Annotated in this window: 99 protein-coding genes and 3 pseudogenes (2 of these 102 only partly in view); 45 read left to right on the forward strand and 57 right to left on the reverse strand. The window is 71.0% G+C overall.

Translation table 11 applies throughout. The annotated features are described in order from the left end of the window. The 4 genes from ACFYMM_RS14890 to ACFYMM_RS14905 all read right to left on the reverse strand — a co-directional run. Window positions 1-619, reverse strand: partial view of a thymidylate synthase gene (locus tag ACFYMM_RS14890; RefSeq protein WP_319647607.1) — the 5' portion only. The gene continues 338 nt to the left of window position 1, outside the view; the window shows 619 of its 957 coding nt (coding positions 1-619); the start codon lies at window positions 617-619; its stop codon lies off the left edge, out of view. Then, window positions 616-2475, reverse strand: coding sequence for a hypothetical protein (locus ACFYMM_RS14895; protein WP_388386283.1), 1860 nt, complete (start codon window positions 2473-2475; stop codon window positions 616-618). Before ACFYMM_RS14895 ends, ACFYMM_RS14890 begins: the two co-directional genes overlap by 4 nt. Next, a complete protein-coding gene (locus ACFYMM_RS14900) occupies window positions 2472-3158 on the reverse strand; it encodes an HAD-IA family hydrolase (RefSeq protein ID WP_319647609.1) in 687 nt (228 codons plus the stop codon). The genes ACFYMM_RS14895 and ACFYMM_RS14900 overlap by 4 nt, the downstream gene beginning before the upstream one ends. Window positions 3159-3234: 76 nt before the next feature. Further along, window positions 3235-3723 (reverse strand): ATP-binding protein, encoded by a 489-nt coding sequence (locus ACFYMM_RS14905; protein WP_266703774.1) that lies wholly within the window; start codon window positions 3721-3723, stop codon window positions 3235-3237. Window positions 3724-3998: 275 nt separating this feature from the next. Here ACFYMM_RS14905 and ACFYMM_RS14910 point away from each other — a divergent pair, with 275 nt between their 5' ends. The 9 genes from ACFYMM_RS14910 to ACFYMM_RS14950 all read left to right on the forward strand — a co-directional run bounded on the left by ACFYMM_RS14910 (window position 3999) and on the right by ACFYMM_RS14950 (window position 16995). After that, the gene (locus ACFYMM_RS14910) at window positions 3999-5384 is read left to right on the forward strand and encodes a Tat pathway signal protein (RefSeq protein WP_388386284.1); all 1386 of its coding nucleotides are present in this window, start codon (window positions 3999-4001) and stop codon (window positions 5382-5384) included. 75 nt (window positions 5385-5459) lie between these two features. Next, entirely contained in the window at window positions 5460-5945 is a 486-nt protein-coding gene (locus ACFYMM_RS14915; protein WP_319647612.1) for a TrmO family methyltransferase, read from the forward strand. Window positions 5946-6408: 463 nt separating this feature from the next. Next, window positions 6409-7311, forward strand: coding sequence for a helix-turn-helix transcriptional regulator (locus tag ACFYMM_RS14920; RefSeq protein WP_319647613.1), 903 nt, complete (start codon window positions 6409-6411; stop codon window positions 7309-7311). A gap of 12 nt (window positions 7312-7323) precedes the next feature. After that, window positions 7324-7521 carry a DUF397 domain-containing protein gene (locus ACFYMM_RS14925; protein ID WP_261722860.1) on the forward strand — a complete coding sequence of 66 codons (198 nt, stop codon included), beginning with the start codon at window positions 7324-7326 and terminating at the stop codon, window positions 7519-7521. A gap of 347 nt (window positions 7522-7868) precedes the next feature. After that, window positions 7869-9206, forward strand: a complete 1338-nt coding sequence (locus tag ACFYMM_RS14930; RefSeq protein WP_319647614.1) for a helix-turn-helix transcriptional regulator — start codon at window positions 7869-7871, stop codon at window positions 9204-9206. Continuing rightward, window positions 9203-10087, forward strand: a complete 885-nt coding sequence (locus ACFYMM_RS14935) for a phosphotransferase (protein WP_334580550.1) — start codon at window positions 9203-9205, stop codon at window positions 10085-10087. Before ACFYMM_RS14930 ends, ACFYMM_RS14935 begins: the two co-directional genes overlap by 4 nt. A gap of 1324 nt (window positions 10088-11411) precedes the next feature. Further along, window positions 11412-12476, forward strand: coding sequence for a site-specific integrase (locus ACFYMM_RS14940; protein ID WP_319647616.1), 1065 nt, complete (start codon window positions 11412-11414; stop codon window positions 12474-12476). A gap of 951 nt (window positions 12477-13427) precedes the next feature. Next, window positions 13428-14675: a tyrosine-type recombinase/integrase gene (locus ACFYMM_RS14945; RefSeq protein WP_388386285.1), complete on the forward strand. Its 1248-nt coding sequence runs from the start codon at window positions 13428-13430 to the stop codon at window positions 14673-14675. Window positions 14676-15066: 391 nt separating this feature from the next. Then, entirely contained in the window at window positions 15067-16995 is a 1929-nt protein-coding gene (locus ACFYMM_RS14950; protein WP_388386286.1) for a cellulose binding domain-containing protein, read from the forward strand. A gap of 6 nt (window positions 16996-17001) precedes the next feature. On the opposite strand, the gene ACFYMM_RS14955 is transcribed toward ACFYMM_RS14950, so the two are convergent. The 10 genes from ACFYMM_RS14955 to ACFYMM_RS15000 form a co-directional block, all read right to left on the reverse strand. After that, window positions 17002-18570, reverse strand: a complete 1569-nt coding sequence (locus ACFYMM_RS14955; protein ID WP_388386287.1) for an MmgE/PrpD family protein — start codon at window positions 18568-18570, stop codon at window positions 17002-17004. Between the two features lie 113 nt (window positions 18571-18683). Further along, window positions 18684-19052 carry a nuclear transport factor 2 family protein gene (locus tag ACFYMM_RS14960; RefSeq protein WP_388386288.1) on the reverse strand — a complete coding sequence of 123 codons (369 nt, stop codon included), beginning with the start codon at window positions 19050-19052 and terminating at the stop codon, window positions 18684-18686. 73 nt (window positions 19053-19125) lie between these two features. Then, window positions 19126-20076: a diacylglycerol/lipid kinase family protein gene (locus ACFYMM_RS14965; protein WP_388386289.1), complete on the reverse strand. Its 951-nt coding sequence runs from the start codon at window positions 20074-20076 to the stop codon at window positions 19126-19128. 289 nt (window positions 20077-20365) lie between these two features. Continuing rightward, entirely contained in the window at window positions 20366-21817 is a 1452-nt protein-coding gene (locus ACFYMM_RS14970) for an MFS transporter (RefSeq protein ID WP_388386290.1), read from the reverse strand. 27 nt (window positions 21818-21844) lie between these two features. Continuing rightward, window positions 21845-22864 carry a ketoacyl-ACP synthase III family protein gene (locus ACFYMM_RS14975; protein ID WP_388386291.1) on the reverse strand — a complete coding sequence of 340 codons (1020 nt, stop codon included), beginning with the start codon at window positions 22862-22864 and terminating at the stop codon, window positions 21845-21847. A 247-nt stretch (window positions 22865-23111) separates the two neighbouring features. Continuing rightward, the gene (locus ACFYMM_RS14980) at window positions 23112-23879 is read right to left on the reverse strand and encodes a thioesterase II family protein (RefSeq protein WP_388386702.1); all 768 of its coding nucleotides are present in this window, start codon (window positions 23877-23879) and stop codon (window positions 23112-23114) included. Between the two features lie 29 nt (window positions 23880-23908). After that, on the reverse strand, window positions 23909-24916 hold the full coding sequence (locus ACFYMM_RS14985; RefSeq protein ID WP_388386292.1) for an LLM class flavin-dependent oxidoreductase: 1008 nt from the start codon (window positions 24914-24916) through the stop codon (window positions 23909-23911). A 41-nt stretch (window positions 24917-24957) separates the two neighbouring features. Next, entirely contained in the window at window positions 24958-26571 is a 1614-nt protein-coding gene (locus ACFYMM_RS14990) for a fatty acid--CoA ligase (RefSeq protein ID WP_388386293.1), read from the reverse strand. A 21-nt stretch (window positions 26572-26592) separates the two neighbouring features. Further along, complete coding sequence (locus tag ACFYMM_RS14995) at window positions 26593-32295, reverse strand: SDR family NAD(P)-dependent oxidoreductase (protein ID WP_388386294.1); 5703 nt, start codon at window positions 32293-32295, stop codon at window positions 26593-26595. A gap of 11 nt (window positions 32296-32306) precedes the next feature. Further along, entirely contained in the window at window positions 32307-32606 is a 300-nt protein-coding gene (locus ACFYMM_RS15000; RefSeq protein WP_388386295.1) for an acyl carrier protein, read from the reverse strand. 151 nt (window positions 32607-32757) lie between these two features. On the opposite strand from ACFYMM_RS15000, the gene ACFYMM_RS15005 reads away from it, so the two are divergent. The 12 genes from ACFYMM_RS15005 (at window position 32758) to serS (ending at window position 44966) form a co-directional block, all read left to right on the forward strand. Beyond that, window positions 32758-34389: an aldehyde dehydrogenase family protein gene (locus ACFYMM_RS15005; protein ID WP_388386296.1), complete on the forward strand. Its 1632-nt coding sequence runs from the start codon at window positions 32758-32760 to the stop codon at window positions 34387-34389. A gap of 34 nt (window positions 34390-34423) precedes the next feature. After that, the gene (locus ACFYMM_RS15010) at window positions 34424-35566 is read left to right on the forward strand and encodes an acyl-CoA dehydrogenase (RefSeq protein ID WP_388386297.1); all 1143 of its coding nucleotides are present in this window, start codon (window positions 34424-34426) and stop codon (window positions 35564-35566) included. A gap of 65 nt (window positions 35567-35631) precedes the next feature. Beyond that, the gene (locus tag ACFYMM_RS15015) at window positions 35632-36927 is read left to right on the forward strand and encodes an aspartate aminotransferase family protein (RefSeq protein ID WP_388386298.1); all 1296 of its coding nucleotides are present in this window, start codon (window positions 35632-35634) and stop codon (window positions 36925-36927) included. Between the two features lie 2 nt (window positions 36928-36929). Then, entirely contained in the window at window positions 36930-37412 is a 483-nt protein-coding gene (locus tag ACFYMM_RS15020; protein ID WP_388386299.1) for a type II toxin-antitoxin system RatA family toxin, read from the forward strand. 21 nt (window positions 37413-37433) lie between these two features. Continuing rightward, entirely contained in the window at window positions 37434-37964 is a 531-nt protein-coding gene (locus tag ACFYMM_RS15025; RefSeq protein WP_388386300.1) for a hypothetical protein, read from the forward strand. Further along, window positions 37961-38512 (forward strand): flavin reductase family protein, encoded by a 552-nt coding sequence (locus tag ACFYMM_RS15030; RefSeq protein ID WP_388386301.1) that lies wholly within the window; start codon window positions 37961-37963, stop codon window positions 38510-38512. Before ACFYMM_RS15025 ends, ACFYMM_RS15030 begins: the two co-directional genes overlap by 4 nt. After that, window positions 38509-39501 carry a VlmB-like protein gene (locus ACFYMM_RS15035; RefSeq protein WP_388386302.1) on the forward strand — a complete coding sequence of 331 codons (993 nt, stop codon included), beginning with the start codon at window positions 38509-38511 and terminating at the stop codon, window positions 39499-39501. The genes ACFYMM_RS15030 and ACFYMM_RS15035 overlap by 4 nt, the downstream gene beginning before the upstream one ends. Further along, window positions 39498-40505 carry a beta-ketoacyl-ACP synthase III gene (locus ACFYMM_RS15040; protein WP_388386303.1) on the forward strand — a complete coding sequence of 336 codons (1008 nt, stop codon included), beginning with the start codon at window positions 39498-39500 and terminating at the stop codon, window positions 40503-40505. The genes ACFYMM_RS15035 and ACFYMM_RS15040 overlap by 4 nt, the downstream gene beginning before the upstream one ends. 92 nt (window positions 40506-40597) lie before the next feature. After that, window positions 40598-40828, forward strand: a complete 231-nt coding sequence (locus ACFYMM_RS15045; protein WP_076095786.1) for a phosphopantetheine-binding protein — start codon at window positions 40598-40600, stop codon at window positions 40826-40828. Next, a complete protein-coding gene (locus ACFYMM_RS15050) occupies window positions 40828-42048 on the forward strand; it encodes a beta-ketoacyl-[acyl-carrier-protein] synthase family protein (RefSeq protein WP_388386305.1) in 1221 nt (406 codons plus the stop codon). The genes ACFYMM_RS15045 and ACFYMM_RS15050 overlap by 1 nt, the downstream gene beginning before the upstream one ends. Before the next feature lie 154 nt (window positions 42049-42202). Beyond that, entirely contained in the window at window positions 42203-43699 is a 1497-nt protein-coding gene (locus tag ACFYMM_RS15055) for an APC family permease (protein WP_388386306.1), read from the forward strand. After that, window positions 43683-44966 carry a serine--tRNA ligase gene (gene serS, locus ACFYMM_RS15060; protein WP_388386308.1) on the forward strand — a complete coding sequence of 428 codons (1284 nt, stop codon included), beginning with the start codon at window positions 43683-43685 and terminating at the stop codon, window positions 44964-44966. The genes ACFYMM_RS15055 and serS overlap by 17 nt, the downstream gene beginning before the upstream one ends. Window positions 44967-45037: 71 nt before the next feature. Here the strand turns inward: serS and fabI are convergent, their stop codons facing one another. The 6 genes from fabI to ACFYMM_RS15090 all read right to left on the reverse strand — a co-directional run bounded on the left by fabI (window position 45038) and on the right by ACFYMM_RS15090 (window position 50299). Further along, on the reverse strand, window positions 45038-45805 hold the full coding sequence (gene fabI / locus ACFYMM_RS15065) for an enoyl-ACP reductase FabI (RefSeq protein WP_388386310.1): 768 nt from the start codon (window positions 45803-45805) through the stop codon (window positions 45038-45040). Continuing rightward, window positions 45802-46128 carry a ferredoxin gene (gene fdxA / locus ACFYMM_RS15070; protein WP_388386311.1) on the reverse strand — a complete coding sequence of 109 codons (327 nt, stop codon included), beginning with the start codon at window positions 46126-46128 and terminating at the stop codon, window positions 45802-45804. The genes fabI and fdxA overlap by 4 nt, the downstream gene beginning before the upstream one ends. Before the next feature lie 52 nt (window positions 46129-46180). Next, a complete protein-coding gene (locus ACFYMM_RS15075; protein ID WP_388386312.1) occupies window positions 46181-47551 on the reverse strand; it encodes an MFS transporter in 1371 nt (456 codons plus the stop codon). A 176-nt stretch (window positions 47552-47727) separates the two neighbouring features. Beyond that, window positions 47728-48846 carry a fatty acid desaturase family protein gene (locus tag ACFYMM_RS15080; protein ID WP_388386313.1) on the reverse strand — a complete coding sequence of 373 codons (1119 nt, stop codon included), beginning with the start codon at window positions 48844-48846 and terminating at the stop codon, window positions 47728-47730. Window positions 48847-49100: 254 nt separating this feature from the next. Continuing rightward, entirely contained in the window at window positions 49101-49259 is a 159-nt protein-coding gene (locus tag ACFYMM_RS15085; RefSeq protein ID WP_388386315.1) for a hypothetical protein, read from the reverse strand. A 32-nt stretch (window positions 49260-49291) separates the two neighbouring features. Further along, window positions 49292-50299 (reverse strand): DUF2156 domain-containing protein, encoded by a 1008-nt coding sequence (locus tag ACFYMM_RS15090; protein ID WP_388386317.1) that lies wholly within the window; start codon window positions 50297-50299, stop codon window positions 49292-49294. A 395-nt stretch (window positions 50300-50694) separates the two neighbouring features. Between ACFYMM_RS15090 and ACFYMM_RS15095 the strand changes: the two genes are divergently transcribed. The 4 genes from ACFYMM_RS15095 to ACFYMM_RS15110 all read left to right on the forward strand — a co-directional run bounded on the left by ACFYMM_RS15095 (window position 50695) and on the right by ACFYMM_RS15110 (window position 53800). After that, window positions 50695-51492, forward strand: a complete 798-nt coding sequence (locus ACFYMM_RS15095) for a BTAD domain-containing putative transcriptional regulator (protein WP_388386318.1) — start codon at window positions 50695-50697, stop codon at window positions 51490-51492. A gap of 106 nt (window positions 51493-51598) precedes the next feature. Beyond that, window positions 51599-52033, forward strand: a complete 435-nt coding sequence (locus tag ACFYMM_RS15100) for a hypothetical protein (protein ID WP_388386319.1) — start codon at window positions 51599-51601, stop codon at window positions 52031-52033. A gap of 19 nt (window positions 52034-52052) precedes the next feature. After that, on the forward strand, window positions 52053-53597 hold the full coding sequence (locus ACFYMM_RS15105) for an acyl-CoA carboxylase subunit beta (protein WP_388386320.1): 1545 nt from the start codon (window positions 52053-52055) through the stop codon (window positions 53595-53597). A gap of 11 nt (window positions 53598-53608) precedes the next feature. Next, entirely contained in the window at window positions 53609-53800 is a 192-nt protein-coding gene (locus ACFYMM_RS15110; RefSeq protein WP_388386322.1) for an acyl-CoA carboxylase epsilon subunit, read from the forward strand. A gap of 64 nt (window positions 53801-53864) precedes the next feature. Here ACFYMM_RS15110 and ACFYMM_RS15115 read toward each other — a convergent pair whose 3' ends face one another. Beyond that, window positions 53865-54305: a DUF6299 family protein gene (locus ACFYMM_RS15115; RefSeq protein ID WP_388386323.1), complete on the reverse strand. Its 441-nt coding sequence runs from the start codon at window positions 54303-54305 to the stop codon at window positions 53865-53867. 236 nt (window positions 54306-54541) lie between these two features. On the opposite strand from ACFYMM_RS15115, the gene ACFYMM_RS15120 reads away from it, so the two are divergent. After that, entirely contained in the window at window positions 54542-54745 is a 204-nt protein-coding gene (locus ACFYMM_RS15120) for a DUF5999 family protein (protein WP_388386324.1), read from the forward strand. A 25-nt stretch (window positions 54746-54770) separates the two neighbouring features. Here ACFYMM_RS15120 and ACFYMM_RS15125 read toward each other — a convergent pair whose 3' ends face one another. Together ACFYMM_RS15125 and ACFYMM_RS15130 are read right to left on the reverse strand one after the other, a co-directional pair. Further along, complete coding sequence (locus tag ACFYMM_RS15125; protein WP_388386325.1) at window positions 54771-55169, reverse strand: RidA family protein; 399 nt, start codon at window positions 55167-55169, stop codon at window positions 54771-54773. Continuing rightward, entirely contained in the window at window positions 55166-56305 is a 1140-nt protein-coding gene (locus tag ACFYMM_RS15130; protein WP_388386326.1) for an acyl-CoA dehydrogenase family protein, read from the reverse strand. Before ACFYMM_RS15130 ends, ACFYMM_RS15125 begins: the two co-directional genes overlap by 4 nt. 137 nt (window positions 56306-56442) lie before the next feature. Here ACFYMM_RS15130 and ACFYMM_RS15135 point away from each other — a divergent pair, with 137 nt between their 5' ends. Further along, window positions 56443-58035, forward strand: coding sequence for an AMP-binding protein (locus ACFYMM_RS15135; protein WP_388386327.1), 1593 nt, complete (start codon window positions 56443-56445; stop codon window positions 58033-58035). 15 nt (window positions 58036-58050) lie between these two features. Further along, window positions 58051-58863 (forward strand): PaaX family transcriptional regulator C-terminal domain-containing protein, encoded by an 813-nt coding sequence (locus ACFYMM_RS15140; protein ID WP_388386328.1) that lies wholly within the window; start codon window positions 58051-58053, stop codon window positions 58861-58863. Here ACFYMM_RS15140 and ACFYMM_RS15145 read toward each other — a convergent pair. Together ACFYMM_RS15145 and ACFYMM_RS15150 are read right to left on the reverse strand one after the other, a co-directional pair. After that, window positions 58848-61154, reverse strand: coding sequence for a bifunctional salicylyl-CoA 5-hydroxylase/oxidoreductase (locus ACFYMM_RS15145; RefSeq protein WP_388386330.1), 2307 nt, complete (start codon window positions 61152-61154; stop codon window positions 58848-58850). The two genes, ACFYMM_RS15140 and ACFYMM_RS15145, sit on opposite strands and share 16 nt — an antisense overlap. A gap of 2 nt (window positions 61155-61156) precedes the next feature. Then, entirely contained in the window at window positions 61157-61984 is an 828-nt protein-coding gene (locus ACFYMM_RS15150) for an enoyl-CoA hydratase family protein (RefSeq protein ID WP_388386332.1), read from the reverse strand. A 327-nt stretch (window positions 61985-62311) separates the two neighbouring features. Here ACFYMM_RS15150 and ACFYMM_RS15155 point away from each other — a divergent pair, with 327 nt between their 5' ends. Next, window positions 62312-62764, forward strand: a complete 453-nt coding sequence (locus ACFYMM_RS15155; protein ID WP_388386333.1) for an ATP-binding protein — start codon at window positions 62312-62314, stop codon at window positions 62762-62764. Here ACFYMM_RS15155 and ACFYMM_RS15160 read toward each other — a convergent pair. From ACFYMM_RS15160 to ACFYMM_RS15195, 8 genes are all read right to left on the reverse strand, one after another. After that, the gene (locus tag ACFYMM_RS15160; RefSeq protein ID WP_388386334.1) at window positions 62724-64169 is read right to left on the reverse strand and encodes an amino acid permease; all 1446 of its coding nucleotides are present in this window, start codon (window positions 64167-64169) and stop codon (window positions 62724-62726) included. The two genes, ACFYMM_RS15155 and ACFYMM_RS15160, sit on opposite strands and share 41 nt — an antisense overlap. A 115-nt stretch (window positions 64170-64284) precedes the next feature. Next, window positions 64285-65292: an ornithine carbamoyltransferase gene (gene argF, locus ACFYMM_RS15165; RefSeq protein ID WP_388386335.1), complete on the reverse strand. Its 1008-nt coding sequence runs from the start codon at window positions 65290-65292 to the stop codon at window positions 64285-64287. Between the two features lie 100 nt (window positions 65293-65392). Continuing rightward, window positions 65393-66616 carry an arginine deiminase gene (locus ACFYMM_RS15170; protein WP_388386336.1) on the reverse strand — a complete coding sequence of 408 codons (1224 nt, stop codon included), beginning with the start codon at window positions 66614-66616 and terminating at the stop codon, window positions 65393-65395. A gap of 124 nt (window positions 66617-66740) precedes the next feature. Beyond that, window positions 66741-67286: a DUF5825 family protein gene (locus ACFYMM_RS15175; protein ID WP_388386337.1), complete on the reverse strand. Its 546-nt coding sequence runs from the start codon at window positions 67284-67286 to the stop codon at window positions 66741-66743. Continuing rightward, window positions 67283-69082 (reverse strand): RiPP maturation radical SAM C-methyltransferase, encoded by a 1800-nt coding sequence (locus tag ACFYMM_RS15180; protein WP_388386338.1) that lies wholly within the window; start codon window positions 69080-69082, stop codon window positions 67283-67285. The genes ACFYMM_RS15175 and ACFYMM_RS15180 overlap by 4 nt, the downstream gene beginning before the upstream one ends. A gap of 258 nt (window positions 69083-69340) precedes the next feature. Continuing rightward, window positions 69341-71914: a polynucleotide kinase-phosphatase gene (locus ACFYMM_RS15185; protein ID WP_388386339.1), complete on the reverse strand. Its 2574-nt coding sequence runs from the start codon at window positions 71912-71914 to the stop codon at window positions 69341-69343. Next, window positions 71911-73401 carry a 3' terminal RNA ribose 2'-O-methyltransferase Hen1 gene (locus tag ACFYMM_RS15190; protein ID WP_388386340.1) on the reverse strand — a complete coding sequence of 497 codons (1491 nt, stop codon included), beginning with the start codon at window positions 73399-73401 and terminating at the stop codon, window positions 71911-71913. Before ACFYMM_RS15190 ends, ACFYMM_RS15185 begins: the two co-directional genes overlap by 4 nt. Window positions 73402-73599: 198 nt before the next feature. Continuing rightward, the gene (locus ACFYMM_RS15195) at window positions 73600-74523 is read right to left on the reverse strand and encodes an LLM class F420-dependent oxidoreductase (RefSeq protein WP_388386342.1); all 924 of its coding nucleotides are present in this window, start codon (window positions 74521-74523) and stop codon (window positions 73600-73602) included. A gap of 239 nt (window positions 74524-74762) precedes the next feature. Between ACFYMM_RS15195 and ACFYMM_RS15200 the strand changes: the two genes are divergently transcribed. Continuing rightward, window positions 74763-74975 carry a hypothetical protein gene (locus tag ACFYMM_RS15200; RefSeq protein ID WP_388386343.1) on the forward strand — a complete coding sequence of 71 codons (213 nt, stop codon included), beginning with the start codon at window positions 74763-74765 and terminating at the stop codon, window positions 74973-74975. Between the two features lie 51 nt (window positions 74976-75026). Here the strand turns inward: ACFYMM_RS15200 and ACFYMM_RS15205 are convergent, their stop codons facing one another. The 4 genes from ACFYMM_RS15205 to ACFYMM_RS15220 form a co-directional block, all read right to left on the reverse strand. After that, window positions 75027-75500, reverse strand: a complete 474-nt coding sequence (locus ACFYMM_RS15205; protein ID WP_388386345.1) for a DUF6099 family protein — start codon at window positions 75498-75500, stop codon at window positions 75027-75029. Window positions 75501-75705: 205 nt separating this feature from the next. Next, entirely contained in the window at window positions 75706-76038 is a 333-nt protein-coding gene (locus ACFYMM_RS15210; protein WP_388386346.1) for a nucleotide pyrophosphohydrolase, read from the reverse strand. Next, the gene (locus tag ACFYMM_RS15215) at window positions 76035-77297 is read right to left on the reverse strand and encodes an AAA family ATPase (RefSeq protein ID WP_388386347.1); all 1263 of its coding nucleotides are present in this window, start codon (window positions 77295-77297) and stop codon (window positions 76035-76037) included. Before ACFYMM_RS15215 ends, ACFYMM_RS15210 begins: the two co-directional genes overlap by 4 nt. 90 nt (window positions 77298-77387) lie before the next feature. Continuing rightward, the gene (locus ACFYMM_RS15220) at window positions 77388-77774 is read right to left on the reverse strand and encodes a cell division protein SepF (protein ID WP_388386348.1); all 387 of its coding nucleotides are present in this window, start codon (window positions 77772-77774) and stop codon (window positions 77388-77390) included. A gap of 213 nt (window positions 77775-77987) precedes the next feature. On the opposite strand from ACFYMM_RS15220, the gene ACFYMM_RS15225 reads away from it, so the two are divergent. The 8 genes from ACFYMM_RS15225 to ACFYMM_RS15260 all read left to right on the forward strand — a co-directional run bounded on the left by ACFYMM_RS15225 (window position 77988) and on the right by ACFYMM_RS15260 (window position 88985). Further along, window positions 77988-79712 carry a hypothetical protein gene (locus ACFYMM_RS15225; RefSeq protein ID WP_388386704.1) on the forward strand — a complete coding sequence of 575 codons (1725 nt, stop codon included), beginning with the start codon at window positions 77988-77990 and terminating at the stop codon, window positions 79710-79712. 94 nt (window positions 79713-79806) lie between these two features. After that, complete coding sequence (locus tag ACFYMM_RS15230) at window positions 79807-80304, forward strand: MarR family winged helix-turn-helix transcriptional regulator (protein ID WP_388386350.1); 498 nt, start codon at window positions 79807-79809, stop codon at window positions 80302-80304. A gap of 114 nt (window positions 80305-80418) precedes the next feature. Next, window positions 80419-82227, forward strand: coding sequence for a methylmalonyl-CoA mutase family protein (locus ACFYMM_RS15235; RefSeq protein WP_388386352.1), 1809 nt, complete (start codon window positions 80419-80421; stop codon window positions 82225-82227). Continuing rightward, window positions 82227-84401: a methylmalonyl-CoA mutase gene (gene scpA, locus ACFYMM_RS15240; RefSeq protein WP_388386354.1), complete on the forward strand. Its 2175-nt coding sequence runs from the start codon at window positions 82227-82229 to the stop codon at window positions 84399-84401. The genes ACFYMM_RS15235 and scpA overlap by 1 nt, the downstream gene beginning before the upstream one ends. A 5-nt stretch (window positions 84402-84406) precedes the next feature. Beyond that, on the forward strand, window positions 84407-85423 hold the full coding sequence (gene meaB, locus ACFYMM_RS15245; RefSeq protein ID WP_388386356.1) for a methylmalonyl Co-A mutase-associated GTPase MeaB: 1017 nt from the start codon (window positions 84407-84409) through the stop codon (window positions 85421-85423). A 78-nt stretch (window positions 85424-85501) separates the two neighbouring features. Beyond that, the gene (locus tag ACFYMM_RS15250) at window positions 85502-86836 is read left to right on the forward strand and encodes a PP2C family protein-serine/threonine phosphatase (RefSeq protein ID WP_388386358.1); all 1335 of its coding nucleotides are present in this window, start codon (window positions 85502-85504) and stop codon (window positions 86834-86836) included. Between the two features lie 80 nt (window positions 86837-86916). Beyond that, a complete protein-coding gene (locus ACFYMM_RS15255; RefSeq protein ID WP_388386360.1) occupies window positions 86917-87957 on the forward strand; it encodes an MASE1 domain-containing protein in 1041 nt (346 codons plus the stop codon). Between the two features lie 68 nt (window positions 87958-88025). After that, on the forward strand, window positions 88026-88985 hold the full coding sequence (locus ACFYMM_RS15260; RefSeq protein WP_388386362.1) for a hypothetical protein: 960 nt from the start codon (window positions 88026-88028) through the stop codon (window positions 88983-88985). 92 nt (window positions 88986-89077) lie between these two features. Here ACFYMM_RS15260 and ACFYMM_RS15265 read toward each other — a convergent pair whose 3' ends face one another. The 4 genes from ACFYMM_RS15265 to ACFYMM_RS15280 all read right to left on the reverse strand — a co-directional run bounded on the left by ACFYMM_RS15265 (window position 89078) and on the right by ACFYMM_RS15280 (window position 93567). Then, entirely contained in the window at window positions 89078-90181 is a 1104-nt protein-coding gene (locus ACFYMM_RS15265) for a rhamnogalacturonan acetylesterase (RefSeq protein ID WP_388386364.1), read from the reverse strand. A 63-nt stretch (window positions 90182-90244) separates the two neighbouring features. Next, entirely contained in the window at window positions 90245-91300 is a 1056-nt protein-coding gene (locus ACFYMM_RS15270) for a glycosyl hydrolase 53 family protein (protein WP_388386366.1), read from the reverse strand. 107 nt (window positions 91301-91407) lie between these two features. Next, window positions 91408-92751, reverse strand: coding sequence for a right-handed parallel beta-helix repeat-containing protein (locus tag ACFYMM_RS15275; protein ID WP_388386368.1), 1344 nt, complete (start codon window positions 92749-92751; stop codon window positions 91408-91410). Between the two features lie 387 nt (window positions 92752-93138). Then, entirely contained in the window at window positions 93139-93567 is a 429-nt protein-coding gene (locus ACFYMM_RS15280; protein WP_388386706.1) for a winged helix-turn-helix transcriptional regulator, read from the reverse strand. Window positions 93568-93678: 111 nt separating this feature from the next. Here ACFYMM_RS15280 and ACFYMM_RS15285 point away from each other — a divergent pair, with 111 nt between their 5' ends. From ACFYMM_RS15285 to ACFYMM_RS15305, 5 genes are all read left to right on the forward strand, one after another. Continuing rightward, complete coding sequence (locus ACFYMM_RS15285) at window positions 93679-94386, forward strand: DsbA family protein (RefSeq protein ID WP_388386371.1); 708 nt, start codon at window positions 93679-93681, stop codon at window positions 94384-94386. 42 nt (window positions 94387-94428) lie between these two features. Next, window positions 94429-94584 (forward strand): hypothetical protein, encoded by a 156-nt coding sequence (locus ACFYMM_RS15290; RefSeq protein ID WP_388386719.1) that lies wholly within the window; start codon window positions 94429-94431, stop codon window positions 94582-94584. A gap of 35 nt (window positions 94585-94619) precedes the next feature. After that, window positions 94620-94811 (forward strand): DoxX family protein, encoded by a 192-nt coding sequence (locus tag ACFYMM_RS15295; RefSeq protein WP_388386707.1) that lies wholly within the window; start codon window positions 94620-94622, stop codon window positions 94809-94811. Window positions 94812-94869: 58 nt separating this feature from the next. Further along, entirely contained in the window at window positions 94870-95532 is a 663-nt protein-coding gene (locus ACFYMM_RS15300; protein WP_388386374.1) for an NAD(P)-dependent oxidoreductase, read from the forward strand. Window positions 95533-95598: 66 nt separating this feature from the next. Further along, on the forward strand, window positions 95599-96324 hold the full coding sequence (locus ACFYMM_RS15305) for an SDR family NAD(P)-dependent oxidoreductase (protein WP_388386377.1): 726 nt from the start codon (window positions 95599-95601) through the stop codon (window positions 96322-96324). Window positions 96325-96610: 286 nt separating this feature from the next. Here the strand turns inward: ACFYMM_RS15305 and ACFYMM_RS15310 are convergent, their stop codons facing one another. From ACFYMM_RS15310 to ACFYMM_RS15330, 5 genes and pseudogenes are all read right to left on the reverse strand, one after another. Continuing rightward, a complete protein-coding gene (locus tag ACFYMM_RS15310) occupies window positions 96611-98806 on the reverse strand; it encodes a xanthine dehydrogenase family protein molybdopterin-binding subunit (protein WP_388386380.1) in 2196 nt (731 codons plus the stop codon). Continuing rightward, window positions 98803-99783, reverse strand: coding sequence for an FAD binding domain-containing protein (locus ACFYMM_RS15315; RefSeq protein WP_388386382.1), 981 nt, complete (start codon window positions 99781-99783; stop codon window positions 98803-98805). Before ACFYMM_RS15315 ends, ACFYMM_RS15310 begins: the two co-directional genes overlap by 4 nt. Window positions 99784-99790: 7 nt before the next feature. Then, window positions 99791-100441 carry a (2Fe-2S)-binding protein gene (locus ACFYMM_RS15320; RefSeq protein ID WP_388386385.1) on the reverse strand — a complete coding sequence of 217 codons (651 nt, stop codon included), beginning with the start codon at window positions 100439-100441 and terminating at the stop codon, window positions 99791-99793. Between the two features lie 301 nt (window positions 100442-100742). Then, complete coding sequence (locus ACFYMM_RS15325; protein WP_388386388.1) at window positions 100743-101156, reverse strand: cupin domain-containing protein; 414 nt, start codon at window positions 101154-101156, stop codon at window positions 100743-100745. Between the two features lie 38 nt (window positions 101157-101194). Further along, a pseudogene (locus ACFYMM_RS15330) lies at window positions 101195-101464 on the reverse strand (SDR family NAD(P)-dependent oxidoreductase); the annotation flags it as partial. A gap of 31 nt (window positions 101465-101495) precedes the next feature. On the opposite strand from ACFYMM_RS15330, the pseudogene ACFYMM_RS15335 reads away from it, so the two are divergent. Next, window positions 101496-101672: pseudogene (locus ACFYMM_RS15335) on the forward strand (SDR family NAD(P)-dependent oxidoreductase); the annotation flags it as partial. A gap of 75 nt (window positions 101673-101747) precedes the next feature. On the opposite strand, the gene ACFYMM_RS15340 reads toward ACFYMM_RS15335, so the two are convergent. From ACFYMM_RS15340 to ACFYMM_RS15365, 6 genes and pseudogenes are all read right to left on the reverse strand, one after another. After that, a complete protein-coding gene (locus tag ACFYMM_RS15340; protein WP_388386392.1) occupies window positions 101748-102515 on the reverse strand; it encodes an SDR family oxidoreductase in 768 nt (255 codons plus the stop codon). A gap of 70 nt (window positions 102516-102585) precedes the next feature. Further along, window positions 102586-103842 carry an MFS transporter gene (locus tag ACFYMM_RS15345; protein ID WP_388386395.1) on the reverse strand — a complete coding sequence of 419 codons (1257 nt, stop codon included), beginning with the start codon at window positions 103840-103842 and terminating at the stop codon, window positions 102586-102588. 166 nt (window positions 103843-104008) lie between these two features. Continuing rightward, window positions 104009-104524, reverse strand: a complete 516-nt coding sequence (locus ACFYMM_RS15350; RefSeq protein WP_388386398.1) for a cyclophilin-like fold protein — start codon at window positions 104522-104524, stop codon at window positions 104009-104011. 15 nt (window positions 104525-104539) lie between these two features. Beyond that, window positions 104540-105207: pseudogene (locus ACFYMM_RS15355) on the reverse strand (SDR family NAD(P)-dependent oxidoreductase). Between the two features lie 165 nt (window positions 105208-105372). After that, window positions 105373-106326, reverse strand: coding sequence for an alpha/beta hydrolase (locus ACFYMM_RS15360; RefSeq protein WP_388386401.1), 954 nt, complete (start codon window positions 106324-106326; stop codon window positions 105373-105375). A 55-nt stretch (window positions 106327-106381) separates the two neighbouring features. Continuing rightward, window positions 106382-107398, reverse strand: coding sequence for a zinc-dependent alcohol dehydrogenase family protein (locus tag ACFYMM_RS15365; RefSeq protein WP_388386404.1), 1017 nt, complete (start codon window positions 107396-107398; stop codon window positions 106382-106384). Between the two features lie 184 nt (window positions 107399-107582). Between ACFYMM_RS15365 and ACFYMM_RS15370 the strand changes: the two genes are divergently transcribed. Next, on the forward strand, window positions 107583-108452 hold the full coding sequence (locus tag ACFYMM_RS15370; protein ID WP_388386407.1) for a helix-turn-helix domain-containing protein: 870 nt from the start codon (window positions 107583-107585) through the stop codon (window positions 108450-108452). Between the two features lie 1137 nt (window positions 108453-109589). Here the strand turns inward: ACFYMM_RS15370 and ACFYMM_RS15375 are convergent. From ACFYMM_RS15375 to ACFYMM_RS15395, 5 genes are all read right to left on the reverse strand, one after another. Further along, window positions 109590-110972, reverse strand: coding sequence for an FAD-binding oxidoreductase (locus ACFYMM_RS15375; RefSeq protein ID WP_388386410.1), 1383 nt, complete (start codon window positions 110970-110972; stop codon window positions 109590-109592). 65 nt (window positions 110973-111037) lie between these two features. Continuing rightward, complete coding sequence (locus ACFYMM_RS15380) at window positions 111038-112420, reverse strand: DoxX family protein (protein ID WP_388386412.1); 1383 nt, start codon at window positions 112418-112420, stop codon at window positions 111038-111040. Window positions 112421-112459: 39 nt separating this feature from the next. Then, the gene (locus ACFYMM_RS15385) at window positions 112460-113173 is read right to left on the reverse strand and encodes a class I SAM-dependent methyltransferase (RefSeq protein ID WP_388386414.1); all 714 of its coding nucleotides are present in this window, start codon (window positions 113171-113173) and stop codon (window positions 112460-112462) included. Between the two features lie 75 nt (window positions 113174-113248). Then, window positions 113249-114067 (reverse strand): ABC transporter permease, encoded by an 819-nt coding sequence (locus tag ACFYMM_RS15390; RefSeq protein WP_190174511.1) that lies wholly within the window; start codon window positions 114065-114067, stop codon window positions 113249-113251. Beyond that, window positions 114064-114236: the 3' end of an ATP-binding cassette domain-containing protein gene (locus ACFYMM_RS15395; RefSeq protein ID WP_388386416.1), read on the reverse strand. Its footprint extends 811 nt past the window's final position; only the last 173 of its 984 coding nucleotides appear in the window; the start codon falls outside the window, past its right edge; it ends in the stop codon at window positions 114064-114066. The genes ACFYMM_RS15390 and ACFYMM_RS15395 overlap by 4 nt, the downstream gene beginning before the upstream one ends.

Below are 114236 nucleotides of genomic sequence, written 5' to 3' on the forward strand. Positions count from 1 at the left end.
CCACCTGGTGGTGGAAGTCGCCGAGCTCGGCGCCGAGCCACCCGGCCACCAGCTCGTGCAGGACCGTGTAGAAGAACAGGTCGTAGGGCAGACCGATCCATACGTCCTGGCCGCGCATCGTGGTCGTCATGTGCAGGCGGCCGGCTCGCAGGTGGAAGGCGAATCCGAGCGTGCACGGCACGTCCTTGTGCCCAGCGGCGTCGAGGGCCGGGTCGTACAGCTGGATCAGGGCCCGGCGGGAGTCGGCATCCTCCCTAAGGGTGTCGACGACTTGGTGCAGCTGGTCGACCTTCCCCGCCCAGTTCCGCATTCGCGGGCCGTACGCGCCCCGTAGTACGCCGTCATCCGTGTACTGCCGCAGCCGGGCGTTGTACTCGAATATCCACGAGTCGTCCGAGCCTGCGAGGTGCCAGACGGTCTCGGCCACCGCGAACGCCGGGTTGAGGATCCGGGCTGGGGGCGCGTGCAGCAGCCGAGCCCGGGGCTGGGTCAACCGCATGTGGACGTCGAGGACTTCGCGGGTGGCCATACCGCGGGGGGCGACCTTCTCGCCGGCCTTGGCCAGGGTGACGGCCCCGGCGAAGAGTTCGGCGACGGTGTCGGCGGTCAGGTGTGTCATTGGGTAGGAACTCCTTCACCCTGCGGCTGAGCGGGATCAGCGGCGGAGGAATCAGCTGGAACGGGATCGAGAGGCGTGGCGCTCTCGGGGCCGAGGATGAGGCCGGCGATGGCGGCGGCGCTGTCACCGCGCCACCTACACACGGCATCCGGCACCGGCTGGGCCATGAGCTCGTCGGGGCAGGCCAGTGCGGTGAGTGCGGCAGTGACGTCGTCGGCGCTGTGACAGCGATGAGCCAGGCCGTGACCGGCCAGGCCGAGTGTGCGCTCTCCGGGCGGTCCGATCTCCAAGACCGGCACCTGCAGGAGGAGAGCTTCGATACCGCAGGTCGAATACGCACTCGCCAGGGCGTCAGCGCCGGCCAGACAGCCGCGTGCCCCGACCTGCGGATCGGCCACGGCAACGGGCAGCTCGTCATCGAGAGGGCCGCGGTCGCACTCGAACAGGGAGGAGAATGCTCCGACTCCCTGAGCGGGGTGCGGGGCGATGACGAGGCCCCAGTCACCGTCGGCCCCGCGCAGCCCTTGCGCGATCTGGTTGGCCTGAGTCCTGAGCCGGTCGTGGCTGAAGGGCTGGCAGGCCCAAACCATGATCCGAGAGGGAGCATGGTCGTGGGCCGAGGCCATCAGACGTGTCAGGTAGCGCCGTTGAGCCGCACGGTCGAGGCTGGTAAGGCAGTCGAAGCGAGGCTGTCCAAGGACATGGACCTCGGCCCCCGGATGACGCGCCCAGGTCTTCGCCAGCGGGACGTCGCGTTCGCCCATGACCACGATGTGACGACTGTGCAGCACAGGCCAGGCAACAGCCTCGGCCGTCCACGCACCGTGCTGGACGTGCACCGTGTTCAGCGAGTGGCGCTCGGCCGCGTGGACGGCGAGTGCGCCCAGGGGGCTCGTGTCGTTGCTGACCAGCACGGTGTGAGGCCGGGCCGCAGTGAGGACCTCGTCCAACCGCCTCTCGACCTCCACGACCGATCGCCAGGACGGCTGGGTGCATCCTCCCGCCGTCTCCAGGACAACGGAGATCAGCCGGACCAGCCGGGCCAGGCGCACGATGTGCTGCTTCACCCGCACGACGCGGTCGTCGTCGGGCAGGTGGAGTTCATCCACCGTGCCGGAGATGCTGAAGAGATCAGCGGGCAGTGCACCGAAGCTCACGCCCTGCTCATCCGGTGCGATGCAGCGCTGGGCGTCGTCGGTGGCCAGGTCGAGGAGCAGACTCCTCGCTCCTTCACGGGAGAGCGCTTCGAGTACCGGAAGCAGCGTCGCCGCGTGCCGCGACGACCACGACAACGCCACCACCTCGCTCCGTGGCCAAGTCGAAGGCGCACGGCCCGAGCCGACATCCGAGCGGGCACGGGGAAGGTTGCGTAACTGCGCCGACCTCAGCGGATTGTGCGGGGCTGAAGCTCCGAGCACGAACGCCACCCCGGACCAGGTCACTGTGTATGACCGGTACTCCCGCGAACTGCTCGGCCGCACCCCGACGAACCCTTCGTACGAAGCTGGAGTGATGCAACCGGGGGCCTCCCCGAAGGGCTCCCACGTGCTGAGGGCCATCAACTTGCGGACGAGTTGCCCCACCAGACGGCGCGCTGGTACCTGCTGGGCGTGCAGCCATCCCGCTCCGCCCGGTGTCGCCGTGAGATGCGCGCCGTAATTTTCAAGCGCCTCCATGACCTGGTTGACCTGCTCGTCTACCTCACCCGAGTCGAGCGACAGGGCCTCCAGGTCCCGGGTGGTGATCCGGGCGGCCCGCACCGTGGCGAGAGCACCCTCTCCCACCAAGGCCCACGAAGGCTGTCCGCCGAAGTCGGTCCGGACGAGGCCAAGTGCGCTGCGTCCAACAGCCTTCACAACAGCCCTCCTTCGACGAACGGGCCGTTGGGGGTACTCACGCCGAGGAGGTGTAACAGCTGCCTGGGCGTATCGGCGACGGCGGGGCACGGCCCCGTTGGACGGCCGTATCCCCATCCCGCGTGGATGTAGGAAACGCCGGCGCGACGTGCTGCCTCTTGGTCGACCGCCATGTCGCCGACGTAGGCCGCATCGGCCGGATCAGCGCCGAGGTCGATCAGGGCCAGCAGTATGGGGTCCGGAGCCGGCTTACCCCGCCCGTGTCCTTCAGGCCCCCGGACCGTGACGAACGGGCAGCCGAGCCGAGCAAGAAGGGGCGTTGCCCGGGCTAACGGCTTTGACGTCACGACGCCGAGGGACCAGCCGTCAGCGGCGACCGCGAGAAGGACGTCTGTGATGCCCTCGAACTCTTGGGCCAGATGAGATGCAGCCGCAGACGCCTCGGTGTACGTCCGGTGGATCTCCTCTGCGTTGGCCAGGCCGAGGCGCGCCATGATGTCGTCGAAGGGGCGGCCGAGCTGTTCCTGGTACGTCTCGAAGGGGATGTTCACGCCGTGGGCTTCCTGGACGGCACGCCACGCGATCTCCATCACAGGACGTGTGTCCACGAGAACGCCGTCGAGATCGAGGAGGAGGCAACGCGGATCTTCGAGGCCGCCGCGGTCGTGTTTGCTCGCTGTCACGCAGGGCGAGGCAGCGGGAGGTGCTTCGGGAGCCATAGCGAGGGTCTCCAAAGAGGGGCGAGAGGGATGGAGATGTTCAGGAAGCAACGCCAGGTTCAGGGCGGCTGATGAAGGCGAGCACCCGCTTGCCGGTTCCGTCCTCGGTAGGACGTGTGGTCCAGCTGTCGGCCATCGCAGAGACGAGCCACAGGCCACGCCCGCTGGTCGCGTCTTGGTCGGGAACCCGTTGGACCGGGGCATAGGGAGAGTTGTCCTCAACCTCGATCGTCACTACCTCGGCTTGGACCGCGAGGGTCAGCGTGATCTCCTCGTCCCTCTTGCCCTGTGGGCCCGATGAAGCGCCCTCGGCCCTTTCATCGCGCCGGCCATGGCGCTCGGCGTTGGTGGTGAGTTCGCTGACGATCAACACGGCTTGATCCATAAGGTCTTCGAACTCCCAAGCCGTGAGTACGTCGCGGGTGAAGGAACGGGCCTCGCTGGGTGCGAGATCGTTGGCGGCCAGCGTCAGACTCTTCTGCTGTTCCGGGGCGTCGTTGCAGCCGTCCGCAGTCGTGGGCTCGTTCATGACTGCCTCCTGCGTACGCACGCCCCCGAGGGCGACGCCACCCGGCCCTCAGCCGCCCCGAAGGCGTCGATGCCAGCGCTAGCGGAGCCGGGAAGGGTCCTGGCGTTGGCACCAGACGCGTGGCTGGTCTTCACCGGATGTCCTCCCAGGCATAGGCAGATGGTGGTTTCGTTGACCTTGAGCGAACCGTGAATGACGACGGGTTGGTATCCCCGGCCAGTCCGCGATGCCGTCAAACCCGTCAAAGATCGTTCTCTTGTGAACGGGGACGTCGGATGGCACACAGGAACGAACAACTGGCCGCTGTGATCGCGGAGACGGGCTGGTCGCAGCCCAAGGTCGCCGCGGCGGTGGTCAGGGTCGCCGCCGAGGTCGGTGCGCATGAACTGTTGAGCACGAGTCGTTCGCACATCGCGATGTGGATCTCTGGCACCCGTCCAAGCGGCAGGGCACCCCGTATCTTGTGTGAGACGTTGTCTCGACGGCTGCAACGCCCGGTCACTCTGGCGGAAATCGGGCTTTCGGTATCGCCCACTGATGGCGACCCGGCATCGGAGTGGCGCGTCGATACGCTGACCGCGCTGGTGGATCTCGGGAGAAGCGACGTGGATTTGGAACGCCGCCAACTGCTGGCCGGCGCTGCCTACTCGGTAGGCAGCCTGGTCCTGCCCGGACAGCAGTGGTGGGACGACGCACCGGAACGCGCCAGGTCGCGCCCTGCCGCAACCTTCCGCCACATCGGCGTCAGCGAGGTTGCCGCTGTCCGCGAGATGACTGAGTTCTTCTCCAGACGGGACCAGCGACACGGCGGGATGGACGGTCGCACAGCCCTGCGCCAGTACATTCTCGATGACGTCGCAAAATACGTAGGCGGTGTCTTCACCAACGATGAAACACGCAGAGACCTGCTTGCCGCAGCTTCCGAAGCCGTGTACGTGGCTGGCTGGATGAGCTTCGACGCCTCCGAACACGAGGCAGCGCGACGCTATTTCACCTTGGCACTGAAGCTCGCCGCAGAAGCCGACGAAGCACCGCTGGCCGGCCACATCCTCCGGGCCATGGCCCATCAGGCAATCGATTTGGGACACCCCGGGACGGGAGTGCGGCTCGCGACCGCTTCCGTCGACCGCAAGCGGTACACCCTGGCGACACCACGTGAGCGCGCTCTGCTCGGCGTTGTCCGCGCCCGCAGCCTTGCCATGGACGGCCAGAGGCGCGAGGCGATAGCAGCGCTCCTCCGAGCTGAGGACGACCTCGCCGCCGCTGGGGCCAGCGACAGTGATCCGCATCGGGTGTGGTTCTTCCAGCAAGCGTCCCTGGCCCACGAGACGGCACGCACCCTGTGGATTCTTGGTGACCTCGAAGGAGCTCTTCGCGAGTTCCGAAACAGCGTGCTGACCAGGAAGGCCGAGACCTTCAGCCGGACGCACGCTGTCACCCTGGGCTACATGGGCGCGGTGCAGGCGCACCAAGGCAACGTTGAAGCCGCCTGCCATACGTGGGCCCAAGCCTTGGACGCCATGGAAGGGGTTCAGTCGGGCAGGGCGCGTGAGGCCGTCGTGAACATGCGCAGGGTGCTCTCCCCTTTCCGGAACCGAGGGATCACAGCAGCTGGAGAGATCGACGAGCGAGCTAAGGCGGTACTCGAACGAGTAGCCTGACGGCGCCGTCGTGGCGAGGACGACCATGAACAAGCCGTGCGTCCCGCCCTGCTCACAGCGGAGAAGGGGAAAGTCGTGTCCACAAAGTCCATCGAAGTGCCTGTCATCGCAACCGTGGTGGGAGGGCACACGGGGCGGCTCGACGACTTCAAGGGCGGCACGGAATCGATCATCCGGCTGCATCCGGAGTTTCCGCTGGAGACGCTGCAGGGGATCGAGGAGTTCTCGCACATCCAAGTCACTTGGTTTTTTAACTTCGGGTCTCCCGACGACGTCGCACTGCACGCTCGCAGCCCTCGCGACAATCCGGCCTGGCCAGCCACAGGGACCTTCGTGCACCACAACCACCGACGGCCAGCTCGACTCGCCACGTCGTTCCCACGCCTGCTTCGCGTTGAAGGGCACGATCTGCATGTCACCGATCTCGATGCGGATGACGGCACGCTCGTGGTTGACGTAGTAGCGGTGTTCGAGGAGATGCTCCCGCGCGGCCCCGTACGACAGCCCTCTTGGCCAAGCGAAATGCTGCGGGACTACTGGCGAGACGCTTCCGAACGCTAACGCGGCACGGTAGGCGGCAACGAAGTCAGCCAAGCCACTGTCGAATCCACCGCGCCTCAAGGGCCCGACGGTCGCGCGCCGGCCCCGTCTGGACCTGAGGCGATACATAGGCTGCTTTCGCGCTGTCACACGATCACCAAGCCCGTCGACCATCCCCGCGTGACGCGTAGGGGACTCCGTACGTTGGAGTTGAGTCGAAGGGATCATGGCGGCTGTCCTCGCGGTGGGGGTGACGCACTCGGATCGAGATCGCTCACCGTCCCCGAGCAACTACTCGTGGAACGGCTGAGGTGGAGTATGTAGCGCGTATCGCTCCTCATGTAACGCTCATGGCGGAAGTGTCCGCATGAGCGATCCACGATTTGCCAGGCCCGTAACGCCGCGGCTGGTCCGCCGTGTAACTTCCTTGTGGCTACTACGAGCTGAACCTGACACTGGAAGCACGATGTCCTGAGGGGGCCGCATGACCGACGAGCCGCTCGGCTCCAGGCGAGCCGTCGAGCCGACTCCAGGTCCCGGCCCGACAACCCGCCGCCGCCAGTTGGCGTTCCGATTGCTGGAGCTCCGCAGATCCAAGGGCCTCAGCGCCGAGGAGGCCGGCGACCGCGCCGGCGTCTCCAAGGCCACAGTGAGCCGATACGAGACCAGCAAAGGGAACGTTCGCTGGAACCAAGTCGACCAGCTCTGCAGGGTCTACGGCGCTTCGGACGAAGAGCGTGATGCCCTGGTCGAACTGGCCAAGACATCCAAAGCCACCAACGGGTGGTGGGTACCGGGCGCAGGTTCCGTGCCGAGCACATTGGGCATGCTGATCGCTCTGGAGAACGAGGCCACCAGCCTCCGTCAGTTCGCTTCAAGCGTTGTCCCCGGACTCTTGCAAACCAGCAGCTACGCTCGGTCAATCAAGGGCACACCGGGTTACGAACTGCCGCCGGAGCAAGTCACATCCTTCCTGGACACCCGCATGCGACGGCAGCAGCTGCTCGATCAGCCGACCCGCCCTCGGTATCACGTCCTCCTCGACGAATCCGTCCTCCGTCGCTGCGTCGGAGGACCTGACGTCATGACCGAGCAACTCGATCACCTGCTCGAACGCGGCTCGGCACCGGGCACCACTGTGCAGATCCTGCCGTTCGACCGAGGCGCATACTCCGCGGCGCTGACCGGCTTCATCATTCTCGGAGCCTCAGACCCTGACTTCGACGTCATCTACGCAGAGAACACGTCGGGTTCGCTGTACCTGGAACAGGACGAGGAGCGCCGGCTGTACTCAGCAGCGTTCGACTACCTGCAAGCCGAAGCCCTCTCAATCGAGTCCTCGGCGGAGCTGATCGCCGAGGCCAGCAAGAAGCACCTGCGCGCCTAACGAGGAAGACACGTGATCGAACAGCCCAACTGGTTCAAAAGCAGCTACAGCGGCCAACCGTCAACGGACTGTGTAGAGGCCGCCTTCCTTGCTGCCACGCGGGTGAAGGTGCGCGATTCGAAGGATCCGAATGGCCCTCACCACACCTTCGAAGGCGACGCCTGGATGACGTTCATCAGCGCGGTGAAGCACGGGGAGATCTCCTCCTAGCGCAGCCGTCGTGAACGTGCTTCGGCCCGGCACATTCGGCTGCCAGGCCGAAGCACGTTCACGACGAAAGTTTCGCTACCAGCCCCTACAGCCAGGCCCCCGCACCTCAGGCGCATCCCACAGAGTGGGACTGACAGAACGTCACAATGGCGTCACGCACGTTGAGATGAGTCCGGCGGTGTACAAAATGGCCGTGATCACGCCTGTTCGCTGCTCACCCGAGGATTCAAACCACTCTCGGGAGATGCTGATGCGGACAGTGGACGTGCACGGCAAACTGTCCGCATCAGACTGTCGAGAGGGACGTCATGCCACAGAAGCCCAGGCCTCTCGATGACTCGCAGTCCATGGCGCATTGGTTCGGGGTGGAGCTGCGAACTTGGCGTGAACTGCGAGGCCTCTCAACCACCGCCCTCGGGGCAAAGGCGCACCTCAGCGGGTCCTCAATCCAGAGGATCGAGAAGGCAGAGCGACCATGCAACGCCGACCTGGCGGCTTCGCTGGATGATGCACTTGATGCAAGGGGTGCGCTGCGACGGCTCTGGCGCCGCGTCGAGGCGGATGCGGACAGCCAGGGCCGTGATGCGGACAAGCTCCGGTCCGAAGCTTTGGTAGAGGCCTCGAACCTGGCCGCGCCGGGCACGCTAGAGGCAAGGACACTTGCTGAAGTCGATGGGAGTGACGTGGAACGTCGGTCGTTCCTCGCTGGTGGCGCCGCCGTACTGGGCCCGATAGGAGTGGGAGCGCTTGGCCATGCCTCACTGCCCAAGGTCATCCGTAACGACGACGTTGAGCAGGTATGGATGGCGTCGACCCTTCTTGCCCAGTGGGATAACCAGTATGGAGGTGCAGGTCTCGTCCGCAGCGCGTCGATCGGCCTGTACCGCTGGGCCACGTCTCTCCTCGACGTGCGATGTCCCGGTCGCCTGGAACCCGAGCTGTTTACTGCGGTCGGCCGCCTCGCCATCGTCATGGGCGCGAGCGCCTTTGATGCGTACGAGCACGATGACGCGCGGTTCTACCTGGGCGCAGGTGTCAAGTTCGCTGAACATGCTGGCAATTGGCATCTCCGGGCGTCGGCGATGAACTGGCTGGCCCGTCAGGCGATCTGGGTCGGAGAACCAGACGACGGGCTGACTCACGCGGAGAACGGCCTTGTGCGCTCTGATCGTCTGACGCCGAAGGAGCAGGCGATGTTGCATAACGCGCGCGCCCGCGCCCACGCCAAAATGAGAGACATTGACGCAGCAGTTCGAGCGATTGGCCATTCGGACGAAATCTTCTCTCACGCCGCCGAAGGCGAAGACGCCCCGTGGATGAGTTACTACGACCGCGCACAACATCACGGCGACACAGGCCACGCGCTCTTCGACCTGACGATTCTCGCCGGCCATTCTCCAGCTGCGGCAGCCGACCGTCTGAAGATCGCGATCGAGGAGCACGGAGACGGATACGTGCGATCCCGTGCTCTCTCCGGGACGAAGCTCGCTTCGCTCCGTATGGCCACCGGCGACCCGCAGGAAGCTGTGGCGGTTGGCCACCGCGCCCTCGACGAGGTGGGACGCCTTCGCTCTCAACGCGCCGTTGACGACGTCCAGGAGCTGCGACGCATCGCGGCCTCACGCAGCCGCAACGCCGGAGTCGCTGATCTGCGCGAACGCATCCGCACTACTGTTCAGGCATGACGTCTCCCCGCATCCAAGAGTCATTCGATGTTCTGGAGAAGATCGTGCAGGCGGTCGGCCTAAGTCCGAACGGTGCGGAGCCCATCCGCTTGGCCGAGAACGACCTATGGCGTCTTCCCGGGCAAGTCGTTGTGCGGATCGCGCGTAGGGGACAATCTGCCGCTGCAGCCCGCGAAGTACAAGTCACGCGATGGCTTGCACAGAACAGCATTCCAGCAGTACGGCCATTGGATATAGACCAGCCCGTAACCGTCGATGGGCGCACAGCGACATTCTGGGAAGAGCTACCACCACACCGCGCCGGAGACGAGTCGGACCTTGCTCCACTCCTGCGCCGTCTACATGAGTTGCCACCCCCACCCTTCGCCCTGGGAGAGATAGCCCCCTTCGTGCGTATCGCGGACCGCATCAAGGCCTCCCAGTCTGCCAGTCGAGAAGATCAAGCGTGGCTCCTGCGACGACTAGAGGATCTCCAGGCAGCATGGACCGACCTGCCGCAGGGCCTACGGCCATGCGTCGTTCATGGCGACGCTTGGGGCGGCAACACTGCGGTTACCCACAACGGCGTCTTTCTGATGGACTTTGAGCGCACTGCGGTAGGGCCCCCGGAGTGGGATCTCACTTCGACAGCCGTGGCTGCGGATACGTTTGGCAAAATCTCTCGATCCGCGTACGTGAAATTCTGCGAATCCTACGGCCATGACGTCATGGACTGGGCTGGCTATCCCACGCTGCGCGATATTCGAGAACTTCGACTTACGTCATTCGCATTGCAAACAGCCGACGACAATCCCGTGATGCTGGAGCAAGCGAGATATCGAGTCGAATGCATGCGCGGGCTTGCGGGTCCGCGGCCATGGCACTGGAAAGCTGTGGCCTAGAAACAACCCTCTACTCGCCATCTCCATCTGCGTGTAGTCACACAGTCCGCATTAAAGCAACACCTCTCCGCAGTGGATCTATGCCGCCAGCAGCTGATACCTCCTAGGACAGCTCTGCTTTTCACGCCACTACACCGGGAGACCTCTCGTTCCTTGGCCTCGACAACGCGGCAGCGCGCGATTACGAAGGAGCTCCGCGCAAACTGCGTGTCACGCACGACACATGCCAGGCCGCCGGCCAACTCGCGGGCCAAGCCGTCCTAGAACTCTTGGGCAGCGCCGCGGAGGAGCACGGGGATGCCGAGCTTGCCGCGCGACGCTACAAGGAACCTCTCTTCATCTACTTGGCAGTTGGATCCGCAAGAGGTCTCGCTGTCATGGACCGACTCGCACCTCTGGCCTCGCATCCGTAGGTCAGCAGTCCGCCCTCACGCCCTCTGGAAGCGGCATACGAGGGCGACGCCCCTCACTTTTCTCTACAGGTGTTAACGACAAAGCACCTCATAAGCAGCAATAACGCGCACGTTGGACCTGTCACATCCGGAGCGGGTGGGCTAGCGTCAACTCCATACATAAACACCTGTAGATGGGTGGCTCTGGCGCGCTCGCACCGCGCGCTTGGCGTACAGGCCAACCCACCACGGGTGAGGAGACGCGACCGCAGGAGGCTGGATCTTGCCGGATGCCAGGTTCAGAAGCAGGAGGGTTTCGGCTTCGAGTTCACCCGAAATTGCAGACTCGGGCGTCCCGATAAGCCAATCAAAAAGGCCCTCTGAAACCACTCCATCGGATTCCGTCGATCGCTATATGATGCCCCGTGAGGTGGAACACCGACTTGGCATTTCACCTTCAACGCGGCGCCGGTGGACCAATCGCGGTCTTCTGCGCGCCTATCCTCTTGGCCCGTACTACCGACCCGGCCCAGGAGAAAACCGGGAAGGAAACAGGAATGGCAGCCGGGTGCGCTACAGCGAGAAGCAGGTCAACGACCTGTTCGAGCGCATCAAGAGGGGCGAGCTCGCTCGCTCACCGAAGCCGCTGGACTCCTAAGTGCTACAGGCTGAGAAAGGTTGAGATTCTTCCACGGAAGGGGCACATGGCCGAGTCCGATGCACCGTTTGATCGGTGGCACAAGAGATATCCGAAAGAAGGCGAAGCTCCCTGCAAGTGCGGCACTAAGAGGAAGCCGCTTTACCCGTCTGCCGACCATGGCCGCGGCCAGCAGTGGCAGGCTCGCTACACGGACCCCAACGGGAAGCCCAGGCGCCCAGCATTCGACAGCTGGCAAGATGCTCGCGACCACTTGGACGAGGTTCGGGTGGACATGCGTAACGGCACCTGGGTCGATCCCGACATCGGGAACGAGAAAGTCGCGGTGTTCGCGGAACAGCTAATCGAAGGACGAAAGAAGAGGAACAAGAACGAGAACACGACGGGCACCTACGAGAGCCACCTGCGCACTCACATCGTCCCGTTCATGGGCAACCGGATAGCCAAGACTCTCAAGCGGCGGGATACGACAACCCTTGTGGATCATCTGATCGACAAGCCGGGAATCGAGTCGGCCTACTACGTCGTCCAGATCTTCAAGACGTGGCGCATCTTGGTCAACTACATGGTTGACGCGGATGTCCCGCTCCCGGCAAATATCGTGTCCCGGATCGATCTCCCCGAGGTCGAGGATCGCGTCGAGGTCGCTCTCTCACCCGAGCAAGTGGCGGACCTGGCGCGCGCCATGCGGGAAGTCCAGCCGCGATACGAGGTCTTGGTGTGGATCGCAGCGTGCGCGGGCCTGCGCGAAGGCGAGGCCTTCGGTCTCCTTGAAAGCCGTGTGGTCTGGGACCAAGATCTCCTCTACGTCGAGGAGCAGCGGCAAAAGGGCAAGAAAGCCAAGCTGAAGACCAAGGCGAGCTATGCCACGCTGCCGGTTGATCACTTCCTCATGCAGCGCCTCGCCTACCATCTGACCCACTTCAAGGGGCCGGCGCCGGTGTCCAAGGCGGCACAGCAGAAGCGCCGTCAGCGGGGCTACATGCCGCCGCCGGACGAGGGGCTGATCGTCACCACCGTGCAGGGCCGGCCACTGACACGGAGTCACTTCAACGACGTGTGGCGGAAGGCGGTGGAACGGGCCGGGCTCCCGAAGGGCACCCGGTTCCACGACCTCAAGCACTTCTACACGTCCCGGCTGGGCGCGGACAAGATCGACAGGCACGATCCGAAGACCGTGCAGGCGCTCTCCCGGCACGCCGAGTTCTCCGAGACGTGGGACACCTACGCGCACCCGCCGGTGGCCGTGCAGGGCGTGAAGGTAAGGACATTCAGCCGTCTCTTCGGTCCCGATCAGCGCGGCCCAATGGAGTCTGCTGACACCGAGCAGGCGGCGTAGCAGTGCTGGCAGGCCTGGCCCGCGCGGCCGGGTGAACCTGGGCTTGGGGACTTGACCCCAGCGGCCCCTGATGTGCAAGACTCATTGACGCAACGAGGCTAACCATCGCGGCGCGAAGGGTGAGTTGGACCCGTGGAACGGCCAACCCGCCTGATTCGACCCCGATTCGACCCCGGAGGCGCAGGGAGGAGCGGACACCCGCTCTGACCAGGGCCGGAGGGGTGCGACAGGACGAGCCGGGCTGTACGCCGGGTTCTGTCGCCCGACCAAGGACAAGGGCACCAGCCAATCTTGGCCGATCAGGTCGCGCGATTCACCGCTTGAGCTTCCAGCCATGCCTCTACCTCCGGTCAGCGGTAGCGCAAATAGCGGCCGACCTTGTGGGCTCGCGCCCCCTGGTGTCGGTGATTCCATATGTAGACCGTATTCAAAGGTACGCCCAGGAAGTCGGCCAGCTCCTCCGCGCTCATCAAGGGGCAACGGTCCCCCGCGCCACTGGCGGCTTCTTCCGCACGGGCAGTGGTTCGACGCATGGGCACTCCAAAACGGTTCGAAGCGGGCAGGAAAGAACCACGTGAGCGGTACTCCGCCGTGGTGGTGGGCGGAACGTTTGCATTAAATTCCGGCCGGACCAAATAGAGGGCCTTTCGACGAAATGCCTACGACTCTTGCGAACTCTCGAAGGGCACAGGCGAATCTTCGCTGAGGATTCGTCGAGCCCTCGTCGAACCCTCGGCGAGCATTCGTCTGGGTGAAATCTTCTCTACCACTCTGCACCCTTTGTCGCGAAGACCCCAAGAATGCATTTGACATCTTCAGCTCTCCTGGATCAACATCCAATTCACACAGGGCGCGATGAGCGGTCAGACAATCTCGCCGTCGACGATGGCCCTGATTTAAAAGACTCCACAAATAGACTCAAAGGGCCGTTGGAAACTAGGAGTTGAGTCGATGCCGTACGACCGCTGGCGCAAGTCGCGCCCGAAAGACGGGGAGTCGACCTGCAAGGAACACGGCAAATTTCCGACGCGGGATCACGGGACGGGGAAGCGGTGGCAGGCCCGATGGCGCAACCGGGAAGATGTCCAGCAGACGGAGCTGTTCCGCACCGAGGTCGAAGCCCGCAGGCATGAGACCAAGATGCGGTCCGGAGTGGACGACGGTTCATATATCAACTCTCGCGCCGGAGAGGTCAGGGTCGGTGAACTCGCCCTTACGTGGCTCAAGGGGCACGAACACAAGAATCCACGAACTTACCGACGCCACAAGGAGCGAATTCTCCTCCACGTCGTTCCTACCGTGAACGCCTCGTCTTTGCTGGACTGGCTGCACGACCGTCGCAGGCTGCTCGAAAGTTCCACGCTGCGCCTGGTCTTCGACAATCTTCGAGCTGTCTTTGACCTGGCCGTGGACGACAGCCTCATACCCAAGAATCCATGCCTCGCCAAATCGGTGCAGGACGCCAAGCCGAAGCGAGGAGATGGCGGCCGGGCAGAGCTGACCCTGACGTGGGAGGACACCGAGAAGATCCGCGCCGAACTTCCCGACCGGTACAAGGCACTCGTCGACTGCGGTCGCGGCCTGGGCCTTCGTCAAGGAGAAATATTCGGCCTGTCACCAGAAGACATCGACTGGGCACACCCTGACGGCCCGATGGTGCACGTGCAACGGCAAGTGGCCCACGACGGCTCGTTCCTGGCATACGCCCTCCCCAAGGGCGGAGACGCCGAGGACCCGAAGGACCGGTGGGTCGAACTGACCGACGACGTGGCCATCCCCCTGCGCGAGCACATGGAGAAGTACCCGCCCGTCGGGGTGACCCGACCGTGGGGCAGCAAAGACGGCGCCCCTGTCACGGTGCGGCTGATCTTCTACACCCGGGAGAAGACCGCCATTCAGTCGAATTGGTTCAACTCCTACCGCTGGAAGCCTGCCCTGGCAGCGGCCGGCCTCATCAAGCCCCTTGACCCCAACGCGAAGGGACGGCGCTGGGAGAAGTCCCGCGACATGATGATGCACGCCCTCCGACACCTTTACGCGTCGATGATGATCAACGGCGGGGTGGACGTGTACACACTCGCGGCTCGGCTCGGACACGCCGATCCTGCGTTTACTCTACGTAAGCACGTGCACCGGATCGTCGGAGCCGGTTCCAAGATCCGCATCGCGGTCCGAAGCGCCTACACGAGGGCCGCGTGACTCCTGCGGTGTTCGGCTCGTGCAGCGACCGTGCAAGATGATCTTTGAACGCTTCATTTACGCAGGTCAGATACTTCGCATAGGAGTTCCGGGACATCTGACGCCCCTTCGGACGAACGCCGCCGCATCCGCCGCACCCTCCGCGACCAGCGGGACCGCAGGTCGCGGAGAATGCGGCGGCGCCCCGCGCCCGCCCGTTCCACGGCGGACGGCGCTCCCGGTCACGCGGGCGACGCGCTGGCGCCCGCACGCCTCACGCCTGCACGCACCTTGACGTGCGCCCGCCAAGCCGACGATGGTGGGGACCGCGAATGGGAGCGCTCCCATTTCGTATTCCTCCCTCCCCCACTTCCGATCGGCGGGCGACCGCGACGGTGCACTGGAGGTCGACATGCGCAGACTCGGCAGCGCGGCATCCCCCGGCGGGCGTGCCGCGACCACGGCGGCCGCCCTGGTGGCGTTACTGGCGCTGGGCGGATCCCCCGCCCTGGCGGCACGCTCGTCGCCCTCGGCACACGCCGAGCGTGCCGCGGCGACGGCCGCGACGGTGACCGTGGACACCGGCAGACAGGGCGCGACGATACCGGCGACGGCCATCGGGCTGAACGCCTCGGTGTACGACGGCCATCTGACCGACGCCGGCGTGCCGCAGCTGGTGAAGGACGCCGGTGTGGGTGTGATGCGGTTCCCCGGTGGCACCACGTCGGACGAGTACGACTGGAAGACGAACCAGGACGTCGTCTCCAAGACCACGCAGGCCACCGACTTCGACCAGTTCATGACGACGGCCGGACAGGCCGGCGTCCAGCCGATGATCACCGTGAACTACGGCACCGGCGACACGGTCGGCAGGAGCGAGTCGCCCCAGGAGACGGGCGCGCAGCTCGCCGCCGACTGGGTCCGCTACGCCAACGTCGAGCACCACCACCACATCAAGTACTGGGAGATCGGCAACGAGGTGTACGGCAACGGCACCTACGGCGGCTCCTGGGAACCGGACGAGCACTGCGGAGCCGTGCCCTCCCCGGCCAACCCGACCACCTGCGGGCCGTCCGTCTACGCCCAGCACGCCGCGCAGTACATCGCGGCGATGAAGGCCGTGGACCCCACGATCTCCATCGGCGTGGTGCTGACCGCGCCGGGCAGCTGGCCGGACGGGCAGACCTCGGCCGGCAGCCCGCAGCCGTGGAACCAGACCGTGCTGACGGCCCTCAAGGGCAAGATCGACTTCGCGGACGTGCACTGGTACCCGCAGAATCCCAGTTCGGTGACCCCGCCCGGGCCCACCGACGCCGGCCTGCTCGCCGACACCGCCCAGATCCCCGGCATGGTGAACACCCTGCGCACCGAGCTCGGCAGCTACGCGGGCGACTCCGGCATCCCGATGATGCTCACCGAGACCAACTCGGTCTCCTCCAACCCCGGCAAGCAGACCATCGGCCAGGTCAACGCCCTGTATCTGCTGCAGGACTACACCGGCTGGCTGAGCAGCGGCGTCGCGAACGTCGACTGGTGGCAGCTGCACAACGGCATCGTCACCTCCGGTGACAACGGCTCCTCGCTGTACGGCACCGGCCGGTACGGCGAGTACGGCGTCCTGTCGGACGGCAGCTGCGGCACCTCGGACGGCACCCGTGTCTGCGAGCCGACGCCCAACACGCCCTACCCGGCGTACTACGGCCTGAAGCTGCTCGGCCAGTTCATCCATCCGGGTGACACCCTGGTCTCCGCCACCTCCAGCCAGTCCCTCGTCAACTCCTACGCGGTCAAGGCGGCCGACGGGTCCGTGCGGGTGCTGCTGGTCAACGACGACCCCGCCACCACCTACAGCGTCGCGCTGAACTACGCCGGCTTCACGCCCGGGACCGGTTCTCCCGGGACCGCCACCCTGGCCGCCCCGGGCACCTCGATCGACACCGCGCCGCACGGCACCGCCGTCTCCCAGACCCTGGCCCCGTACTCCGCGACCGTGCTCACCCTGCGGTCCGGCTCGGGGACCGGCACGGGCACCTGCTCGGTCCACTACGCGGTCAGTGACTGGGGCGGCGGGATGACCGGCACCGTCACCGTCACCAACACGGGCAACAGCCCGGTCAACGGCTGGACCCTCGGCTTCACCTGGCCGGGCAACCAGCGGATCACCCAGGGCTGGAACGCCACCTGGAAGCAGAACGGCACCCAGGTCACCGCGACCAGCCTCGACTGGAACCAGAACCTCGCCGCCGGCGCGAGCACCACCGTCGGCTTCACCGCCGGCTACAGCGGCAGCAACCCGGCACCGACGTCCTTCACCCTCAACGGCGGGGCGTGCGACAGCTGAACCCGGTCAGTCCAGGAACGCCGTCTCTATCCAGCGTCGTACCGCCCGGGGGCGCATGCGGTGGAGACGGCCGACCGTGTCGGCCACCTCGGGGGAGCCGCCGACGGACAGGAACTTCTCGCGGACCAGGTCGGCGTGGTGCAGCCGGGTCTCGGGGCCCGCGGCGCCGACCGGGATCAGCCGGGTGCGGGAGACCGTACGGCCGTCCGTGAGGCGGACGGTGACCCGGGCCCCGGTGGCCTTGGTGGCCCGGGAGAAGTCGCGGTCGTCGGCCTGCAGGGCGCCGAGCAGGTCCACCAGTTCGTCGCCGCCGAAGCCGCGCAGCCACGGCACGGCCAGGTCCCCCGCCTCGCGCACCGCCTCGCCGAACGGGGCGTCGGACAGGAACAGCTGTCGGGTCATCTCGGTGTCGTGCTCCAGCCGTATCCGCCGGGCCAGTGCCCAGCGGTCCGGGTCGTCCAGGTGGGGCGAGGAGAAGTCGTCCACGGTGAACTCACCGGTGAGCAGCGTGGTGGCGACCGGGTAGGGCACGTCCAGGACCAGCGCGCCCAGCGGGGAGCCGGGACCGGTGACGTACTGGGCGGCCCGCTCCCCCGCGAACAGCGTGTACAGGGAGGCCTCGACGACGATGTCGGCCACGTCCTCGGGGCGCACCGGGCCCAGTTCCTTGTGGATCTCGGCGGCGCAGTCCACCGCCGCGTCGATGCCGGGGCCGCCCGGGTGCATCTTGAACGACAGCGTGTCCGTGTGCCAGCGGCTGCCGAGCCCCTTGGCCACGGCCTGCGGCAGCGGCACGGTGGCGAACCGGGCCAGGAAGCCGTCGCTGTGCTCGATGATGTCGGGCGCGCCGCGCAGTCCGGCGTATGCCGCGTCGCACGCGTCCATCGCGGTGCGCACCGGCGTGAAGGTGTTGAACAGGCGGGCGTCGCTGGCCAGGAAGGCGCGCATCAGCGGCCAGTTGGGCATGGCGAAGGCCAGCCCGAAGGCGTCCTCCCACAGGGCGGCCGGGGCCCGGTCGCTGTGCAGCCGGCCCGCGACCGCGCCGGCCAGGTGGGTGTGCACGGCGCTCTGTCCGCGCAGCGGGCCGAGGGTGGCGGAGGCGGTGATCCGGGCCGCGAACTCGTTGGCGGCGACGACCGCGGTCAGCAGCGAGAGCCCGTCCAGCCGGCGGGCGTAGGCGAAGGCGAGCGGGACGGCGACCGTGGAGTTCGAGAGGTGGCCGGCGTAGGCGGTGTCGTCCAGGTTGAGCCAGGAGCCGAGCGCGGCGAACACGCCCGCCGCCTGCCTGGGGTCGCGCTGCATGGGGTGCCCGAAGGCGGCCACGAGTTTTCTGCCCAGCGGGTGCTGGAGACCGGCCCGGATGGAGGCGATCTGCGACAGCACCTGGCTGGCGGCCAGCTTCAGGACCCGGCAGGGGACGTCCTGGGGGCGCAGACGGGCGGCCCATTGCGAGAGTTCACGCAGCGGGGTGTCGGCTGACGTACGGCCGCGGAGGGTGCGGGGCGCGCTCTGCGCCTGGTCGGCCCATTCGGCGCACAGCGCCCGGGCCACGCTCTCGCCGAGGACAGCGGTCATGGGGCGGTGCCTTTCCGGTACGCGGGGAACAGACGGCGGCGGGAGCACCGTCGCCCCGGTGCTCCCGCCTCAGGGGTCCTCGCGCGCGCGAGGACCCCTCTCGGTGCCATGGATCAGGCGGCCGGGACCTTGTCCAGGAAGCCGTAGACGGCCTTGATCTTGCCGGCCTCGTCGGTGACCAGGACGTCGAAGCCGATGGCGATCGGCTCGGCGCCGGCCTCGGTCACCAGGCCCCACTGGAAGCGGGCCTGGTTGTGGTGGGCGTCGACCGTGCCGTGCAGCTCGAAGGACAGGCCCTTGAACTGGTCACGGGCGCCGGCCACCACGGCCGCGAACCCCTCGCGTCCCTCGACCGCGGCGAGCGGGTCGATGTACGGGGCGTCGGCGGTGAACAGCTCGGCGATGGCCGCGGCGCGCTTGTCGGCGTCCGCCTCGTTCCAGATGTCGAGGTAGCGGGTGACGGTGGCGGTCAGGTCGCTCATGCGGGCGATCTCCTCTGTAGGTGTTGCTCGGTCGGTTCTTCTGACAGGTGGCTCAGTGCGGTGCGGTTCCGCTTCAGGGCTGGGCGGGGGCCCACACCGGGAGGGCTCCGGGGAGCACCTCGAAGGTGGCCTTGGCGCCGATGCCGTGCTGGTACTCGCCGTCGTGCTCCAGCGGGAGCCGCCGGCCGTCGGTGCGCTCGACGGTGATGCTGCGGCCGCGCGCGTACACCGTCGCCGGGTGGCCGATGTGGCGGGCGTCCAGGGTGAGTTCGGGCACCTGGTCGGCGGGGACCGCGCCGCCGATGACGCAGACGTCGAGGAGCCCGTCGTCCAGCAGCGAGTCGGGCAGGACCAGGAACAGGCCGCCGCGGTAGCGGCCGCCGCCGACGTTGGCGAGGACCGTCGGGCCCTCGTGGACGACCCGGCCGTCGACGGTCACCCGGCCCGGGTAGGGCCGGTAGCCGGCAGCGGTGTCGGCGAAGGCGCGGGCGTAGCGCTCCCGGCCGGTGAGCGGCAGCTCGCGGGCGGTGAGCAGTGCGTCGGCGATGACGCCGGAGCAGGCGCCCAGGTAGACGTAGTTGCGGGTTTCGGCGAGACGCGCCAGGTCCAGGCGGCGCAGGCGGGCGGTGCCGCCGATGCCGTAGTCGGTGAGGACGGCCTTGAGCGCCTCGCTCCAGGGGCGGTCGCCCCAGAGCATCTTGTAGCCGGAGTTGCCGGTGCCGCCGGGTACGACGGCCAGGGCGGCGCGGCCGTCGCCGGGGACCAGTCCCTGGACGACCTCGCGTACGGTGCCGTCGCCGCCGATGGCCACGACCAGGTCGGGGGCGGCGTCGGTCCGCTCCAGCGCCCGGCGTACGGCGACCGTCGCGTCACCGGGCGCGGTGGTGAGGTGCACCTCGGTGCGCTCCAGGCAGGACTCGCACAGCTCCCGTACCTGGCGCACGAGTTCGGCACTGTGGCTGCCCGAGGCCGGGTTGGCCAGGATCAGGGCCCGGGTGGGGCCGGGGGCGGCGGTGTCTGCCATGACGAACCTTCTCCTCAGGTCGGACGCACCGGCGACGAACCGGGGCGGCGGCTTCGGCGTGCGTCGACAACGACTGTTTCAAGAGGGGCTGACGGGGAGCTGATACGTCACTGACGCGGACGGAACGGACCGGCGGTGGGCTCCGCGGGGGCGCCGGCCCGGAGGCGGCGGCGCCCCGGGTACGCCACACCCGCCGGCGTCGGTCGGGGCGTCGGCGGGCGTGGGGCGGTGCCATGTGCTGCGCTGTGCTGCGATGTGGTGCGGTGTGGTGGTGCCGTGTGGTGCCTGGTCAGGCGGCGGCCTTCGGCCTGGGGATGAACTGGACCAGGATCGCGACCGCGAGCGCGAGCGGGCCGAGCAGGGCCAGGCTCGCCGTGAAGCCGTCGGCGTAGGACTGGCCGGTGGGGGCGTTGCCCAGGACGTGGTAGAAGATGGCGCCGACCGCTGCCACGCCCACCGCGCCGCCGACCTGACTGGCCGTCGACAGCACGCCCGAGGCGGCTCCCGCGAAGCGTGGATCGGTGCCGGCCAGGGCGATCGACGCCAGCGGTGCCATCACCATGGCCATGCCCGCGCCGCCCACCATCAGGCCGGGCACCAGCCAGGCCACCGCACCGTGCGTGCCGATGTGGTCGACCGCGCCCCACAGCCCGCCCAGTCCGGCCAGCAGGACCAGCGCGCCGACCGCGAGGGTCTGCCGGCCCAGCAGCGCGGCGATCTTGCGGGCCAGTGTCGAGACGGCCAGGAAGCCCACGCCCAGCGGCAGGAACACCAGCCCCGACTCCAGCGCGGTCAGTCCCACCCCGGCCTGCAGATACAGGGCGAGGACCAGGAAGAAGGAGGCCATGCCGGAGTAGTAGACGACCGCGGTGATGACGCCGATCGTGAACGGGCGCTGCTGGAACAGAACCGGGTTGACCAGCGGGCTGCCCCCGGTGGACGCGAGCCTGCGCTGGTGCGCGGCGAACAGGAGCAGCAGCACGGGCGACGCGGCCAGGCACAGCCACGTCCACAGCGGCCAGCCCTTCTGCTGTCCCTCCGCCAGCGGCAGCACGACGGCGACCAGCCCCGCCGAGACCAGCACCATGCCCAGCGGGTCCAGCCGGGCCCGGCCCTCGGACCGGGACTCGGGGATCAGCCGCGGTCCGAGGACCAGCGCGGCGATGCCGACGGGTACGTTCACCAGGAAGCAGGTCCGCCAGCCGAGGCCGGCGATGTCCGCGTGGATCAGCAGACCCCCGATGAGCTGTCCGAAGACGCCCGCCAGGCCCATGGTGAGGCCGAACGCGTTGAAGGCCCGCACCCGGGCCGGGCCCTGGTAGGTGACGCCGATGATCGCCAGCACCTGGGGGCCCATCAGCGCGGACGCCAGCCCCTGCGCGATCCGTGCCTCGACCAGCTGCCCCGCCGTGGGCGCCATGCCCGCCCAGGCGGAGGACAGCGTGAACAGCGCCACGCCGAGCAGGAACATCCGGCGCCGCCCGTAGAGGTCGCCGAGCCGGCCGCCGGTGATCAGTCCGGCGGCGTAGGCGAGGGCGTATCCGGCGACCACGAACTCGACCGCGGAGGCACTGGCGTGCAGGTCCCGCTGGGTCTCGGGGATCGCCACGTTGACGATGAACACGTCGAGCGTGATCACGAACGTGCCGACGAGGATGAGCGGAAGCGTGGCCCAGTGCGGGGCGGCCGGCGCCCGCTCCCGGGTCCCGCTGGCAGGGGTCCGCGCTGACTGCAGGGCCATGACTGGCGATTCCTTCCTGTGTCGCTGCTAACGCCACTCGGGGACGTCGAGGATCTCCACGACGGCGGCCGAGAAACTGAATCCGGACCCCGCCGCCACCATCAGGACGAGGTCGCCGCGGTTCACGGACCGCTCCTTGACGAGGTGCTCCAGGCCGAGGAACTGGTCGCCGGCGCCGATGTGGCCGACGTGCCGGCCGATGTCCCAGGTGCTCTGTTTCTCGGTGAAGCCGAGCAGTTCGTAGTTCTCCGGGCTGACACCGCGGTGGATGAGCGGTATCACCACCCGGGCGATGTCCTCGGTGGTGACGCCGGCGTCGGCGAGCGCCTGCCCGGTGGTGTCGAAGAGCGCGCTCTGGTAGCGGTCCCAGGAGCCCTCGGCCTCCGGAGTGGCGGCGTGCTGCAGGCCGCGCTCGCGCAGCGGCACCGGCATCTGCTGCCCCGGCGCGGACGCGAACGGCTCCAGGCCCCGGTTCCAGCGCTCCAGCGAGTTGTCGGCGCCCAGGCACGCGGAGACGACCCGGGCGAAGCCCTGGCGCGCGGAGAGCAGCAGCGCGGTGCCGCCGTCACCGAAGATCAGGTTGAGCTGGGCGTTGAAGCGGTCGATCCACGGCGGGGCGAAGTTGTCGCCGGTGGTCAGCAGGACCGCCGAGGTGAAGCCGGCGGTGATGTGGCCCGCGGCCAGGGCGAGCGAGCCGAGGCCGGCGTTGCAGCGCTGCTGGACGTCGAAGCCGGGCGCGTGGGGGCCCGCGGTCTCGTTGGCGACGTAGGCGGCCGTGGGCCACATGTCGTGGCCCTGGTAGCCGCAGTAGCCGTGCAGGACCAGGCCGACCTCGTCGCGGTCCAGGCCGGAGCGCTCCAGCGCCAGCCGGCCGGCCCGTACCGCCATCTCGGGGCCGGAGACCGCCTCGGCCACCGCGATGGACTCGTAGCCGATGTTCCGGTGCTCCTCGTCGACGAGTCCCTCGGCGATGGCGTCGGCCAGGGGGCGCACGGGCGGCAGCCAGGAGGCCGCCGAGGCGATGAAGAGGTCGTTGTCGAACTTCATGGCGTCTCACATCCTTCGCTCGGGATGCCGGCGCGGATCTCCCCCGTACGCGGACGGCAGCGGTTCCCGGGTGCGACGGACGGTCACTGTCCCCTAACCCGCTGACACGGCGCTGACGCGCCGACCCCGACGGTGCCGGCCCTTCCTCTCTTCTGGTTTCTTCGCTGTTGCTTCGCTGGTTTCTTCGCTGGTTTCGTTGCCGGCCTGTGCTGGTGGGTCACTGAGTGCATGGCGGCGCCCGCGGGCCTCAGCCGACCCGGCTGGCCGCGATGCGCTGCAGGCGGTGCGCGAAGTGGGCGGTGACGGACTGCGCGTGCGTGTCGATGTAGAAGTGGCCGCCGGGGTACTCGTTGTGGCCCAGGTAGGTGGGGCTGCGCCCGGCCCAGTGGGACATCGCGTCCGGGTGCTCCTGGAGCGGATCGGACCGGCCGCCGTAGGAGGCGAGCGCGCACTCGACGGTGGCGCCGTCGTCGTCGTGGTCGGCGGCGACCCGCAGGTCGGAACGGAGGGCGGGCACGACGAGGGCGAGCATCTCCGGGTTGTCGTAGATCTCCGCCGGGAACGAGCCCAACTTCTTGATCCACTCGATGAGTTCGGGCTCGGGCATCCGGGCCTGCTCCTCGGTGGGCTTGAAGAAGCCCTGCGGCGACCAGCCGGAGGTGCCGAGCATGATCGGCGAGGGGCCGCCCTCCTCCTCCATGCGGATGGTCAGCCGGAACGCCAGCTGGGCGCCGAGGCAGTGCCCGAACAGCGCGAAGGGGCGGTCGTCGAGGTCGTTGAGGACGGCCTCGTGCAGGGCTTCGAGCAGTGGCTCGAACTCCTCGTAGGTCTGCTCGTCGCGGCGGTTGTGCCGGCCGGGCAGCGTCACCGCCTGCGGGGCGATGTCGGGCGGCAGCAGGCGCTCCCAGTCGCGGTAGATGATCGCGCCGCTGCCCGCGTGCGGCAGCATGAACAGCCGGATCGAGGCGTCGGGCGAGGGTTCGGCGGGGTGGAACCACTGCCCCGCGCGGGACATGTCCTGGCCGACGGCGGCGATGGCACTGGTCACGGCTGTGTACTCCCTACGGTGGTGGCGTTGCCGAGGGCGCGTACCGCGGGCAGCAGCACCTCGGCGATCTCCTTCAGCTGCGGCTCGGGGTCGAGGGATCCGATCCGTACGACCAGGTGCCGGGCGCCGGCCCGGACGTACTCGCCGAGCCACTCGGCGCACTTCTCGGCGCTGCCCCAGGCGTAGGCCTGGATGGACCGCATCTGGTCCAGGGAGCGGCCGTAGTAGTGGCTGATGTAGTGCTCCAGTTCGGCCTTGGCGGCCTGCTCGTCGCTGTTCACGGTGACCGTGGCGTACAGCGCGGGGGTGACCGCGTCCGCGGCGCGGCCGGCCTCCTCGGCGAGTTCGGCGACACGGCGGCGGGCGCGGCCGTAGGCGTCGGCGTCGGGGAGGAAGGGCAGCCAGCCGTCGTAGCGGGTGGCGACGCGGGCGAGCACCTTGGGGGTGTCGCTGCCCGCCAGCCACAGCGGGGGGCCGCCGGCGGTGCCCGGGGAGGGCAGCCGGTCGAGGTTGTCCGCCTGCCAGAACCTGCCCTGGAACTCGGTGGGTTCGCCGTCCTCGCCGGAGTGCCAGGCGGTGCGCCACAGCGCGGTGATCTCGTCCAGGCGGCCGACGCGGCCCTGGAAGGAGGCGCCGACGGAGGCGAACTCCTCCTCCGTCTCCGGCATCGGGAAACCGGAGCCGAGGCCGAGGACCAGCCGGCCGGCGGCCACATGGCTCAGGCTGGAGATCATGTTGGCGCCGATCAGCGGGTGGCGCAGCGCGGGGGTGAGGGCCGCGGTGCCGACGGTGATCCGCTCGGTGGCGGCGGCCGCCGCGGCGAGCACCACCAGCGGGTCGAGCCGGGGCCGGGCGGTGAGGGAGTCGCCGGCCCACAGGGAGTCGAAGCCGAGGGCCTCCGCCCGCCGGGCGAAGTCCAGCAGCGGGGCGGCCGCGTAGGTGCCGTTGATGGCCTGTTCGCGGGTGGGGAGCAGGATGCCGATCCGCAGGGGACCCGGGCTCATGGTCACGTCCTCTTCTGGCAGTGGTGGGTGGCCTGGTGTCGTCAGATGGCGCTGCCGAGCGGGTCCCTGGCCGGTGCCGCCAGCTGTTCGCGCACGGCGCGGCGCAGGATCTTGCCGGAGGGGTTGCGGGGCAGGGAGTCGACGAAGTGGTAGGTGCCGGGGATCTTGTAGTCGGCGATCCGGCCGCGCAGCGACAGCAGGAGCTCGCGCGGGGTGGCACTGGCGCCGGGCCGCAGCACGACGGCCGCGTGCACGCTCTCGCCCCAGCGTTCGTCGGGCATTCCGACGACGGCGGCGTCGGCGACGGCCGGGTGGCCGGCCAGCGCCTTCTCCACCTCGGCCGGGTAGATGTTCTGCCCGGCGACGATGATCGTGTCGTTGATCCGGTCGCACAGGTGGAGGTAGCCGTCCTCGTCGAGGTAGCCGGCGTCGCCCATGTGCAGCCACTCCCCCACCAGGGTGCGGGCGGTGGCCTCGGGCAGGTTCCAGTAGCCGAGCATCCGGGAGGGGGCGCGGACGCAGATCTGGCCGATGGCGCCGGGCGGCAGGGTCTCTCCGTCGGGGCCGATCACCTTGACCTCGTTGCCGGGGCAGGGTTTGCCCACCGAGGTCAGCACGGTGCTGCCGGGGTGGTGGGCCTCGGGCGGCAGACAGACCGCCACGCTGCCGGTCTCGGTGCTGGCGTAGATCTGCGCGAACTCGCAGCCGTAGGTCTCCAGGCACTGCTTGAGCAGGGTCTCGGACATCGGTGCCGCGCCGTAGGCGATCTTGCGCAGTGAGGTGAACGCCTCGGGTCCGGCGGAGCGTTCCGCGGCCATCATCTGGAGCATGGCCGGGGCGGCGAAGGTGGTGGTGACGCCGTAGGTCCGGATGAGCCGGACCGCCTCCTGCGGGTCGAACTGCGGCATGATCACGCTGGTGCCGCCGGCGTTGAAGGTGTGCAGGAACCAGCCGATGCCGGCCACGCCGAAGCCCGGCAGGGAGATCAGGCCGACGTCCTCGGGCAGCCAGTCGATCCAGTCGACGCCCTGCTCACGGCTGGCGTGCGGCAGCGTGAAGAAGCTGCGGTGGGCGAGGACGGCGCCCTTGGGCAGGCCGGTGGTGCCGCTGGTGTAGATCTGGATGACGGCGTCGTCGGGGCCGGTGCCCGGGGCGGGGTCGGTCTCGGGCTGGTCGGCGGCCCAGGCGGGCAGGCCGGCGCCGCGCGCCGGTTCGCCGTCGGCGTCGGTGCCGTCGACCCGGATCACCTTGCGCAGGCCGCGCAGCTGGTGGCGGACGGTGGCGACGGTGTCCCAGAACTCGTCGTCGACGAAGATCAGGGTGGCGCCGGAGTCGCGCAGGATGTGGTCCACCTCGGGCGGGGTGAGCCGCCAGTTGACCGGCACCAGGACCGCGCCCGCCTTGGCGCACGCGATCATCACCAGGTAGTAGTTCTCCGACTCGCGTCCCAGGTAGGCGACCCGGTCGCCGCGCCGTACCCCGCTGGTGCGCAGGGCGTGCGCGGCGCGGTTGCTGTCGCGGTGCAGCTTCTCGTAGGTGGTGACCCGGCCCTCGCAGATGATCGCCGGGTGGTCCGGGCGGCTTCCGGCGTGGGCCCGGGAGGAGTGGTGGAGCGTCCAGCGCTCCCGCTGTATGCCACTGGGTGTGTCAGTCATGATCGTGTGTCCTTACGTCCGTCACGCGGCCGGAACCGGGCCGAGCCGCTCGCCGAGGAATCCGGCCAGCTGCCGTACGGTCGGGTGGTCGTGGGTGAGCGAGGCCGGCAGGGGGATCCGGCAGGCCTGCTCCAGGCCGGACCTGACCTGCTGTGCCATCAGCGAGTCCAGACCCAGCGACACGAACTCGGTGTTGGGGTCCAGTTCGTCGCCCTCCTCCAGGTGGAGGACGGCGGCGACCTTCTCCCGGACCACGGCGGTGATGGCCGTGGCGCGGTCCTCCGGGGACAGGGCGGCGAGCGCGGCGAGGTCGAGCCCGCCGTCGTCGTCCGGGGTCTGCCGGGCCAGGCGGTCGAAGAACAGGTCCCCGGTGGCCCGGCCCGCCATGTAGCGGTCCCAGTCGAAGTCGCCCACCACGCGCTGGCTGCGCGGCCGGTCCCAGAGCCTGACCAGGGTGTTCAGGGCGCGGGTGGGCGAGAAGAGGTGGACGCCGCCGCGCTCCAGCTCCTGGATGAGGATGTCGTCCATCCGGGCGGACATGCCGACCCTGGACCAGGAGCTCCAGTTGAGGGCGAGTCCGGGCAGTCCGCGGCGGGCCCGCCAGTCGGCGAGGCCGTCGAGGGCCGCGTTGCCGGCGGCGTAGTGCCCCTGGGCCACGAAGCCGCCCAGTACGGAGGAGACCGAGGAGTAGACCACGAAGAAGTCCAGGTCGGGGAAGGCCTGTTCGGTGGCCTCGTGGAGCAGCCAGCCGCCGTAGGCCTTGGCCTCCAGCTGGCCCTCGATGGACTCCCAGGTCAGGTCGGAGATCAGCCGCTCGTCGTAGGAGCCGCCGGCGGCGTGCACGATGCCGGCGAGCGGGCGCGGTCCGCCCTCGATGTGGCGCATCAGGCGCCGGATGTCCTCGGCGCGGCCGAGGTCGGCGTGGACGATGTCGATCTCGGCTTCCTCGGCGAGGTCGGCGAGCAGTTGCGCGCTCTCCGGCGCGGGTTTGCCGCTGCGGCTGACCAGCGTCAGGTGCCGGGCGCCGAGCGCGGCCAGCTTCTGCGCGGTGGCCAGGCCGAGGCCGCCGAGTCCGCCGGTGACCAGGTAGGTGCGGTCGGGGCGCAGTCCCGCGGGGCCCTGCTCGGCGGGGGCCCGCTGCTCGTCGGCCGGGTCCTCGGGCAGCGTCACCCAGGTCTGTCCGGTCGGGTCGGCGAGGGTGGTGCGCAGGGCCTCGCCGGTCTCGTCGAGCCGGAAGTGGCGGGCGCCGTCGCCGGGTTCGGGCAGCGGGGCGTGCACCACGGCCGCAGCCGGGACGGTGAGCGTGGAGCGGAAGGTGCCCTCGTGCCGTACGAGGACCTCGTCGCCCGGTGCGAATCCGGTGCCGTCGGCGGCCGTGACGACGGTGGCGGCGGCGAGCCGGCCGAGGACGGGCGGGGGTTCGGTCTCGTCGTGGTCCTCGCGTGCGGCGCGCCCGGTGTCCAGGGCGGTGCGGGCGTCGGCGGCGGTCAGGCCGACCAGCCGGACCCGGACCTCGACCTCGCCGTCACCGGGTGTGCGGCCGGTGGTGGGGGCCAGCGCCAGGTCGGAGAGGTCGCCGGACTCGGCGGCGCGCAGTTCGAAGTCGCCGGTCCAGCCGAGCGAGCCGTCACCGGCGAGCAGCCGGCGGACGTAGCGGCGGCCGGGCCGGTAGGCGACCTGGTACTCGCCGGCGGGCTCCACCCGCCACTCGTCCAGCAGCTGGGTGAGGCCGCTGCCCGGGGCGAGGTCGACGAGGGTGGCCCGGTACTGCGGGTACTCGGTGAGCAGGACCCGGCCGAAGCCCCACAGGGTGGTGGCGGCGAGGTGACCGCCGTCGCCGGCCGGGTCGCCGGGCAGCGTCTGGGCGCCCTGGGTGACCAGCCACAGCCTCGGCGGGCGGGCGAGGCCCGCGTTGTCCAGCGCGGCCACCAGGGCGAGCAGGTCGCGGTAGTTGTCCTCGCACTCGGCGCGCAGCCGGTCCACGGACATCTCCCCCGGCCGGGTCCGCCAGACGCGGCAGATGTCGGTGACGCCGGGGTCGTCGAGGGCGGACTTGAGGTCGGTGAGGTCGGTCAGCCAGGTGATCTTCAGTCCGGGTTCGCCGGCGAGTTCGGCGGCGCGGGCGGCGGCCGGGTCGACCAGGACCACGTGCCGGTCGACGGGCGCGGCCTGGGTGGCGGGCAGGGCCCGGCGCACCCACTCCGGCCGGTGCAGGAACTGGCGGCGGCCGGTACGGCCCTCGGGCCGGGCCATGCGCACCCCGAGGAGTTCGGCGACCGGGTCGCCGTTCTCCAGCAGCAGGATGTCGGCGAGGCGCCGGTTCTGGTCGCCGTGCGCCCGGGCCAGGACGCGCAGGTTCTCGCCGCGCGGCTTGCGGAAGTGCCGTACGGAGGCGATCTCCACCGGCACGAACACCGGGCCCTCGGGGTCGAGGACGACGCTGGCCTGGACGGCGGCCTCCAGCAGCTCCGCCGGGACGTGCTCGACGGCGCTCGCGTCGCGGCCGGTCAGCTCGCCGGTGACCAGGCCGTCGCCGTGGTGGGCGACGCGCAGCAGCAGCCGCATGCGCGGGCCGTGCGGGCGGCCGACGGAGGCGAGGTCGGTGTAGATGTCCTGGTCGTCGATCTCCTGCCCGGCCGGGGCGAGGGCGGCGTCGAGTTCGGCCAGTTCCGAGACCGGGACCAGGGGTTCGGGGTCGGCGGCGACGACGGCGGTGGCGTGCAGGTTCTCCTCGCCGCCGACGGTGGTGAACACCTCCACCTCGGCGCCGCCGCCGGGGCGCGGGCGCCAGCGGGTGGTCAGGGCGACGGTGGTCTCGGCGGGGATGTCGAGCGGGGCGAGCAGCCTGAGGTCCCGGACGGCGGAGCGGGCGTGGCCCTGGACCGCGTCCTGGAGGGCGAGCAGCAGGTCGACGTAGGCGCCGGCCGGCAGCGTGGTGGCGCCGCCGTCGCCGAGGTCGGCCAGCGCGCCGAGTTCCTCGCCGGTGAACTCGGCGGTGAACTCCCGCACCCCGGAGGCGAAGCGCTCCTCGGTGCCGAGCAGCAGGTGCCGTGCGGTGCCGTTCGCGGCGGCCCGGCGGGGGCTCGCGGTGGGCAGCCAGTAGCGCTTGCGCTGGAAGGCGTACGTCGGCAGGTCCACGGGCGCGGGCGTCGGGTGGCCGGCGTGGTAGTCGGCCCAGGAGACGCCGAGGCCGGCCGCGTAGTAGTCGGCGAGCGCGGTGAGGGTGGTCTGCGCGGTGCGGTCGCGGCGGCGCAGGCTGGCCAGCCACAGGTGGTCCTCGACGGTGACGCTGCGCCGGGCGAGCGCGGTGAGCGCGGCCTGCGGGCCGATCTCGATCAGGGCGTGCCGGCCGCGCCGGGCCACGGCCCGGATGCCGTCGAGGAAGCGGACGGGCTCGCCGATGTGCCGCACCCAGTACTCGGGGTCGCCGATCTCGCGGAACCGGGCGAGGCGTCCGGTGACGTTGGAGATCAGGCTGATCTTCGGCTCGTGGAAGGTGATGCCGTCGAGGGCGGCGCGGAAGTCGTCGTAGACCTCGGCCATCAGCGGGGAGTGGAAGGCGTGCGAGACGGTGAGCCGGTCGACCCGGACGCCCTTGTCCTGGAGCAGGCCGACGACCTCGTCGAGGGCGGCGGTGGCGCCGGAGACGACGGTCTGGTCGGGGGCGTTGACGGCGGCGAGGGCCAGGTCGTCGTGGCCGGCCAGCAGCGGTTCGACGTCCTCGACGGGCGCGGCGACGGCGGCCATGCCGCCCTCGGCGCGCACCGCCTGCATCAGCCGGGCGCGGGCGGCGACCAGCTTGACGGCGTCGGGCAGGCTGAAGAGTCCGGCGACCGCGGCGGCGGCGACCTCGCCGATGCTGTGCCCGATGAGCACGTTGGGCTTGGCGCCCCAGGCGATCCACTGCTGGGCGAGCGCGTACTCCAGGGTGAACAGGGCGGGCTGGGTGTACTCGGTGCGGTCGATGGCCCAGGGGTCCTCGGCGGTGCCGAGGACCAGGTCGCGCACGGAGCGTCCGAGGTGCTCGGCGAAGAGCCGGTCGCATGCGTCCACCTGGTCGCGGAAGACGGGCAGCTGCTCGTAGAGGGCGGCGCCCATGCCGGCGTACTGGGAGCCCTGGCCGGAGAACATGAACGCGGTCTTGCGGATGCCGGTGGGGCCCTCGGGCTCCTGTTCGGCGGTCCGGTCCAGGAGCTTGGCGAGCGCGGCGCGGTCGGCGACGGGGGCGGCGACGCGGTAGGGGTGGTGGGTGCGCGCGGTGTTGGTCGCGTAGCACAGGGCGGACAGCGGGAGTCCGGGCCGCTCGTCGAGCAGTCGCCGGTAGGCGGCGGCCTGTTCGCGCAGGGCGCCGGCGCTCTTGGCGGAGAGGGTGAACAGCGGGGCGGCGCCGCCCTCGGCGGGCCGCTCGGCGGTCTCGGGGGCCTGCTCCAGCACCACCGCGCCGATGGTCCCGGCGAACCCGAAGCTGTTCACGACCGCCCGCCTGACCTCGGCCTTCCAGGGTTCGCAGGCGGTGGGCACGCGCAGCGGGTACAGGTCCCAGGGGATGCGCCCGGACGGGTTGTTCAGGTTGACGTGCGGATAGATGGTGCCGGAACGCATCTGCAGCACGGTCTTGATGACGCCGACGATGCCGGAGGCCGGCTCCATGTGCCCGAGGTTGGTCTTCACCGAGCCGACCAGCACCGGGTCGTCCTTGGTGTGCGAGTCGACGAACACGTCACCGATGGCGCCGAACTCGATGGGGTCGCCCAGCGGGGTGCCGGTGCCGTGCGCCTCGACGTACTGGATGTCCTCGGGGGCGAGGTGGGCCGCGGTGAGGGCGGCGCGGATGGTCTTCTCCTGGGCGGGGCCGTTGGGCACGGTCAGGCCGGCGCTGTCGCCGTCCTGGCCGACGGCGGTGCCGCGCACCAGGGCCAGCACCCGGTCGCCGTCGCGTTCGGCGTCGGACAGCCGCTTGAGGACGACGACGCCGCAGCCCTCGGCGCGGGCGTAGCCGTCGGCCGCCTCGTCGAAGGTCTTGCAGTGGCCGTCGGGGGCGAGCATCTGGGCGTTGGAGAACATCACCGGGATGCGCGGGTGGTGCAGGGCGTTGACGCCGCCGCACAGCGCGATGTCCGTCTCCCCGCCGCGCAGCGCCTGCACGGCCAGGTGCAGGGCGACCAGTGAGGAGGAGCAGGCGGTGTCGACGCTCATGCTCGGTCCGCGCCAGCCCAGGAAGTAGGACAGCCGGCCGGACAGCGGGAACATGGTGATGCCGGAGGCGAGATGGCCGTCCATCTCCTCGTACGGCAGCGAGTCCAGTTCCAGCGCGTAGTCGATGGAGCTGGCGCCGATGTACACGCCGCCGTTGCCGCGGCGCAGCGGGGCCGGGTCGATGTTGGCGTGCTCCAGGGCCTGCCAGGCGGTCTCCAGCAGCAGCCGCTGCTGGGGGTCCATGTAGCGGGCTTCCTTCGGGGAGATGTTGAAGAAACCCGCGTCGAACAGGTCGATGCGGTCCAGGAACCCACCGGCCGTGGCCCGGATCTTTCCCTTGTCGTCGGGGCCTTCGGGGGTGAACGCCTCGACGTCCCAGCGGTCCCGGGGGATCGGGCCGATTCCGCTGCGGCCCTCCTTCAGGAAGGCGTCGAACTCGTCGGACGAGCCGCTGCCGCCGGGGAACCGCAGACCGATTCCGACGATCGCGACCGGCTCGGGCGCCTGCTCAGATTCCGTACGCGGCATGGAGGGGCTCCTCAACTGTCCTGGATGGCCTGGGTCAGGTGGTCCACGAGGTGGGTGATCGTCGGCTCGTTGAAGAGCACGTTGACGTTGATCGACAGGTCCAGGAGTTCTTCGAGGCTCTGCCGTATCTCGGTCAGCCGCAGCGAGGTGAGGCCGAGATCGAAATAGCTGATGTCCACCGGGAGATCCTCGGACTCGTCCATCAGCAGGATGGCCCTGAATTTCTTCAGGACGATTGTCTCGATTTCTTCGCTGAGTTCACTGCGCGGCAGGTCCCGCAACCGCTCGATGGTGCTGTCGACAGGTGGCATGCGGTCATGCAAGCAGCGGCGGCTGACGCCCCGCTGACAGCCTGCGGCGACCTCGTTGGCTGAATCAGTCCGGTGTCAGCGCGGGGTCAGATTCCACTGTCAGGCTCGCATTGCTTCAAGAAATCCACTCGCCATATCTGAAAGGCTGAAGATGCTTCGCGAAGCCGCGCAGGAGGAGAGTGCTGAGGCACCTTCCGGATTGAAGAGCTACGACCTCTACATAGCGGGCAAGGATGTCGCCGGGGACGGGTGGGTGTACACCGTCAGTGGCCGCTCCCTGCTGGAAGACGTGTTCACCAGCGTGAGCCTGAAGCGCTCACTCGAACAGGACCCGGAATCCGAGGCGGCCAACCACCCTTACGTGGTCGGGCGCTGCGCGATCGCGGACGACGCCGCCATCGACCTGGCCACCCAGGCGGCCGCCGCAGCGGCCCCCGACTGGGCGGCCGTTCCGCTGGAGCGGCGGATGCGGCTGGGCACCCGGTTCCGTGAGGAACTGCTCAAGCACCAGGACGAGTTCCTGGACATGCTCGTCGCCGAGTCGCACCCGGTGAAGCTGGCCCGCTGGGAGCTGAGCTGCCTGCTGCAGATCTACTCCCCCGGTTCGCTGCGCTGGTACGCCAAGCAGATGCGGGTGGAGAAGAAGTACAACGGGCGCACGCTGGTGCTGCACCGCCAGCCGGACGGCGTGGTCGCCTTCAACCCGCCGCAGAACGCCCCGCTGCCCAGCGCCGCCCTGTGCGTGCTGGCGCTGATGGCCGGCAACGCCGTCGTCGTCCGGGCGCCCCGCAGCATCGCGCTGAGCACCATGTGGCTGCTGCGCGACATCGTCGCCCCGCTGCTGGAGGAGGCCGACGCGCCCGCCGGTGTGCTCAACGCGGTGTGCAGCAACCCGAAGCAGACCATGGACCGCTGGATCGCGGACCCGCTGATCAACGACATCTTCTACATCGGCGGCAGCCAGGAGGGTCTGCGCTTCGAGCAGCAGTGCGTGGCGCACGGCAAGAAGCCGATCCTGGAGCTGGCCGGCAACGACGGCATCGTGGTCTGGAAGGACGCCGACCTGAAGTGGGCGGCCGAGGCGATCACGGAGTCGTTCTACGGCTCGGGCCAGATCTGCATGGTCCCGAACTACGTCCTGGTCCACCCGGATGTCGCCGACGCGCTGATCGCCGAGGTGAAGGAGCACGTCAAGGGCATCAGGCCGGGCCTGCCCGAGGAGGAGGACGTCCTGCTGTCGCCGGTCAGGCGCAGTGAGCGCTTCTTCCGGCTGCTGCGCCAGGCGATCGACAACGGTGCCGAGCTGGTCACCGGCGGCGAGCGCACCGAGCTGGACGGCACACCGTCGGAGACGGGTGTCTTCCTGCAGCCGACAGTGCTGCGCGTGGACGGCCTGGACCGGGCGCGGACGTACGACGTGGTCAGGGAGGAAACGTTCTTCCCGCTGATCCCGATCGTGGTCGCCGAACGCGACAACGACGACGCCCTGCTGGAGGCCTTCCTGCAGTTCGTCAACACCAACGACTACGGGCTGCGCAACTCGCTGTGGTCGCGCTCGGACCACGTCATCGAGACCTTCGTGCGCCGGGTGGTCAACGGCGGCCTGCTGAAGATCAACGACTCCCACATCGGCTTCCTGCCCTACCTGCCCAGCCACGGCGGCACCGGCAACACCGGCGGCGCCTTCGGCGAGGCCAACTACCCGATGCTCAAGACCTCCCACGTCCAGGGAGTCAGCATCGCCCGCGACGTCAGCCCGTACGACGCGGTGTTCGGCGCCTGACAGCCAAGCCACCCCAGCCTTCCGGAGGTTCCCCGTGCGTTCCCTCGATGCTGCCCGGACCGTCTGCGAGCAGTTCCACCCCGGTCTGCTCAAGGAGCTGGAGCAGATTCCGTACGCCGAGCGGGAGCAGCCCGGCAGCCCCGTGATCGACCTGTTCCGCATCCACGGCGGGGTCGGCCTGCTCATCCCCGAGACCTACGGCGGCCACGGCGCGGCCCCGCTGGAGGCGCTGCGCGTCCAGCTGGCGCTGGGCGCCCTGTCGCCGTCGCTGGTCGCGGCCGTGTCCATGCACCACTTCACCGCCGCCATGCTGTACTCGCTGGCGCTCAAGGACGGCCGGCTCACCGACGCCCAGACCGCCCTGCTGCACCGGATCGTGCCGGACCAGCAGGTGATGGCCTCCGGCTGGGCCGAGGGCCGTACCGCGCAGAACATCCTCAAGCCGGCCGTCACCGCGCGTCCGGTCGAGGGCGGGTTCCTGCTGTCCGGCGCGAAGAAGCCGTGCAGCCTGTCCCGCTCGATGAGCCTGCTCACCGCGTCCATCGCGATCCACGGCGAGGACGGCGGCGAGCCGGAACTGGCGCTGGCGCTGGTGCCCGCCGACGCGCCCGGCCTGACCGTGCACTCCTTCTGGGGCAACGAGCTGCTGGCCGGCGCCGAGAGCGAGGAGGTGCGCCTGGAGGACGTGTTCGTCCCGGCCGAGATGGTGGTGCGGGCCGGCGCCGACGACCCCACCCGCCTCGACGACCTGCAGTCGGCCGGTTTCGTCTGGTTCGAGATGCTGATCTCCGCCGGGTACGCCGGTGCCGCCGCCGCCCTGGTGGAGCAGGTCCTCGAGCGGGAGCGCGGCAGCGCCGGGGAGCGGGCCGCGCTCGCCGTCGACATGGAGACCGCGCTCGCCCTGCTGGAGGGCGTGGCCCGGGGCATCGGCCCCGAGCCCGGCGACGAGGAGTCGGTGGCCCGCGTCCTGGTGGCCCGCTACGCCGTCCAGAACGCGTTGCCGGAGATCACCTCCCGCGCCCTGGAGCTGCTCGGCGGCCTGGACTTCATCCGCGGCTCCGCGCACGCCCTGGCCGCCGCCGCCGTCCGGGCCCTCGCCTTCCACCCGCCGTCCCGTGCCGCCGCCGCGGAGCCGCTGCTGCGCTACTTCGACGGTGACCCGCTGGTCCTGGCCTGATTCCCGCCCGAGCTTCCCAGACCTCTGGGACACCTACCTCGGAACAACCTTGGAGTGAGCGACAAGTGACCGTCATCCAGGAATCACCGGCCATCTCGCCGGCCGACACCGAGGCGGAGATCCTCGGCCTGTACCGCGCCCATCTCAGCAAGGGCCGGGCGACCCTGGCCGAACTGTTCGGCAGCCACATGGAGGTGGCCTCCGAGGGTGCCTGGCTCACCACCAGCGACGGTGAGCGCTTCCTGAACGCGGGCGGCTACGGCGTGTTCATCATGGGCGCCCGGCACCCGATCGTCATGGAGGAGGTGGAGCGCCAGCTGCGCACCCACCCCACCGCGACCCGCATCCTGCTGGAGCCGACGGTGGCCCGCGCCGCCGAGGCGCTGGTCTCCGTCCTGCCGCCGGGCCTGGACCGCGTGCACTTCGCGCTGTCCGGCGCGGAGGCGGTGGAGACCGGTCTGAAGCTGGCCCGCGCCAACGGCCGCAAGCGGACGATCTCGATGCGCGGCGGCTACCACGGCAAGACGCTGGGCGCGCTGTCGGCGACCGCGAAGGACGTCTACCAGGCCCCGTTCCGCCCGCTGATCCCCGACTTCCAGCACCTGCCGTTCGGCGACGCCGACGCGCTGCAGGCCGAACTGGCCGCCCACCCGGGCGAGGTGTGCGTGATCCTGGAGCCGGTCCAGGGCGAGGGCGGCGTGATCCTCCCGCCCAAGGGCTACCTCAAGCGGGTCGAGGAACTGGTCCGCGAGTACGACGGCTTCCTGATCCTCGACGAGGTGCAGTCCGGCTTCGGACGGCTCGGCGAGTGGTGGGGCGCCGACATCGAGGGTGTCGTCCCGGACGTGCTGCTCACCGGCAAGGCGCTCGGCGGCGGTGTGATGCCGGTATCGGCGGCGGTGGCCACCCGCAAGGCGTTCCGCCCCTTCGACAAGGACCCCTACGTCCACACCGCCACCTTCTCCGGCCAGCCCGTGCTGATGGCCGCGGTCATGGGCGCGGTCCGGGCCGTCAAGGAGGAGCGCCTGGTCACCCGGGCGATGGACCTCGGCGCCCGGCTGCTGCCGCGGATCGCGGAAGTCGCCCACCGCAACATCCCCGAGCTGGTGGTGGAGGTGCGCGGCCGGGGTCTGCTCATCGGTGTGGAGCTGGTCGAGGCGGGCCTCGCCGGCGAGCTGCTGATCGAGCTGTTCAACCACGGCGTGGTCGCCAACCACTCCATGAACGGCAGCTCGGTGGTGCGGTTCACCCCGCCCGCCGTGCTGGACGACACCGACGTGGACTTCCTCGTCAACTCCTTCGACCTGGCCACTCGCGACCTCATCAAGGGCGCGGCCAAAATGCCGGAAGGCGGTAACTGATCGTGCGGCACGTCTCACTCGATGCCCTGATTCCCGCGGAGAAGGCCGACACGGTCTTCGACGCCGTACGGCGCTGGGAGCGTTACCCGGACCTCGCGCCCCACGTCAACAAGACCACGGTGCACGGCACCTACCCCGACCCGAACGCCTCCTCCAGCTGGGAGCTGCACTTCCGCAGCGGCCTGCTGCGCTGGACCGAGGACGACGTGTTCCACCCCGAGCGCGGGGAGATCCACTTCGAGCAGTCCGACGGCGACTTCGACTCCTTCACCGGGGCCTGGTCGATCGTGCAGGCCGACCAGGGGGTCGCCGTCCGCTTCGACGCCGACTTCGACTTCGGCATCCCGAGCCTGGAGGGCATCCTCGACCCGATCGCCGAGCGGGTCATCAAGGAGACCGTCGCCTGGGCCCTGACCGGCCTCTTCCCCGGCGTCCGCTTCCAGGACGGCATCGAACTGACCGAGCCCGCCGCGGTCGGCGCCTAGGCACCCGCGAGGAGCTGAACCATGGACCAGGCGAACCCCTTCGAGACCCCGCGCACCTACTCGCTGCACCGCGCCGAGTACCTGGTGGGCCTCGCCGTCACCACCGGCCTGATCGTCTACCACTTCGGTGACATCCGCTGGCTGCCGGCGCTCGGACTGTTCCTGTACATCGACCTGATCGGCTACATCCCCGGCGCCATCGCGTTCCGCAAGAGCGGCGGGCGGCCGATCCACAAGGCGTACTACGTCCTGTACAACGTGATGCACAGCCTGATCACGCAGGGCGCGGTGGCCGCGCTGTGGTGCTGGCTGGTCAAGCCGGAGTGGGCGCTGCTGGTGCTGCCGTTCCATCTGTTCGGCGACCGGGGCCTGTTCGGCAACTTCATGAAGTCCTTCGCGCTGCCCTTCGAGCCGGTGCGCCAGGACGGATACCTGCGCCTGCTGGACGACCTGGGCCTGCCCCACCCCAAGCCGGTCGGGCACGCCGCCGACCCGGCACCGGTCGGGCACGTCCCGGCGCGCCCGGTGCGGGAACGGGAGGCCGTGCGATGACCACCGTGACCGACGTACGGCCCCTGCGTCCCGTCCGGCAGGACCCGGACGCACGCCGCCGGGCGCTCTACCACCTGGCGTCCCCGGTGTCGGTGCTGACCACCGGCCCCGAGGAGCGGATGCACGGCACCACCGCCAGCACGGTCACGCTCGTCTCGCGCGAGCCGCTGCTGGTCGGGGTGGTCCTGAAGGCGGGCTCGAACTTCGCCCGCCTGGCGGCCGGCGAGGGCCGGTTCGCGATCAACGTGCTCGGCGGCGAACAGGCCGCCGTGGCACGGCGGTTCGCCGACAGCGGCCGACCCGACGGCAACGAGGCCTTCGCGGGCCTGGTCTGGCGGGCCGACCGGTACGCGCACGCCCCGCTGATCGCGGGCGCCCTCGCGCACTACGTCTGCCGCTTCCACTCCGCGCACGCGGCGGGCGACAGCGAGCTGCTGCTCGGCTACGTCGTACGCGCCACGGCCGACGAGGGACTTCCGCTGATCAGCTACGCCGGCGGTCTGTACGCCGGCTCCCTGCGCCCGGCGAAGGAGGCCGCCGCATCATGACCGAGTCGACGACACCCGTGGCACCGGAGGCGGACTGGGACAAGGCGCCCGGTCTGCTCGACGGCGCGAAGGAACTCACCCTCGGCCCCGAGGAGTGCGACCTCGCCTACTGGTTCACCTCGGTGGCCCAGGGCACGCTGCGCGACCGCGGCGCGACCGGCCACCACGTCAACGCCCTCACCCCCGACTTCCTGAAGGCCCCGGGCCCGCTGCGCGAGGCGCTGGTGCTGGAGTTCGGTTTCCGGGCCCTGGCGGAGGAGCTGGCCACCCGGCTGCTCGGGCACTACGTGTCCATCGCGCCCGGCATCCCGGAGATGGAGTTCTACGCCACCCAGCTGATCGACGAGGCCCGGCACGCCCGGGTCTTCCGCCAGCACCTGGTGGACCTGGGCATCCCGCAGTCCACGCTGCTGAGGGACATCGAGGAGATGGCCGGGGACTACCGCAAGCGGGTCCTGGACCCGGTGGTGGACTTCACCCTGGACATCGTCCGCGACCAGTCCGACTTCCCCGGCGGGGTCGCGGTGTTCGCGATCGTCATCGAGGGCGTGCTCGCCCCGGCCGCCGAGCTGAGCGAGCGCAAGTGGACCCCGTTGTCCCCGGCGACCGGCGAGATCTCGCGGGGCACCGCGATCGACGAGATCCGCCACCTCACCGTGGCCAGCACCATCCTGCGCGACCATGTGACCGACCACCCGGAGTACCGGCCGCGGCTGCTGGAGATCCTGCGGGCGGGCGCGCGGCTGTGGGACGAGATCCCCGACCGGGAGTTCGTCATCCACCGCGAGGAGCTGTTCCAGGAGGGCATGGCCCGGCACGCGGACCTGATCGGCGACTACGAGATCTGGCCCGGCGTGCGGCTGCTCGACACCACCGCCGACCAGCGCTACGACATGGCCGAGCAGTGGACCGACGAGATGGCCGAGGTCCGCATGAAGTACATGGGCCTGCCGGTCGAGGTCCTCAGCAGCCCGGGGGCCGGCGCATGAGCACCGGGCGGGCCGCGGTGATCACCGGGATCGGGTCGTACGTCCCGCCCGACCTGGTGACCAACGACGACCTGTCGCGGCACCTGGACACCTCCGACGACTGGATCCGCACCCGGACCGGGATCTCCGAGCGGTACTTCGTCCCGCCCGGCATCGCCACCAGCGACCTGGCGGTGGAGGCGGGGCTGCGGGCACTGAAGTCGGCGGGCGACGAACGGGTGGGGGCGGTCGTCCTGGCCACCACCACCCCGGACCAGCCCTGCCCGGCGACCGCACCGCAGGTGGCAGCGCGGCTCGGGCTCGGGCAGGTGCCCGCCTTCGACGTGGCGGCCGTCTGCTCCGGGTTCCTCTACGGCCTCGCCTCCGCCGCCGGACTGATCGCGGCCGGGGTGGCGGACAGCGTGCTGCTGATCGCCGCCGACGCCTTCACCACGATCATCAACCCCGAGGACCGCACCACCGCGGTGATCTTCGCGGACGGCGCCGGCGCGGTCGTACTGCGGGCCGGCTCTCCCGACGAGCCGGGCGCGATCGGTCCGCTGGTGCTGGGCAGCGACGGCGAGCTGAGCCACCTCATCGAGGTGCCGGCGGGCGGTTCGCGACAGCGCTCGGCGCGGCGCTCGGCCGAACCGGAGGAGTACTTCTTCCGGATGGTCGGCCGCGAGACCTACCGGCGCGCGGTGGAGACCATGACCAGCACCTCTCTGGAGGCCGCCGAGCGGGCCGGGTGGCGGCTGGAGGACGTCGACCGGTTCGCCGCCCACCAGGCCAACGCACGGATCCTGGAGGCGGTCGCCAAGCGGCTCGGCCTTCCCGAGGAACGGCAGCTGTCCAACATCGCGCGGGTCGGCAACACCGGGGCCGCCTCCATCCCGCTGCTGCTGGCGCACTCCGCGGCGGCCGGACAGCTGGTCCCCGGGCACCGGGTGCTGCTGACCGCGTTCGGCGGGGGGCTGTCCTGGGGCGCCGGCAGCGTCGTCTGGCCCGATGTCCAGGCCGTGTGAACCGCACCCGCCCCCGCAATCCGATCCATCGTCAGGCTTTCACATCGCATTCAGCGGTACGCGCGGCGCGTACACCTTCGAAAGGAACCGACATGCTGGAGCAGCTCAAGGAAATCCTGTCCAACAAGCTCAAGGTGTCGCCCGAGGCCATCACCCCGGAGGCCACCCGGGAGGACATCGAGCTGGACTCGCTGGCCGTCGTGGAGCTGTCGCTGCTGCTGAAGTCCGAGCTGGACCTGGACATCAGCGACGACGATCTCCTGGAGGCCGAGACCGTGGCCGACATGGTCCGGCTCATGGAGGAGCGGAGCGCGACGGTCTGATGGCCGGCATGGACATAGCCGTCACCGGGCTCGGTCTGGTCACCCCCGGCGGTATCGGGGTCGGGCCGAGCTGGGCGGCGGTCTGCGACGGCAGGCCGGCCGCCGCCCTCGATCCGTTGTTGGCGGACAACCCCGTTCAGATCTCCTGCCGAGTACCCGGCTTCGACCCCGAGACGCTGCTCAGCGCGCGGCGGGCGCACCGCCTGGACCGGTTCGTGCAGTTCGCGCTGGTCGCCGCCCATGAGGCGGTGGCCGACGCGGGCCTCGACCCGCAGACCTGGGACGGCGCGCGGGTGGGTGTGGTGCTGGGCTGCGCGGACGGCGGCCCGGGCACGGTCGAGGAGCAGCACAAGGTGCTCCGCGACCGGGGCGCCGACAAGGTGTCGCCGCTGCTTCTGCCCATGCAGCTGCCGAACATGCTGGCCGGTCAGACGGCCATCGAGTTCGGGGCGACCGGACCCAACCTGGTGGTGGCCACCGCCTGTGCCTCGGGCGCGACCGCCATCGGCACCGCCCGGGACCTGCTCGCCCTCGGCCGCTGCGACATCGTGCTGGCCGGTGGCAGCGAGGCGATGATCACCCCGCTGGTCATGGCCGGGTTCGCCCAGATGGGCGCGCTGTCCAAGCGGCACGACGACCCCGCGTCGGCGTCCCGCCCGTTCGACGCCGACCGGGACGGCTTCGTCGCCGGGGAGGGCGCCGGGATCCTCGTGATGGAACGCGTCGCGGACGCCCGCGCCCGGGGCGCGCACGTCCACGGCCGGATCATCGGCTACGGGGCCACCGCCGACGCCCACCACATGACGTCACCGCACCCGGACGGCGCCGGCATCGAGGCGGCCGTACGGGCCGCGCTCGCCGACGCGGGCGCCGACCCGGACGACGTGCAGCACGTCAACGCCCACGGGACCTCGACCCCGTTGAACGACCTGTCCGAGGCCCGAATGATCCAGCGGACCCTGCGAGGGGACCCGGTGGTCACGTCCACGAAGGGAGTCACCGGTCATCTGCTCGGCGCGGCCGGCGCGGTCGAGGCCGCGTTCGCGGTCCTGAGCGTCGAGCGCGAAATGATCCCGCCCATCGCCAACCTCGTCATGCCGGATCCCCGGATCGACATCAAACTCGCCCAGACCGCCACCTCGATGCCCATCGACCTCGCCCTGAGCAACTCGCTGGGCTTCGGCGGACAGAACACCGCGTTGGCCATAGCACCCGCCTGAGCAGTGTGCCCGGACCGGTGGTTCGGCGGCCGCGGGTCGTCCGTGGCCGGTCGCGCGGTTCCCCGCGCCCCTTCGGGGCGCTCCACAGCCGTCCGCGGAGAAACCTCTGCGGGCGGCTGTTCCCCGTACTTCCTCTCCCTGCTCTGGAGTCCCCATGTCCACCAGTGGTTCCCCTCCCCAGGCCGGCCGGCTCGGCACCGGGCACATCCTCTTCCTGATCGTCGCGGCGGCCGCGCCGCTGTCCGCCATGGTCGGCACCGTCCCGCTGGCGTTCGCCTTCGGTGACGGCGCGGGGGTGCCGGCGGCGTTCCTGTTCGCCGGCGTCACCCTGCTGTGCTTCTCGGTCGGCTACGCCGTCAGCGCCCGCCGCACCGGCGGCTCGGGCGGCTTCTACGCCTCCGTCGCCGACGGCCTCGGCCGCCCGCCCGCGGTCGCGGCCGGCTACATCGCCCTGCTCTCCTACAACTGCGCCACCATCGGGCTGGCCGGCGCCCTCGGCTACTTCACCCAACTGGTGCTGGCCGCCCACGGGCTGACGGTGTCCTGGGAGTGGTGCGCGGCCGTCGGCCTGGTGCTGACCGCCGTCCTCGGCTACCGCGAGATCGCGCTCAGCGCCCGGGTGCTGGCCCTGTTCATGCTGGGCGAGATCGGCGTCCTGGCCGCCCTGGACGTGGCGATCCTCGCCCGGCACGGCCTGCACGCCCTGCCCACGGCCTCCTTCTCCCCGCACACGGCGGCCGGGCCCGGCGTCGGCGTCTCCCTGATGTTCGCGTTCGTGTCCTTCATCGGCTTCGAGTCGGCGGCGCTGTACGGCAAGGAGGCGAAGGACCCCAGGCGCAGCGTGCCCCGCGCCACCTACGCGGCCGTCGTCCTGATCGCCGGCTTCTACGCCCTCACCAGCTGGCTGGCGGTCGGCGCGGTCGGCACCGACCGGGTCCGCGAGGTGGCCGGCAAGCAGATGGGCGACCTGTTCTTCTCCCTCGGCGACGACTTCCTCGGCAAGGCGGGCAGCACGGGGCTGCAGATCCTGCTGTGCACCAGCCTGTTCGCCGCGACGCTGGCCCTGCACAGTGCCGCCAACCGCTACGCGCAGGTCCTGGCCGAGGACGGGCTGCTGCCCTCCGCACTCGCCGTCGAGCACCCCCGGCACCGCTCCCCGCACCGGGCCAGCCTCGCCCAGAGCGCGCTGACCACGCTGGTGGTGGCGGGCTTCGCCGTCGCGGGTCTCGACCCCTACGCCGACCTGACCACCAGCATGCTGGGCCTGGGCACCTTGGGCATCGTCACCCTGCAGGCGCTGGCCGCGCTGTCCGTGCTCGGCCTGCGGCTGCGCGGGACCGGCGGGCACAGCCACTGGTGGCGGGAGACCCTCGCCCCGCTGCTGGGCTTCGCCGGCCTGGCCGCCTCGGTGTGGCTGGTGGTCGGCAACTTCGACATGCTCACCGGCTCCCCCTCGCGGGTGATCGCCGCCCTGCCCTGGCTGCTGCCGCTGGTCGCCGCGGGCGGTCTGGCGTACGCGGCCCGGCTGCGTACGGCGCACCCGCTGCGCTACCGCCTGCTCGGCACCCGGCACACCGCGGCCCCCGACCCCGAGCCGTCCCCCGCCACCCCCGCCGCCCTGTCAGGAGACCGCCATGCACGATCCCAATGAGCTGATCGAGGCGGGCGAGGACGCCGTACGGCGTCTGGCCCGCCGCCGCTACGCCCTCGACCTGGACGCCCTGTCCGCCGTGCTGCGCGCCCGCTCCGCCACCCAGGCGGAGGTCACCCGGCTGCGCACCGAGCTGAACCGGACCGCGAAGGCCCGCCGTTCGGGACCGCCCACCGAGGCCGAGAAGGAGGCCGCCCGCGCCCTGCGCGCCAAGGTGCAGCAGGCGGAGGCCGAGGCCCGTACGGCCGCCGGCGAGCTGACGGACCTGCTGCTCGGCATCCCCAACCTGCCGCTCGACACCGTCCCGGACGGCGACAGCGAGAAGGAGGCGGTGGAGGTACGGCGCGGCGGCCCGGCCCCGCGTCCGGCGGACGGCGCCCGGCACCACGCCGAGATCGGCGAGGCGCTCGGCATCCTCGACTCCCCCGCCGCAGCCCGGCTGTCCGGGTCGCGGTTCAGCGTGGCGCGCGGGGCCGGGGCCCGGCTGGAGCGGGCTCTGGGTGACTTCTTCCTCGACCTGCACACCCGTGAGCACGGCTACACCGAGCAGTCGGTGCCCTTCCTGGTCACCCGCGACACCATGACCGGCACCGGGCAGCTGCCCAAGTTCGAGGAGGACCTGTTCCGCACCCAGGTCGGCGACCGGGAGCTGTTCCTGATCCCGACCGCCGAGGTGCCGCTGACCAATCTGCTGGCCGGACAGCTCCTGGACGCCCGCGCGCTGCCGTACGCCTTCACCGCCCGCACCCCCTGCTTCCGCGCGGAGGCGGGCGCGTACGGGCGGGACACCCGGGGCGTGCTCAGGCTGCACCAGTTCGAGAAGGTGGAGCTGGTGCGGATCTGCGCGCCGGAGGCGGCGCAGGAGCAGCTGGAGCTGATGGTGGGGCACGCGGAGGAGTGCCTGACCCGGCTGGAACTGGCCCACCGCACGGTGCTGCTGCCGGCCGGCGACATGGGCTTCTCGGCCCGGATGACGTACGACATCGAGGTGTGGCTGCCGGGCAGCGCCTCCTACCGGGAGATCTCCTCGGTCTCCGACTGCGGCACCTTCCAGGCCCGGCGCGCGGACATCCGGCACAAGCGGGCCGACGGCCGCAAGGCGCCGGTGGCCACGCTCAACGGTTCGGCGCTGCCCATCGGGCGCACGGTCGCCGCGCTGCTGGAGCAGGGCGTCCAGGAGGACGGTTCGGTGCTGCTGCCGGAGGCGCTGGTGCCGTACACCGGTTTCCGGCGGATCCTGCCGGGCGGGGCCACCACTGCCGGGTGAGGGCACACGAAGGGGCGGGAGCCGGGGGTTTTCCCCCGGCTCCCGCCCCTTTGCCGTGCGGTGCGACGGGCTCAGGCGCCCATCATGTGCACCCCGCCGTCGACGTGCACGATCTCCCCCGTGGTGCGCGGGAAGAAGTCGGACAGCAGCGCCACCACCCCGCGGGCCGCCGGGTCCGGGTCGGTGAGGTCCCAGCCGGCCGGTGCCCGGTCGGTCGTCCAGACGTCGGCCAGCTCGTCGAAGCCCGGGATGGACTTGGCGGCGATGGACCGCAGCGGGCCGGCCGCGACGAGGTTGCAGCGGATGCCCCGGCCGCCCAGGTCCCGGGCCAGATAGCGGCTGGTGGACTCCAGGGCGGCCTTGGCGACGCCCATCCAGTCGTAGCGCGGCCAGGCCACCGTGGCGTCGAAGGTGAGCCCGACGACCGAGCCGCCGCGCTTGTCCAGCAGCGGCAGACAGGCCGTGGTCAGGGACTTCAGGGAGTACGCGGAGACGTGTACGGCCGTGGACACGTCCGACCAGTCGCCGTCGAGGAAGGAGAAGGCGCCCTGCGGGCCGTAGGCGATGGAGTGGACGATCCCGTCGAGGGAGTCGACGTGTTCGCCGACCCGTTCGGCGAGGCTGTCCAGGTGCCCCTGGTCGGTGACGTCCAGCTCGATCACCGGGGCGGGCTTGGGCAGCCGGGCGGCGAAGCGCTCGATCAGGGAGAGCCGGCCGAAGCCGGTGAGCAGGACCTCGGCGCCCTCCTCCTGGGCGATCCGGGCCACGTGGAAGGCGATGGAGGCGTCCGTGACCACACCGGTCACCAGCACCCTCTTGCCGGCGAGGAGTCCGCTCATGACACCGTCACTCCCTTCGGAAGGCCGCTCACCAGAGCGGAGTCGTGGTCCTGGGCGCCCAGGGCGGTGCCGCCGCCGGGCGAGCCGAGCGTGCCGAAGAAGTCCGCGTTGGAGGCGGCGTGGTCGCCCCACTCGGCGGGCACGTCGTCCTGGAAGTAGATGGCCTCGACCGGGCACACCGGTTCGCAGGCGCCGCAGTCCACGCATTCGTCGGGATGGATGTACAGGGCGCGGCGGCCCTCGTAGATGCAGTCCACCGGGCACTCGTCGATGCAGGAACGGTCCTTGACGTCGACGCAGGGCAGGGCGATGACGTACGCCATGCTTCAACTCCTCGAAGGATTGGGGGAATGCGCGGATCTCACTTGACTCGGCTCACTCGACCGGGGTGCCGGTGGTGCGCTCGCCCAGGGTCCACACGGTGAGGGCGAGGACGGCCATGGCGGCGGCGATGACCGCGAACAGGGCACCGGGGCCGTGCCCGTCCAGCACCGGCAGCAGGACGAACGGCAGGGCGGCGGCGCTGAGTTTGGACAGCGAGTAGGCGGCACCGGAGGCGGTCGCCCGGATCGCCGTCGGGTACTGTTCGGACAGGTAGACGTGCGAGACGCTGGAGAAGACGTTGCTGCACAGGGTGTAGGCGAAGCCGAACGCCACGATCGTCGCGGCCGATCCGGCGTAGGCGAAGCCCAGCCCGGCCAGCACCATCGCGGCGGCCGACAGCGCCACCAGGGTGCGGCGCTCCACCCGGTCGACGATCGGCAGCGCCAGCGCCGAGCCCACCGGGTAGCCGAGGAAGGACAGCGCGGTGAAGCCGAGGCCGGCGACGACGCCGTACCCCTTGGCGGCGACGATCTGCGGGGCGAGCGTGCCGAAGCCGTAGTAGCCGACGACCGAGAGCACGCAGAACAGCCACAGCACGAGGGTGCGGCGGCGCATGCCGGGGCGCAGGACGTCACGCAGGCTGGTTCTCCCGTCGGCCTCCTGGGCCGGCCGAGTCGGCAACTCCGTCGAGTTGAGGGGAAGTTGGCCTGCCTCCGCCTCCATCCGGGCGACCAGCAGCTCCGCCTCGGCCGTGCGGCCGGTGGCCGCCAGCCAGCGCGGGGACTCGATCAGCTGGCGGCGCAGCACCCACACCGCGGCCGAGCCCAGCGCGCCCAGCACGAACAGCCAGCGCCAGCCGGCCACGCCCAGCGGGGTCAGCGGCACCAGCCAGAGCGCGGCGAAGCCCACCGCGGGCACCCCGCAGAAGGCCAGGGTGTAGGCCCAGGCGATGTACCGGCCGCGCCGGGCGGCGGGCAGCACGTCGGCCAGATAGCAGTCGGACAGGGCCTGTTCGGCGCCGATGCCGACGCCGGCCAGGAAGCGGGTGACGATCAGCCAGCCGGCGTTCGGGGAGAAGGCGCCGAGCAGGGAGAAGACCGAGTAGATGGCGAGGTTGATCAGGAAGGCGCGGCGCCGGCCGAACCGGTCGGCGATCCGGCCGAGCGTCAGCGAACCGATGAACTGGCCGACGAACACGGAGGCCAGGACGAGTTTGAGGGAGGTCGCGCCGAAGCCGAAGTCGCCCTGCAGCACCTTGCCGATGGTGCCCGACAGGTTGTTCTCGAAGGTGTCGAAGAACAGGCCGACGCCGATGACCGCGGTGAGTCTGCGGTGCAGGGGAGTGATCGGCATGCGGTCCAGGCGGACCCCGATCGGGGCGGGAGCGGTGACACCGCCCGCCGTGGCGGTGGTCTGGGACATGAGCTAGCTCCTTGAAGCTCCTGGGAACGTGCTTTCGGGGCTCCGCGGAACCGGACCGCCCGGGCCGCCGGCGGGCCCGGGCGTGCGGCCCGGGGGCCGGTGCTGTGGGGGAAGTCGTGGGGGCGGTTGTGGGGTGGTTGTGGGGCCCTCGCGGCCTTGGTGGGGGTCGGGGACGATCAGGCGGCCTCGGCCTCGGCCGCGCGGCGCCGAAGCAGCTCCTCCACGTCGCCGCGCCGCACCGGCGCGCTGACCTCGTGCAGGTAGGCGGCGACCTCGCGGTACGAGGCCCAGAACCCGACCTCGTGGTAGGGCACCCCGCGCTCGGCGCAGTACTCCATGGTCAGCTCCCGGGCGCGCCCCAGGTTCTTCTGCGGCATGGCCGGGAACAGGTGGTGCTCGACCTGGTAGTTGAGGCCGCCGTAGAGGAAGTCGACCAGCCAGTTGGGCCGGATGTTGCGGGAGGTGAGGACCTGGCGCTCCAGCCAGTCCAGGGTCTCCTCCTCGCCGTCACGGACGTCCATGCCCTTGTGGTTCGGGGCGAAGATCATGCCGAAGTACACGCCGAGGGCGGCGTGCTGGACCACGATGAAGGCGACCGCCAGCCCCGGGGACAGCAGGGTGAAGACCAGGCCGAGGTAGACGGCCGTGCGCAGCAGGATCAGGAACGACTCCAGCACCGGCCGCTTGGTCTTGCCCTGGGCGATGGACAGGACGGCCGTCTTCAGCATCTTGAAGCCCTCGAGCACCAGCAGCACGAAGAACATCACGCTCTGGTAGCGCACGACGAGCTTCTGGGTGCCCTTGCGGCTCGGGTACTGCTTGATGTCGAAGATGGCGGTGCGCCGGCCGATGTCCGGGTCCATGTCCAGGTGGTTGGGGTTGCTGTGGTGCCGGTTGTGGTGGTTGACCCACCAGCCGTAGCTGACCCCGTTGACCAGGTTGGCGTGGATGTAGCCGACGGCGGAGGCGGCCTTCTTGCCGCGGAACATGGCCTTGTGGCCCGCGTCGTGCCACATGAACGCCGACTGGCCGCCGCACAGGCCCATCCACACGGCCGTCAGCAGCTGCCACCAGGAGTCGCCCAGCTCGAAGAAGGCGGCGAACCCGATGAGCAGCAGGGTGGTGTTCAGGGCCAGCCGGCCCACGTAGTACCGCGGATCCAGGTCGAGGAGGCCTTCGGCCTTGACGCGTTTGAGCAGTTCGGCGAAGGTCGCCGAGGCGCCGGTGCGTGACCCGGTGGCGGCGCCGGCGCCGCCGGCCAGGACCCCGGCTTCTTGTATGTGCGGACGCTGCATGCGTTGCTCTCCTTGGGAGAAGTGCCCGTGACCGGGCGGCGGCGCCGCTGCCCCGCGGACCTGCGGACGCCGCGAGTCGACAGTGCTCCCGCGGGCGGTCACCGTCGCGCGGGCGGGGTCCGCCCGGCGGGCCCGGGCGACGGGAGCACAGTGCGGTACTCCCGGGCCCGGTCCGCCGGGCGAACGTGTGTCCAGGGTTCCGTGCGGACCTGATGTGGCACTGATGCCGGTCTGACCGGCACCCGGTGCCGGGCTCAGGCGGCCGCCTCGGCGCGCAGCCGCTCGTCGAGCGCGCGGACGACACCGTCGGCGGTGCGGGCGACGTCCTCGTCGTCGGGGGCGCCGATGACGGCCATGAGCTGCTCGACCATGCCGTGCTGGAGTTCCTCGGTGGTGGGGCTGGTGTCACTCATCGCTTGCGACTCCTCGGTGTCCGGTGGTGGTTTCAGAAGGCGTTGCAGGCGCGGAAGACGTGCGCGAAGCCGGGCAGCGAGGCCTGGGGTCCGTCGAAGGCGACGTACTCCGGGATGAGCAGGTCCGGGGCCCACTTCTGCTTGTACGACAGCTGCGTCTGCGCCGGGTACAGGGCGGCGCCCTCGGCCCACAGGGCGTGCATCAGCCACTGGAAGGCCGGGCTGTGGCCGTCGAGTTCGTGGCTCGCGTCCAGGCCGGTGAACGGCGTGAACCCGAAGTGCAGCCACTCCACGCCCTCCTCGCGGAACACCTCGATGGCGTGCGCGTTGATGGCCTCCATCAGGCCCGGGGAGCCCTCCGGGACGCGGCGGCTGAGGTCGTGCATCCAGCCGGCCCGGCTGCCGTAGACCGGCGAGTACGAGATGTACGCGACCGGGGCGCCGTCGATGGTGCCGGCGAACAGCCGCCGGTGCTTCTGCACCTCGCCGCCTATCTGGCCGACCAGGAACTCCAGTTGCTGGGCGCCGCCCTTGGAGCCGAGCCAGGCCTCGTCGATCGTGGCGATGGCGCCCTGCCAGTCCGCCGCGTCGACCTCCTCGATCCGCAGGCCGTTGCGGTGCGCTCGGGAGATCTTGTTGCGCAGCTGCATGAACTTGGTGCCGCGCAGGGTGAAGTCGGCCAGGCTGCGCGCCCAGGAGGCGCCGACCTGGTTGACGGTGAAGCCGCGGGCGGCGTAGCGCTCGGCGTCGGCGCGCTGCAGCTGGACGCCGACGAGGCGCAGTCCCTCGTCGCGGACGTACTCGCGGAAGGCCTCGACGAGTGTGTCGTAGCCCTCCTCGGCGGCGAAGGGACCGCCGAACTGCACGGCGTGCCGGCCCGTGCGGCGGTAGACGACGACACCGTCCACGCCCGGGACGGTGAACGTACTGTTTCCGCTGTTGAGCGCCAGGAACGAACTCGGGTTCTCGCTGGTGGTGTGCGTGCGCACGGCGTCGAGAACAGGGTTGTCCGTGACGGTTTCGGTGGTGGTCGCGGTCATTCCCGTACCCCTTTCGGGAGCGTTTTCCATCGAAGTGAGTAGAGCATCGAGGGCAGCCCCAGGAAAAGAGCGAAAGGAAATTCCTTACCCGTGTCAGAAGCGTGTCAGCATTCCGTCAGCAGGCGCTGCCACTGTGGTTCCAGTGAACGGCACGGGAAACCGGGCCGGCTCGGAATTCGAGGCGCAGTGAGGTCGGAATTACGACGCCCCGAAAAGACTTCCACCACACCCCAGGAACCGCCGGCCGCCCCCCGTCCCGGCGGAGCAACCGCCCCGGCGGGCCACAGGAGCCAGGCCCGCCGGGGCGCGACGCGTTCCACACCGTACCGACACCCGGCCGCTCTGGAAGATTGCCTTTTCAAAGGAATTGTTCTGCGATCGCCAAGGGGGAAGACATGCTGAAGTTCTCCGTTCTCGGGCCACTGCAGATACGTAGCGACACGGTCCCGGCGGAGATCTCCGGCGACTTGCAGCGCACGCTCGTGCAGACTCTGCTGGTGAGCGAGGGCCAGCCGGTCACCGGGGAGAGTCTGGTCGAGGAGATGTGGGGGGAGACCGCGCCGGACAACCAGGCCAACGCCCTGCAGGCGCACATCAGCCGGCTGCGCCGGAAACTGCGGAGTCTGGAGCCGGACCGGCCGGGTTCGCGGGTGACCATGCATCCGTCCGGCTACCGGCTGACCGTCGGCGAGGGCGAGCTGGACGCGGCGGAGTTCATCAAGGGCGTGCGGCTGGCCGAGGCCGCCGCGCCCGCCGACGCGGCGCGGACCGCCCGGCTGCTCGGGGAGGCCCTGGCGATGTGGCGCGGTCCGGTCTTCGGCGGCTTCCCGGGCGGCACCCTGTGCCAGCTCGCGGGCGCCCGGTACGAGGAGTACCGCATACGGGCCATGGAGTTGCGCTTCGACGCCGAACTGCGTCTCGGCCACCATGCCGCCGTCCTCACGGAACTCACCGAGGCACACACCGGCCACCCACTGCGGGAACGGTTCTGCGAGCAGCTGATGATCGCCCTGTACTGCTCCGGCCGGCAGGCCGACGCGCTGGACGTCTTCCGCCGGATGCGCCGTCACCTGGACGAGGAACTCGGCATCCAGCCCTCCCCCGCCCTGCGCCGGGTCGAGAGCGCCATCCTCTCCCACGACCCCGCCCTGACCGGTGACCACCGCCCGGGACTGCGGCTGCAAGTCGCCTGATCCACCGGGTGGCCGGGGCGTCAGTGGCTCGTCACCGCCCGGTCAGCCCGGATTGCGACCATCGCCGTGGAAGTGGAAGCAGACCCCCCTAGCTTTCGGAGGCCCCATGACCACGAGCCAGACCCCCGCCCGCGCGCTGACGGTGACGTCCGCCCGCGCGGCCGCGGCTCGCCCGTTACGCACCTTCCTCGCCCTCGACGCGGCCGTGACCGCCGTCAACGGCCTGATCTACCTGCTCGCCGCCGGTCCGGTCGGCGACCTGCTCGACCTCGGCACCGGATTCCTGCGCGGCATCGGCGCTTTCCTGACCGTGTACGGCGGTCTGGTCGCCCTGCTGGCGAGCCGCCCGGTGCCGTCCACCGCCGCCACCAAGGCGGTCATCGAGGCCAACGCGCTGTGGGCGGTGGCGTCCGTCGCCACCGCGGTCTTCGGCTGGTTCGGCCCGAACACCGTGGGCACGGTGTGGATCCCGCTCCAGGCGGCCGTCGTCGCGGCGTTCGCCGTCCTCCAGGCGAGCGGCCTGCGCCGGCTCGGCAACTGACGTCCCCACAGGGAGAGACATGAGGTCCCACGTCGCGGAACTGGCCGGACTGCGCGCACGCGTGCTCGCCGGCCCCAGTGAGAAGGCGACCGCAGCCCAGAAGGCCAAGGGCAAGCTCACCGTGCGCGAACGGATCGGCCTGCTCCTCGACGAGGGCTCGTTCCACGAGGTCGAGCAGTTGCGCCGGCACCGCGCGACCGGGTTCGGGCTGGAGGCGAAGAAGCCGCACACCGACGGCGTCGTCACCGGCTGGGGCACGGTCGAGGGCCGTACGGTCTTCGTCTACGCCCATGACTTCCGGATCTTCGGCGGCGCGCTGGGCGAGGCCCACGCGGCCAAGATCCACAAGATCATGGACATGGCCATCGCGGCCGGGGCGCCGCTGGTGTCCCTCAACGACGGTGCCGGCGCCCGCATCCAGGAGGGCGTCACCGCCCTCGCGGGCTACGGCGGCATCTTCCGCCGCAACACGGCGGCGTCCGGGGTGATCCCGCAGATCTCGGTGATGCTCGGCCCGTGCGCGGGCGGCGCGGCCTACAGCCCCGCCCTCACCGACTTCGTCTTCATGGTCCGCGAGACCTCGCAGATGTTCATCACCGGCCCGGACGTCGTCAAGGCGGTCACCGGCGAGGAGATCACCCAGAACGGGCTCGGCGGCGCCGACGTCCACGCGGAGACCTCCGGCGTCTGCCACTTCGCCTACGACGACGAGGAGACGTGCCTGGAGGAGGTGCGCTACCTGCTCTCCCTGCTGCCCCGCAACAACCGCGAGACCCCTCCCCCGGTGCCCTGCGACGACCCGGCCGACCGCCGCTGCGAGACCCTCGCCGACCTGGTGCCGGTCGACGGCAACCGGCCGTACGACATGACGAAGGTGATCGAGGAGATCGTCGACGACGGCGACTACCTGGAGGTGCACCAGCGCTGGGCCCGCAACATCATCTGCGCGCTGGCCCGGATGGACGGGCAGGTGGTCGGGATCGTCGCGAACCAGCCGCAGGCCCTGGCCGGTGTGCTGGACATCGAGGCGTCCGAGAAGGCGGCCCGCTTCGTGCAGATGTGCGACGCCTTCAGCATCCCGCTCATCACCCTGCTCGACGTCCCCGGCTTCCTCCCGGGCGTGGGCCAGGAGCACGGCGGCATCATCCGCCACGGCGCCAAGCTGCTGTACGCCTACTGCGACGCCACCGTGCCCCGTATCTCCCTCATCCTGCGCAAGGCCTACGGCGGCGCCTACATCGTCATGGACTCGCAGTCCATCGGCGCCGACCTGACCTACGCCTGGCCCACCAACGAGATCGCGGTGATGGGCGCCGAGGGTGCCGCGAACGTGATCTTCCGGCGGCAGATCGCCGAGGCCGCCGACCCCGAGACCATGCGTGCCGAGCTGGTGAAGGAGTACAAGGCCGAGCTGATGCACCCGTACTACGCGGCCGAGCGCGGTCTCGTGGACGACGTGATCGACCCGGCCGAGACCCGCGAGGTGCTGATCCGCTCGCTGCGGATGCTGCGCACCAAGCACGCCGACCGTCCCGCCCGCAAGCACGGCAATCCCCCTCAGTGACGGAGGTCCTGATGCCCGAATCCCTCACTCCCCCCATCCGCGTCGAGAAGGGCGAGGCCACCGAGGAGGAGCTGGCCGCCCTCGCGGTGCTGCTGCTCAGCCGCGCCGCGCGGGCCGGCGACGGCGCCGAGCCGTCCTCCCCCGGCACCACCTCCTGGCGCCCGCACGCCTACCACGCACCGCACAGCTGGCAGGCGGCCTGACCTGCGCGAGCGGCCCGGCACCCGTGTTCGTCCACGGTGTGCCGGGCCGCTCGCGTACGGCGGCTCACCCCTTGACGAGCTTGATGTCCCTCTCGTGGACGGCGTGGAAGAACGGCAACGGCACGATGCCCACGGTCCGCAGCTCCATGACGGTGGCCTCCACATGGGCCGTGCCGCCCACCTTGAGCGACTTCTTCAGGACGTCCGAGGTGAGGGTGCCGCTGTTCTCCCAGTGGTGCTCGGCGCCGTCGCACTGGGCGCTGGAGCCGCCGATGCCCATCTGGACACCCCGGTCGGTCCTGCCGATCGAGGAGCTGATGAAGACCGGTCCGCTGCCGCCGGAGCAGCGGTAGGTGCCGGAGAGGGTCACGGTGCCGTCCGCCGCGAGCCGGCCCGTCGCGTCGACGGTCACGGACTCGGTGGTGTCGGCGAAGGCCGGGGCGACGGCGGTGAGCAGCAGCGCGGCGGCGCCGACGGCCGAGGCGAGGACGGGTCGTACGGGCATGGGGTGTCTCCCGGATCGATCGTGGAGTGGGGACCTCCACTGGTACCGGTCGGGCGGCCCCGAGGGCGTGACCGTCACTCCATCGGTGGCGCGTTGCGGGACGGTTCGAAAGTTGTCTTCGTGTTGTCACATTTCGCTGCAGGCGCTTTCGAGGAGTTCACGAGAAGCGCATGGTCTACTCGTGCCGGGCGGCGAGTCACCGCCGGCGCCCATCGCATCCGACGTGGAGGTGCGCCATGTGTTCCCACCAGACCCCCCGCTTCTCGTGCCCCGCGGCCGACAACGCCACCGCGCACGCCGTCGCCGCCCACCCCGAACAGGGCTGGACCCTGCTGTGCGACGGGGCGATCGTCTTCGACGACACGGGCGAGCTGCACCCGGACGGCAGTGTGATCCCGCCCCACCGGGCACCGGCCGAACGGCTGCCGGTCGCCGCCTGAGCGGCCCCTGTCGCCGGAGCGGCCCCTAGGGCAGGACCGCGAAACCGTCCAGCTCCACCAGGGCCTGTTCGTCCCACAGGCGTACGACCCCGACGACCGCCATCGCCGGGTAGTCCCGGCCCGCCAACCGGTGCCAGACGCGGCCCAGTTCGGCGGTGTGGGTGCGGTAGGCGGCGACGTCGGTGGCGTAGACGGTGACGCGGGCGAGGTCGGCGGGGGTGCCGCCGGCCGCGCGCAGGGCCGCGAGGAGGTTGCCGAGCGCCCGCTCGAACTGCTCGGGCAGCGTGGCGCCCACGATCCTGCCGTCGGCGTCCAGGGCGGTCTGGCCGGCCAGGAACACCACGCGGGCGCCGGTCGCGACCACGGCGTGCGTGAAGCCGGTGGCCGGGGACAGCCCGGGCGGGTTGACGCGCTCGGTGGTCACCGCGCCTCCTCGTCCCGCGCGGCCGTGGCGTACAGCTCCTTTGCGATGATGCCCCGTTGGACTTCGCTGGCGCCCTCGTAGATCCGCGGGGCGCGCACCTCCCGGTAGAGGTGCTCCAGGAGGTGGCCGCGGCGCAGGGCCCGGGCGCCGTGCAGCTGGACGGCCGTGTCGACGACGTACTGCGCGGTCTCGGTGGCGAGCAGTTTCGCCATCGCGGCGCGCCCCGGGACATCGGCCGCCCCCTGGTCGTACGCGGTCGCCGCCGCGTACACCATCAGCCGGGCGGCCTCGGTGCGCAGCGCCATCTCGGCGACCTGGTGGGCGACGGACTGAAGGTCCTTCAGGGGGCCGCCGAAGGCCTGCCGCTCGCGGGTGTGGCCGAGGGTGGCGTCGAGTGCCGCCTGGGCCATGCCGACGGCGAAGGCGCCGACGCTGGGCCGGAACAGGTTGAGGGTGCCCATGGCGACGGCGAAGCCCCGGTCGGCCTCGCCGAGCACGTCGTCCGCGGTGACGGGCACGCCGTCGAAGTCCAGGGCGCCGATGGGGTGCGGCGAGAGCATCTCCAGCGCGCAGCCGGTCAGGCCCGGGCGGTCGGCGGGCACCAGGAAGGCGGTCACCCCGCGGGCGCCGGCGCCCGGGGTGGTGCGGGCGAAGACGGTGTAGAAGTCGGCCTCGGGGGCGTTGGAGATCCAGCGCTTGGCCCCGCTCAGCCGCCAGCCGGCGCGGCGGTCGGGCGTGGCGGTCAGCGCCAGCGCCGCCGCGTCCGAGCCCGCCCCCGGCTCGCTCAGCGCGAACGCGGCCACCGCGCTGCCGTCGGCCACCCGGGGCAGCCAGCGGTCCCGCTGGGCGGACGTCCCGTGGGCGTGCACCGGGTGGGCGCCCAGGCCCTGCAGGGCGAGGGCGGTCTCGGCCTCGGTGCAGACCTGGGCGAGGGACTCCCGCATCAGGCACAGGTCGAGCGCCCCGGAGGTGAACAGGCGGGAGAGCAGCCCGAGTTGGCCGAGCCCGGCGACGAGCGCGCGGTTGACCCGGCCCGGTTCGCCCTTGTCGGCGAGCGGGCGCAGCCGTTCGGCGGCCAGCGTGCGCAGCTCGGCGCACCAGGCGGTTTGCGATGGTTCGAGTGAGAATGCGGGCACGGCCGGTCCTCCCTGCGAGGCGGGTCGCCACTGACCCATCGAGACGGTATCGCGCACCGTTGACTGCCGTCACCAACACGATACGCTCCTTGTGCGAGCCCGCCAGAAAGCCCGTCACGGCAAGGGGGCGAACCGCCATGACCGTCTCGGCGCACGTCGACACCTTCGCGCGCGACCACCTCCCGCCGCGCGAGCAGTGGCCCGACCTGCTCTTCGACCTGCCGGAGCTGCGGTACCCCGATCGGCTGAACTGCGCCGCCGAACTCCTCGGCCACGGCGACCCCGGCCGCCCCGCCTTCCGCACCCCGTCCGGCCCGGTGTGGACGTACGGCGAGCTGCGCGCCCGTGTCGACCGCCTCGCCCACCTGCTCACCCGTGACGTCGGCGTGGTCCCCGGCAACCGGGTCCTGCTGCGCGGGCCCACCACCCCCTGGCTGGCGGCCTGCTGGCTGGCGGTGCTGAAGGCGGGCGCGGTCGCGGTCACCGTGCTCGCCCAGCAGCGCCCGCACGAGCTGGCCACGATCTGCGAGATCGCCCGGGTCCGGCACGCCCTGTGCGACATCCGGGCCGTCGACGACCTGGCCAAGGCCGAGGTCCCCGGCCTGCGGATCGCCACCTACGGCCAGGACGCCCCGGACGACCTCCTGCACCGCCCGGCGCCCCGCACGCCGTTCCCGGCCGTGGACACCGCCTGTGACGACGTGGCCCTGATCGCGTTCACCTCCGGCACGACGGGTCGCCCGAAAGGGTGCATGCACTTCCACCGGGATGTGCTCGCCGTCGCCGACACCTTCTCGAAGCACCTGCTGGGCCCCCGGGCGGACGACGTCTTCGCGGGCAGCCCCCCGCTCGGCTTCACCTTCGGTCTCGGCGGGCTGGTGGTCTTCCCGCTGCGCGCCGGCGCCAGCGCCCTGCTCCTCGAACAGTCCGGCCCCCGGCAGCTGCTGCCCGCCATCGCCGAGCACCGGGTCTCCGTGCTCTTCACCGCGCCGACCGCGTACCGGGCGATGCTCGACGACCTGGGCGGCCACGACGTCTCCTCGCTGCGCCGCTGTGTGTCGGCCGGGGAGAACCTGCCCGCCGCCACCTGGCGGGCCTGGCACGAGCGCACCGGCCTGCGCGTCATCAACGGCATCGGCGCCACCGAGCTGCTGCACATCTTCGTCTCGGCGGCCGACGAGCGGATCAGACCGGGCACGACGGGCGTCCCGGTGCCGGGGTGGCAGGCGCGCGTGCAGGACGCGGACGGACGGCCGGTGCCCGACGGCGAGCCGGGTCTGCTCGCCGTGCGCGGGCCGGTCGGCTGCCGCTACCTCGCCGACCCCCGGCAGCGGGAGTACGTACGCGACGGCTGGAACATCACCGGTGACACGTATGTCCGGGAGGCCGACGGGTACTTCCGCTATGTGGCCCGCGCCGACGACATGATCATCTCGGCCGGGTACAACATCGCCGGCCCGGAGGTCGAGGACGCGCTGCTGCGCCACCCGGACGTGGTGGAGACGGCGGTCGTCGGACGGCCCGACGCGGCGCGCGGACAGGTCGTCGTGGCGTTCGCCGTCCTGCGGGACGGCGCCCGGCGGGACGCGGAGGCGCTGCGCGCGTTCGTCCGGTCCGAGCTGGCGCCGTACAAGTGTCCGCGCGAGTTCGTCTTCCTGGACGCGCTCCCGCGCACGGCCACCGGCAAGTTGCAGCGTTTCCGCCTGCGCACCGATGGTGACCAGCAGTGATACCGACGACCTAAGATGATCAACGTGTCCGAGCAGCACGCCCCCAGGTCCCTCATCGTCACGCTCTACGGCGCGTACGGCCGCTTCATGCCCGGCCCGGTGCCCGTCGCCGAGCTGATCCGGCTCCTGGCCGCGGTCGGCGTGGACGCGCCGTCCGTGCGTTCCTCGGTGTCCCGGCTCAAACGCCGTGGCCTGCTGCTGCCCGCCCGCACCGAACAGGGTGCGGCGGGCTACGAACTGTCCGCCGAGGCCCGCCAGTTGCTCGACGACGGCGACCGCCGGATCTACGCCACCGTGCCGCCGCGCGACGAGGGCTGGGTGCTGGCCGTCTTCTCGGTGCCCGAGTCGGAGCGGCAGAAGCGGCACGTGCTGCGCTCCCGGCTGTCCGGCCTGGGCTTCGGCACGGCAGCCCCCGGCGTGTGGATCGCCCCGGCCCGGCTGTACGAGGAGACCCGGCACGCCCTGCGGCGCCTGCGCCTCGATCCGTACGTCGACTTCTTCGCCGGCGCCCACCTCGGGTTCGCGCCGACGGCCGAGGCGGTCGCCCGCTGGTGGGACCTGGCCGCCATCGCCAAGGAGCACGAACGCTTCCTGGACGCGCACGCGCCGGTCCTTCGCGCCTGGGAGAGGCGGCCGGACACCCCGCCCGAGGACGCCTACCGGGACTATCTGCTGGCCCTGGACTCCTGGCGCCACCTCCCCTACACCGACCCCGGTCTCCCGGCCGCCCTGCTGCCGGCCGGCTGGCCGGGCACCCGGTCGGCGGAGGTCTTCCGGGCGCTGCACGAGCGGCTGCGGGACGCGGGGGCCGGCTACGCCGGTCCGTGACCGGGGCCGTGCGGCCGGCTCTCCAGCGTGAGCCGGGGTCTGGCCGCGTCCGTACGTCCGGTCCTCGGGCGCCGGCTGCCCGCCCGGTACGGCGCCGGCCAGACGGCGCCGGGACCGTCGTACTCCTGCTCGGCCGCCGCGTGCAGCGTCCAGTGCGGGTCGTACAGGTGCGGGCGGGCCAGCGCGCACAGATCCGTACGCCCGGCGAGGATCAGGGAGTTGACGTCGTCCCAGGAGGAGATCGCGCCGACCGCGATCACCGGAACGCCGGCCTGGTGCCGGATCCGGTCGGCGAACGGCGTCTGGTACGACCGCCCGTACTCCGGCCGCTCCTCGTCGACGACCTGCCCGGTGGACACGTCGATCGCGTCGGCGCCGTGCGCGGCGAAGGCGCGGGCGATCTGAACGGCGTCCTCCGCGGTGGTGCCGCCCTCGGCCCAGTCGGTCGCCGAGATGCGCACGGTGATCGGCCGCTCCTCCGGCCACACCGCGCGTACGGCGTCGAAGACCTCCAGCGGGAAGCGCAGCCGCCGCTCGGGCGAGCCGCCGTAGGCGTCCGTGCGGCGGTTGGTCAGCGGGGAGAGGAAACCGGAGAGCAGATAGCCGTGCGCGCAGTGCAGTTCGAGCAGGTCGAAACCGGCCCGGGCGGCCCGCCAGGCGGCGGCCGCGAACTGCTCGCGGATGTCGGTGAGCTGGGCGCGGGACAGCTGGCGCGGGGTCTGGCCGCCCGGCTTGTACGGCAGCGGTGAGGCGGCCACCAGCGGCCAGTTGCCCTCGGGCAGCGGCTCGTCCATGCCCTCCCACATCAGCTTCGTGGAGCCCTTGCGCCCGCTGTGCCCGAGTTGCACGCCGATCGCGGTGCCCGGTGCCCGGGTGTGCACGAAGTCGGTGATCCGCCGCCAGGCCTCGGCCTGCCGGCCGGTGTAGAGGCCGGTGCAGCCGGGGGTGATCCGGCCCTCCTCGCTGACGCACACCATCTCGGTCATCACCAGCCCGGCACCGCCGAGCGCGCGGGCGCCGAGGTGGACGAGGTGGAAGTCGCCGGGGACGCCGTCCTCGGCCGAGTACATGTCCATGGGGGAGACGACGACCCGGTTGCGCAGGGTGAGGCCGCGCAGCCGGAACGGTGTGAACATCGGGGGCGTGCCGGGCGGGCAGCCGAACTCGCGCTCGACCGCGCCGGTGAAGCGGGCGTCGCGCAGCCTGAGGTTGTCGTGGGTGACGCGGCGGCTGCGGGTGAGCAGGTTGAAGGCGAACTGGCGGGGCGGCTGGCCGAGGTACAGGGCGAGGTTCTCGAACCACTCCAGGCTGGCCCGGGCGGCCCGCTGGGTGGAGGCGACGACGGGCTTGCGTTCCGCCTCGTAGGCGGCCAGCGCCTCGGCCGTGGTGGGCCGTTCCTCCAGACAGGCGGCGAGCGCGAGGGCGTCCTCGACGGCGAGCTTGGTGCCGGAGCCGATGGAGAAGTGGGCGGTGTGCGCTGCGTCGCCGAGCAGCACGAGGTTGCCGTGCGACCAGTGCTCGTTGACCACCGTGCGGAAGGTGGTCCAGGCCGAGGTGTTGGCACGCAGCGGCCGTCCGCCGAGGGCGTCGGCGAAGATCTTGGCGCAGCGCTCGACGGACTCCTGCGGGCTCGTCTCGTCGAATCCCGCGGCCCGCCACACCTCCTCGCGCATCTCCACGATGACGGTCGAGGCGTCGACCGCATAGGGGTAGCCGTGCAGTTGCATCACGCCGTGCTCGGTCTCGGCGATCTCGAAGCGGAAGGCGTCGAAGGCGAAGTCGGCGGCCAGCCAGATGTAGCGGCACCGGTGGCCGACGACCTCGGGTCCGAACACCTCGGCGTGCGCCTCGCGGGTGGCGCTGTGCACCCCGTCGGCCGCGATGACCAGGTCGTGGGTCGCGCACAGCCGGTCCGGGGGCGGGGCCTCGGTGCGGAAGCGGAGGTCGACGCCGAGGTCACGGCAGCGCGCGTGCAGGATCTCCAGGAGGCGGCGCCGGCCCAGCGCGGCGAAGCCGTGTCCGGTGGAGGTGTGGCGGGTGCCCCGGTGGACGATGTCGATGTCGTCCCAGCGGACGAAGTCGCGCTGCAGGGCCGCGTAGACCACGGGGTCGGCGTGCTCTATGCCGCCGAGGGTCTCGTCGGACAGGACCACGCCGAAGCCGAAGGTCTCGTCGGGGGCGTTGCGCTCCCATACGGTGATCTCACGGGCCGGGTCCAGGCGTTTGAGCAGGGCGGCGGCGTAGAGGCCGCCGGGGCCGCCGCCGATGATCGCGATGCGGTGGGCGGCCATCCCTATCGCCCCCGCCACTTCGGCGGACGCTTCTCGGTGAAGGCCGCGTGGAACTCCGCGTAGTCCTCGCCGTTCATCAGCAGTGCCTGGGTGGCGGCGTCGAGTTCGACGGAGGCCGCCAGTGGCATGTCCAGCTCGGCCGTGAGCAGGGCCTTCGTCTGGGCGTAGGCCAGTGCCGGGCCGTCGGCGAGGCGGCGGGCCAGGGCCCGGGCGGCCTCGTCGGCGCGGCCCTCCTCCGTCAGTACGCTGATCAGGCCGATGCGCTCGGCCTCGGTGGCCCGCACCGGCTCGCCCAGCATCAGCAGGCGGGTGGCGTGGCCGAGTCCGACGACCCGGGGCAGCAGGTAGGCGGCGCCCATGTCGCCGCCGGACAGGCCGACCCGGGTGAAGAGGAAGGCGAACCGGGCGCTCGGGTCGGCCACCCGGAAGTCGGCCGCGAGCGCCAGTACGGCCCCCGCGCCCGCCGCCACCCCGTGCACCGCGGCGATCACCGGGAAGGGGCACTCCCGCAGCGCCCGTACGGTCTGCCCGGTCATCCGGTTGAAGTCGAGCAGCTGGGCGGTGTCCATGGAGAGGGTGGCGCCGATGATCTCGTCGACGTCGCCGCCGGAGCAGAAGCCGCGGCCCTCGCCGGTCAGCACCAGGGCGCGCACGGACCGCTCCCGGGACAGTTCGGCGAGCAGGTCGCGCAGGTCGGCGTAGGCACCGAAGGTGAGGGCGTTCAGTTTCTCGGGGCGGGCCAGGGTGACGGTGGCGACCCCGTCGGCGAGCTGGACCCGCAGGTGCTCCCAGTCCTGGGTGCGGGCGGCGGAGCCGGTGAAGGGACTCATGACGTGCGGCCTCCTAGGGGGGCGGTGCCTCACGTGCTCTACCCGACGAAGTTATCACCCATTTCTGACTGTCGTCATGAGTCCGCGACAGCGGGCGCGGGCATCACGTGGACATGACGTGGAAACGCCGTCGACATGACCGCGAGCCGTCACGGCCGTCACCGGTCGTCCACAGCGTCGTAACAGCGGGAGCAGCCGTGCGAGGCGCGCCGTTGTCCCGGGTAAGCCGCCCGGTACCGGGGTCCACGGTCCCTGTGGCACCGGTCGAGGGTCCCTGTGCCGGGGCCCCGTACCATTCCTGAAGCCGAAAGCAGGACAGCCTGCTCCATGAACGGACTCGCCTTGTACGAACCCCCCTCCGCCTCGGCCTCCTGGCGCATCGCGCTGCCGCACACCGCGGCGGCGGTGCCGGTGGCACGCGCCCTGGTGCGGACGGCCCTGGCCGAGGTGGAGCACCGGGCCGACAGTGACACCGCGGAGCTGCTCACGGCGGAGCTGGTGGCCAACGCGGTGGAGCACACCGCGGGCGACGGCCCGATAGAGCTGGTGGTGGAGCTGTTGCCGCACGGCTGCCAGGTCGAGGTGCACGACCCGGACCCGGCGCCGCCCGGCCATCTGACGCGCCCGGTCGTCGAGGCGCCCGACCCCTGGCAGGAGGGCGGTCGCGGCCTGCTGCTGATCCGCGCCCTCAGCTCGTCCTGCGGTCACCGCCCCACCTCCTCGGGCAAGGCGGTGTGGTTCAGGCTGCCTGTGGTTCCCGCTCGGCGGCGTCCGGCGTGACCTCGGGGGCGGTGCGGACCAGCGTGGAGTGCCGGCGGCCGTAGACGACGTAGACGAGCAGGCCGGCGACGAGGAAGCCGGCGAACTGGAGCCAGGTCCGCCAGCCGGTCTCGTACATCAGGTAGAGGCAGAAGCCGACGCCGAGCAGCGGGCCCACCGGGTAGAGGGGCACCCGGAAGCTGCGGCTCAGGCCCGGCTCGCGACGGCGCAGGGCGATCACCGTGATGTTGACGACGGCCATGATGGCGAGCGTGCCGATGGTGCACAGGTTCATCACGGCGTCCAGCGAGGCGAAGGCCGCCGGGAGGGCGAAGAGGACGGCGACGATCAGCGTCCCGGCGACCGGGGTCGAGGTGCGGGGCGAGACCTTCTCGAAGACGCGCGGGATCAGTCCGTCCCGGGACATCGACATCAGGATGCGCGTCTGGCCGTACATCACGGCGAGCACGACGGAGGCGATGGCGACGACCGCGCCGAAGGCGATCACCCCGCCGCCGACCGTGGAGCCGGTGACCTCGTTGACGACGTACGACAGCGCGGCGGGCCGGCCGGCCACCTGGTCGCCGCCGATGGCGCCGATCGCGGCCACGGCGACCGCGCAGTAGAGCAGGGTGACCACACCCATGCAGACCATGATCGCGACCGGGATGTCCCGGCGCGGGTTCTTGGCCTCCTCACCGGCGGTGGTGATCGCGTCGAAGCCGATGTAGGAGAAGAAGGCGGCGGTGGTGCCCGCGCCGATGCCGCCGAGGCCGGCCGGGGAGAACGGGGTGAGGTTGCCGTGCTTGAAGGCGCTGTAGCCGATGGCGCAGAACGCCAGCAGGACGACGAGCTTGACGGCGGCCATGGCGGCCGTCGCCCGGGCGCTCTCGCGCACCCCGCGCACCAGCAGCAGACAGGCCAGGGCGATGACGATCACGGCGGGGAGGTTCAGGATCCCGCCGTCGGCCGGGCCGGCGGACAGCGCGGCCGGGAGCTGCCGGCCGGTGAGGCTGTGCAGCAGTTCGTTGACGTACTGGCTCCAGCCGACCGCCACGGCCGAGATCGAGATGCCGTACTCCAGCAGCAGGCACCAGCCGACCAGGAAGGCGGTGGACTCGCCGAGACCGGCGTAGGCGAAGGAGTACGACGATCCGGAGACCGGGATCGCGCCGCCCAGCTCGGCGAAGGAGAAGGCGGTGAAGACGCAGGTGATCGCGGCGAGGACGAAGGAGACGACGACGGCCGGACCGGCCTTGGCGACGGAGTCGGACAGACCGACGAAGATGCCGGTGCCGACGATCGCGCCGACGCCGAAGCAGATGAGCTGGAAGAGGCCCATGGTGCGCTGGAGGCCGTGGCCCTCCCGGTCGGCGCCGGATTCGGCGACCAGCAGCGCGGGGGGCTTGATGCGGGGAGCGGGCATGCGGGTGGTGCTCGTTTCTGGTGGTGCGGGCGACCGGATGAGGTCGCGGTGACGGCCGTGGAAGGGGTGGCTCCGGGCCGCCGGTCAGGATAAGGGGTGCTCGGCGCCGGGGGAGTCAGGCGAGGGTGGCGACCAGCACCGCCTTGATGGTGTGCAGCCGGTTCTCGGCCTCGTCGAAGACGACCGAGTGCGGCGACTCGAAGACCTCGTCCGTGACCTCCAGCGAGGTCAGGCCGTACGTCTCGTGGATCTCCCGGCCGACCTTGGTGCCCAGGTCGTGGAAGGCGGGCAGGCAGTGCAGGAACTTCACGTCCGGGTTGCCGGTGGCGCGCAGCACGTCCATGGTCACGGCGTACGGCGCCAGGGCCTTGATGCGCTCGGCCCAGACCTGCTTGGGCTCGCCCATGGAGACCCAGACGTCGGTGGCGACGAAGTCGGCACCGCGGACGCCCTCGGCGATGTCCTCGGTGAGCGTGATGACCGCTCCGCTGCCCTCGGCCAGCTTGCGGGCGTGGGCCACGACCTCGTCGGCGGGCCAGTACTCCTCCGGCGCGACGATGCGCACGTCCATGCCGAGCAGCGCGCCGGTGACCAGGTAGGAGTTGCCCATGTTGAAGCGGGCGTCACCGAGGTAGGCGAAGCCGATGCCGTCGAGGCTCTTGGCACAGTGCTCCGTCATCGTCAGCACGTCGGCCAGCATCTGGGTGGGGTGCCAGTCGTCGGTCAGACCGTTGTAGACCGGTACGCCGGCGTACGCGGCCAGCTCCTCGACGCCCGCCTGGCTGTCGCCCCGGTACTCGATGGCGTCGAACATCCGGCCGAGGACGCGGGCGGTGTCCCGCACCGACTCCTTGTGCCCGATCTGCGAGCCCGAGGGGTCGAGGTACGTCGTCGAGGCGCCCTGGTCGGCGGCGGCGACCTCGAAGGCGCAGCGGGTGCGGGTCGAGGTCTTCTCGAAGATCAGCGCGATGTTGCGGCCGGTCAGGTACCGCGTCTCGGCCCCGGTCCGCTTGGCGGCCTTCAGCTCGGCGGCCAGCTCGACCAGCCCCCGGAACTCCTCCTGGGTGAAGTCCAGCTCCTTGAGGAAGTGGCGGCCGGCGAGGGCGGTCGGGACTGTCGCCATGGGGGCGCTCCAGGGATACGAGAACAACGGACTTTTGGAATTCTATACGATGTTCCACATTTCTATACAGTCCCGTGCGGCCCCGGAGCCCTCCGGGTGCCTACACGCCGTCCCGTTCCACCGGACAGCTCATGCAGCGCGGCCCGCCCCGGCCCCGGCCCAGCTCGCTGCCCGGGATCTCGATCACCTCGATGCCCTGCTTGCGCAGATGGGTGTTGGTGGTGGAGTTGCGCTCGTAGGCGACGACGACGCCGGGTTCGACGGCGAGCACGTTGCAGCCGTCGTCCCACTGCTCGCGTTCGGCCGCGTGCACGTCCTGGGTGGCGGTCAGCACCCGGATCTCACTGAGGCCGAGCGCGGCGGCGATCGCGCGGTGCATGTGCTCCGGCGGGTGGTCGGTGACCTTCAGCTCCTTGTCGCCCACGCCCGGCTCGATCGTGTAGGAACGCAGCATGCCCAGGCCCGCGTACTGGGTGAAGGTGTCGCCGTCGACCATGGTCATCACGGTGTCGAGGTGCATGAACGCCCGCCGCTTGGGCATGTCGAGGGCCACGATCGCGGTCGCGGAGCCCGCCGCGAAGAGCTTGTGCGCGAGCATCTCCACGGCCTGGGGGGTGGTGCGCTCGCTCATGCCGATCAGGACGGCGCCGTTGCCGATCACCAGGACGTCGCCGCCCTCGATGGTGGAGGGGTAGTCGTCCTGGCCCCGGGACCAGACCCGGAACGTTTCGTCACGGAACAGCGGGTGGTGGCGGTAGATCGCCTCGAAGTGCACGGTCTCGCGCCGGCGGGCGGGCAGCCGCATGGCGTTGATGGCCACCCCGTCGTAGACCCAGGCGGAGGTGTCGCGGGTGAACAGGTGGTTCGGCAGCGGGCCGAGGAGGAAGTCGTCGAGGTCCATCACATGGAAGCGGACGGAGGCCGGCTCCGCGTGGGCGTCCAGGAACTCCCGCTTGGTCATGCCGCCGACCAGGGCCTCGGCCAGCTCCTGGGCGGGCAGCTGGTCGAAGACCGCGCGCAGGTGGTCGGTGGCGAGGGGGCCGTACTCCTTCTCGTCGAAGACCCGGTCCAGGACGAGGGCGCGGGCCTCGGGGACCGCCAGGGTGTCGGTGAGCAGATCGCCGAAGAGGTGGACGGTGACCCCTCGGTCGCGCAGTACGTCGGCGAACCCGTCGTGCTCGGCGCGGGCCCGGCGCACCCACAGCACGTCGTCGAAGAGCAGGGCGTCCTTGTTGCTGGGGGTGAGCCTCTTGAGCTCGAGATCGGGCCGGTGCAGGATGACCCGGCGCAGCCGCCCGGCCTCGGAGTCGACATGGAATGCCATGCCTCCATCCTGACCACCGTGGTACGGGTTCACCCCCTTGCCGGCCGTATCCGCCGCTTCTTGTTCTCGTCCGCCCGACGAGAAGCGGGGCGGAACCGGCGGGACGGCCCGGCAGGGCCGGGGCTCAGATCGCGGTGCAGGGGACGGGCCAGCGGTGGACACGTGGCGGCAGGGACACCGCCCAGCCGTCGGTGACCAGGGCCAGCCGCTCGGTGGTGAGCAGGCCGAGCGCCCGGTGCCCGGTGGTGTCCAGCGCGTCGAGGCGGGTCGGCTCCTGGAGCAGCCCGAAGGTGGCGAGGAGGCCGGGGTGGTCGAGGGTGAGGCGGGTGGCCGTACCGGGGTCCCGCCGGTCCAGGACGGCGACGAAGCCGGGCCCGCGCCGGTGGTAGAGCATCCCGTGGGCGTACCCCGCCCGCCAGGCGGTCCACTCCCCCGGCTCGCCGGGCACTTCGGCGGGCGGCGGCAGATGCCGCAGGTCCCGGACGTCGTACGCCGTCCGGGGGCCGGCGGCCCTCCAGTGCACCCGGAGTCCCAGGCTCTGGCACTCGCGCAGGAACCGCACCGCCACCGCGGCCGCCCGGCCCGTCCCGCCCAGCCGCAGCGGCTCGGTCACCTCGACCCGGCGCCGGCCGCTGAACCGGTGCGGCACACCGGCGGGCAGCCCGCTCATCCGCCCACCCCGGCACCCTCCGGCATCCGGACCGGCTCGTCCCAGGTCGGCAGGGAGACGTAGGTGTGCCCGTCGCGGAACAGCAGGCCCAGGGAGAAGGCATGGCGGATCCAGTCGCCGAGCGCCTCGGGCCGTACGTCGTGGCCGTCGGCGGTCAGCAGCCGGAGCAGGGCGGACTCGGTACGGCCGTCCTCCAGGCGGCGCAGGGCCCCCGCCCGCCAGCCGGTGAAGCGGTGCGTGGCGGGCGGCCGGCCGTGCCGGCGGTCGTGCACGAGCAGGGTCTCGCCGTCCTCCTCGAACAGCAGGCGGGAGTGCGGATGCCCGGCCCGCCAGCGGGCGACCGCCTCCTGGAGCCGCCGTTCGACCGGGCCGCGGATGCCGGCGTCCTCGGTGTCGAACAGGTAGACGAGGTCGTCGAGTTCGCCCTCGGGCAGGTCGTAGACGTGCTGGTACATCGCGGCCGGCCGGCGCTTGCCGAAGCCCAGTTGCGGATCGGTGAAGTGCGGGCTGAACCGCTCCAGTTGGATCCGGTGGGCGCCGCTCGGCGGCTGGAGGTGGACGAGGGCCGGGAGCTGCTCGATGACCGGTGCGTAGTCGTCCGCCGTCTCGCCCGGGAAGCCGTAGAGGAGGTTCCAGGAGCAGGTCAGGGCGTGGTTCTCGCACTCGCGCAGGGTGCGGACGTTGCGGGCGCCGGTGACCCCCTTGTCCATCAGGTCCAGCACCCGGCTGCCCAGGCTCTCGATGCCGGGCTGGATGTGCGCCGTGCCCGAGCGGCCGAGGAGTTCGAGCTGGTCGGGGGTGAGGTTGGACTTGACCTCGTAGTGCAGCCGCAGATCCCAGCCGCTGTCGGCGACACGCGGCAGGAAGTCGCGGAAGTAGGCCATGTCGATGATGTTGTCGACGCTGACCACGTCGAGGATGCGGTGGCGCCGGACCAGCCGGTCGATCTCCGCCCACAGCCGCTCGCCCGGCTTGGCCCTGAAGGCCATGGAGGAGCCGTTGAGCCCGCAGAAGGTGCAGTGGTGCTTCTCGCCCCACCAGCAGCCGCGCGCCCCCTCGACGACCAGCTTCGGGTGGACGTACTCCCGCACCGGGGAGGCGTCCAGCGCGGCCTGCCACTGGTCGTAGTCGGGCGAGGGGATGTCGGCGGGCGCCACCGTCCGCCGGGTCTCGGCGTTGGCGCGGGACACCTCGCCGTCCCACCAGCACACCCCGGGGACGTCCGCCGGTGGCGTGCCCGCGTCCAGGTGGCGTAAGAGCGCGGGCAGGGCGTACTCGCCCTCGCCGCGCACCACATGGTCGACGAACCGGTGGTTGCGGTGCAGGGCGTGGCCCATCGGCCCGTCGCAGTTGCCGCCACCGAAGACGACGGTCACCTCCGGGCGCCTCGCCTTGAGTTCGCGGGCGAGGGCGAGCGAGGAGACGTTCTGCATGAAGGTGCTGGTGAACCCGACGACATCGGGATCGGCCGCCAGCACCCGCGTGGCTGACTCGGCGATGAACTCCGCCGCGTGGGGCCGCATGGCGAGGGCGGTGTCGACGAAGACCCCCCGCGCGTCCGCGTACTCGCGCAGCCGGCCGGTCCCCCAGCCGGGGTCGTCGTACAGGACGCCGGAGAAGACCCAGTCGCCGAGGCCGTGGAAGATCGAGTCGCTGCCGACCTCCACGCAGTCCCCGGGCCGCAGCCGTCCGCCGGAGCGCTCCAGCAGGAACTCCGCCCAGCGCAGCGAGCCGTGGAACTCGCGCACCTCGTCACCGGGGCGGGCCTGCCGCACCAGAGCATGCAGCAGGCCCACTTGGAGCGAGGGGAGTCGATCGGATGCCAGGGCATCGTCACCAGGTGTACGCGCATGCCGTCCCCTCGCTCAGCGGGTCGGCCGCTTCTCCAGGATGGCCGGCCGGCGGCTGGTGCCCTGGTCCTCGCGGACCACCACCTTCTTGATCTCCATGGCCACGAACTCCCTTGATAGGCAACGCAGTTCACCCTAGGAAGAGGTGCACGGGAGACACAAGGGTGCCGTGGGACGGCTCACATCCGAGGGTCCGGTCACCGCTCACAGCCGCGGGTCCACCGGCTCCGACTCCAGGGCGAGCACCCCGAACACCGCCTCGTGCACCCGCCACAGCGGCTCCCCGTCGGCGAGCCGGTCCAGGGCCTCCACGCCCAGCGCGTACTCGCGGACCGCCAGCGACCGCTTGTGGTTCAGGAACCGCTGCCGCAGCCGGGCGAGGTTGTCCGGCCGGGTGTACTCGGGGCCGTAGATGATCCGCAGGTACTCGCGGCCCCGGCACTTGATGCCGGGCTGCACCAGCCGCCCGTGCTCCGCGTCGCGCACCAGCGCGCCCACCGGCTTGACGACCATGCCCTCGCCGCCCCTGCCGGTCATCTCCAGCCACCAGTCGACACCGGCCCGCACCGACTCCGGGTCCCCGGTGTCGACGTACAGCCGCCGGGTGGTCCGCAGCAGCCCGCTGCCGTCGTGCTCGACGAGCCGGTCGATGAGGGCGAGCTGCTCGTCGTGCGGCACGGCGGCCAGGCTGCGCCCGCGCACCGCCAGGATCTGGAACGGTGCCAGACGCACCCCGTCCAGGCCGTTGGTCGGCCAGCAGTAGCGGCGGTAGGCCTCGGTGAACGCGGCGGCGTCGGCGGCGCGTTCCCGCTGGCGGTCCAGCAGGCCGGTGACGTCGACACCGCGCGCCGCCGCCCCCTCCAGGGCGGCCAGCGCCCCCGGGAACACCGCGCCGGCGGCGGCGCCGACGGCGGCGTACTGGGAACGCAGCAGGCCGGCGGCCTTCAGCGACCACGGCATCAGCTCGGCGTCCAGCAGCAGCCAGTCGGTGTCGAGCCGGTCCCACAGCCCGGCCGCGTCGACGGCCGCACGCAGCCGCCCGAGGACCTCCTCGGTCATGGCGGCGTCGTCGAAGAACGGGCGCCCGGTACGGGTGTACAGCGACCCGCTGGGGCCGTCCACCCCGAACCTGCGCCGCGCGGCCTCCGCGTCCCGGCACACCAGTGCCACGGCCCGCGAGCCCATGTGCTTCTCCTCGCACACGACCCGGGCGACCCCGTCCCGGGCGTACTGCGCGAAGGCCTCGACCGGGTGCTCCAGGAAGTGTCCGTCAGCGGCTCCGCCGCGGGCCTCGACCTGGCTGGTGGCCGTGGGCGCCATGGTCGGCGGCAGGTACGGCAGCAGCCGCGGGTCCACGGCGAACCGGCTCATGACCTCCAGGGCGGCGGCCGCGTTCTCCTCCCGCACCGCGACCCGGCCGGCGTGGCGGGTCTCCACCGCCCGGCGGCCGTGCACGTCGTTCAGGTCCAGCGGGCGCCCGTCCTGCCCGCCGGGCGCCTCGGACCGCAGCGGCCTGGCCGGCTCGTACCAGACCCGCTCGGCCGGTACGTCGACCAGTTCCCGCTCGGGCCAGCGCAGCGCGGTGAGTTTGCCGCCGAAGACGGCGCCGGTGTCGAGGCAGATGGTGTTGTTGAGCCAGGTCGCCTCCGGGACGGGTGTGTGGCCGTAGACGACCGCCGCCCGGCCCCGGTAGTCCTCGGCCCACGGATAGCGCACCGGCAGCCCGAACTCGTCGGTCTCTCCGGTGGTCTCGCCGTACAGGGCGTGTGAACGCACCCGTCCGGAGGTCCGCCCGTGGTACTTCTCCGGCAGCCCGGCGTGGCAGACCACGAGCCGCCCGCCGTCGAGGACGTAGTGGCTGACGAGCCCGTCGAGGAACGTCCGCACCTCCCGCCTGAAGTCCTCGCTCTCGCCCTCCATCTGCTCGATGGTCTCGGCGAGCCCGTGGGTGTGCTGGACCTTGCGGCCCTTGAGGTAGCGCCCGTACTTGTTCTCGTGGTTGCCGGGCACGCACAGCGCGTCGCCGGAGCCGGCCATCGCCATCACACGGCGCAGCACGCCCGGGGTGTCCGGTCCCCGGTCGACGAGGTCACCGACGAAGACGGCGGTACGGCCGTCCGGGTGGACGCCGTCGACGTACCCCAGCCTGCCCAGCAGGGCCTCCAGTTCGCTCGCGCAGCCGTGGACGTCACCGATGATGTCGAAGGGACCGGTGAGGCGGGTGAGGTCGTTGAAGCGCTTCTCGGTGACCACGCGGGCCCGCTCGACGTCCTCGACGCCCTTGAGCACGTGCACCTTGCGGAAGCCCTCGCGCTCCAGGTGCCTGACGGAGCGCCTGAGTTCACGGATGTGCCGCTGGATGACCCGCCGGGGCATGTCGGCACGGTCGGTGCGGGCCGCGTTGCGCTCGGCGCAGACCTCCTCGGGCACGTCGAGCACGATGGCGATGGGCAGCACGTCGTACCGCTTGGCCAGGTCGATCAGTTGCCGCCGGGCGTCCTGCTGCACGCTGGTGGCGTCCACGACGGTGCGCCGGCCGGCCGCCAGCCGCTTGCCCGCGATGTAGTGCAGGACGTCGAAGGCGTCCCGGGTGGCGCTCTGGTCGTTCTCGTCGTCCGAGACCAGCCCGCGGCAGAAGTCCGAGGAGATCACCTCGGTCGGCTCGAAGTGCCTGCGGGCGAAGGTCGACTTGCCGGACCCGGAGGCGCCCACGAGGACGACCAGGGAGAGGTCGGTGACGGGAAGCACCCGCCCGGTGTTCGCGTTCGCCTCGGTCATGCTGCCTTCGCCTCCTTCTCGGTCTTCGTGCCGACGGTGCCGATGTCGAAAACGGCCATCTGGGTGGGCGGCCCGACTTCGGGGTCGTCGGGCCCGACGGCGACGAACCCGACGGTGTAGCCGTGCCGCTCGGCGACACCGGCCGCCCAGGCCCGGAACTCCTCGCGGGTCCACTCGAACCGGTGGTCCCCGTGCCGGACGTGCCCGGCGGGCAGGCTCTCCCAGCGGACGTTGTACTCGACGTTCGGGGTGGTCACGAGGACCGTGCGCGGGCGGGCGGCGCCGAACACCGCGTACTCCAGGGCGGGCAGCCGGGGCAGGTCGAGATGCTCGATCACCTCGCTCAGCACGGCGGCGTCGTACCCCTTGAGCCGGTTGTCCGTGTAGGCCAGCGACCCCTGGAAGAGCTTGACCCGCGAGGCCTGCCGCTCGCCCATGCGGTCCAGCTTCAGCCGCCGCGAGGCGATGGTGAGCGCGCGCATGGACACGTCCACCCCGACGATCTCGGTGAAGGCCGGGTCCTTCAGCAGCGCCTGCACCAACTGACCCTGCCCGCAGCCGAGATCGAGGACACGGGCGGCGGAGGCCCGCTTGAGGGCGTCGACGACGGCGTCCCGCCGCAGCACCGCCAGCGGGGTGGGCTTCTCCCCCGCCTCGCTCTCCGCGTCGCCCTCCGCGCCGACGGCGTTGTCGATCTCCTCGACCTCGCTGTCGTCCGTCTCCGCGAGCCGCACCAGCTCCAGCCGCTCCATGGCCTGCCGGGTCAGTGACCAGCGCCGGGACAGATAGCGGCTGGTGATCAGCTTCTGCTCCGGGTGCTCGGCCAGCCAGCCCTCACCGGCGCGCAGCAGCTTGTCCACCTCGTCGTCGGCGACCCAGTAGTGCTTGGCGTCGTCGAGGACGGGCAGCAGGACGTACAGCTGCCGCAGGGCGTCGGCGAGGGTGAGCTTCGTGGACTCCAGTTCGAGACGCACGTACCGCGAGTCGCCCCAACCGGGGAACTCGGCGTCCAGCGGGACGGGTTCGGCGGTGACGGCCCACCCCAGGGGCTCGAAGAGCCGCCGTACCACGTCCGCCCCGCCCCGGGCGGGCAGCGCGGGCACCTCGATCCGCAGCGGCAGCGGCTCGGCGGCCCGCTCGGGCCGGGCGTTGCACACCCCGCGCATCGCACTGGAGAACACGCTGCTCAGCGCCACGGCGAGCAGCGAGGAGGCGGCGTACGGACGGTCGTTGACGTACTGCGCCAGCGCGGCGTCGGGCGCTCCGCCGCGCCCCTTCCCCTTGCCCTTCCTGACCAGCGCCACGGCATCGACCTCCAGCAGCAGTGCCGCCGTGCAGCGCTCGGTGTCCGCCTCGGGGTAGAGGACGTGGGCCGTGCCGTAGGAGGTGGAGAACGCCTGCGCCCTGTCGGGATGCTTGTGCAACAGGAACCCGAGGTCGGTGGCGGGGCGGTCGGGGGTGCCGGTGGTGGTGATCGTCAGGAACACGGTGGTTTCCTCGGGGATAGCTTCTGACCTGCGCCTGCGCCGAACGGGCGGGCTGGGACAACGTACCGGGGGCGGCCGGGCGCGCACTCGGGATTTTTCGCCCGGGTGTGCGAGGGCTCGGGGCGGTGGCGCGGACCGGAAGCCGGCGTCCCCTCCGCCCCGCGGCGCGCGGGCGGGGCGGAGGGGACGTCAGGTGGGTTACGACAGCTGGGACTGGACCTCGGCCGAGATCAGTTCCAGGTGGTCCAGGTCCGCGAGGTCGAGGATCTGGAGGTAGAGGCGGCGGGAGCCGATCCCGGCGTAGCGGCCGATCTTGTCGACCACCTCGGCCGGGGAGCCGGCCAGGCCGTTGGCCTTCAGTTCGTCGACCTCACGGCCGATCGCGGCGGCGCGGCGGGCGACCTCCCGGTCGTCCCTGCCGACACAGACGACGAGCGCGTTGGAGAAGACGATGTCGTCCGCCGCGCGGCCGGCGGCCTCGGCGGCGGCGCGGACCCGGCCGAACTGGCGGTCGCTGTCCTCGACCGAGGCGAACGGCATGTTGAACTCGTCGGCGTACCGTGCGGCCAGCCGCGGGGTGCGGGTCGCGCCGTGGCCGCCGATCAGGACCGGGATCCTCGCCTGGGCGGGCTTGGGCAGCGCGGGCGAGTCGGTGAGGTCGTAGTAGGTGCCGTGGAAGTCGAAGGTCTCGCCGGGCTTGGTCTCCCACAGGCCGGTGACGATCGCCAGCTGCTCCTCCAGGCGGCCGAACTTCTCCTTCGGGAACGGGATGCCGTACGCCTTGTGCTCCTCCTCGAACCAGCCCGCGCCCAGGCCCAGTTCGACCCGGCCGCCGGACATCTGGTCGATCTGGGCGACCTGGATGGCGAGCACTCCGGGCAGGCGGAAGGTGCCCGCCGTCATGAGCGTGCCGAGGCGGATGCGGCTGGTCTCGCGGGCGAGGCCGGCCAGGGTGATCCAGGCGTCCGTGGGTCCGGGCAGACCGTCCCCGTCGCCCATGCGCAGATAGTGGTCCGAACGGAAGAAGGCGTCGAAGCCGAGGTCCTCGGTGGCCTTGGCCACGGTGAGCAGGGTGTCGTAGGTCGCGCCCTGCTGGGGCTCGGTGAAGATTCGAAGGTCCATGCCTCCATCCTGCACGCCGATCGCCCCGTCAACCGCACCGGTTCCGCCCGGCGACGCCGTCCCCGGGCGGGTGAAAATCGTCCGACGGTGGCCGCCGGGCGCTTCTGGGGAGTGACCGGCCCCGGTGGTGATCGTTGGGCGGTCGGAGCCGGACCGTCCGGCACCGGCGCCGGACGGTCGTCGCCGTCGCGCGCCATCGCATCGGCCCTCTGGGGGGCCTGGGCCGAGGAGGCCGCGACATGTCCGAAGAGTCCGTCGAGGTGGTCGAGTCCGTCGCGCGGGAAGGGGGCTCCGCCAGACGGCCGAAGGGCCTGCTGGAACAGATGGAGGAGCTGATGGCCGCGCTGAACGCGGACCTTTCGGCGCTGGACGCGGATCTGCAGTCGGCCGGGGGATCCGGGCGCGCGGCGGCCGGGGAAAGCGACGCGAGGGCAGAGAGGGACGGCGCCTGAGGGGTCGTAGCCGCTGAAGCCGTGCGGGCGAGGACCGTGCGGGCTCCCTTGTCAGCCGGCCTCCCGTTCGGGTAGGGCCGCCGCCTCTCTCGCCGCCAGCTTGCGCAGCATCTCCAGGACCCGGTCGCGCGACTCGTCCGCCGCGTCGATCGCCTCCATGCACTGCCAGTACGTCGCCTCGTCGGCCGCGGCGCTGGCCATGCCGACCAGGGCGATGCCGACCTCGCCCAGGAGGCCGCCGAGGCAGAGGAGGGTGCGGCGGGCGTCGTCCAGTTCGGTCAGCTGGGCGGCGCGCAGGTCGCCGGGGTCGAGGTCGGGCGTGTCCAGGACGCCGCAGCCCCGGCCCGCCAGCTCCGTCAGGCCCAGTGCCTCGCCGCGCAGTTCGGGCGGACCGGAGACCGCGAGGCGGCTGCCGATCGCCTGGGCCAGGGCCTGCGCCTGCCACACCTCCGTCATGATCTCCGGCACGTCGGCGCCTGATGTCAGGGCCCGCCTGCTCGTCACGATGAGCCGCATCGCTTCCATGCGCTGCCCCCGTCCGTCCGCCGGGCCCATGGCACCGGCACGTCCGCCCGAACTCCCTTGTTCACTACCCAGAGTGAGGGGCCGTGAGACGTAAAGCCAGAGGAAGACGGAAATCTGCGGACAACAATTCGGCTTCGACGGAGAATTTGACTCCGTAGAGTAATAACGGAATGAACGATTCCCGATGGGTCGTTCCCCTGCTCCCCTACTCCTCCGGCGTCGGGAACCGCCGTTCGTTGCGGTCGATCTTGGCGTCCAGCGCGGCCAGCGGATCGATGCCGAGGACCTCGCACAGCTGGAGCAGGTAGGCGAGGACGTCGGCCACCTCGTCCGTGACGCGGTGGGCGGTGCCGGGGTCGTCCATGACACGGGCCGACTCCTCGGGCGTCAACCACTGGAAGATCTCGACCAGTTCGGAGGCCTCCACGCTCAGCGCGGCGACCAGGTTCTTGGGGTTGTGGTAGGGCTGCCAGTTGCGCGCGGCGGCGAAGTCGGCCAGCCTGCGCTGGAGTTTCGCCAGGTCCGAAGGTTCCGTCACGGGTTCAGGTGTACCACTGTGACACCGGCCGTCCCGACGGCCCAGGAGGCGTCGCTGATCGCGCCGGCGCAGCGGATGTGCCCACGCTCGCCCATGCGGGCCGCCATCAGCAGCAGTGCGTGGCGCTGGCGGGGGTCGAGGCCGCGGTCGAAGCCGTCGGCCAGCACGGTGAGGGTCTGCAGGGCGTCGGGCACCTCGCCCGGTACGTCCATGTCGAGCACGCCGGGGCCGGTCAGCAGGACGAGGGTCAGGGCGAGGTAGCGCAACTCGCCGTCGCCGAGCCGCGCCAGTTCCGTACGGAAGCCGTCGCCGCGGTCGAGCAGCGCGCGGACGGTGCCGTCGCCCAGCGGCTCGGCGACCAGGTCGGCGACGGCCCCGGCGCAGCCGGCCCGCAGCGCGTCGACGAGCTGGGCGTGGCGCCGGACGCACTCGGCGCGGGTGCGCCACACGACGTCGGCGAGGTTGTCGCAGCCGGGCAGGAGCCGGCCGGAGCCGGTGGGGACGGGGGTGCGCATGCGGTCGGGGCGCGGGTCGCAGGGGAAGACCGAGCGCAGGGCGACCACCATCTGCTCGGCGGCGGCGAGCACCCGGCGCTGCCCGTCCGTCTTGCCGGCCACGCGCAGCGGCAGCAGGGCGGTGCCGAGCCGGTCGTCGGGCAGCGGGGCGCGGGTGACCGGCGCGGCTCCGGCGGTGTGCCAGGCGGCCTGCACGGTTCGGCGTCCGGGGTCGCGCAGCGCGGTCTCCAGCAGGATCACCCCGCCCGCGGTCAGCCGCTCGCCCACGATGCGCAGGTCGGGTTCGGCCTGTACGGCGACGTCGAGCCGTACGGGTCCCTCGGCACCGTCGGCCGTACAGCCGATGCGGAACCCCCGTCGGCGCTGGGCGTCGGGCCGCGCCCGCTGCGGCACGCACGCGACCGGATCCGGGAACACCTCCGCGAGCGACGCCCCGCCGCCGAGCCGGGCCAGCGCCTCGTACGCCCCGAGCGCGGTGGACTTCCCCGTCCCGCTGGGCCCGGCGAAGAGCGTGACGGGTCCCAGCGGGAACCCGGCGCCCCGGTGCCCGGCGAACGCGGACAGCCGCAGTTCGGTGACCCGGGCACGCGGGTCGGTACCGGGCCGGGTCTTCCCGGGCGGCGGGTCCGCCACGACGGCCCGGGACGGGACCCGGGCGGACGGAACCGACGCGACGGAGACGTCGGAGGACACGGCGGTTTCACCGGGCGCGGCGGAGCCGAACGGCATGGGAGGCACGGGCATATGCCGACGCTAGGGGTCCCGCCACAAGCTGAACCGTTTTGCCCCGGTACCTTCCTACGATCGAGCGACCAACGGCACCGCTCGGCCGCCTCAGGCCCCCGCTCCCTCCATCAGCCCGCCGACCTCGGTCCCCGGCGGAGTGAGCAGGAACACGTTCCGGTCGACGCGGTGCATCCCGCTGCCCAGTCCGAAGACGACCCCGGTGCTGAAGTCGAGCACCCGCTTGGCGACCTCCGTCTCCGCGCTGGAGAGATCGAGCAGGACGGGCGCGCCGGCCATCAGCGTCTCGGCGACGTCGCGCGCGTCCGCGAACACGTTGACCCGCAGCACCACGAACCGGCGCCTGGTCTCGGTCTCCGCGTCCGGCAGGGAGCGGTGGTTCACCGCCGACGGCCAGGCGTCCCGGCCCCGCAGCGGCACGACCTGGGCGAGCCCCTCCCACTGTTCATCGGTGACGTCGTAACGGTTCACCGGCATCCCCCGACCTGACTCGCACTCAATTCCTGCACCGGTCAATTCTTACGCCAAGTCACCCGTTCGGCCCAACAGCGACACGATGCGCGACCGCGACTCTCCCCTCCGCGCGTGAGAGCCTCTTACCTCCCTCACACCTGACATTTCATCCCCGGCCATTTTCTGCTCACCGGCCCCGCATAGCTTCGCGTCGTGCACTTGGCAGAAACACAGCAGGTGGCACCCGGCCGGCGGACGCAGTCGGCGGTGTCCGCCGCCTCCGGAGCCGTCGAGGGGCCCGCGCAGTGGCACCGTGTCCTGACGCTCCTCGCCGACATCAGCCTCTTCATCGGCACCCGCACGGTGTGGACGCAGGCGGCGACGCACCGGCTGCTCCTCGCGGCGGTCATCTCGGTCTGTTACGCCTCGATCCTGGTGACCGGCGTCCTCGCCCTGACGGTCCGCCGGGCCCGTTCGCTGGCCCGCCTGGACCTGGTGGTGCTGGTGACGGCGGTGACACTGATCCTGTGCACCCTCGCGCTGAACCACGCGGGCGGCGACGAGTCGGCCCTCACCACCCAGGCCGCCAGGGAGCTGGTCGCCGGGCACACGGTCTACGGGCAGCCCTGGGCGTGGCTCTTCCACAGCAGGAACATCGCCATCACGCCGACGGCCGACGGCGGTTACGACTTCACGTACGGCTATCCCCCGCTGACCCCGCTGCTGACCGCGCCGCTGCTGCGGCTCGGCCACGGCGGCGCCCCGGCGACGGTGGCGGCCACCGCCGCGCTGATCGCGGGGGCGGTCGCGCTGTGGAAGATGCTGCCGGTGCCGTGGCGTTCGGCGGCGACGATGGTCTGTCTGGGCTTCGGCTTCCTGCCGACCTACGCCCGTCAGGGCTATCCGGCGATCATCGCCCTGGCGCTGTTGGTGCCGGTGGTCGTGCGCTGGCCCCGCATCGGGCAGGGCGGCCGGCTCGGGGCGGCCGGGATCGCGCGGGCCGCCTGTCTCGGGGCCGCGTGCGCGGCGCAGCAACTGCCGTGGTTCGTCACCCCGTTCCTGCTGGCCGGGATCTACGCGGTGCGCCGCGGCGAGCTGGGCCGCCGGGAGGCCGGGCTGGTGGTGGCGCGGATCGTCGGCCTCGCGGTCACCGCGTGGCTGCTGATCAACATGTACTTCATCGTGCAGGAGCCCGGCCCGTGGATCCGCGGGATCGCCCTGCCGCTGACCCAGGGCGCGGTGCTGCACGGCCAGGGCCTGGTGGGTGTCTCGCTGTACTTCACGGACGGCAGCGACCGGCTGGACTGGTACGGCCACGCGAGCATGCTGTTCGCCGCCGCCCTGCTCGCGCTGTTCGTGCTGTTCGTACGGCGGCTGGGTCCGGCGGCGACGGTGCTGCCCTGGCTCGCCTTCTACCTGGCGACCCGGTCCCAGGACGGCTACTACCTGATGATGACCCCGCTGTGGCTGGCGGCGGCGGTGACCGCGCCCCTGTCGGAGTTCCGGCGTGCCTGGCAGCCGCGCCCCCGGTGGCTGACCGGCCCGCGCCGCCGTCCGGCGCTGATCACCGCGGTCGTCGTGCTGATCGCCCCCGCCCTGGTGAGCGCGACGCTCGCGGTGTCGGGCCACCCGCCGCTGAGGATGCGGGTCACGGCGGCGCGGTGGGCCTCCAAGAGCGCCGTCTCCCGGCTCACCGTGCGGGTCACCAACACGGCGGACGGGCCGCTGACCCCGCACTACATGCTCACCACCGGCCAGGGCATGAGCCGTTACTGGTCGATCGTGCACGGCCCGGCCACCGTCCCCGCGCACACGACGGCGACGGTGGAGCTCCGGCCCGCCACCCGCACCTTCTCGCTGCCCGGGCGCGGCGCCCGCATCCGGCTGCGCGCCTTCACGGCGAACCCGCAGACGCTGTCCACCCAGGACGTCCGCCTGCCCGGCAAGGGCAGGACCGGCTGACCCGGGCCCCCGCACCGGCCCGGTCCGCCGCCACGGCCCGGGCCACCTCGCTGTACCCGTCATCCAGTTTTGCACGATAGGTAGAATCGGCCGTATGGCCCTCTCCACCGAAGACCCCGACGACCAGAGCGGATGCCCCTCCGCGCGGGGCGGCGGGGTGCTCCCGGACGAGCTGCGCGCCTGGATGCTGCTGCTCGCCGCCACGGGCTCGGTGGAGCAGCGGCTGCGCTCGGCCGTGAAGGAGAACCTCGGCATCTCCCACGACGAGTTCCTGATCCTGTGCCTGCTGGCCGAGCATCCCCGCGACGGCGTGCGGATGACGCGCGTCGCGGACCTGCTGGGCCGCCCCAAGACCCGGCTGACGTACCAGATCGCCTGCCTGCAGCACGCGGGCCTGGTCACCCGCAAGCCGGTCCGTGACGACCGGCGGGGTGTCGAGGTCGCCCTCACCGACAAGGCCCGCGACCAGCTGCGGGAGACGTCCACGCTGCTCGCCCGCACCGTCAGGGAGGCCCTCGCCGACACGATGGGCGACACCCAGCGCGCGGCCCTGTGCTCGCTGGTGCCCGACCTCGCTGGCGAGGCCTCCTGACCGCGCCCGACCGGCCGTCCGGCCCATGGGAGGCGCAGGTCACAGCCGCGAGGAGGGCAACGTCACAGCCCCCGTTCCGCTGTCAGTCGAGCGGCCTGCCCTAGCATCCGAGCCATGACGGTCCTGCCTGACGACGGGCTCTCACTGGCCGCCGAGTTCCCTGACGCGACACATGAGCAGTGGCAACTCCTCGTCGAGGGTGTGCTGCGCAAGTCCGGCAGGGATGTCTCCGGCACGGCCGCTGAGGACGCCCTGTCCACCACGCTCGAGGACGGGCTGCGCACCCGGCCCCTGTACACCGCGCGCGACGGCGCGCCCGACTCCGGCCTGCCCGGGTTCGCCCCGTTCGTGCGGGGCGGCCGCCCCGAGGGCAACACCACGGGCGGCTGGGACGTACGGCAGCGGCACGCGGCGCTCGCCGACGGCGCGGTGCTGACCGACCTGGAGAACGGCGTCACCTCGCTCTGGCTGCTCGTGGGCCCGGACGGCATCCCGGTGTCCGGCCTCGGCAAGGCCCTCGACGGCGTCTTCCTCGACCTGGCGCCGGTCGTCCTGGACGCGGGCGCCGACACCGAGGCCGCGGCCGCGGAACTGCTGCGGCTGTACGAGGAGCGGGGCGTCGACCCGAAGACGGTGCGCGGCAACCTGGGCGCCGACCCGCTCGGCCACGAGGCCCGCACCGGCACCGCGTCGCCCTTCGGGCCGGCCGCCGCGCTCGCCCGGCGCTGCGCCGAACGGTATCCGGGCCTGCGCGCGCTGACCGTGGACGCGCTGCCGTACCACGAGGCGGGCGGTTCGGCCGCGCAGGAGCTGGGCGCCTCCCTGGCCACCGGCGTGGCCTACCTGCGCGAGCTGACCGGGGCCGGTCTCGGCGTGGAACAGGCCGTGGGCCAGCTGGAGTTCCGCTACGCGGCCACCGCCGACCAGTTCCTGACCATCGCCAAGCTGCGCGCGGCCCGCCGGCTGTGGGCGCGGGTTGCCGAGGTGTGCGGGGCGCCGGGCGCCGGCGCCCAGGTGCAGCACGCGGTGACCTCGCCGGTGATGATGACCCGCCGCGACCCGTGGGTGAACATGCTGCGCACGACGGTCGCGACGCTGGCCGCCGGGGTCGGCGGCGCCGACTCCGTCACCGTGCTGCCGTTCGACCACGCGCTGGGTCTGCCGGACGCGTTCGCCCGCCGTATCGCCCGCAACACGTCCACGATCCTCGTCGAGGAGTCCCATCTGTCCCGGGTGATCGACCCGGCGGGCGGCTCCTGGTACGTCGAGCGGCTGACCGACGAACTCGCCCACGCGGGCTGGGAGTTCTTCCGGTCCATCGAGCGCGACGGCGGCCAGGCGGCCGTACTGCGCTCCGGCCGGATCCGCACGGACCTGGCGACGACCTGGGCGGAGCGCTCCAAGAGGCTCGCCAAGCGCAGCGAACCCATCACCGGGGTCAGCGAGTTCCCGCTGCTGGCCGAGAAGCCGGTCCGGCGCGAGCCCGCTCCCGAGCCGCCGTCCACCGGACTGCCGCGGGTGCGCCGCGACGAGGCGTACGAGGCCCTGCGCGCCCGTTCCGACGCCCATCTGGCCGCGACCGGCTCCCGTCCCCGGGTCTTCCTGGCCACGATCGGCCCGGCCGCCGCCCACACCGCGCGCTCCACCTTCGCCGCCAACCTGTTCCAGGCGGGCGGCATCGAGCCGGTCACCGACGGCCGTTTCGAGGACAGCGGCGCCACCGAGGCCGTGCTGTGCTCCAGCGACGCGCTGTACACGGAACAGGCCGAGCAGGCCGCCGCGTTCCTGAAGGCCTCGGGCGCCCGGCACGTCTTCCTGGCCGGCCGGCCCGCCGAGTACCCGGGCGTCGACAGTTACGTCTTCGCGGGCTGCGACGCCGTGGCCACGCTGTCCGCGACCCTCGACCGCATGGGAGTGTCCTGATGGGAATCCCCGACTTCTCCGGCATCGAGCTGGGGACGCCGGCCGTCGACGGCGGCGCGGAGGAATGGGCCACCGCCGTCAAGCGGGCGACCGGCAGCGAACAGCCGCTGTGGGAGACCCCGGAGGGCATCGCCGTCAAGCCGCTGTACACCGGCCGTGACCTGGAGGGCCTGGACTTCCTGGGCACGTACCCGGGCATCGCGCCGTATCTGCGCGGCCCGTACCCGACGATGTACGTCAACCAGCCCTGGACGATCCGCCAGTACGCGGGCTTCTCCACCGCCGAGGAGTCCAACGCCTTCTACCGGCGCAACCTGGCGGCCGGTCAGAAGGGTCTGTCGGTCGCCTTCGACCTGCCCACCCACCGGGGCTACGACAGCGACCACCCGCGGGTGACCGGTGACGTCGGCATGGCGGGCGTGGCCATCGACTCCATCTACGACATGCGGCAGCTGTTCGACGGGATCCCGCTGGACCGGATGACCGTGTCGATGACGATGAACGGCGCCGTGCTGCCGGTGCTGGCGCTGTACATCGTGGCGGCCGAGGAGCAGGGCGTACCGCCCGAGAAGCTGGCCGGGACCATTCAGAACGACATCCTCAAGGAGTTCATGGTCCGCAACACCTACATCTATCCGCCGAAGCCGTCGATGCGGATCATCTCCGACATCTTCGCGTACACCTCGCAGCGGATGCCCCGCTACAACTCCATCTCCATCTCCGGCTACCACATCCAGGAGGCGGGCGCGACGGCCGACCTGGAGCTGGCGTACACGCTCGCCGACGGCGTCGAGTACATCCGGGCGGGCCGGGAGGCGGGCCTGGACGTGGACGCGTTCGCGCCCCGGCTGTCGTTCTTCTGGGCGATCGGCATGAACTTCTTCATGGAGGTCGCCAAGCTGCGGGCGGCGCGGCTGCTGTGGGCCAGGCTGGTCTCCCAGTTCGACCCGAAGAACACCAAGTCGCTGTCGTTGCGCACCCATTCGCAGACCTCGGGGTGGTCGCTGACCGCGCAGGACGTGTTCAACAACGTCACGCGGACCTGCGTCGAGGCGATGGCGGCGACCCAGGGCCACACCCAGTCGCTGCACACCAACGCCCTGGACGAGGCGCTCGCCCTGCCCACCGACTTCTCGGCGCGCATCGCCCGCAACACCCAGCTGCTCATCCAGCAGGAGTCGGGCACCACGCGGGTGATCGACCCGTGGGGCGGCAGCGCGTACGTGGAGAGGCTGACGTACGACCTGGCCCGCAAGGCCTGGCAGCACATCCAGGAGGTCGAGCAGGCGGGCGGCATGGCGCAGGCCATCGACGCCGGCATCCCCAAGCTGCGGGTGGAGGAGGCCGCCGCGCGCACCCAGGCCCGCATCGACTCGGGGCGCCAGCCGGTGATCGGCGTGAACAAGTACCGGGTGGACAGCGACGAGCAGATCGAGGTCCTCAAGGTCGACAACTCCTCCGTGCGCGCCCAGCAGATCGAGAAGCTGCGGCGGCTGCGCGAGGAGCGGGACGAGACCGCCTGCCGGGACGCGCTGGACGCGCTGACCCGGGCTGCCGACGGCGAGGGCAACCTGCTGGAGCTGGCCGTGCGCGCGGCCCGCGCCAAGGCCACCGTCGGCGAGATCTCCGACGCCCTGGAGAAGGTGTACGGCCGGCATGCGAGCCAGATCCGTACGATCTCCGGTGTGTACCGCAGCGAGACAGGACAGTCGCCCTCCGTGGACCGCACCCGCGCCCTGGTGGACGCGTTCGAGGAGGCCGAGGGGCGCCGGCCGCGCATCCTGGTCGCCAAGATGGGCCAGGACGGCCACGACCGCGGCCAGAAGGTGATCGCCACCGGCTTCGCCGACCTCGGCTTCGACGTCGACGTCGGCCCGCTGTTCCAGACGCCCGAGGAGGTCGCCCGGCAGGCGGTCGAGGCGGACGTGCACGTGGTCGGGGTGTCCTCGCTGGCCGCCGGTCATCTCACCCTCGTACCGGCGCTGCGCGAGAAGCTCGCCGAGGAGGGGCGCCAGGACATCACGATCGTGGTCGGCGGTGTGATCCCGCCGCAGGACGTGCCGGTGCTGCTGGAGATGGGCGCGGCGGCCGTGTTCCTGCCCGGGACGGTGATCCCGGACGCGGCGTACGACCTGGTGAAGCGGCTGTCGGCCGACCTCGGCCACGATCTGTAGGCCCCATGGCAGCGATCGAGCTCGACACGTATGTGAAGGGTGTGCTCGAGGGGAAGCGGGCGCTCGTGGCCCGCGCGATCACCCTCGTCGAGTCCACCCGCCCCGCGCACCGGGCGCTGGCGCAGGAGCTGCTCACCGAGCTGCTCCCGCACAGCGGCCGGGCGCGGCGGATCGGCGTCAGCGGGGTGCCGGGGGTGGGCAAGTCGACGTTCATCGACGCGTTCGGCACCCGGCTGACCGCGCTGGGTCACCGGGTCGCCGTGCTCGCCGTCGACCCCTCCTCGACCCGCACCGGCGGTTCCATCCTGGGCGACAAGACCCGCATGGAGCGCCTCGCGGTCGACCCGAACGCGTTCGTCCGCCCCTCCCCCAGCGCGGGCACACTGGGCGGGGTGGCCAAGGCGACCCGCGAGTCCATGGTGGTGATGGAGGCCGCGGGCTACGACGTGATCCTGGTGGAGACCGTCGGCGTGGGCCAGTCGGAGACGGCGGTCGCCGACATGGTGGACTCGTTCCTGCTGCTGACCCTGGCCCGCACCGGCGACCAGCTGCAGGGCATCAAGAAGGGGGTCCTGGAGCTGGCCGACGTGATCGCCGTCAACAAGGCGGACGGGCCGCACGAGCGCGATGCCCGGGCCGCCGCCCGTGAACTGGCCGGGGCGCTCCGGCTGATGCACGGCAAGGAGGCGTTCTGGACGCCGCCGGTGCTCAGTTGCAGCGCGCGCGAATCGTCCGGACTGGACACCGTCTGGGAGCGGCTGGAGCAGCACCGCGCCCTGCTGGACTCCACCGGCCGGCTCGCCGCCAAACGCCGGGACCAGCAGGTCCACTGGACCTGGGCGATGGTCCGCGACGAGCTGCTGGGCCGGCTGCACGCCGATCCGGCGGTGCGGGAGGTCGCGCCCGGACTGGAACGGGCGGTGCGGGAGGGTTCGTTGACCGCGACGCTGGCGGCGGAGCGGATCCTGGGGGCGCTCGGCAGCCGACCGGGCAATTCGGGCCATTCGGATGTGTCATGCTAATTTCGACACATTGACCGCTTTCCTGTTCTGCCGTACCCGCTGTGGTCTCGATTGATCAGGGTCGCGTCAGGAGGCCGGATGGCGGGAAAGGACGAGTGGACCTCGGCGGGGCAGCCGGACCTTCCCGATCTGCACCTGCGGCTGAGGGCCGAGGTGGGCCGGATCGACGAGCAGCTGCGCGCCCTGCTGGACGCCATGGACCGGCTGCAGGGCCTGCTGGACGCGGTGGTGGCGATCAGCCGGGAGGTGGAGCTGCCCGCCGTACTGCACCGCATCGTGACCACCGCCATGGAACTGGTCGGGGCCCGCTACGGGGCGCTTGGCGTGCTCCACGAGGACGGCGAGCGCCTGGAGCAGTTCATCCCCGCCGGCCTGTCCGAACAGGAGTACGCCGATCTGGCCGAGACCGGCCTCCCGCGCGGTCTGGGCGTCCTGGGGCACCTGATCCGCCACCCCGAACCCCTACGGGTCCACGACATCCCCGCCCATCCGTCCTCGGTGGGCTTCCCGCCCGGCCACCCGCACCTGCGCAGCCTGCTCGGGGTCGCCATCAGCGTCCGCGGCGAGATATACGGCGATCTCTACCTCTCCGAGCGGCGCGACGGACAGCCCTTCGACGTGCACGACGAGAACGTCCTCGTCGCCCTGGCCAGCGCCGCAGGCATCGCGATCGACAACGTCCGGCTGTTCGAACGAGTGCGTGTCGGGGCCGAGCAGTTCCAGCGGCTGCTGCTGCCGACCCTGCCCGACCTGCGGCCCTTCACCGCGGCCGCCATCTACCGGCCCGCCGCCCAGCCCAGCCAGCTCGGCGGCGACTGGTACGACGCCATCCCGCTGCCCGACGGCGTGGTGGCCGTCGTCATCGGCGACGTGGTGGGCCACGATCTGCAGGCCGCCGCCGCCATGGCCTCCACCCGCAACATGCTGCGCTCCCTGCTGTTCGACCGCGACAATCCGCCCGGCGCCATCCTCGCCAAGCTCGACCGGGCCCTGCAGGCGATCACCAACAACCCCGTCACCACCACCACGCTGGCGCGCATCGAACCCGAGGGCCGGGGCTGGCGGCTGCACTGGAGCACGGCGGGCCACGTCCCGCCCCTGCTGATCGCCCCCGGCCACCCGGTGGAGTACCTGTTCGCCGAACCCGGACTGCCCCTCGGGGTGGACCCCGAGCAGCCCCGCCCCGACCACTCCCACTTCCTGCCCCCGAACGCCGTGGTGGTCTTCTTCACCGACGGGCTGGTGGAGCATCCCGGCCGTTCCATCGACGACAGCCTCGACGAGCTGGCCGCCCTCGCCGGCGGATGTGCGGCCCTGCCGCTGCGGGAGTTCGTCGAGGCACTGGCCGAGCACCACCCCAGCGACGGCCACGACGACATGGCCATCCTCGCCCTGCGCACCCCGCACGCCTGACCCGCTCGACGGCGCTTTGGACCGTCCGGGGGATCCGGCGGATGATGGATCCGGGGCGATGTCGACGCGGAGGTCGCCCGATGACTGTGGCGCGGCACGAACGGCTCCGGCGCGGTGGCCTGGCCATCCTGGAGATCTGCGCCGTCGCCGCGCTGTACTACGGCTCGGGCAGGCTGGGGCTGCTCCAGCAGCTGGTGCGCGGCCAGGTCACGCCCCTGTGGCCGCCGACGGGCATCGCGCTGGCGAGCCTGCTGCTGCGCGGCAGGCGGATCTGGCCCGGGATCGCGCTCGGCGCGTTCCTGGTCAACGCCCCGCTCGGGCCGTCGCCACCGGCCGTACTGGTGATCGTGGCGGGCAACACCGTCGCACCGCTGTGCTCGTACTGGCTGCTGCGTCGTTCGAGGTTCCGCCGGGAGCTGGACCGGCTGCGGGACGCGCTCGCGCTGATCTTCCTCGGCGCGTTCACCGGGATGCTGGTCAGCGCGACGATCGGCAGCGGGACCCTGGCCCTCGCCGGGGCACTGAAGGCCGCCGACTTCTGGCCGACGTGGTCGGTGTGGTGGACCGGCGACGCGATGGGCGTGCTGGTGGTGGCGCCGGTCCTGCTCGTGCTGCGCTCGGCACGACCGCTGAACGCTCCGCTGTCGCGCTGGGTGGAGGGGCTGCTGCTCCTGGCGGCCACCCTGCTCGTCGGTTTCCTGGAGACCGGCCACACGCCCCTGCTGTTCCTCGGCTTCCCGCTGCTGATCTGGGCGGCCTTCCGCTTCCAGCTGGCCGGGGCCGCGCCCTGCGCCCTGGCCGTGTCGACGTACGCGATCATCGCCGCCACCCGGGGGACCGGCCCGTTCGCCGGTCAGGACCTGCTCGCGGACATGATCACCCTGCAGGCCTTCAACGGCTCCTCCTCACTGACCGCGCTCCTGGTCGGGGCAGCCGTCAGCGAGCGCAACAGCACCCAGCGGGAGATCGCCCGGGCCTGCGGGCAGCTCGCCGAGATGGTGGCCAGGATCGCGGCCGGCGGCCGGCAGCCGCCGCTCCGCGACGACGACGGCGACGGCCACGGCCACGGCCACGGCGGCACCCGGGAGGAGCACGGCGGACGGAGCAGGAGACCGGCCTGAGCACGACGGCGGCGGAACTGTGGGCTCCACCACTGCGCCGGTGCTGCCCCGCCTGATCCACTGGCCCGATGCGAAGATCCACCCCCCTCGTCCTCCTCCTCGCCGCGTGCGCCGCGCTGACCGCCTGTGACGCCGGCGTCCCGGGCGTCAGCACGCACACCGCACCGGCCTCGGACAGCGATCTGAACAGCACCGCCGCGCTCCCCCTGGGCCGCTACACCTTCGGCCAGGACGAGGAGAAGGTGCTCGACCGGGCACGGTGGACCCTCGGCAAGAAGTGCATGGTCGGCCTCGGCTTCTCCGGCTTCACCGTGTTCGACCCGGGCAGCGGGCCCGGCACCGCACTCGTCCGGCCCGCCGAGCCGGGCACCATCCGCCTGCCCTCCACCGACCTGGACCTGGGCGACAGGCCGTACGGGATCGACGACCCCGGCCAGGGGGCCCGCACCGGCTACCACGGCCCGGCCTCCCCGCACGACGACCGGCAGTGGCCGCTTGACCAGTACCTCGCCCTCACCGGGGACCTGCGGCCCGGCGATCCGAAGCAGGTCCACGGGCACCCGATCCCGGAGGACGGCTGCCTCGGCCAGGCCGACCGGCGCCTCTACGGATCCCGCCCCGCCAGGGGGAAGATCGCCGGACTCCGTATGACCGGCTACGACCTGACCGTCCTGCGTTTGATGCGCCAGGGGAACCAGCGGGCGCTCACGGATCCCGGCCAGCGAAAGGCCGACGCCGCGTGGTCGGCGTGCATGAAGCACGAGGGCCTCTCCTACAAGCACCCGACCGACGCCCAGTACCGGGCGCAGTGGTACGCCTCCGACACTGCGTCCGCGCAGGAGCGGCGCACCGCCGAGGCCGACGCGAACTGCAAGCGGAGCACCGGTTACCTCAAGGCCGCGCACGCGGTCGACGTACGGATCGAGGAGCAGCTGATCCAGCAGAACCGTACCGAGCTGGACGGCATCGCCCGCCGCAACCGCGCGGCCCTGCGGACCGCCCGCACGATCACCGCGGGCCGGTCCTGAGGCGAACCGAGCGGGACCGGCGGACACCGGGTCAGCCCTGCTCGGAATGAGCAGCCGGCCGATCGCCTCCGCGGCCTCCCGCGGCTCGGTGTTCAGGCTACCCCTCGGAGGTAGGGGGCCAGCGGGAGGTGCTGGTCACGGATGCCCTGGAGCACCAGGCCGGCCATCCGGGTCGCGCCGGTCTGCGAGAAGTGGGTGTTGTCCGTGACGCCGTCGACCGAGCCGCGCAGGTAGAGCTGCGCGGAGGCGGACGGGCCGAGGGATTCGACCAGGGCTCTGCTCATGGCGGTCAGGTCGATCACCGGCACCCGCTGGGCGGCCCCGACCGAGCGCATCTCGGCGGGCAGGTCCACCCCGCGGCCGTTGACGTGGAGTGCGGTGGGCGTCAGCCGGTTCCCGCTGAACAGCCGGCGCACCGGCGGCGTCACCAGGACCGGGACGCCACCCTTCGCACGGACCCGCGTGATCATGGACGTCAGATTGCTCCGGTAGGCGGACGCGGAGGTCTGCTTGTCGTTGTGGCCGAACTGGACGAAGACGAGATCGCCGGTCCCGACCTTCGCCAGCAGTGCCGGGAACAGCGCCGGGTTGGTCAGGAAACTGCCCGAACTCTCCCCGGAGTCGGCGTAGTTGGCGATGACCGCGCCGGGTCCCACCGAGGCCGTGATCATCTGCCCCCACCCGGTGTACGGGGCGGCCGGCTGGTCGCACACCGTGGAGTCACCCGCCAGGTAGGCGACCAGCGGGTGGGTCGCCGGTTTCACCGAGACGGACGAGACCCGGGGGGTGGCCCCGGTGAACCCGATTTCCAGACCGGGGTCGCCGGTCCCTCCCTGTCCGGTCGGCTGCCCCTCCGGCTGGCGCACGTCGACGGTGAACGCGTACGTGGTGACGGTCCCGGCGGCCGTGCTCGTCGGCGGGAGCATCAGTCGCCGGGCCTCCACCCACATCCCGGTCTGCCCGGCCGAGGCGCCGCCGAGGGAGACGGTCACCTCGTAGTCGCCGGGCGCGACCGCGTAGTGGCAGGTGATCGGCGAGGTGCCCGAGCAGCCGGCCGGTACGGCTCCGGGCCGGGCGGCGTCCGCGTGCGCCGCCCCGGTGCACAGCAGCGCCGCGAGAGTCAGCAGGCCGGCCGCCGCGGGCCGGGCCCCGCGCCCTCCACGGCGCCGCGACGGCATGCGTAGCGACACGCCCATTTCAATCACCTGTCCCTGGTCGTCGAGCGGGGAGTTACGCGGGGAGGAGCCGGGGGCCGTCGCTCAGGCCTGGGTGAAGCCGTCCATGATGACGGTGGGCCGCTTGCTGGAGGAGTCCCAGGCGCCCATGCCGTAGCCGGTGAACGGGGACATGCACTCGGGTTCCCAGTAGAAGATGCCCTGCCCTCCCGCGGCCTTCAGTGCCTTGATGTAGGCGACCAGGGCGGCCTGGGTGGCGGACGCCTTGCCCACCGGGCCGCCGAACTCGGACTGCATGAAGGGCTTGCCGTAGGCGGCGGAGATCTTCCGCATGTTCGCCACGATGCCCTGGGCGAGACTCGCGCTCCCGTAGGACGAGAACACCGACATGTCCCACTTGCCGCCGGCCGCGGCGTACCGGCTGAAGAACGTCGTCATCGCGTCGTACTTCTGCGGCTGGGCCAGGTGGACGCAGACGGTGGTGTTCGGCGAGACCGCCTTGACCCGGGTGTAGGCGGCGTTGAGCAGCCCGGTCATCTGCGCCGGACTGGAGACGCCGCCGACGGGACGGCAGATCCCGCTGTTGATCTCGTTGCCGATCTGCACCCAGGTGGGCAGCACGCCGTTGTTCTTCATGACCGTCATGCTCTGGTCGACGTACGAGCTCATCGCGCCGAGCATCTGGCTGTAACCCATGCTCTTCCAGGCGGCCGGCGGGTTCTGCACGCCGACGGAGTTCCAGGTGTCGCCGAACATGTAGTCCAGCAGGACGGACATCCCGGCCGCCTTGACGCGCTTGGCGAAGGCGGCGACCTCCTCGATGCCGCAGTGCCCGTCGGTCGGGCTGCTGGACGGGTTGACGAAGGTGCGCAGCCGGACGGCGGTGACGCCGTACCCCTTGAGGATGGCCAGCAGGTCCTGCGTCTGGCCGCTCGCGTTCTTCCAGGAGTAGCCGTGCGCCTCCATCTGCGGCGCCCAGCTGATGTCGACGCCCTTGACGAAGCCCGCCGCGGCCTCGGCCGGCGTCTGGAGTTCGGCGAACGCGGCGGCCGTGGCGAGCGCCCCGGCCGTCGCGGTGGTGGCCTTGAGCAGACCACGGCGGCTGATCCGCCCGGAACCGGAGGCCTGGGTCGGGGACATGGTCGCTCCTCTCCGGCCGCCGGCCGCGCGTCGGACAGCGCGGCCGGCGGACAGGGGGTGGGGGGATGTGGGGGGATGTGGGGGATGCGTGGGGGTACATGTGCGTCTCAGGGTGTTTCGAAGGCGCCGAGGTCCGGGGCCCGGCCCGTGTACGGCAGACCGACGTCGGTGCCCTGGTCGATCAGGGCACTGTTCGCCGCGAGGTGCAGCTGGGGCAGTGCGGGCAGACTGCCGTCGGACGTGCGGGGCGCGTCCCAGCCGGACGTCGACACGCTCCGGAACTGCGCGTCCGACAGGGTGACGCCCAGGTTCCAGGAGTTGTTGGCGGCGGCCGTCCCGGTCATGTTCGACAGCAGGGTGCCCTTGTAGGCGATGTTGTTGCGCAGGTTGCCCAGACCGACGGCGGCACCGCTCGACGAGATCCCGAGCATGTTGAAGTCGGGGTGGTTGGCGTACCCGGTGTTGTTGAAGAAGTCGTCCGCCACGGTGTGGTGGTTGGCGTAGAAGCCGGACGCCCGGTTGTCGAAGGCCACCGAGTCGCGGACGGTGTGCTTGACGCCGTTGGATACGTACTTTCCGCCGTAACCTCCGGCCTTGAAGCCGTTTCCGTTGCCGGACGCGGTGGTGGTCCCCGGCAGGTATCCGTTGAGCCAGGCCCACGAGTTCTCGATGGTGACGGACGAGAACGCGTTGATGAGGTCGAAGCCGTCGTCGGAGTTCCACCAGGCGCGGTCGCCCCGGAAGACGTTGCCGGGGTGGTTGGCCGAGATGTGGGCACCGAAGCCGTCGGCGCTCTCACCGGCCCCGTTGGAGGTGTGCGGGTCGTAGTTGTGGTGGGAGTCGCAGTTGAGGACGAGGTTGCCGCCACCGTCCTGTATGAACAGGCCGGGGCCCATGTTGTGGTGCAGGTCGAGCTGTTCGAAGGTGTTGTCGCTGCCGGAGACCCAGACGCCCCACGACTCGTGATTGAGGTTGTTGTTCTGGGGCACGCCGGTGACTTCCAGCCCCTTGAGGTGGATCCAGTCGCCGGTGACGTCGAAGCCCTTGATCCGGCAGTCGTCCTTCACGCGCGAGAAGTCGAAGACCGGCCTCTCGCCGGGATAGGCCCAGTAGCGGATCGGGTGTCCCGAACTGCCGCTCTTGTTCAGGGTGATCGCGTCCACCCGGTCCGTCTGGCTCCTGCAGCCGCTGTCCGCGCCGGTGTAGGAGTAGGTGCCGCCCCGGACGTAGACCGTGTCACCCGCCTGCGCGACCGACTGGGCGTGCGCGATCGACGCCCAGGGAGCGGCCTCGGTACCCGCGGCACCGTCACTGCCGGTGGGGGCGACGTAGTACACCTTGCCGCCGTCCGCCGCACCGCTCGCCGTGGGGGCACCGAGGGCGAGCGCGGCCAGGCCGAGCACGACCGGCGAGACCGGAAAGGAGCGCGTCAGGGCCTTGGAACGTTTCATTCTCACTCCGTGCGGCTCAGAGCCTGTGGGGGTTCGGCGGTTCGCAGATGATCACCGGGTCGGCCGTCTCGCGCGGTCCAGGCCGACGAAGGCACCACCTGAGTGGGAGCGAACACAGACACAAGAGTGCGCTCCACCTGCGTGATCAGGGAAGGAAGACGTCTTTTTCCGGACCACTGATGGGAACGCTCCCACACGAGATGACTTTCAGTCTCCCGACCGGGCATGTATCTGTCAATCGATGGTGCGCCGTTCGTTCGGTCGCAGCCGCCCGAGCACGGGACGAACGGCGCGGGGGCGCCGGTGAGGGTGATCGTGCCCGCCGTCAGCCCGTCGGCCTTCGCGGAATCGGCCACCTATGAAACAACCGGCCGCGGGCTCATGCCGTCAGGACTTGACTGTGGCGGCGCGGTCACGGTTGGCGCGGATCTCGTCGTGATGGTCGGCGGCCCAGCCGATCAGGGACGTGACGATCTCGTGGAGGCCGCGACCCAGCGAGGTCAGGGTGTACTCGACGCGCGGTGGCACTTCGGCGTAGGCGGCGCGGCTGATCAGGCCGTCCTGCTGGAGCTGGCGCAGGGTGAGGCTGAGCATGCGCTGGGAGATCCCGGGGACCTGGCGTTGCAGGTCGGTGTAGCGCAGCGGGCCGGACTCCAGGACGGCGATCAGCAGCAGGCTCCATTTGTCGCCCACACGGTCCAGGACCTCGCGGATGAAGGCCATGTGCTCGGCGGGGATTGCCGCACACGGTCCGATCGCCGCGGTCCCGGCCGCCTCCCCCGCTACGGCCGTCGCCGCTTCGCCAGCCCGTTCCATCACGCACATTCCTCTCCGGTACGCACACCGATGTGCCTTTTGTATCGCCTTCCATACTGCTCCATCATGCCGTTACGAACAAGTCGTCGGAATTGGAGGTGCGTGGTGCAGGTGGACATCTGGTCCGAGGTGACGTGCCCCTGGTGCGGGCTGGGCCATCACCGTCTGGAGCGGGCCGTCGAGCGGTTCGAGCACGCCGGTGTGGTGGAGGTGGTCCACCACTCGTTCCCGCTCAGCAGCAGCTTCCCCGAGGGGCGCACGTTCTCCGTCCGCGAGGCTCTGCTGCGGCAGCACGGTGTGGGCGGCAGCCAGGCCGAGTCCTCGACCCGGCGGATCGAGGCGTTGGCCGCAGCCGAGGGCTTGAGCCCGTACCGGGTGCTGGACAACCAGGTCGGCAACACCGACCTGGCCCACGAGTTCCTCGCCCATGCCTCCGCCCAGGGCAAGGACCGCGAGGCCTGGGACGCGATCTTCGACGCCTATTTCGGTAGGGCCGAGTCCGTCTTCTGTCTCGACGACCTGCTCGTCCTTGGCGACCGGCTGGAGCTGGACCGCGACGGGACCCACCGGGCTCTCAGCGACCGCCGCTACCAGCAGCAGGTCCGGGATGATGCGCTGCGCGCACAGCGCCTGGGCGCGACCGGTGCCCCGTTCATCGTCGTCGACGGCCGCTACGGCGTCCCCGGAGCCCAGGACAGCGACACCCTGCTCGACCTGCTCCGTAAGGCCTGGGACGACACCCACCCGGTCGCCTCCGCCGTCGGCGGCGACGCCCCGGTCTGCGGCCCGGACGGCTGCGCGGTCCCCGCGCGCGACTGACCCCCGCCGCTCGCCTTCGCTTGATCGGTGAGCGATCCAGATATGAGGAGTGAGATGTACGTCCTGCTGTGGGTACTGCAGGGGCTGCTGGCCGCGATGTTTGCGATGGCGGGTGTCATGAAGGCGACCCAGCCCATCGACAAGCTCGCTGGCACCCTGCCGTACGCGAGGACCTGGCGCCGGGCACGGTTCGGCTGATCGGGGCGGTCGAGCTGGCCGCCGCGCTCGGGCTGATCCTCCCCGCCGCCACCGGCATCGCGGTGGTCCTCACGCCGCTGGCCGCTGTCGGCCTTGCGGTGGTGATGGTGCTGGCGGGCGCCTTCCACATCCGCCGTGGCGAGTACAGCGCCATCGGCTTGAACGCCGTCCTGCTGGCCCTGTCCGTCGTGGTGGCCTGGGGCCGTTTCGGGCCGTACTCCTTCTGAACCCGCCCCTGTTGACCTCAATGACCCAGCGCTCCGGCCCAGAAAGGTGATGGCTTTCATGACTGACCTGCTCGTTCTCGGCGGCAGCGGCCGCACCGGCATCCACGTGCTGGCGCAGGCGGCCGAACGGGGCCACCGCGTCCGCGCCCTCGTGCGCGATCCGGCCGCCGTCCGCGCCCCGACCGGCGTCGAGTTGATCCAGGGCACGCCCGCGAACATCGACGACATCCGCACGGCCGCCAAGGGCACCCAGGCGGTGATCAGCGTGCTGAACAACGCCCGCGCCTCCGACAACCCCTGGGCCAAGCCGGCCAGCCCGCCGATGTTCATGACCGACGCCGCCCGCAACACCCTGACCGTCATGGCCGAACAGGGCATCCGCCGGATCGCCCTGACCTCCTCACAGGGCGCCGGCGACGACTGGGCCCGCCTCAACCCCCTGGTGAAGGCGTTCATCAACCTGTCGAATATCAAGGCCGGCTTCGCCGACCACACCGGCGTCGACCAGGTCGTCCGCGCCTCTGACACCGACTGGACCCTCGCCCGCGCCGTCGCCCTGACCGACAAGCCCGCCGCCGGCCCACTGCGCGCCGCCGAGGTCGGAGGCATCAAGCCCGGCCCCCGGATCAGCCGGGCCGACCTGGCCCGCTTCCTCCTCGACGTCGTCGACCAGGACACCTGGATCCACGCCGCTCCCCTGGTGTGGAACGCCCGCGGCTGATCTGCCGCACACCACACCTCACAGCCACAACAGCCCCAACCGTCTGAATCTCAAGGAGACTTCACCATGTCCGAAGCGTCCAAGGTGATCGCTGTCTTCGGTGCCGGCAAGGGCCTCGGCGCCTCGGTCGCCCGCCGTTTCGCCCGCGAGGGCTTTCGCGTGGCGCTCGTCGCCCGCGGCAAGGAGCGCCTTGACGCCCTCGTGGCGGAGCTGAAGGCCGAGGGCATCGACGCGACCGGCTTTACCGCCGACCTGTCCAAGCCCGAAGAGGTCCCGGCCGCGGTCCATGCCATCCGCGACCGCTTCGGCCGTATTGACGTGGTCGAGTACGGGCCGATCAGCGGCGAGCAGGCCTTCGCCCCGGCCGCGGAGCTGGACGCCGCCACCCTCGAAAAGGACAGCCCGTTGCTGCTGCTCACCCCGGTCGAGGTGGCTCGCGCCGTTCTGCCGGAGTGGAACGAGCGCGGCGACGGCGCCTTCCTGATGACCACTGGCGGCACGGCCGGCTACCCACGCCCCTTTGCCAGCGGGGTCGGTCCGCTCATGGCCGCCGCCCGCAACTGGATCTTCTCGCTCAACGGCGAGGTGGCCCAGGCCGGCATCTACGCCGGAACCCTGTCCATCGCCGCGTTCATCGCGCGCAGCGAGATGGGCGAGCTCGCCGCCAAGAGCCTGGCCGAGGCCGGCTCCGTCGAGACGGGTCCGCTGGTCGACCCGGACGAGCTTGCCGAGCAGTACTGGGACATGTACACCAAGCGCGACCGCGTCGAGCAGCTCTACCCCCAGGCGTAGCCCCGACCCTGCAGTCGGGAACCCTTTGCCTCTCCACCAGGCCATCGCGCTCCTCCCCGCGTCGCGACGTCCTCGACGAGGAACACCGCTGCCTCGCATGTGACCGGTCGGCCGTGTCCACCGGCACGCGGGGATGCGGGACGGCGGCAGGCAGCGGGAGGTCGAGCCGGGAGTCCATGTCCAGGCGGAAGGTGCCGTACGGGTTCACGTTGGACCAGAACAGCGCGGTCCGGACGGGCAGGCTGCTGGACGAGCGGTGTGCGCTCCGTCGGCTCGAGGGAATGGATCAGAGCAACGCCTCTGCGGTGATGGGCAGTTCACGGACACGGCGACCGGTGGCGTTGAAGACCGCGTTGGCGACGGCGGGCGCCACGCCGATCATCACCAGCTCCCCGAGGCCCTTGACGCCGAGCGGGTCGGCCTCGCTGTCCTCGCCGTCCAGGTAGATCGCCTGGAGGTCGGGGACGTCGGCGTTGACGGGCACGAGGTAGTCGGCGAGGTTGGCGTTGACGATACGTCCGTCGCGGTGGTCGGTGAGCGTGTGCTCCAACAGGGCCGTGCCGATGCCGCCGACCATGCCGCCGAGAGCCTGGCTGTCGGCGAGCTTGGGGCTGATGATGCGGCCCGCGTCGTACACGCCGAGTACGCGCCGCACCCGCACCAGGCCGAGCGTAGCGTCGACGGCCACTTCGGCGAAGGTCGCGTTGTAGCCGTAGAAGGAGTGCCGCTCCGGGCCGGACGGCGGGGCGAAGGAGCCGTCCGCTTCCAGGTGGGTGCGGTCGTTGCGGGCGAGCAGCCGCCGGTACGTCTCCCCGCGCGTGGGGTCGTTCTTCACGTGCAGCCGACCGCCCTGCACCACGACATCGCCGGCGGCCACCCCGTACAGCGGCGACTCGCGGTCTGCGACGGCCAGTTCGATTGCCTGACGGCGGACCTTGTTGCAGGCGTCGAGGGTGGCGGAGCCGACGCTGGCCATGGTCATCGAGCCGCCGTGTGGTGGGGTCGGCGGGTAGAGGGAGTCCCCCAGCCGGAAGGTGACCGTGCGCACGGTCAGTCCGAGGGCGTCGGCGGCGACCTGGGTCTGGGAGGTGTAGGTGCCCGGGCCCATGTCGGTGGCGGCGGCCTCGACCAGCGCGGTGCCGTCGGCGTCGAGGCGGGCCCGGGCCTGGGCCGGCATGCGGGCGGTGTCGTAGACACCGGCGGCCATGCCTCTGCCGATCAGCCAGTCCCCCTCACGCGTCGAGCGGGGCTCGGGGTCGCGGCGGTGCCAGCCGAACTCGCGCGCACCGACGGTGTAGCACTCCCGCAGCCGACGGGTGGAGAACGGGAGTCCCGACGACTCGTCCTCGTTCGGCTCGTTGCGCCGGCGCAGCTCGATCGGGTCGACGCCGAGTTTGTGGGCGAGTTCGTCCATGGCCGACTCGATGACGAAGGAGGCCGTCTGGAAGCCCGGGCCTCGCATGTACAGCGGCGTGGGCAGATCCAGCGGCACCGTCCGGTACCTCTGGGTCACGTTGGGCATGCTGTAGAGCATCTGTCCGGCCGCCAGGATGGACTCGGTGAACGTCTCGTACGACGACGTCTCGGCGTCCAGCTCGTGCACCGCGGCGGACAGCCGGCCGCGCCGGTCGCTGCCGAGGCGCAGGCGGTACTCGTACGAGGGCCGGAAACCCGTACCCAGGTACATCTGCTTGCGGCTCAGCACGAGCTTGACCGGACGCTTCGTCTCGTGGGCGGCCAGCGCTGCGACGACCACGTGCGGCCAGCAGCGCAACGCCGTGCCGAAGCCGCCGCCGACGAACGGCGAGATGACGCGCACCGCGTCCATCTCCAGGCCGAACACCGCCGCGAGTTCGGTCTGCGTGCCCACCACCCACTGGGTCTTGTCCCACACGGTGAGCTTGTCGCCGTTCCAGCGGGCGATGGTGGCGTGCGGCTCCATCGGGTTGTGGTGGTTGCGCGCCGTGCGGTACGTCAGGTCCAGTCGGACGGCCGCTGAGCGCAGGGCCGCTTCGGCGTCGCCGCGCGCGTAGCGGGTCGGCTCGTCCGGCTCGGCCTCGGTGAGGTCGGTCGAGGGCTGCTCGGCGTCGTAGCCGACCCTGACCAGGCTCGCGGCGTGCTGTGCGGCCTCCAGCGTGGTGGCGACCACGACGGCGATCGGCTGGCCGTGGAAGCGGACGCGGTCGTCCTGGAAGACGCGGAGTCGCCGGCCGGGCGGATTGTTCGACCCGGAGTTGTCGCGGTACGGCAGCTTCGGCGCGTTGCGGTGGTCGAGCACCTTCAGTACGCCCGGAAGGGCTTCGGCGGCGCCGGTGTCGATCGACGTGACACTGCCGCGGCCGATGGCCGCGTCGACGATGACGGCGTGCACGGACCCGTCGACCTCGTGCTCGGCGGCGTACAAAGCCTTACCCGTGACCTTGAGCCGGCCGTCCACCCGGGACAGCGGCGCACCCACGGCTGCCTGCGGCTGGGGGCTCACCTGGTACCTCCTACGACGCGCAGCTGGCGTTCGACAGTGCGCTTGAGCAGCTCGACCTTGAAGCGGTTGTGCTGAAGGGGACGGGCCCCGTCCGCCGCCTTCGCGGCAGCGGCCGACCAGAGAGCTCCCGAGGGGCGTTCACCGACAAGGTGCTGTTCGACGGCGGGCAGCTTCCAGGGCACCGTGCCCACGCCCCCGGCGGCGACCCTGGCCTCGCGGATCACCCCACCGCGTACGTGCAGCGCGACGGCCGCCGACGTGAGGGCGAACTCGTACGACTGCCGGTCACGCACCTTCAGATAGCCGGACCTGAGCGGGCGCGGGAGAGCGGGGATCTCCACCGCCATGATCAACTCGCCCTTGCGCAGGGCCTGTTCGCGTTGTGGGGTGCTGCCGGGCCGCAACAGGAAGTCGGTGAAGGGGATGTGGCGTGCTCCGTCCGGGCCCAGCAGGTGCACCCGGGCCTCCAGGGCGGCGAAGGCCACGGCGGCGTCGGACGGGTGCGTGGCCACGCAGGCGTCGGAGGTCCCGAGGATGGCGTGGGTGCGGTTGAAGCCGTGCAGCGCGGCGCAACCGGAGCCGGTCTCGCGCTTGTTGCAGTCGGCGGTGACGTCCCGGAAGTACGTGCATCGGGTGCGCTGCATGATGTTGCCGCCGATGGTGGCCATGTTCCGCAACTGGGCCGAAGCGCTCAGTTCCAGCGCCTCGGATACGACGGGATACAGCGTGCGCACCTTGGCGTGGGCGGCAGCCCCGGACATGGTCACCAGGGCGCCGATCCGCAGCCCCCCGCGCTCGGTCACCGTGACCTCGCGCAAGGGCAGGCCGCTGATGTCGACCAGGCTGTCGGGACGCTCGACGGTCTCGCGCATCAGGTCGACGAGGGTGGTGCCGCCGGCGATGTAACGGCCGCCGTGGCGGCCCGCATTGAGGGCCTCACGGGTGTCGGACGCCTTGGTGAAGGCAAAGGGATACATCAGGCCCTCACTTCCGGCCGGCGGTCTGCTCGACCGCCCGCACGATCTTCACGTAACACCCGCAGCGGCAGATGTTGCCGCTCATCCACTCCCGGATCTCCTCCGGCGAACCGGTGTGACCCTCCTTGATGCAACCCACCCTGGAGACGATCTGACCCGGGGTGCAGTAACCGCACTGGAAGGCGTCCTCGTCGATGAACGCCTCCTGCAGTGGGTGGAGTTGATCGCCCTCGGCCAGGCCCTCGATCGTGGTGACCTCGGCCCCCTCCAGACGCACCGCGAGCGTCAGACAGGCGTTGACCCGGTGGCCGTCGACCAGCACCGTGCACGCCCCGCAGGCCCCGGCGTTGCAGCCCTTCTTCGAGCCCGTCAGACCGAGATGCTCGCGCAGCAGGTCCAGCAGCGACGTCCGGTTGTCGACCGTCACCGTCCGGCGGGTGCCGTTGACCGTCAAAGAGACACGGCTGGACGGCGGCCGCTCGGCGGCCGTGGCCTCTTCCGCGCCGATGAGAGAAGTCCCTCCAACGACGCTCCCCGCGACGACCGCGCCGCCGACCACGGTACTCGTGGCGATGAAGGTGCGCCGAGTGGGCGCCGGGGAGGACTCGCCGGCTCCGGTGGGGGGTTGAGCGGCAGGTTCGGGGAGTTCAGTTGACATAGGTACGCCTTCGTATCTCTGACGGATCGGCCGTACACATCAGCGGGACGCGAGAATGGATCGTCGTCACAGCAGGAAAGCCGGCAACCGCGCGCTCTGGAGGCGGCTACCGGTCACCTGGGGAGTCTCGCACCACCGGCAACGCTCGTGACAGGGAGACTTTCCTCCCCCCTTGAAGCTCCGTCAGAAGTGACTGACCGACGTCATCGGGGGCACTTGCGCGCGCTGCGAGACAGGCGGCAGTCCCCGGGACGCCGTGACGGCCTGAGCGAGCCCCGGATGCGCGTGGGATGGGCCGGGGCTACTGGTCGCGGGTGCGGGGGCCGTTGTACTGCTGGTCGGTGACCGGCTCGGCCCAAGCGGTCTCGGGAGTGCCGTCGCCCGTGCCCTCCCACAGGGCGATGTGCTCCATGAACCGGTCGTGGGCGGCGCCGTGCCAGTGTTCCTCGTTCGGCGGGCAGGCGACGGTCTCGCCGGGGCGGGCCTCGAAGACGGTGCCGTCCCGGGTGCCGATCCGGGCGATCCCGGAAACGATGTGCAGGGTCTGGCCCAGAGCGTGAGAGTGCCAGTTGGTGCGGGCGCCCGGCGAGAAGCGGACCAGGTTGGCGCGCATCCGCGACGGCTCCTGGCCGGCCACGATGACGTCCCACCACACGTCGCCGGTGAACCAGTCGGCCGGGGCCTTGCTGCTGGGCTGCTGCTTGATGAATTCCATGATCTCTCTCAGCTCTCTTTCCTCTGGGTGGGCTGTCTTCAGCGGACAACGTAGCCGCCGTCGACGGGGAGGGCGACGCCGACGACGAAGCCGGCTCCGGGGCTGCACAGCCACAGGACCGCCTGGGCGATCTCCTCGGCGGTGCCGAGCCGGTTGATGGGCTGATTGGCCTCGGCCTCGGCGCGGTCGAGTTCTCCCTTGGCGATCATGTCGCTGACCATGGGGGTGTCGATGGTGCCGGGGCAGATGGCGTTGATGCGGATGCCTCGGGGGGCGTATTCGAGTGCCGCGCTGCTCGTCAGGCCGACGCTCCATGTCACCTGAAGGGACACCCCCACCATGAATCCCACGTACGACTTCAACGGCCAGGTCGCCCTGGTCACTGGAGCCGGCGCCGGCATGGGTCTGGCGACCGCCCGCGCGTTCGCCCGGTCCGGAGCCGCCGTCGCCCTCACCGACATCGACGAAGCGGCCCTGAATGCTGCCGCGAAGGAACTCACCGACGTCGGCCACCAAGGAGATGTGGCGGCACGACTGATGTCCGGGATGCCTGAATGAACTGCGGAGGCACGAGTCCTTGCCGAGACGCCGTCAGACGGTCTGACCGCCGTCGACGACCAGGGCGTGGCCGGTGGCGAAGGAGGCGGCGTCCGAGCAGAGCCAGAGCACGGCGGCTGCGATCTCGTCCGGTGTGCCCAGGCGTCCGATCGGCTCGTCCGCGACCAGGGCGTCCCGTCCTCCGGGTGTGCTTTCGGCGAAGCGCTGGATCATCTCGGTGTCGATGATGCCGGGGCAGACGGCGTTGACGCGGACGTCGGACGCCGCGTAGTCGAGGGCGGTGGAGCGGGTCAGGCCGATGACGCCGTGCTTGGCGGCGGCGTACGCTGCCTGTCCCTTGAAGCCCTTGACACCGGCGCCGGAGGAGGCGTTCACGATCGCGCCGCCTCCGTTCTGAAGCATCAGGGGGATCTGGTGCTTCATGCACAGGAACATGCCGGTCAGGCTGACACCGATGACCCGGTCCCACTCGTCCTTCGCGATGTCCGCGGCCGATTTGACCGGCTGCTCGACACCGGCGTTGTTGAAGGCGACGTCCAGTCGTCCGAACGCCTGGACGGTGTCGTCCAGCGCGGTTTTCACGTCGTCCTCACTGGTGACGTCACAGGCGAGGGCCAGAGCCTGTCCGCCCGCTTCCTCGACGAGCCGTGCGGTCTCCCGCAGTCCGTCCGCGGACAGGTCGGCCAGGGCGACGCGGGCACCCATGCGGGCGAAGGCGACGGCGGTGGTGCGGCCGATGCCGGAGCCGGCTCCGGTCACGAAGGCCACCTTCCCGGTGAAGCCCGTGCTGCTCACAGTCATGTGCGGAGTCCTCTCGCTTGCTGGTACGTCGGCGGGTTCGCATTCGGCAGTACGCGGATCCCGGCTTGAGTCAGTGCTGCGACGACGCCTGCGCGGCCTCGTCGCGTCGCCGCTGCCCGGGAGCGCTGCTCCGGGCCACGATCCGGCCCTTGCCGGATGAACCGTGGACGGCGAGGGCGATCAGGGGCAGCAGCGTGAGGGCGGCGATGACGGTGCCGACCAGGGGCGGGCCTGCCAGGCCGAGGGTGGAGTCCAGGGCCGTACCCGCGAGCGCCGATCCGGCGGCGATACCGGTGTTGAAGGCGGAGGTGGTCAGCGCCGAGGTGAGGGTGGGGGCATCGCCCGCGAAGCGCATGGCGAGGGCGGTGACGACCGGGTTGACCGTGAAGCCGGTCAGGCCCATGAGGAAGACCAGGAGGGCCGCTGTCACCGGATTGCCGGACAGCGGGATCATCAGGAACAGGACCAGAGCCGTAGCCGCGGCGGCCGTGACGGTGGTGGCCATCGGACGTCGGTCGCCCAGGCGGCCGCCCGTGGTGGTGCCGCCCAGGGCGCCGACGCCGAACGCGATGAGGACGAGCGGTACAGCGCCTGCGGGGACGCCCGCGCGGTCGGTCAGCAGCGGCGTGACATAGGTGTACGTCGCCAGGACACCACCCATGATCAGCATCGCGGCGCCGAGCGCCAGCCACAGCCGGCCCTGACGCAGAGCCCGGACCTCGGCCCGGACGGACACCTCGACGTGCTGTTCCCGGGCCGGTATGAAGCGGCCGATGAACACGGCGGCGAGCCCGGCGAGGACGGCCAGGGCCCAGAAGGGGCCGCGCCAGCCGGTGAACTGGCCGACGAACGAGCCGATCGGCACGCCGACGACGTTGGCCAGGGTCAGGCCGCCGATCATGACGCCCGTGGCGCGGGTGGCGTGGTGCGGGCCCGCGGCGGTGGTGGCGACGACGAAGCCGACGGACCAGAACGCTCCGGTGGCCAGGGCCGTGACGACGCGGGCGGCGAGGACGATCGTGAAGGACGTGCTGAGGGCGGCGACGAGATGTCCGAGGCAGAACACGGACAGGGCCAGGACCAGCGTCAGGCGCTGCGGAAGCCGTAGGGTCGCCATGGCCATGGTCGGCGCGCCGACGATCATGCCGACAGCGAATGCGGTGATCAGCAGGCCGGCGTGGGAAACGCTGACGCCGAGGTCACCGGCCAGCTCCGGCAGCAGGCCGGCGACGACGAACTCGGTGGTCCCCATCAGGAACGTGCCGGCGGCGAGCACCCAGACGACGAAGGGAAGCTTGCCGGGGGTCGTCCCGGACGCGGAAGGCATACGTGTGGTCTCTCCTTGCGTGGAAACGGGATCATGGTGGCGGCTGGAGCCGTAGCGGCGGACAGTGGACGGCGCGGCCACATCTTCGACGGTTCCATGCAGCGAACCGGATGAAAAGGGGAGGATCTCCTCTCCCCTTCGTGCACGGGCGAGCGGCGGGGGCGGGTCAGGGCGCGGCTTCGATGGTGATCTCATCGGCGGTGGCGAGCTGCTCGGCGCCGCCGTCGGCCATGTGTCCGAGGATGACCAGGCCACTCGCGTAGGGGGCGTCGCGGTAGTAGGTGGCGAGCTGGTTCCAGGGGGCGTAGTACGCCAGGTCGCCGACCTCGGGTTCGGCGCCTTCCGGGGCGCCGGAGGTGGACAGCTTCCGGGGCAGATCGGCGATCTTCTCAGCCTGGTTGAAGTCGCGCAGGGAGAGGGTCAGGGGGAGCTGCGCGGCGAAGTCGCGGGCGGTGGGGTTGTCGTTCAGGGTGGCGGCGACGGGGTGGCCGTCGAGGGTGAGCCGGATGTTCATCGCGGTCGTCCTGCCGGTCGGGGTGGTGGCTGCCGGGGCCGTCGAAGCCTGCGGCGACGCGGACTCGGAGGAGGAGGGCGGGGAATCGTCGGTGCAGGCAGTCATGACCAGGAGCAGGGCGGCGGCCGGGAACACGCGGGTGAGAGCGCGAAAGGGGGCGGGATTCACGGGGTCGTCCTGTAGCTAGTCGGGCAGAGGTTCGGAGTAGTGGCGGAAGCCGTCCCGCTTGGTGTGGATGTCGTACAGGCGCTGGGCCAGGGCGTCGGGGCTGCTGTGCTCGGCGTCGGGCCGGATGGCTCCGGGGATGATCAGCTGGGCGGCGTGGATGTTCTCCGGAGCGAGGGCGTCGTGGAGCATGCGGGCGTAGGCGCTCTCGGCGGTGCGAAGGCGATGGAGGTGCCGGCGACCTTCGGGTTGGGACGTACGGCGCTGGAGCCGTTGACGAACAGCAGGGTGCCGCGGCCGAGTTCGCGCATGCCGGGCAGGACGGCGTTCACCGCGGTGACGGGGCCCTTGACGGAGAAGGTGAGCGGGGCGTCCAGGTCGTCGGCGCTGGTGTCGAGGACCGGCTTCATGAAGTGGGCCTGGGGCACGGGGCTGTACTGGAGGATCTCGATGGGCCCCAGGGTGGTCCCCGCGGCGTGCAGGGCCGTGGTTAGGGACTCGATGTCGAGCACGTCGGCGGTGAAGCCGCGGGCCCGGATGTCGTCGTGGGCCAGCTCGGCGGTCATCTCCTCCAGGCGCTCGGCGTTGCGTGCGATGAGGGCGACGGCGTGGCCGGCGACGCCGAAGCGACGGGCGGCGGCCGGCCCGAGACCGGGGCCGGCGCCGATGAGCCCGAAGGTCGTCATGGGATTTCTCGTTCCTGGTGTGAGGCGGTGGCTCCCACCCACATCCGCGCTGCCGGTGATGCGGCCCGACGGTGTGGGTGCGGGACGAGAGGGCGCCGAGGGGCGTTGACAATGTGCGCCCGGCGCCGTCCGGCCCGGCCGTACGCGATGCGCGGCGGCGTGCGATCAGACCAGGTTCTTGCTGAAGAACTCCTCCAGCTTGTCGAACGGGATCAGGTCCGTCCTGTCGTAAAGATCGACATGGCCGGCGGTCGGGACGACGTGGAACTCCTTGGGCTCGGCCGCAAGTTCGTAGGCGTCCTCGCTGAAGTACCGCGAGTGGGCGTTCTCGCCGACGACGAACAGGATGGGCCGCGGCGAGACCCACTCGATCTTCGACAGCAGCGGAAAGTTCATCAACGACATGCCGCTCGTCAGCGTGAACTGGGTGGTGGAGTTTGGGTGGTAGCCCCGAGGAGTGGAGTAGAACTCACCGAACTCCCGGCCGACCGGGTTGGTGTTCTCGTCGAACCCGATGGGCGCGCCGCGCGGGGTCAGGGCGGGGGCGTGGGCCTCGAAGTCCGCGTACCGCTGCTCGGCAATCGCGTCGAGCACGGCACCTCGCTCCTCCGAGGTGAGAGAGCCCTGCCAGCCCTCCGAGGCGATGCGGGCGATGTCGTACATGACGACCGTGGCAACCGCCCTGATGCGCCGGTCGACCTGGGCCGCGCTCAGCGCGAAGCCGCCGCTGCCGCACATACCGACGACGCCGATGCGGTCCCGGTTCACGAAGTCACGTGTGCCCAGGTAGTCGACGGCCGCGCTGAAGTCCTCGGTGAAGACGTCGGCGGAGGAGACGTGTCGCGGATCGCCGCCGCTGTAGCCGTTGTAGGAGGGGTCGAAGGCGAGCGCCACGTAACCGCGCCGGGCCAGGTTCTGGGCGTAGATGCCCGGCCCCTGCTCCTTCACGCCGCCGTAGGGTGGGCCGACGACGATCGCGGGGTGTTCCTGGGAGACGTCGAGGTCCTTCGGCTGGTAGAGGTCTGCGGAGATGGTGATTCCGTACCTGTTCTCGTACGACACCGGGTGCCGGGTGACGTTCTCGTCCAGGTCGAAGATGTAGTTGTCTGCTGCAGGCATTTCGTGTCTCATTTCTGTGGTGCTCGGCACGGGCATCCGGTCACCGGGCTGGGGATCAGGGCTTGAGGAGGACCTTGATGGCGCGGCGTTCGTCCATCGCCTGGTAACCTCCGGCGACCTGGTCCAGGGGCAGGGTGAGGTCGAAGACCTTGCCCGGGTCGATGCGGCCGGTCAGCACGCGGTCGATCAGGTCGGGCAGGAAGCGGCGCACGGGAGCGGGGCCGCCGCGCAGGCCGACGTGGGAGAAGAAGAGTTCCTGGCCGTCGACGGCCACCTCGTGCGGGACGCCGACGAAGCCGACGTTGCCGCCAGGGCGGGTGGAATGCAGGGCCTGTCGCACCGCATCCGCGGTGCCGACGCACTCCAGCACACTGTCGGCGCCGATGCCGCCGGTGAGGTCCTTGACGCGGGCGATGCCTTCGTCGCCGCGCTCGGCCACGATGTCGGTGGCGCCGAACTCCAGGGCGAGCTTCTGCCGGGAGCCGTGCCGGGACATGGCGATGATCCGCTCCGCACCCAGTTCCTTCGCGGCGACGACACCGCACAGTCCGACCGCTCCGTCACCGACCACTACGGCTGTCGAGCCGGGCTTCACCTCGGCGGCGAGGGCGGCGTACCAGCCGGTGCCCATCACGTCCGAGACGGCGAGCAGGCTCGGCACCATCTCGGCGTCCGGGTGCTCGTCCGTGGCGACCAGGGTGCCGTGGGCGTTGGGTATGCGCACGTACTCGGCCTGGCAGGTGCTCATGAACTCGCGGTTCAGACAGGAGGACTGCCAGCCGTTACGGCAGTTGGCGCAGGTGTTGTCCGAGGTGGCGAAGGAACCGACGACGAACTGGCCCGGCCTGACGTTGGTCACCTCGCTGCCGATCTCCTCGACGACGCCTACGTACTCGTGCCCCATCGGGTGCGGGTCGCCGATGGGTTCCGCGCCGCGGTAGGGCCACAGGTCCGAGCCGCACACGCAGGTGGCGACCGTGCGGATCACCGCGTCGGTCGGCTCGATGATCTTCGGGTCGTCGAGGTTCTCGAAGCGCACGTCGCCGGGGGCGTGGATGACTGCTCCGCGCATGGGGTGCTTCCTTCGGTGCGGGGATCGGTGGACCGCAGCCGTGGTGAGGAATACGACTGCTCACGGTCGAGCCTCACACGCGAGGGCAGGCGCGAAAAGCGGAGAAAATCATCCCGGGAAGGAAACATCCAGGGAGGAAGTTCTCCCCCCTTACGCAGGTGGGATCGATGTCATCCTGGGAAGCATGACCGCCAACGTTCCCCTCAATGAGCTGGGAGAATTCCTCAAGAAGCGTCGCTCGAAGCTGAGCCCGCGCGCGGTCGGTCTACCCAAGACCGACAGGCCCCGCCGGGTGGAGGGACTGCGCCGCGAGGAGGTCGCGCAGCTGGCCAATATCAGCACCGACTACTACACCCGCCTGGAACAGGGCCGTATGCAGGCGTCGGCGCCCGTGCTGGACGTCCTCGCCCGGGTGCTCCATCTGGACGACGACGAGCGGGGCTACCTCTTCCAGCTCGCCGGAAAGACCACCACCCGCACCCGGCGCCGCAGCCGGCAGAAGGTCCAGCCACAGCTGCAACGGGTCCTGGACGACCTCACCGCCACCCCCGCCATCGTGCAGGGCCGACGCGGCGACATCCTCGCCTGGAACGCACTGGCCGCCGCCCTGGTCACCGACTTCTCCCGCATCCCGGAAAAGCACCGCAACTACCCACGGATCCAGTTCACCGACCCGGCGATGCACACCCTGTACGCAGACTGGGAGACTTCCGCGCAGATCTCCGTGGCCCAGCTGCGCATGGAGGCCGCGAAGTATCCGGAGGACCCGCGCCTGATCGAGCTGGTCGGTGAACTGTCCCTGCGTGACAAACAGTTCGCCCGCTGGTGGGGCGATCACCATGTCGCCGCCCGCACCGTGGGCACGAAGACTCTCAACCATCCGGTGGTCGGCGAGCTCGTCCTGGACTGGGACACCCTCACCGCCAACACCGACCCCGACCAGCACCTCACCGTCTGGACCGCCGAGCCCGGCTCCCCCACCCACGAACGGCTGCGCATCCTGGCCTCCTGGGCCGCCGACCAGGACCTGCCGGCCTCCTCCCCCCACAGCTGACCGCGACGGGCCGCCGCCATGAAGGCGGCTGGAAGGGGCTGTCAGGCGGGTGCGAGCGCTGGCATCCCGCGACCACGCGGCTACCCGAAGCCCGGCCCCGCGCGACAGGCAGGTTCCCTCTCCACCCAATGGGGTCGAGAGGTCTTCAGGAGCACTGTGCCGGTGCCCCGAGCCACCGCTCGGCCGGTGGCGTCGAACAACACGGCCTTGGTCACGGCATGGCCCGCGTCGACACCGAGCACCAGTTCACGCGCCACAGCTCACACCCGCCCCAGTGCGCGGGCAGTGTCCGTCGCGGCGCACCGGCCGGTCGCCGGGAGTCCGGCGACGAGCCTCGCCGGACGCAGCGTAGTGGTGGCGCCGGAGCCCTTTGGTCGCCGCTCAGTCAACGCAGCGCCCCGGTCCGAAACGGGCCGCACACCTCTGCCAGGGCCTCGACGTACCCGGCGGGGACCATCGATCACCGATGACCGGAACGCACACCGGGGTCTCCGCCCGTGCCGAAGCCACCATCCACCGGGCTGATCGTCCCACGTACCCGGTCGACGCGCCCTGACCGTCATCTGTCAGACGCCGTCTGACACACCGTCGGAAAAAGCGTCAACCGAGCGTCGAAGACAGCGCCCCTCAGTCCCGGTGAACCAGCACTTCTCGCTCGCCGCTCCCCCGCACCGCCCCACGAACTCGCAGGTCAGGCGGGCGTTACCCACCTGGCGAGCCCTTTACGTCATGCACCTGCAGAAACATGTCGTCACGATCCGTTCGCGACTTGCGACATCAGCGAAGCAGCAGGTCAGACACCCTTTGCTGCGGGCTCAAGAATCGCCACGCATTCCACGTGCGACGTCATCGGAAAGATGTCGGCCTGAACGGGTCCCAGAAAGGCCCTGGTCAGAGCCGTTTTCTCGGCCCATCGTCCTTCGTGTGAACGGCCAGAGCGTCGAACGAGCGTCAAAGACGAGAGTCCCGCGAGGAGGTGCGGAGAACAGCAGCGCCAGGCCGCCCAGCGCCGACAGCAGCCCGGCGACGAACCTGAACCGATGACCAAGCCGACGACGATCACCACGACGAAATTGTTCAGCGGGACCACGGGCACGACGAGCGGCATGGTGCCCGCATGCAAGCGACGAAGCTCAGTCAATCGCTGTCTTTCGGTCGGATGTTGTGGTTGAACCGGAAAAGGTTGTGCGGATCGTGCAGCGTCTTTACGCGTCGCAGCCGCTCGAAGTCCTCGGCCGCGAAGAGTTCCCGCACCTGCTCCTGGCGCACCGGGGCGCCGTCGTTGTAGACGGAGTTGAGGCTGCGGCCGACGGTCCACTGCTTCAGGGCCTCGTAGACGCGCTGGTGGACCGGCCGGGCTGCGGTGGACGGCGCGGCCGTGCCGCCGGTCATCACTCGCAGCATGTACGCGGCGTCACGGCCCCCGACCGCGCCCGGGTCGGTGGGCCGACGGGCGAAGGCCCCGCCGAGGTGACGGATGTCGACGATGCAGGGGACGGCCGCATCGGGTCCGGCCACGTCCACGACGGTCCGCAGGGCCGTGGGATCGAGTTCGCTCAGCAGGACGTTCCCGCCGAAGTAGGCGTGCGGGACGTGCGGGTCCTGGTAGATGGTGCCGACCTCCGTGTACGGCATTTCCCGGATGGTGTCGATCAGACGCTGGCCGAGCGCGCGCAGGGGCGCCACGAGCCGTTCGCCCTCTTCGGCGGAGCCCGTGAAGGCGATCCGGACGTGTGCGACGTAGCGTCCGCGCAGCGGCTCGGGGACGGACGGCATCGATGGGAAGGTCATGAGGCCGATCGAGGAGGTGAGTTCCTCGGGCAGTGTGAGGGTCCACGCGTGGTAGGCGTGCAGCAGGTCGACGGGGTGGTCCGCGGCGAAGTGGAGGCCGCCGCCGTAGAGCCCGGTCACCGGCACGAGGGAGGTTTCAATGGCGGTGACGGCGCCGAAGTTGCCGCCGCCACCGCGCAGCGCCCAGAACAGGTCGGGGTCGGAGCCGGCCGTGACGTGGCGCAGCGCGCCGTCGGCGGTGACGATGTCGATGGCGCGGACGTAGTCGCTGGCGTAGCCGGTCCGGCGGCCGAGCAGGCCGACACCGCCGCCGAGGAGGTAGCCGACGACGCCGATGTGCGGAGCTGAGCCGTTGACAGGGGCCAGACCGTGCGGGGCGGCCCGCTCGATGACCTCTCCCCACAGCACGCCAGCCTGGGCGCTGACGGTTCCGCCCTCCGCGTCCACCACGACGGCCTTCATCCGGCGGGTGGTGATGAGTACGCCCTCACCGTCCAGGGCCGTGACGATGCCGTGTCCGGTGGACTGCACGGCGACGGGCAGCCTCCGCTCGGCGGCGAAGCGGACGGCGGCGCGCACGTCCTCGGGGCGGGTGGCGCCGACGACGACGGCGGGCCGGTGCCGGAAGCCGGTCTGGAATCCGGTCCGTTCCTCGTCGTACCCTCGGCTGCCGGGCAGCAGGACGGGTCCTCGTACCTCCGCGGCCAGCGTCTCCACGTCCGCGCTCATCCGTTGTTCTCCTCCCGTGGACGGCGGGCCGCCGTCCCGTGTGTGCCGCTCGGTCGACTGGTCCGCTACCGCAGGTACGAGTTGTCCTGCACCCAGTGGAAGCCACGGCCGACCAGCGGGAAGGTGCCGAGGTCGCGGCGGCGCAGATGCAGGCGGTGGTGGTAGCCGTCGGCGTCGCCCTCCAGGATCAGGCGATCGTCGGTGGGGCGCTCGAAGGTGAACGTCACCTGCCACTTGGGGTCGGCCACCTTGGTCAGCGCGACCGAACGGGCGTTCATGTCGATCGCCGCCATGCAGGGGTCGAGCGAGTCGTCCATGTGCTGGATGGCCACGGCGTCGGCGGAGTCCACGACGACTCGGCGCCAGCGCCGGCTGTCGGTCGTCATGGGCGGGTGCCGTTCGCCGTCGATGGAGAAGTCGGTGACGTCCCAGACGCCGTACAACTCGGGCTTTTCCCGTCCGCCCCCGTGGTTCTTCCAGAACGACCAGTCGTTGCGCAGCTGTGCGCCGAGCAGCCAGAGCCCCGCCCCGGCCTGCAGTGCGGTGGCGATCCGGTTCGCCCGGCGGGAGCGGAAGAGCTCAGAGGGGACGGCCGCGGGGACCGGGCGGTCCGTGAGCAGGGCTCCGGCCAGGCGAGGCGTGTGCGGGGCCAGCAGAAGGAGGCTGAGCAGGAGGAGGTGGAAGGAGTGGACCTTGACGGGGACGTCGAAGGTCATGTTGAGGAGGAGCACCTGGGCCATCTCCGCGGCCGACACCAGCGCGCCCAGCGACGCCGTGCGCGGAACGATGAGCAGCAGCCCGCCCGCGATCTCCGCACAGCCGAGCAGCATCTGGTACGGCTTGGAGGACCCCGTCTGCGCCCACAGCAGGCCCATCGGGCTGAGGTCGCCGAGAGGCTCGACGAGCTTGGACGGCGGCAGCTGGAACTGGAGCGGGACGGCCTTGGCCGCGCCGTAGGAGAACATCTGCCCCGCGAGGCAGAAACGGGCGGCCAGGCGGACCCACTTGTCCAGCGCCGCGCAGTCCGTCCGGTTCCGGTCCAGCACGGACCAGACCGGGGTGGCCGCGGCGGCGCCCGCGAGCCAGCAGAGCTGCCCCGCCCAGGTGTGCGGGTCGTCGCCGCCGTCGAAGCGGTCACCCAGCTCCCTGCCGAGGACCCGGACGGACATCCAGTTCCGCACCGGGCGTACCTCCCAGAGCTTCGCCCAGGAGTCGGCCGCTTCCTGGAGACGCCCCAGGCCGCCCCCGCGCAGGGCCAGATAGACCTGAGGGGAGGTCAGGCAGTACAGGCCGGCGTAGGCGAAACCGAACCGGTAGGCGGCGCGGGCGGCCCCGGTCCAGGGAGGCGGGGCCGGGGAGGCGCCGGCCGACGGGACCACCCGTCGGGCCGCCCGGCCGGCCGGTGAGGACGCGACGGTCCGCAGCCACTTGCCTACTCGCACCTTCATCGTTCATCACCTTCGCAAGGGCCGTCTTCGGTGGTCGCGTCAGCTACGGCGGAAACGTCCGAGCCAGGCGTGCACGTCGAGGAGTTCGGACGTGGTCGGGATGATGCCGCGTATGTGGGTCTCGTCGATCGACTCCGCCGTCCAGCCGTCGGCGAAGCCGTGGCGCAAGTGGTCGGCGGAGCGCTTGAGGACGGGCGGCTCGTCGTTGTCCGGAAGCGGCGCCGGTATCTCCTCGATGGCCTCGGCGAGCCGCGCCTGCATCTCCGCGGACCCCCGGTCGCTGATCGAGAGGATGTGCGCCACCGCCCCCGGGCGGCAGGCCCGGTGCAGGGCCGCCGCGTAGGAACGCAGCGTGTCGCCCTCGAAGGTGTGGGCGAGGCCGGAGTCGATCACGGTGTCGAAGCACCCTTCCCAGCCCTTGAGGTCGAGGGCGTCGGCGACTTCGAAGACGGCGTCGAGTCCGCGTGCCCCGGCCTTGTCGCGGGCGAGGGAGATCGCCGTCGGGGACAGGTCCAGCCCTGTCACCGCGTACCCCTTGCCCGCCAGGTGGAGGGCGTCCTCACCGGTGCCGCAGCCCGCGTCGAGGACCGCGCCGCCGATGAGTCCCGCTTCCTCCAGGGCGACGTAGGCGGGCTGGGGCGCCCCGATGTCCCACGGCGGGCGTTTACCGAAAGGGCTCTCCCCGCGGTAGACGGCGTCGAACACCTCGGTCATCGGGGCGGGTCCGTCGGGTGCGGCGACAGGTTCAGTCATGGCTGCCATGATTGCGTCGCCCCCCGGAGCGTCCTCGGTCTCTTGCGGACTTCTGTCAGGGAGCACCCCTGCCGGTCAGCGCGAGCCGTACTTGCGGACCGCGAGCGGGGCGAACACCGCGATCAGGCCGACCGACCAGGCCACGGTCTGGAGGACGTAGCTCGTCGCCGGGCCCCCGGTGAACAGTGCGCGCAGGGCGTTCACGGCCGCCGTCATGGGGCTGTGGGCGGCGTACGCCTGGAGCCAGCCCGGCATCGTGTCGGTCGGTACGAACGCCGAGGAGATCAGTGTGAACGGGAAGATCCACACGCCGCCGACCGCCTGGGCGGCTTCCGCGTTGCGCACCGACAGCCCGAGGTAGGCGGCGAACCACGACACCGCGTAGCCGAACAGCAGCAACAGCAGCAGGCCAGCCAGCGCGGGCAGGAGGCCGTTGTGGAACCGGAAGCCGACCAGCACGCCGACTCCCACGGTCACACAGGCCACGCCGACGTTGCGGAAGATCTCCGACAGCGTGCGCCCGATGAGCACGGCGGTACGGCTCATCGGCATCGAGCGGAAGCGGTCCATGAGGCCCTCGCGCATCTCGGCGGCGACCCCGATGGTCGTTCCGGCTGCGGAGCCGTAGAGCGCCATCTGGACGAGGACGCCGGGCAGCAGGAACTGGGCGTAGCGTTCGCCGCCGACGTCCATGGCGCCGCCGAAGACGTACGTGAACAGCAGGATGAACATCACCGGCTGGACCAGCGAGAACATCACCAGATCGGGGCTGCGCAGCACGTGCCGTACGTTGCGCAGCGTCATCTGCCACACGTCGGAGAGCCACCACCCGAGGGTGTTCCGCGACTGCGTGTACGACGTGCCGCTCTCCCGTGTCAGGGTGGTGGAGGTCATGTGCGCCCGGTTTCCTTCCCGCTGTCGCGCTGGTCGACGCCGTGATCGGCGGAGCGGCCGGTCACAGCGAGAAAAACGTCGTCGAGAGTGGGCCGGCGGAGCGCCACGTCACCGATCGCGATCCCCGACTCCCTGAGCAGATGGAGCAGGTCGGGCAGGGTGCCGCCGT

The sequence above is a fragment of the Streptomyces sp. NPDC006739 genome (assembly GCF_042869815.1).
In the GTDB taxonomy this organism is placed as follows: Bacteria; Actinomycetota; Actinomycetes; order Streptomycetales; family Streptomycetaceae; genus Streptomyces.

Coding starts and splice junctions, on each gene's coding strand:
- ACFYMM_RS15255 (WP_388386360.1), top strand. CDS start 86,917: ATGACTGTGGCGCGGCACGAACGGCTCCGGCGCGGTGGCCTGGCCATC.
- ACFYMM_RS15120 (WP_388386324.1), top strand. CDS start 54,542: ATGTGTTCCCACCAGACCCCCCGCTTCTCGTGCCCCGCGGCCGACAAC.
- serS (WP_388386308.1), top strand. CDS start 43,683: ATGCACGATCCCAATGAGCTGATCGAGGCGGGCGAGGACGCCGTACGG.
- ACFYMM_RS15270 (WP_388386366.1), bottom strand. CDS start 91,300: ATGTCCCCGACCCAGGCCTCCGGTTCCGGGCGGATCAGCCGCCGTGGT.
- ACFYMM_RS15185 (WP_388386339.1), bottom strand. CDS start 71,914: ATGACCGAGGCGAACGCGAACACCGGGCGGGTGCTTCCCGTCACCGAC.
- ACFYMM_RS15220 (WP_388386348.1), bottom strand. CDS start 77,774: ATGCCGGTGAACCGTTACGACGTCACCGATGAACAGTGGGAGGGGCTC.
- ACFYMM_RS15080 (WP_388386313.1), bottom strand. CDS start 48,846: ATGCAGCGTCCGCACATACAAGAAGCCGGGGTCCTGGCCGGCGGCGCC.
- ACFYMM_RS15045 (WP_076095786.1), top strand. CDS start 40,598: ATGCTGGAGCAGCTCAAGGAAATCCTGTCCAACAAGCTCAAGGTGTCG.
- ACFYMM_RS14905 (WP_266703774.1), bottom strand. CDS start 3,723: ATGAACGAGCCCACGACTGCGGACGGCTGCAACGACGCCCCGGAACAG.
- ACFYMM_RS15025 (WP_388386300.1), top strand. CDS start 37,434: ATGGACCAGGCGAACCCCTTCGAGACCCCGCGCACCTACTCGCTGCAC.
- ACFYMM_RS14945 (WP_388386285.1), top strand. CDS start 13,428: ATGCCGTACGACCGCTGGCGCAAGTCGCGCCCGAAAGACGGGGAGTCG.
- ACFYMM_RS15175 (WP_388386337.1), bottom strand. CDS start 67,286: ATGAGCGGGCTGCCCGCCGGTGTGCCGCACCGGTTCAGCGGCCGGCGC.
- ACFYMM_RS15105 (WP_388386320.1), top strand. CDS start 52,053: ATGAGGTCCCACGTCGCGGAACTGGCCGGACTGCGCGCACGCGTGCTC.
- ACFYMM_RS15050 (WP_388386305.1), top strand. CDS start 40,828: ATGGCCGGCATGGACATAGCCGTCACCGGGCTCGGTCTGGTCACCCCC.
- ACFYMM_RS14970 (WP_388386290.1), bottom strand. CDS start 21,817: ATGGCCCTGCAGTCAGCGCGGACCCCTGCCAGCGGGACCCGGGAGCGG.
- ACFYMM_RS15160 (WP_388386334.1), bottom strand. CDS start 64,169: ATGCCCGCTCCCCGCATCAAGCCCCCCGCGCTGCTGGTCGCCGAATCC.
- ACFYMM_RS15315 (WP_388386382.1), bottom strand. CDS start 99,783: ATGTATCCCTTTGCCTTCACCAAGGCGTCCGACACCCGTGAGGCCCTC.
- ACFYMM_RS15280 (WP_388386706.1), bottom strand. CDS start 93,567: ATGGAACGGGCTGGCGAAGCGGCGACGGCCGTAGCGGGGGAGGCGGCC.
- ACFYMM_RS15260 (WP_388386362.1), top strand. CDS start 88,026: ATGCGAAGATCCACCCCCCTCGTCCTCCTCCTCGCCGCGTGCGCCGCG.
- ACFYMM_RS14975 (WP_388386291.1), bottom strand. CDS start 22,864: ATGAAGTTCGACAACGACCTCTTCATCGCCTCGGCGGCCTCCTGGCTG.
- ACFYMM_RS15275 (WP_388386368.1), bottom strand. CDS start 92,751: ATGAAACGTTCCAAGGCCCTGACGCGCTCCTTTCCGGTCTCGCCGGTC.
- ACFYMM_RS15055 (WP_388386306.1), top strand. CDS start 42,203: ATGTCCACCAGTGGTTCCCCTCCCCAGGCCGGCCGGCTCGGCACCGGG.
- ACFYMM_RS15385 (WP_388386414.1), bottom strand. CDS start 113,173: ATGACTGAACCTGTCGCCGCACCCGACGGACCCGCCCCGATGACCGAG.
- ACFYMM_RS15035 (WP_388386302.1), top strand. CDS start 38,509: ATGACCGAGTCGACGACACCCGTGGCACCGGAGGCGGACTGGGACAAG.
- ACFYMM_RS14980 (WP_388386702.1), bottom strand. CDS start 23,879: ATGTCCCGCGCGGGGCAGTGGTTCCACCCCGCCGAACCCTCGCCCGAC.
- ACFYMM_RS15115 (WP_388386323.1), bottom strand. CDS start 54,305: ATGCCCGTACGACCCGTCCTCGCCTCGGCCGTCGGCGCCGCCGCGCTG.
- ACFYMM_RS15265 (WP_388386364.1), bottom strand. CDS start 90,181: ATGGGCGTGTCGCTACGCATGCCGTCGCGGCGCCGTGGAGGGCGCGGG.
- ACFYMM_RS15040 (WP_388386303.1), top strand. CDS start 39,498: ATGAGCACCGGGCGGGCCGCGGTGATCACCGGGATCGGGTCGTACGTC.
- ACFYMM_RS14955 (WP_388386287.1), bottom strand. CDS start 18,570: ATGACCGCTGTCCTCGGCGAGAGCGTGGCCCGGGCGCTGTGCGCCGAA.
- ACFYMM_RS15085 (WP_388386315.1), bottom strand. CDS start 49,259: ATGAGTGACACCAGCCCCACCACCGAGGAACTCCAGCACGGCATGGTC.
- ACFYMM_RS15305 (WP_388386377.1), top strand. CDS start 95,599: ATGTCCGAAGCGTCCAAGGTGATCGCTGTCTTCGGTGCCGGCAAGGGC.
- ACFYMM_RS14935 (WP_334580550.1), top strand. CDS start 9,203: ATGACGTCTCCCCGCATCCAAGAGTCATTCGATGTTCTGGAGAAGATC.
- ACFYMM_RS15000 (WP_388386295.1), bottom strand. CDS start 32,606: ATGCCACCTGTCGACAGCACCATCGAGCGGTTGCGGGACCTGCCGCGC.
- meaB (WP_388386356.1), top strand. CDS start 84,407: ATGGCAGCGATCGAGCTCGACACGTATGTGAAGGGTGTGCTCGAGGGG.
- ACFYMM_RS15320 (WP_388386385.1), bottom strand. CDS start 100,441: ATGTCAACTGAACTCCCCGAACCTGCCGCTCAACCCCCCACCGGAGCC.
- ACFYMM_RS15230 (WP_388386350.1), top strand. CDS start 79,807: ATGGCCCTCTCCACCGAAGACCCCGACGACCAGAGCGGATGCCCCTCC.
- scpA (WP_388386354.1), top strand. CDS start 82,227: ATGGGAATCCCCGACTTCTCCGGCATCGAGCTGGGGACGCCGGCCGTC.
- argF (WP_388386335.1), bottom strand. CDS start 65,292: ATGGCGACAGTCCCGACCGCCCTCGCCGGCCGCCACTTCCTCAAGGAG.
- ACFYMM_RS15030 (WP_388386301.1), top strand. CDS start 37,961: ATGACCACCGTGACCGACGTACGGCCCCTGCGTCCCGTCCGGCAGGAC.
- ACFYMM_RS15200 (WP_388386343.1), top strand. CDS start 74,763: ATGTCCGAAGAGTCCGTCGAGGTGGTCGAGTCCGTCGCGCGGGAAGGG.
- ACFYMM_RS15380 (WP_388386412.1), bottom strand. CDS start 112,420: ATGAAGGTGCGAGTAGGCAAGTGGCTGCGGACCGTCGCGTCCTCACCG.
- ACFYMM_RS15140 (WP_388386328.1), top strand. CDS start 58,051: ATGATCAACGTGTCCGAGCAGCACGCCCCCAGGTCCCTCATCGTCACG.
- ACFYMM_RS15100 (WP_388386319.1), top strand. CDS start 51,599: ATGACCACGAGCCAGACCCCCGCCCGCGCGCTGACGGTGACGTCCGCC.
- fdxA (WP_388386311.1), bottom strand. CDS start 46,128: ATGGCGTACGTCATCGCCCTGCCCTGCGTCGACGTCAAGGACCGTTCC.
- ACFYMM_RS14965 (WP_388386289.1), bottom strand. CDS start 20,076: ATGGCAGACACCGCCGCCCCCGGCCCCACCCGGGCCCTGATCCTGGCC.
- ACFYMM_RS15250 (WP_388386358.1), top strand. CDS start 85,502: ATGGCGGGAAAGGACGAGTGGACCTCGGCGGGGCAGCCGGACCTTCCC.
- ACFYMM_RS15375 (WP_388386410.1), bottom strand. CDS start 110,972: ATGAGCGCGGACGTGGAGACGCTGGCCGCGGAGGTACGAGGACCCGTC.
- ACFYMM_RS15370 (WP_388386407.1), top strand. CDS start 107,583: ATGACCGCCAACGTTCCCCTCAATGAGCTGGGAGAATTCCTCAAGAAG.
- ACFYMM_RS14960 (WP_388386288.1), bottom strand. CDS start 19,052: ATGAGCGACCTGACCGCCACCGTCACCCGCTACCTCGACATCTGGAAC.
- ACFYMM_RS15195 (WP_388386342.1), bottom strand. CDS start 74,523: ATGGACCTTCGAATCTTCACCGAGCCCCAGCAGGGCGCGACCTACGAC.
- ACFYMM_RS15290 (WP_388386719.1), top strand. CDS start 94,429: ATGAGGAGTGAGATGTACGTCCTGCTGTGGGTACTGCAGGGGCTGCTG.
- ACFYMM_RS14920 (WP_319647613.1), top strand. CDS start 6,409: ATGACCGACGAGCCGCTCGGCTCCAGGCGAGCCGTCGAGCCGACTCCA.
- ACFYMM_RS14930 (WP_319647614.1), top strand. CDS start 7,869: ATGGCGCATTGGTTCGGGGTGGAGCTGCGAACTTGGCGTGAACTGCGA.
- ACFYMM_RS15155 (WP_388386333.1), top strand. CDS start 62,312: ATGAACGGACTCGCCTTGTACGAACCCCCCTCCGCCTCGGCCTCCTGG.
- ACFYMM_RS15340 (WP_388386392.1), bottom strand. CDS start 102,515: ATGACTGTGAGCAGCACGGGCTTCACCGGGAAGGTGGCCTTCGTGACC.
- ACFYMM_RS15145 (WP_388386330.1), bottom strand. CDS start 61,154: ATGGCCGCCCACCGCATCGCGATCATCGGCGGCGGCCCCGGCGGCCTC.
- ACFYMM_RS15360 (WP_388386401.1), bottom strand. CDS start 106,326: ATGCCTGCAGCAGACAACTACATCTTCGACCTGGACGAGAACGTCACC.
- ACFYMM_RS15170 (WP_388386336.1), bottom strand. CDS start 66,616: ATGGCATTCCATGTCGACTCCGAGGCCGGGCGGCTGCGCCGGGTCATC.
- ACFYMM_RS15075 (WP_388386312.1), bottom strand. CDS start 47,551: ATGTCCCAGACCACCGCCACGGCGGGCGGTGTCACCGCTCCCGCCCCG.
- fabI (WP_388386310.1), bottom strand. CDS start 45,805: ATGAGCGGACTCCTCGCCGGCAAGAGGGTGCTGGTGACCGGTGTGGTC.
- ACFYMM_RS14990 (WP_388386293.1), bottom strand. CDS start 26,571: ATGACTGACACACCCAGTGGCATACAGCGGGAGCGCTGGACGCTCCAC.
- ACFYMM_RS14940 (WP_319647616.1), top strand. CDS start 11,412: ATGCGTAACGGCACCTGGGTCGATCCCGACATCGGGAACGAGAAAGTC.
- ACFYMM_RS14985 (WP_388386292.1), bottom strand. CDS start 24,916: ATGAGCCCGGGTCCCCTGCGGATCGGCATCCTGCTCCCCACCCGCGAA.
- ACFYMM_RS14910 (WP_388386284.1), top strand. CDS start 3,999: ATGGCACACAGGAACGAACAACTGGCCGCTGTGATCGCGGAGACGGGC.
- ACFYMM_RS15205 (WP_388386345.1), bottom strand. CDS start 75,500: ATGGAAGCGATGCGGCTCATCGTGACGAGCAGGCGGGCCCTGACATCA.
- ACFYMM_RS15135 (WP_388386327.1), top strand. CDS start 56,443: ATGACCGTCTCGGCGCACGTCGACACCTTCGCGCGCGACCACCTCCCG.
- ACFYMM_RS15365 (WP_388386404.1), bottom strand. CDS start 107,398: ATGCGCGGAGCAGTCATCCACGCCCCCGGCGACGTGCGCTTCGAGAAC.
- ACFYMM_RS15005 (WP_388386296.1), top strand. CDS start 32,758: ATGCTTCGCGAAGCCGCGCAGGAGGAGAGTGCTGAGGCACCTTCCGGA.
- ACFYMM_RS14950 (WP_388386286.1), top strand. CDS start 15,067: ATGCGCAGACTCGGCAGCGCGGCATCCCCCGGCGGGCGTGCCGCGACC.
- ACFYMM_RS15090 (WP_388386317.1), bottom strand. CDS start 50,299: ATGACCGCGACCACCACCGAAACCGTCACGGACAACCCTGTTCTCGAC.
- ACFYMM_RS15325 (WP_388386388.1), bottom strand. CDS start 101,156: ATGGAATTCATCAAGCAGCAGCCCAGCAGCAAGGCCCCGGCCGACTGG.
- ACFYMM_RS14995 (WP_388386294.1), bottom strand. CDS start 32,295: ATGCCGCGTACGGAATCTGAGCAGGCGCCCGAGCCGGTCGCGATCGTC.
- ACFYMM_RS15110 (WP_388386322.1), top strand. CDS start 53,609: ATGCCCGAATCCCTCACTCCCCCCATCCGCGTCGAGAAGGGCGAGGCC.
- ACFYMM_RS15235 (WP_388386352.1), top strand. CDS start 80,419: ATGACGGTCCTGCCTGACGACGGGCTCTCACTGGCCGCCGAGTTCCCT.
- ACFYMM_RS15390 (WP_190174511.1), bottom strand. CDS start 114,067: ATGACCTCCACCACCCTGACACGGGAGAGCGGCACGTCGTACACGCAG.
- ACFYMM_RS15095 (WP_388386318.1), top strand. CDS start 50,695: ATGCTGAAGTTCTCCGTTCTCGGGCCACTGCAGATACGTAGCGACACG.
- ACFYMM_RS15300 (WP_388386374.1), top strand. CDS start 94,870: ATGACTGACCTGCTCGTTCTCGGCGGCAGCGGCCGCACCGGCATCCAC.
- ACFYMM_RS15215 (WP_388386347.1), bottom strand. CDS start 77,297: ATGCCCGTGCCTCCCATGCCGTTCGGCTCCGCCGCGCCCGGTGAAACC.
- ACFYMM_RS15345 (WP_388386395.1), bottom strand. CDS start 103,842: ATGCCTTCCGCGTCCGGGACGACCCCCGGCAAGCTTCCCTTCGTCGTC.
- ACFYMM_RS15150 (WP_388386332.1), bottom strand. CDS start 61,984: ATGAGTCCCTTCACCGGCTCCGCCGCCCGCACCCAGGACTGGGAGCAC.